Annotated in this window: 85 protein-coding genes, 1 tRNA gene, 3 pseudogenes and 1 riboswitch; of the genes and pseudogenes, 26 read left to right on the top strand and 63 right to left on the bottom strand. The window is 71.9% G+C overall.

Features of this window, described 5'->3' with window-relative positions; all coding sequences use genetic code 11:
- Nucleotides 1-241: hypothetical protein (locus C5507_RS11255; protein WP_158657577.1), on the bottom strand; the 241-nt coding region annotated here is incomplete at its 3' end.
- Between the two features lie 1,411 nt (nt 242-1,652).
- Here C5507_RS11255 and C5507_RS11250 point away from each other — a divergent pair.
- Nucleotides 1,653-2,444, top strand: coding sequence for a DUF1932 domain-containing protein (locus C5507_RS11250; protein ID WP_242610950.1), 792 nt, complete (start codon nt 1,653-1,655; stop codon nt 2,442-2,444).
- 191 nt (nt 2,445-2,635) lie between these two features.
- Nucleotides 2,636-2,798 (top strand): annotated as a pseudogene (locus tag C5507_RS23140) (transposase); the annotation flags it as partial.
- Between the two features lie 37 nt (nt 2,799-2,835).
- Here C5507_RS23140 and C5507_RS23135 read toward each other — a convergent pair.
- The 4 genes and pseudogenes from C5507_RS23135 to C5507_RS11225 form a co-directional block, all read right to left on the bottom strand.
- A pseudogene (locus tag C5507_RS23135) lies at nt 2,836-3,298 on the bottom strand (transposase); the annotation flags it as partial.
- A gap of 2 nt (nt 3,299-3,300) precedes the next feature.
- The gene (locus C5507_RS11235) at nt 3,301-3,987 is read right to left on the bottom strand and encodes an RraA family protein (RefSeq protein WP_207225658.1); all 687 of its coding nucleotides are present in this window, start codon (nt 3,985-3,987) and stop codon (nt 3,301-3,303) included.
- Entirely contained in the window at nt 3,980-4,765 is a 786-nt protein-coding gene (locus C5507_RS11230) for an SDR family oxidoreductase (RefSeq protein WP_104528609.1), read from the bottom strand. Before C5507_RS11230 ends, C5507_RS11235 begins: the two co-directional genes overlap by 8 nt.
- 21 nt (nt 4,766-4,786) lie before the next feature.
- Complete coding sequence (locus C5507_RS11225; protein WP_104528608.1) at nt 4,787-5,617, bottom strand: aspartate dehydrogenase; 831 nt, start codon at nt 5,615-5,617, stop codon at nt 4,787-4,789.
- A 266-nt stretch (nt 5,618-5,883) separates the two neighbouring features.
- Here C5507_RS11225 and C5507_RS11220 point away from each other — a divergent pair, with 266 nt between their 5' ends.
- The 8 genes from C5507_RS11220 (at nt 5,884) to C5507_RS11190 (ending at nt 14,159) form a co-directional block, all read left to right on the top strand.
- Complete coding sequence (locus tag C5507_RS11220; protein ID WP_104528607.1) at nt 5,884-6,975, top strand: tripartite tricarboxylate transporter substrate-binding protein; 1,092 nt, start codon at nt 5,884-5,886, stop codon at nt 6,973-6,975.
- Between the two features lie 113 nt (nt 6,976-7,088).
- Complete coding sequence (locus tag C5507_RS11215) at nt 7,089-7,976, top strand: alpha/beta fold hydrolase (protein WP_104528606.1); 888 nt, start codon at nt 7,089-7,091, stop codon at nt 7,974-7,976.
- Nucleotides 7,973-9,574 carry a tripartite tricarboxylate transporter permease gene (locus C5507_RS11210; RefSeq protein WP_104528605.1) on the top strand — a complete coding sequence of 534 codons (1,602 nt, stop codon included), beginning with the start codon at nt 7,973-7,975 and terminating at the stop codon, nt 9,572-9,574. Before C5507_RS11215 ends, C5507_RS11210 begins: the two co-directional genes overlap by 4 nt.
- A gap of 68 nt (nt 9,575-9,642) precedes the next feature.
- Nucleotides 9,643-10,143, top strand: a complete 501-nt coding sequence (locus tag C5507_RS11205) for a tripartite tricarboxylate transporter TctB family protein (protein WP_104528604.1) — start codon at nt 9,643-9,645, stop codon at nt 10,141-10,143.
- A gap of 112 nt (nt 10,144-10,255) precedes the next feature.
- Nucleotides 10,256-11,221, top strand: a complete 966-nt coding sequence (locus C5507_RS22280) for a 4,5-dihydroxyphthalate decarboxylase (protein WP_158657576.1) — start codon at nt 10,256-10,258, stop codon at nt 11,219-11,221.
- The gene (locus C5507_RS11200) at nt 11,218-12,438 is read left to right on the top strand and encodes an MFS transporter (RefSeq protein WP_158657575.1); all 1,221 of its coding nucleotides are present in this window, start codon (nt 11,218-11,220) and stop codon (nt 12,436-12,438) included. Before C5507_RS22280 ends, C5507_RS11200 begins: the two co-directional genes overlap by 4 nt.
- Nucleotides 12,439-12,485: 47 nt before the next feature.
- A complete protein-coding gene (locus tag C5507_RS11195) occupies nt 12,486-13,781 on the top strand; it encodes a M20/M25/M40 family metallo-hydrolase (RefSeq protein ID WP_104528602.1) in 1,296 nt (431 codons plus the stop codon).
- Between the two features lie 168 nt (nt 13,782-13,949).
- Entirely contained in the window at nt 13,950-14,159 is a 210-nt protein-coding gene (locus C5507_RS11190) for a hypothetical protein (RefSeq protein ID WP_104528601.1), read from the top strand.
- An 83-nt stretch (nt 14,160-14,242) separates the two neighbouring features.
- Here the strand turns inward: C5507_RS11190 and C5507_RS22275 are convergent, their stop codons facing one another.
- The 23 genes from C5507_RS22275 to C5507_RS11075 all read right to left on the bottom strand — a co-directional run bounded on the left by C5507_RS22275 (nt 14,243) and on the right by C5507_RS11075 (nt 39,631).
- The gene (locus tag C5507_RS22275; RefSeq protein ID WP_207225657.1) at nt 14,243-15,250 is read right to left on the bottom strand and encodes a cupin domain-containing protein; all 1,008 of its coding nucleotides are present in this window, start codon (nt 15,248-15,250) and stop codon (nt 14,243-14,245) included.
- 91 nt (nt 15,251-15,341) lie between these two features.
- On the bottom strand, nt 15,342-16,010 hold the full coding sequence (gene npdG / locus C5507_RS11180; RefSeq protein WP_104528600.1) for an NADPH-dependent F420 reductase: 669 nt from the start codon (nt 16,008-16,010) through the stop codon (nt 15,342-15,344).
- Nucleotides 16,007-16,684, bottom strand: a complete 678-nt coding sequence (locus C5507_RS11175; RefSeq protein ID WP_242611354.1) for a GntR family transcriptional regulator — start codon at nt 16,682-16,684, stop codon at nt 16,007-16,009. Before C5507_RS11175 ends, npdG begins: the two co-directional genes overlap by 4 nt.
- 47 nt (nt 16,685-16,731) lie before the next feature.
- The gene (locus tag C5507_RS11170; protein WP_104528598.1) at nt 16,732-17,712 is read right to left on the bottom strand and encodes an LLM class flavin-dependent oxidoreductase; all 981 of its coding nucleotides are present in this window, start codon (nt 17,710-17,712) and stop codon (nt 16,732-16,734) included.
- Nucleotides 17,713-17,736: 24 nt separating this feature from the next.
- A complete protein-coding gene (locus C5507_RS11165) occupies nt 17,737-18,657 on the bottom strand; it encodes an alpha/beta hydrolase (RefSeq protein WP_104528597.1) in 921 nt (306 codons plus the stop codon).
- A 26-nt stretch (nt 18,658-18,683) separates the two neighbouring features.
- Complete coding sequence (locus C5507_RS11160; protein ID WP_207225656.1) at nt 18,684-20,111, bottom strand: aldehyde dehydrogenase family protein; 1,428 nt, start codon at nt 20,109-20,111, stop codon at nt 18,684-18,686.
- 111 nt (nt 20,112-20,222) lie between these two features.
- On the bottom strand, nt 20,223-21,572 hold the full coding sequence (locus C5507_RS11155; protein ID WP_104528596.1) for an MmgE/PrpD family protein: 1,350 nt from the start codon (nt 21,570-21,572) through the stop codon (nt 20,223-20,225).
- An 11-nt stretch (nt 21,573-21,583) separates the two neighbouring features.
- The gene (locus C5507_RS11150) at nt 21,584-23,200 is read right to left on the bottom strand and encodes a thiamine pyrophosphate-binding protein (protein WP_104528595.1); all 1,617 of its coding nucleotides are present in this window, start codon (nt 23,198-23,200) and stop codon (nt 21,584-21,586) included.
- Nucleotides 23,201-23,302: 102 nt separating this feature from the next.
- A complete protein-coding gene (locus C5507_RS11145; RefSeq protein WP_104528594.1) occupies nt 23,303-25,648 on the bottom strand; it encodes a xanthine dehydrogenase family protein molybdopterin-binding subunit in 2,346 nt (781 codons plus the stop codon).
- Nucleotides 25,641-26,138, bottom strand: coding sequence for a (2Fe-2S)-binding protein (locus tag C5507_RS11140; protein WP_104528593.1), 498 nt, complete (start codon nt 26,136-26,138; stop codon nt 25,641-25,643). Before C5507_RS11140 ends, C5507_RS11145 begins: the two co-directional genes overlap by 8 nt.
- Nucleotides 26,135-26,926 (bottom strand): FAD binding domain-containing protein, encoded by a 792-nt coding sequence (locus C5507_RS11135; RefSeq protein ID WP_130504149.1) that lies wholly within the window; start codon nt 26,924-26,926, stop codon nt 26,135-26,137. The genes C5507_RS11140 and C5507_RS11135 overlap by 4 nt, the downstream gene beginning before the upstream one ends.
- Nucleotides 26,927-27,052: 126 nt before the next feature.
- Complete coding sequence (tcuA, locus tag C5507_RS11130; RefSeq protein ID WP_104528591.1) at nt 27,053-28,543, bottom strand: FAD-dependent tricarballylate dehydrogenase TcuA; 1,491 nt, start codon at nt 28,541-28,543, stop codon at nt 27,053-27,055.
- Between the two features lie 129 nt (nt 28,544-28,672).
- The gene (locus tag C5507_RS11125; protein WP_104528590.1) at nt 28,673-29,140 is read right to left on the bottom strand and encodes an SRPBCC family protein; all 468 of its coding nucleotides are present in this window, start codon (nt 29,138-29,140) and stop codon (nt 28,673-28,675) included.
- A gap of 10 nt (nt 29,141-29,150) precedes the next feature.
- Complete coding sequence (locus C5507_RS11120) at nt 29,151-30,248, bottom strand: NAD-dependent epimerase/dehydratase family protein (protein ID WP_104528589.1); 1,098 nt, start codon at nt 30,246-30,248, stop codon at nt 29,151-29,153.
- Nucleotides 30,249-30,310: 62 nt separating this feature from the next.
- Nucleotides 30,311-31,927: an AMP-binding protein gene (locus C5507_RS11115; RefSeq protein WP_104528588.1), complete on the bottom strand. Its 1,617-nt coding sequence runs from the start codon at nt 31,925-31,927 to the stop codon at nt 30,311-30,313.
- 1 nt (nt 31,928) lies between these two features.
- On the bottom strand, nt 31,929-32,417 hold the full coding sequence (locus tag C5507_RS11110) for a PaaI family thioesterase (protein WP_158657573.1): 489 nt from the start codon (nt 32,415-32,417) through the stop codon (nt 31,929-31,931).
- On the bottom strand, nt 32,410-32,898 hold the full coding sequence (locus C5507_RS11105; protein ID WP_104528619.1) for a (2Fe-2S)-binding protein: 489 nt from the start codon (nt 32,896-32,898) through the stop codon (nt 32,410-32,412). The genes C5507_RS11110 and C5507_RS11105 overlap by 8 nt, the downstream gene beginning before the upstream one ends.
- On the bottom strand, nt 32,895-35,171 hold the full coding sequence (locus C5507_RS11100; protein ID WP_104528586.1) for a xanthine dehydrogenase family protein molybdopterin-binding subunit: 2,277 nt from the start codon (nt 35,169-35,171) through the stop codon (nt 32,895-32,897). Before C5507_RS11100 ends, C5507_RS11105 begins: the two co-directional genes overlap by 4 nt.
- Nucleotides 35,168-36,049 carry an FAD binding domain-containing protein gene (locus C5507_RS11095; RefSeq protein ID WP_104528585.1) on the bottom strand — a complete coding sequence of 294 codons (882 nt, stop codon included), beginning with the start codon at nt 36,047-36,049 and terminating at the stop codon, nt 35,168-35,170. Before C5507_RS11095 ends, C5507_RS11100 begins: the two co-directional genes overlap by 4 nt.
- 13 nt (nt 36,050-36,062) lie before the next feature.
- On the bottom strand, nt 36,063-36,908 hold the full coding sequence (locus tag C5507_RS11090) for an ABC transporter permease (RefSeq protein ID WP_104528584.1): 846 nt from the start codon (nt 36,906-36,908) through the stop codon (nt 36,063-36,065).
- A gap of 5 nt (nt 36,909-36,913) precedes the next feature.
- Nucleotides 36,914-37,714 (bottom strand): ABC transporter ATP-binding protein, encoded by an 801-nt coding sequence (locus C5507_RS11085; RefSeq protein ID WP_104528583.1) that lies wholly within the window; start codon nt 37,712-37,714, stop codon nt 36,914-36,916.
- Nucleotides 37,715-37,790: 76 nt separating this feature from the next.
- Complete coding sequence (locus tag C5507_RS11080) at nt 37,791-38,615, bottom strand: ABC transporter permease (protein WP_104528582.1); 825 nt, start codon at nt 38,613-38,615, stop codon at nt 37,791-37,793.
- Nucleotides 38,616-38,659: 44 nt separating this feature from the next.
- Nucleotides 38,660-39,631 carry an ABC transporter substrate-binding protein gene (locus C5507_RS11075; protein WP_158657572.1) on the bottom strand — a complete coding sequence of 324 codons (972 nt, stop codon included), beginning with the start codon at nt 39,629-39,631 and terminating at the stop codon, nt 38,660-38,662.
- A 304-nt stretch (nt 39,632-39,935) separates the two neighbouring features.
- Between C5507_RS11075 and C5507_RS22270 the strand changes: the two genes are divergently transcribed.
- The 3 genes from C5507_RS22270 (at nt 39,936) to C5507_RS11060 (ending at nt 42,048) form a co-directional block, all read left to right on the top strand.
- Entirely contained in the window at nt 39,936-40,574 is a 639-nt protein-coding gene (locus C5507_RS22270) for a DUF1989 domain-containing protein (protein ID WP_158657571.1), read from the top strand.
- Nucleotides 40,575-40,642: 68 nt separating this feature from the next.
- Nucleotides 40,643-41,875 (top strand): MFS transporter, encoded by a 1,233-nt coding sequence (locus tag C5507_RS11065; protein WP_104528580.1) that lies wholly within the window; start codon nt 40,643-40,645, stop codon nt 41,873-41,875.
- Nucleotides 41,860-42,048 (top strand): hypothetical protein, encoded by a 189-nt coding sequence (locus tag C5507_RS11060; protein ID WP_104528579.1) that lies wholly within the window; start codon nt 41,860-41,862, stop codon nt 42,046-42,048. Before C5507_RS11065 ends, C5507_RS11060 begins: the two co-directional genes overlap by 16 nt.
- A 133-nt stretch (nt 42,049-42,181) precedes the next feature.
- Here C5507_RS11060 and C5507_RS11055 read toward each other — a convergent pair whose 3' ends face one another.
- Both C5507_RS11055 and C5507_RS11050 read right to left on the bottom strand, forming a co-directional pair.
- Nucleotides 42,182-43,570 (bottom strand): dihydroorotase, encoded by a 1,389-nt coding sequence (locus C5507_RS11055; protein WP_104528578.1) that lies wholly within the window; start codon nt 43,568-43,570, stop codon nt 42,182-42,184.
- 135 nt (nt 43,571-43,705) lie between these two features.
- Nucleotides 43,706-44,809, bottom strand: a complete 1,104-nt coding sequence (locus tag C5507_RS11050; RefSeq protein WP_158657570.1) for an MFS transporter — start codon at nt 44,807-44,809, stop codon at nt 43,706-43,708.
- Between the two features lie 256 nt (nt 44,810-45,065).
- Between C5507_RS11050 and C5507_RS11045 the strand changes: the two genes are divergently transcribed.
- A complete protein-coding gene (locus tag C5507_RS11045; RefSeq protein WP_104528576.1) occupies nt 45,066-46,418 on the top strand; it encodes an MFS transporter in 1,353 nt (450 codons plus the stop codon).
- On the opposite strand, the gene C5507_RS11040 is transcribed toward C5507_RS11045, so the two are convergent.
- From C5507_RS11040 to C5507_RS10965, 16 genes are all read right to left on the bottom strand, one after another.
- A complete protein-coding gene (locus C5507_RS11040; RefSeq protein ID WP_249027822.1) occupies nt 46,403-47,548 on the bottom strand; it encodes an MFS transporter in 1,146 nt (381 codons plus the stop codon). The two genes, C5507_RS11045 and C5507_RS11040, sit on opposite strands and share 16 nt — an antisense overlap.
- 92 nt (nt 47,549-47,640) lie before the next feature.
- Nucleotides 47,641-48,372 (bottom strand): class I SAM-dependent methyltransferase, encoded by a 732-nt coding sequence (locus C5507_RS11035; protein ID WP_104528574.1) that lies wholly within the window; start codon nt 48,370-48,372, stop codon nt 47,641-47,643.
- 45 nt (nt 48,373-48,417) lie between these two features.
- Nucleotides 48,418-49,182, bottom strand: coding sequence for an isoprenyl transferase (locus C5507_RS11030; protein ID WP_104528573.1), 765 nt, complete (start codon nt 49,180-49,182; stop codon nt 48,418-48,420).
- Entirely contained in the window at nt 49,172-49,963 is a 792-nt protein-coding gene (recO, locus tag C5507_RS11025) for a DNA repair protein RecO (RefSeq protein ID WP_104528572.1), read from the bottom strand. The genes C5507_RS11030 and recO overlap by 11 nt, the downstream gene beginning before the upstream one ends.
- Entirely contained in the window at nt 49,963-50,880 is a 918-nt protein-coding gene (gene era, locus C5507_RS11020) for a GTPase Era (protein ID WP_104528571.1), read from the bottom strand. Before era ends, recO begins: the two co-directional genes overlap by 1 nt.
- 213 nt (nt 50,881-51,093) lie before the next feature.
- Nucleotides 51,094-53,037 (bottom strand): AAA family ATPase, encoded by a 1,944-nt coding sequence (locus C5507_RS22265; protein ID WP_242610949.1) that lies wholly within the window; start codon nt 53,035-53,037, stop codon nt 51,094-51,096.
- A gap of 160 nt (nt 53,038-53,197) precedes the next feature.
- Nucleotides 53,198-53,530 (bottom strand): cytidine deaminase, encoded by a 333-nt coding sequence (locus C5507_RS11010; protein WP_104528570.1) that lies wholly within the window; start codon nt 53,528-53,530, stop codon nt 53,198-53,200.
- A 6-nt stretch (nt 53,531-53,536) separates the two neighbouring features.
- Entirely contained in the window at nt 53,537-54,892 is a 1,356-nt protein-coding gene (locus tag C5507_RS11005) for a hemolysin family protein (protein WP_104528569.1), read from the bottom strand.
- A gap of 79 nt (nt 54,893-54,971) precedes the next feature.
- Entirely contained in the window at nt 54,972-55,475 is a 504-nt protein-coding gene (ybeY, locus tag C5507_RS11000; protein ID WP_104528617.1) for an rRNA maturation RNase YbeY, read from the bottom strand.
- A 5-nt stretch (nt 55,476-55,480) separates the two neighbouring features.
- Nucleotides 55,481-56,605: a PhoH family protein gene (locus C5507_RS10995; RefSeq protein WP_242610948.1), complete on the bottom strand. Its 1,125-nt coding sequence runs from the start codon at nt 56,603-56,605 to the stop codon at nt 55,481-55,483.
- 104 nt (nt 56,606-56,709) lie between these two features.
- Nucleotides 56,710-57,522 (bottom strand): enoyl-CoA hydratase/isomerase family protein, encoded by an 813-nt coding sequence (locus tag C5507_RS10990; protein ID WP_104528568.1) that lies wholly within the window; start codon nt 57,520-57,522, stop codon nt 56,710-56,712.
- A 32-nt stretch (nt 57,523-57,554) separates the two neighbouring features.
- Nucleotides 57,555-57,914 carry a histidine triad nucleotide-binding protein gene (locus C5507_RS10985; RefSeq protein ID WP_211295514.1) on the bottom strand — a complete coding sequence of 120 codons (360 nt, stop codon included), beginning with the start codon at nt 57,912-57,914 and terminating at the stop codon, nt 57,555-57,557.
- A 96-nt stretch (nt 57,915-58,010) separates the two neighbouring features.
- On the bottom strand, nt 58,011-58,733 hold the full coding sequence (locus C5507_RS10980) for an ABC transporter ATP-binding protein (protein WP_104528567.1): 723 nt from the start codon (nt 58,731-58,733) through the stop codon (nt 58,011-58,013).
- Nucleotides 58,730-60,562 carry a branched-chain amino acid ABC transporter ATP-binding protein/permease gene (locus C5507_RS10975; protein WP_104528566.1) on the bottom strand — a complete coding sequence of 611 codons (1,833 nt, stop codon included), beginning with the start codon at nt 60,560-60,562 and terminating at the stop codon, nt 58,730-58,732. Before C5507_RS10975 ends, C5507_RS10980 begins: the two co-directional genes overlap by 4 nt.
- The gene (locus tag C5507_RS10970) at nt 60,562-61,437 is read right to left on the bottom strand and encodes a branched-chain amino acid ABC transporter permease (RefSeq protein ID WP_104528565.1); all 876 of its coding nucleotides are present in this window, start codon (nt 61,435-61,437) and stop codon (nt 60,562-60,564) included. The genes C5507_RS10975 and C5507_RS10970 overlap by 1 nt, the downstream gene beginning before the upstream one ends.
- A 130-nt stretch (nt 61,438-61,567) precedes the next feature.
- The gene (locus C5507_RS10965; RefSeq protein WP_104528564.1) at nt 61,568-62,749 is read right to left on the bottom strand and encodes an ABC transporter substrate-binding protein; all 1,182 of its coding nucleotides are present in this window, start codon (nt 62,747-62,749) and stop codon (nt 61,568-61,570) included.
- Nucleotides 62,750-63,067: 318 nt separating this feature from the next.
- Here C5507_RS10965 and C5507_RS10960 point away from each other — a divergent pair, with 318 nt between their 5' ends.
- The 3 genes from C5507_RS10960 to C5507_RS10950 are packed head-to-tail and all read left to right on the top strand — an operon-like array spanning nt 63,068 to nt 66,374.
- Entirely contained in the window at nt 63,068-64,024 is a 957-nt protein-coding gene (locus C5507_RS10960) for a putative selenate ABC transporter substrate-binding protein (protein WP_242610947.1), read from the top strand.
- Nucleotides 64,025-64,053: 29 nt separating this feature from the next.
- The gene (locus C5507_RS10955) at nt 64,054-64,767 is read left to right on the top strand and encodes a phosphonate ABC transporter ATP-binding protein (protein WP_104528562.1); all 714 of its coding nucleotides are present in this window, start codon (nt 64,054-64,056) and stop codon (nt 64,765-64,767) included.
- Nucleotides 64,764-66,374, top strand: coding sequence for a PhnE/PtxC family ABC transporter permease (locus C5507_RS10950; protein ID WP_104528561.1), 1,611 nt, complete (start codon nt 64,764-64,766; stop codon nt 66,372-66,374). The genes C5507_RS10955 and C5507_RS10950 overlap by 4 nt, the downstream gene beginning before the upstream one ends.
- 132 nt (nt 66,375-66,506) lie before the next feature.
- Here the strand turns inward: C5507_RS10950 and C5507_RS10945 are convergent, their stop codons facing one another.
- The 3 genes from C5507_RS10945 to hrcA are packed head-to-tail and all read right to left on the bottom strand — an operon-like array spanning nt 66,507 to nt 69,432.
- Nucleotides 66,507-67,259: a 16S rRNA (uracil(1498)-N(3))-methyltransferase gene (locus tag C5507_RS10945; RefSeq protein ID WP_104528560.1), complete on the bottom strand. Its 753-nt coding sequence runs from the start codon at nt 67,257-67,259 to the stop codon at nt 66,507-66,509.
- A 4-nt stretch (nt 67,260-67,263) separates the two neighbouring features.
- Entirely contained in the window at nt 67,264-68,394 is a 1,131-nt protein-coding gene (dnaJ, locus tag C5507_RS10940) for a molecular chaperone DnaJ (protein ID WP_104528559.1), read from the bottom strand.
- A 15-nt stretch (nt 68,395-68,409) separates the two neighbouring features.
- On the bottom strand, nt 68,410-69,432 hold the full coding sequence (hrcA, locus tag C5507_RS10935) for a heat-inducible transcriptional repressor HrcA (protein WP_104528558.1): 1,023 nt from the start codon (nt 69,430-69,432) through the stop codon (nt 68,410-68,412).
- Between hrcA and C5507_RS23490 the strand changes: the two genes are divergently transcribed.
- On the top strand, nt 69,392-70,078 hold the full coding sequence (locus C5507_RS23490; RefSeq protein WP_428839419.1) for a type II toxin-antitoxin system VapB family antitoxin: 687 nt from the start codon (nt 69,392-69,394) through the stop codon (nt 70,076-70,078). The genes hrcA and C5507_RS23490 overlap by 41 nt on opposite strands.
- Nucleotide 70,079: 1 nt before the next feature.
- Here C5507_RS23490 and C5507_RS10925 read toward each other — a convergent pair whose 3' ends face one another.
- The 4 genes from C5507_RS10925 to hemW form a co-directional block, all read right to left on the bottom strand.
- The gene (locus C5507_RS10925; protein ID WP_104528556.1) at nt 70,080-70,685 is read right to left on the bottom strand and encodes a response regulator transcription factor; all 606 of its coding nucleotides are present in this window, start codon (nt 70,683-70,685) and stop codon (nt 70,080-70,082) included.
- On the bottom strand, nt 70,682-71,794 hold the full coding sequence (locus tag C5507_RS10920; RefSeq protein WP_104528555.1) for a sensor histidine kinase: 1,113 nt from the start codon (nt 71,792-71,794) through the stop codon (nt 70,682-70,684). The genes C5507_RS10925 and C5507_RS10920 overlap by 4 nt, the downstream gene beginning before the upstream one ends.
- Nucleotides 71,795-71,952: 158 nt before the next feature.
- A complete protein-coding gene (locus C5507_RS10915) occupies nt 71,953-72,267 on the bottom strand; it encodes a TraR/DksA family transcriptional regulator (RefSeq protein ID WP_104528554.1) in 315 nt (104 codons plus the stop codon).
- Between the two features lie 433 nt (nt 72,268-72,700).
- On the bottom strand, nt 72,701-73,939 hold the full coding sequence (hemW, locus tag C5507_RS10910) for a radical SAM family heme chaperone HemW (RefSeq protein ID WP_207225655.1): 1,239 nt from the start codon (nt 73,937-73,939) through the stop codon (nt 72,701-72,703).
- 81 nt (nt 73,940-74,020) lie between these two features.
- On the opposite strand from hemW, the gene C5507_RS10905 reads away from it, so the two are divergent.
- On the top strand, nt 74,021-74,557 hold the full coding sequence (locus C5507_RS10905) for a hypothetical protein (RefSeq protein WP_104528553.1): 537 nt from the start codon (nt 74,021-74,023) through the stop codon (nt 74,555-74,557).
- Between the two features lie 44 nt (nt 74,558-74,601).
- On the top strand, nt 74,602-75,372 hold the full coding sequence (locus tag C5507_RS10900; protein ID WP_104528552.1) for an enoyl-CoA hydratase-related protein: 771 nt from the start codon (nt 74,602-74,604) through the stop codon (nt 75,370-75,372).
- A gap of 39 nt (nt 75,373-75,411) precedes the next feature.
- Here C5507_RS10900 and selB read toward each other — a convergent pair whose 3' ends face one another.
- From selB to C5507_RS22260, 3 genes are all read right to left on the bottom strand, one after another.
- A complete protein-coding gene (selB, locus tag C5507_RS10895) occupies nt 75,412-77,178 on the bottom strand; it encodes a selenocysteine-specific translation elongation factor (protein ID WP_242610946.1) in 1,767 nt (588 codons plus the stop codon).
- Nucleotides 77,169-78,485 (bottom strand): L-seryl-tRNA(Sec) selenium transferase, encoded by a 1,317-nt coding sequence (selA, locus tag C5507_RS10890; RefSeq protein ID WP_104528551.1) that lies wholly within the window; start codon nt 78,483-78,485, stop codon nt 77,169-77,171. Before selA ends, selB begins: the two co-directional genes overlap by 10 nt.
- A gap of 31 nt (nt 78,486-78,516) precedes the next feature.
- Nucleotides 78,517-78,612, bottom strand: a tRNA-OTHER gene (locus tag C5507_RS22260).
- Nucleotides 78,613-78,665: 53 nt separating this feature from the next.
- Between C5507_RS22260 and C5507_RS10885 the strand changes: the two genes are divergently transcribed.
- From C5507_RS10885 to C5507_RS10870, 4 genes are all read left to right on the top strand, one after another.
- Nucleotides 78,666-79,250, top strand: coding sequence for a helix-turn-helix transcriptional regulator (locus C5507_RS10885; protein ID WP_207225654.1), 585 nt, complete (start codon nt 78,666-78,668; stop codon nt 79,248-79,250).
- A gap of 23 nt (nt 79,251-79,273) precedes the next feature.
- Nucleotides 79,274-80,281: a selenide, water dikinase SelD gene (gene selD, locus C5507_RS10880; protein ID WP_104528550.1), complete on the top strand. Its 1,008-nt coding sequence runs from the start codon at nt 79,274-79,276 to the stop codon at nt 80,279-80,281.
- A 133-nt stretch (nt 80,282-80,414) separates the two neighbouring features.
- Nucleotides 80,415-81,023, top strand: a complete 609-nt coding sequence (locus C5507_RS10875) for a hypothetical protein (protein WP_130504148.1) — start codon at nt 80,415-80,417, stop codon at nt 81,021-81,023.
- Nucleotides 81,024-81,073: 50 nt separating this feature from the next.
- Complete coding sequence (locus C5507_RS10870) at nt 81,074-82,039, top strand: zinc-binding dehydrogenase (protein ID WP_104528548.1); 966 nt, start codon at nt 81,074-81,076, stop codon at nt 82,037-82,039.
- Between the two features lie 16 nt (nt 82,040-82,055).
- Here the strand turns inward: C5507_RS10870 and C5507_RS10865 are convergent, their stop codons facing one another.
- The 5 genes from C5507_RS10865 to lepA all read right to left on the bottom strand — a co-directional run bounded on the left by C5507_RS10865 (nt 82,056) and on the right by lepA (nt 87,687).
- Entirely contained in the window at nt 82,056-82,370 is a 315-nt protein-coding gene (locus C5507_RS10865) for a DMT family transporter (RefSeq protein WP_104528547.1), read from the bottom strand.
- A gap of 11 nt (nt 82,371-82,381) precedes the next feature.
- A riboswitch (guanidine-III (ykkC-III) riboswitch) is annotated at nt 82,382-82,447 on the bottom strand.
- Nucleotides 82,448-82,534: 87 nt separating this feature from the next.
- Nucleotides 82,535-84,289 (bottom strand): MFS transporter, encoded by a 1,755-nt coding sequence (locus C5507_RS10860; RefSeq protein ID WP_104528546.1) that lies wholly within the window; start codon nt 84,287-84,289, stop codon nt 82,535-82,537.
- Complete coding sequence (locus C5507_RS10855; RefSeq protein ID WP_104528545.1) at nt 84,258-84,962, bottom strand: LppX_LprAFG lipoprotein; 705 nt, start codon at nt 84,960-84,962, stop codon at nt 84,258-84,260. Before C5507_RS10855 ends, C5507_RS10860 begins: the two co-directional genes overlap by 32 nt.
- 61 nt (nt 84,963-85,023) lie before the next feature.
- Nucleotides 85,024-85,695 (bottom strand): MOSC domain-containing protein, encoded by a 672-nt coding sequence (locus tag C5507_RS10850; protein WP_104528544.1) that lies wholly within the window; start codon nt 85,693-85,695, stop codon nt 85,024-85,026.
- Nucleotides 85,696-85,839: 144 nt separating this feature from the next.
- Complete coding sequence (gene lepA / locus C5507_RS10845) at nt 85,840-87,687, bottom strand: translation elongation factor 4 (protein WP_104528543.1); 1,848 nt, start codon at nt 87,685-87,687, stop codon at nt 85,840-85,842.
- A 198-nt stretch (nt 87,688-87,885) separates the two neighbouring features.
- On the opposite strand from lepA, the gene C5507_RS10840 reads away from it, so the two are divergent.
- Complete coding sequence (locus C5507_RS10840) at nt 87,886-89,430, top strand: hypothetical protein (RefSeq protein ID WP_104528542.1); 1,545 nt, start codon at nt 87,886-87,888, stop codon at nt 89,428-89,430.
- A 138-nt stretch (nt 89,431-89,568) separates the two neighbouring features.
- Nucleotides 89,569-89,829, top strand: coding sequence for a 30S ribosomal protein S20 (gene rpsT / locus C5507_RS10835; protein ID WP_104528541.1), 261 nt, complete (start codon nt 89,569-89,571; stop codon nt 89,827-89,829).
- Between the two features lie 153 nt (nt 89,830-89,982).
- Here the strand turns inward: rpsT and holA are convergent, their stop codons facing one another.
- Nucleotides 89,983-90,987 carry a DNA polymerase III subunit delta gene (gene holA / locus C5507_RS22255; protein ID WP_242610945.1) on the bottom strand — a complete coding sequence of 335 codons (1,005 nt, stop codon included), beginning with the start codon at nt 90,985-90,987 and terminating at the stop codon, nt 89,983-89,985.
- A gap of 388 nt (nt 90,988-91,375) precedes the next feature.
- Nucleotides 91,376-91,774, bottom strand: a pseudogene (locus C5507_RS23130) (ComEC/Rec2 family competence protein); the annotation flags it as partial.
- Nucleotides 91,775-92,055: the final 281 nt, after the last annotated feature.

Below are 92,055 nucleotides of genomic sequence, written 5' to 3'. Positions count from 1 at the left end.
GGGTGAGCGGGATGAACACCTTGCGGCTGTAGGTCACCACACCCGGCCGGCCGGCCGAGGCGAGGCCCGCGTCGCGCACCCGGCCGGCAGCGGTGAGCAGCCGGTCCAAGGGCTCGCCCTCGCCCAGTCCGCGGGCGTGCAGCAGGGTCTCGGCCTCGACCGCGTCGAGGCTCACCCCCCGCTCGGCGCGCACCAGCGCACGGCGGACGGCGGACTCGGACGGGGCGACAAGGGGACTCATGGAATCCGAATCACTAGAGGCGACTCAGGACGTACGCAGGCGACTGCGAGGACGCCCACGTGCATGCACACCGGAGATGAGCACACATGCCGGTGTACAAGCGGATGCCGTTGTATCCTATGGGCGGCATCATGGCGCGTCAAAGACCGCGCCCGCAAGACCGAGATCAAGCCTGCCACTGCACTGACGGCACCGGCTGAAGGGGGTGGCCAGCAATCATCCTCATCAACGGGCTTGCTTCCCCTACGCACCTTGCTGCCTACGACGCGCCATGCCATCGGGCCGCCGATCCCCACCGCACCGGCCTCCGCGAAGAAAGCGCCGTCCAGCAGGCTGTTCACAGCCTGGCCTCCAGGGCTGAGGCAGCCTTCTCGGAAGCCCTGCTACCGGTGAAGCATCAGGTGCGTTCGAGGGCGCTCCGCCAATCTCCACAGGGATGGGAAAGCTGTCCCGCACCACCGGCGGCACACCAACTAGGCCGGGTCGTCGACTTCCGACTCGCCGACTCCGCGCGAGCCACGCCCACTTCGCGCCCCAGGCTCGACCGGCAACTCATCCGGGCCCGTCGGTCTGGCTGCGACAGCACCCGAGGTTGCGTCGAAGGGATCTGCCGTGGCCACGAAGGTGACGCCGCCGCGGTCTCGCGAAGGGCTGCGACCCGAACGGGGCCCACTGGAACTCACCGTCGACGGTTCGGTGCACCATGCTGGAAGCTGGACTGACAGATGTACACCGCGATCCTCTGTTGCGGAACCGCCCTCAGCTACGAGACGCGGAATCTGGTGCCGCGCCAGGGCGATGTCGTCCCGTGTCGTCGACACGGGTTCTGCCCTGTGGATCACGCCCATGGAAACGACGGCACAACGTCGCGCACTTCATTCGTCCAGCGCTCCCGACCGCGATCCCAGCAGGAGCTCGTCGACTTCCTCCAACGCCGCCCCGTCACGACAGTGCATGTCTTACGCGGACAGCGATTCACGCTGCGATTGATCGCGAACGCGGAGAAACGCGGAATTCTCGACGTCGATTTGTGCACCGGACGCGTCGCACTCCGTGCGACTGCACGCTAGACCGAGACCCCGCCGGCCTGGCAACGCCCCGGCGAGTGTCCGGCCTCGGGCTGAGAAGCCGTGGCGCTCGATGCTGACGATGGGATGGATGAAGGTCAACAGCACAAGCCCACGAGCGAGCCAGACGGTACGACGATCCTGCGGTCCCCTGCTCGGTCTGCCCGCCGTTCAGGGCGGAATCACCGGGCCCACCCCTCGCCCCCAGCAGACATCCCCCGATCAGCCGCACCCGATCAACGACCTTCTGAGGCACTGCAGCTAGCCTGGGACGCACGGCAAACCAGAGCTGTGTCGCTCATCATGACGCCGGTATACCGCTGATCCAAGGGAGTGGGTTGAGCATGCGCATCGCGGTCCTAGGACTCGGCGAGGCCGGGTCGGAGATTGCGTACGACTTGGCGACGGCGGGTGCCGACGTATGTGGCTACGACCCGAAGGGGATCCAGGTCGAAGGAGTGGGTCCCCGTAGCAGCGAGGCAGAGGCTGTGATTGATGCCGGCCTCGTGCTCAGCCTCAACAGTTCACACGATGCGATGACGGCGCTGGAGAACGCGACGGCCGCCTTGCGCCCGGGCACGCTCTGGGCTGACCTCAACACCGCCAGTCCCGGCATGAAGGTCGCTCTGGCTGAGCGCACCGAGAAACTCGGCGTCTTGGTCGTCGACGTGGCACTGATGGCGACAGTGCCGGGCAAGGGCCTCCGTACGCCGATGCTCGTGTCCGGCGAGGCGGCCGCCCGGTACGCGGACCTCATGTCCGGCTACGGCGCCCACGTCGAGATTCAGGCAGGTCCCGTAGGCAGCGCCATCTCGCGCAAGCTGCTCCGGAGCGTCTTCTACAAGGGGCTGGCCGCCGCTGTCGTCGAAGCACTCAGGGGTGCTGAAGCGGCAGGCTGTGCCGAGTGGCTTCACGAGAACATCTCCGCGGAATTGGCTGGCTTCGACACGCACACGATCGACCGGCTGGTCGAGGGCACGCGGACCCACGCTCGGCGACGGGCCGACGAGATGGCGGCTGCCACCGAGCAGCTCCAGGAACTTGGCGTCCCGGCCCGAGTCGCTCCGGCCGCCCGCGACCTCCTGGTCGAGCTGCGTGACGCGACGGCAGTCGGCTCCGAAATCCTTGCTGGCTGACCTCAGGCCGTACGTAGGACATCTCCTGATGATCGATCTCGACGGCCTTCCGCGCCGGTCGGAACGGGAATCCTGGTCGGCCGGCCACTCGGCCGCCGAGAGGGCCTGGAGCGGTTAGCCACCTGCAAACGTCCCGAAGGACTCGGGTGCGACCGAGATCGGATCAGTCCGCCGCTCCTCCGTCGGCCGACGCGGAGACCGTGGTGCTGGTGATGGAGAACCTCAACACCCACACCATCGGCTCCCTCTACCAGGCGTTCGCCCCCCGCGAAGGCCTTAGCCCTGGCGCAGCGCCTGGAGATCCACGACACCCCCAAGCACAGCTCCTGGCTCACCGTCGCCGAGATCGACCTGGGGCCTTGACCCTTGATCTTGGACACGCGTGGGGTGCCTACGCCGCGCTCGGCAGCGTAGCCGGAGCTCTCCGGGCCTCGTAGTCGTTCGGGCTGGCCTGGCCGCAGGCGGAGTGTCGGCGGCGGGTGTTGTAGCGGGTCGCCCAGGCGAACACCGCCCGGCGGGCCTCGGCCGGCGTGTTCCAGCCAGTGGCGCCGGCCAGCGTCTCGCGCTTGAGCGTGGCGTTGAACGACTCCGCCAGCGCGTTGTCCGCACTCGAGCCGACCGCGCCCATCTACTGGATCACCCCCAGCCGCTCGCAGAGGGCGGCGCAGGCCCGAGAGGTGTGCTGTGCGCCGTGGTCGCCGTGGAAGACCGCCCCGGCCAGACTGCCGCGGGGTCGCGGCCGCGGCAAGCAGCGCGTCGGCGACGAGCTCGGTGCGCATGTGGTCGGCGATCGACCAGCTCACCAGCCGGCGGGAGAAGCAGTCGATTACCGTCGCCAGGTACAGGGTGCTGCCGCTCAGACATGACCGAATCGCTGCAGACACTCCTCGAGCGAGACCCCCTCGGCGAGGGCGGTCCGCACCTGCGCCTCGATCCCGGTGAGTCTCTCGGCCTCCGCCAGGACTTCGACCACGTGTTCGGCGGGGACGACGATGCAGCCGTCGTGGTCACCGAGGACGAAGTCACCGGGCCGGACTGCGACCCGGCGCGACGTCGCCCCAGCGACGTACACCGGCTCCTGCCAGCCCGTCACCCGCCACCGGCCGATCGACTGCACGGGGGTGCGATAGCGGGCGAACACCGGGAAGCCGTGCTCCGCCAGCCAGCGGGTGTCACGCACGCCACCGTCCACGAGCGCGCCCACGCAGCCGCGCTCCATCATCCCGAGCGCGATGAGCTCGCCGAAGTAGCAGACGCCGTCGCCGTCGCCGCTCCACACGGTGAGCTCGTCGAGGCCCACGCCCGCGCAGGCCCGCATCTTCTCCGGGTCGCCGGTGCCCTCGTAGGGGGTCATCTGCCCCCGGATGGTGTAGGCCCAGCCTGCGATCCTGTCTCCCGACTCGGGCCGGAAGTCCGCTGCGAGGCCTTGGTCGGGCAGCCCGCGGGCGTCGAGCACGTCGGCGACGTTGGACGCGTCGACGGCGAGGAAGCGACGGCGCACGGAGGCGCGGTCGTCGCCGCCGGGGACTGGTCGGTCAGACACTGGGGATCATTCCTCCGTCGACCCGGATCACCGAGCCAGTGATGTAGGACGCGCGCTCGCTGGCGAGGAACGCGACGGCGTCGCCGTACTCCTCCGGCGAGCCGTAACGGCCGATCGGGATGGTGGCGATGCTCTGGGCCGTCACGTCCTCGACCGGCCGCCCCTCGCGCTCGCTGCGCGCGTGGTCGAGGGCGACTACCCGGCTGGTGGCGATCCGGCCAGGCAGGACGATGTTGCTCGTGACGCCGTCACGACCCACCTCCCCCGCGAGCGTCTTGGACCACGCGACGAGCGCCGAGCGCAGGGTGTTCGAGATCCCGAGATTCGGGATGGGTGCCACCACGCCCGATGACGTGCTGGTGATGACGCGCCCCCAGCCCCGGCGGCGCATCCCCGGCAGCACGGCATCGGTGAGATGGAAGACCGACGCGACCATGGCGTCGAAGTGCCGGCGCCACTGCTCTGCCGCCACCCCCACCACCGGGCCGGGCGGCGGCCCACCGGTGTTGTTGATCAGGATCTCGACGGGGCCGAGTGCGCTCTCCACCGTGGCGAGGGCGGCATCGAGCGTGGCCGGTTGCGCCAGGTCGGCGGAGACGGCCAGGAAGCCGGCGCCCTGCGACCGGATCGCCGCCCCCGTCCGCTCGAGGGCTTCCTGGTCGCGGCCGCCACCCGCGACCCGGGCCCCCTCCCGGGCCAGGGACGCGCTGATCGCTGCACCCAGCCCGCCTCCGGCGCCCATGACCAGTGCCACGCGCCCGTCGATGCCTAGATACATGCCGATCCTCTTTTCGTGCCCTCAGGTGCCGATCTGCAGTGCGCTCGTCCGCTTGCGCAGCAACACCACGACACTCAGCGCGGTGATCAGGCCCGTCTTCACGTTCTCCGACGGAACGTTGGCGATGGACATGGAGAACGAGGCCGAGTCGGCTTCCACGGTGATCTGATGGGTGTTGCGATCGAGGTCCGGATCAGCCCAAATCTCCAGCTCCGTGCGATCGGGACCGACACCCGCCAGCGCGAGGGCCACCGCGACGTTCAGGTTCGCCGGGAAGCCGGAAGCCGCCTCGCGCGCGGTCCCGCTGAACACCCGGACCGGCTCGGTGGCCCCGCCGAGGAGGTGCCGCCGATCCTGGAGGTACGGCGCGTCCAGTAGGCCACGCAGTGGTTTACGGGTGGTCATCCGGACGCTGTGGACAACCCCTTCCGCGGCGGCCTGCACGGCATCCAGCCCGAGCAGTGCCCCGGTGGGCACCAGGATCGTCGCGCCCGTCGTGCGCGCCGTGTCCACGAGATGCCAGGAGTTCAACAGCGCCCCGGCGCTGAGTACCACCAGCGTCTTGCCCTGCTCCACGACCGGCTGCGCGATCTGGTCGAAGATCGCCGCCGGCGCGCACTCGATGACGAGGTCGCACGCGTCGGCGACCTCCTGCGCCCGGAGGACGGCGGGTCTGGACGGCAGGGAGTCCGCGAACTCCTGCGCCGGCGCCGGGCGGCGCGCAGACAGCGCCGTGAGGAGATAGCCGTCCAGCGACCCGTCCACGGCGCGGGCGACGGCCCGCCCCACGGGTCCGAGGCCCACGATCCCGACACGCGTCCGGCCCGCGGCAGTCGTCCAGCTGGGAGTCACTGCGCCCTCTCCTCGGCCCCGACGTCGTCCGGCCAGTTCGTCGATTCGAGGCCTGCCGTCGGGGCGAACGACGAACCCGCTGGACGCCGAGAGTTGCAGACATGTGTGTCCAGGGCCACTTCCGGCTCCGTTCGGTCCCTCCGAGCGACAAATGTTGCTGCTTAGTCACGGCGCTCCATACGGCTTGACCACATGTGATCGAGCTCATATGGTCCGCCGGTATCCATCTGTACACCGCGTTCAGCGGCCAGAGTCTCGGAGGCTTCATGCCGAAGCAAACGCTCGATCGCGCCAAAGCCATCACGGCCACTGCGGCGCTGTCCCTCCTGCTCGCCGCCTGTGGTGGCGACGACGCAGGGTCCGACAACCAATCCTCCGGCGGAGGTAACGGCGGCGGAAGTGCCGCAGACTTCGAGTGCGGCAGCGGCGAGAGCGTCCTGAGCGGCGAGACCGTCCGCCTCGTTGTCGGCACCGACCCCGGGGGCGGCTACGACGCCTACGCCCGCATGATCGGGCCCTTCCTCGCCGACGAGCTGGGTGCCGAGGTCGTCGTGGAGAACCAGCCCGGCGCCGGCGGCCTCAGCGCCGTCAACAGCATGATCGCGGGTGAGAAGGACGGCACCCATGTCATGATCATGAACGCGACCGGGAACATCAGTTCCGTCCTCGCCGGGGTGCAGGGCGCCAGCTTCCCGGTGGGTGATCTCACCTACATCGGCCGGGTGGCCCGGGAGCCCTACATCGTCACGGGCGCAGCCGACGGTCCGTACGAGAACTGGGACGACGTCATCGCTGCGGATGACTCCCCGAAGATCGGGTCCACGGGTCTCGGATCGGAGGCCTACATCAACGGGGCCCTCGTCAACGAGCTGTTCGACCTCGGCGGCGAGGTCATCGCCGGCTACGACTCGGCCAGCGAGGCCGAACTCGGCCTGCTGGCCGGCGACATCCAGCTGTTCCCGGGCAACATCGACAGCCGGCTCAAGCAGATCGAGTCCGGTGACGCCATCGGCCTGCTAGCGGTCGAGCCGGAGCCCGTCGAGGCGCTGCCCGACATGGCGGCGGTCGGTGACTACGAACTCAGCGACGAGAAGCAGGAGCTGTTCGAGGCGCACCTGGCACTGTCGGAGATCGGCCGCCCGCTCATCGGTCCGCCCGGAATGGACGAGGAGGCCACCGCCGACCTGCGCGGTGCCATGAAGTGCGTCTTCGAGGGCGAGGAGCTGCAGGCAGCCGCCGAGGAGCAGGAGCGTCCGATCAGCTACATGACCGGAGAGGAGACCGCGGAGCTGGCTGAGCAGTCCGCCTCGCCGCCGGACATCTATATCGAGTTCCTCAAGGATGCCTACGGCCTCTAACGGCGAACCCGGGCGGCTGTGCCTGCAGCCCTCTGCAGGCACAGCCGCCCTCGCCGCTGCACGGCCGGTCCGGCCCATCCGCTCCGCCTACTCCCAGAAAAGATTCACTCCGCATGAATTCCAGCGTCACCGGCAGTTCCGAGCTGACCTACTCGCTCCGGGGAGAGGGTTCCCCGCTGTTATTGGTGGCCGGAACCGGCTACCCCGGGTCTACCTGGCACCTACCGGACTTCATCGACGAACTCGCCGGGCACCACACGGTGATCACGTTCGACCATCGCGGTACCGGCGGCACCCCGGGCGGTGACGAGCCGTTCACGACGCGGTCGTTCGCGGCGGACGCCTGCGCGCTGCTCAGGACCCTCGACCTGGGGCCGGCACACGTCGTCGGGCACTCGATGGGTGGTCGGGTGGGCCAGTGGATGGCCCTCGACGCGCCGGAACTCGTCCGGTCCCTCGTGCTCGCTGCCTCCGGCTCGGGCGGCAGCGGCAACCCGGACCAGCCCGCGGGGCTCCCGATCGGGGCGATGACCGCCATGATCGAGCGGGGCTACCGCGGCTACATGGAGACGCACATCGAGGCCACGTTCTTCACCCCCGAGTACGCCGCAGAACATCCCGACCGCGTCCGCTGGCTCGTCGACGCCTTCTGGGAGCACCGACCGACCGTGGAGAGCTATCTCCGCCACGTCTCGGCGCGCCAGAACCACGACACCAGCGGCCTCCTGGGCGACATCGGCGTGCCCAGCCTGGTGCTGATCGGCGACAAGGACCTGCGCCGGGGCCCGACCGGGTCCCACGTCGACCAGTCCAGGTTCCTGCACGCCCACATCCCCGGCGCGACCCTGAACTTGCTGCCGGGGCTCTCGCACGGCATGTTCTGGCAGGCTCCCGAGGTGGTGGTCGACGCACTGGTGTCCTGGACCCGCCAGCTCGAGGGTTCCGGCCCCTTCCGTTCGACTTCGCCGACGACGGGCCGTGCAGGAGGAATCGAGCAGTGATCGACGCCCTGTGGTCGGGCCTGGAACTGCTCCTTGAGCCTGCGACGTTCGCCCTCATGCTGCTCGGCGTGGCCATCGGCTTCGCCGTCGGTGTGCTTCCCGGGCTCGGTGGCGCGGTCACCCTCGCTCTGATGATCCCGTTCACGTTCGACATGGAACCGGCCCAGGTCTTCGCGTTCCTCCTGGGCATGTGGGTGGTCACGTCGACGACGGGTGACATCACCTCCGTGCTCTTCGGCATTCCCGGGGAGTCGACATCCGCCGCGGCGATGCTCGACGGCTACCCCATGAGTCGCAAGGGACAGGCGGGGCGTGCGCTCGGCGCGGTGCTGAGCAGCTCCTTCTTCGGCGCGGTCTTCGGGGCGATCGTGCTCGCGGCATCGATCCCGATCATCCGGCCGATCATCCTGTCGCTCGGCCCACCCTCGTTCTTCGCGCTGACCCTGGTCGGCCTGACCTTCATCATCGCGCTGGCCGGCAAGAACCTCCTGCGTGGCTTCCTGATGGCGGCCCTCGGCTTCGTGGTCGGCATGATCGGCATCGACTCCGCGACCGGCATTCCCCGGTACACGTTCGGTCAACTGGACCTCTGGGACGGCATCGGCCTGGTGCCCCTCGTCGTGGGGCTCTTCGGCGGCGCCGAGGTCCTCCAGCTCATGCTCAGCAAGAAGAGCGTGGCGCAGGTGCCGACCAGCGGCGACACCCAGGTGACCGGCGTGCTCGACGGCGTGAAGGACACCCTCCGTCATTCGTGGGTCTGGGTCCGGTCCAGCGCGATCGGCGTGGGCCTCGGTGTCGTCCCCGGCATGGGCGGTTCGGTCTCCCAATTCATCGCCTACGGGCAGGCCCAGAGCGCGTCGAAGTCCCCGGAGACCTTCGGCAAGGGCAACGTCGAGGGCGTCATCGCAGCCGGCGCCAACAACAACGCGAAGGACAGCGGGTCCCTCATCCCGACGATCGCCTTCGGCATCCCGGGCAGCGTCGGCACGGCCGTCCTGCTGGGCGCGTTCCTCGTCGCCGGCCTCACCCCCGGACCGGAGATGCTCACCACCCAGCTCCCGGTGACCATGTCGATGGTCTGGGTGATGGTCATCGCCAACGCGATCGCCGTCGGCGTCGCCTTCCTGGTGCTCAAGCCGCTCGCGAAGCTCACGTACATCCGCGGCACACTGCTGGTGCCGTTCCTCCTCGTGCTGCTCGCGATCGGCGCCTACACATCGAGCAACTCCTACTTCGACGTGTTCGTGATGCTCGCCGCGTCCGCGGTCGGGGTGCTCGCCATCCGGTTCGACTGGCCACGGGTGCCCTTCCTGTTGGCCGTGATCCTGGGCGCGATCGCCGAGCGGTACCTGTTCCTCTCCTATTCCCTGACCGGCTGGGACTGGCTGGCGGACCCGATCGTGATCGTGCTGTTCCTCATCAGCGCCGCCGCCATCGTCCGCCCGTTCATCAAGAACGCACGCGCGCGCCGGCGGGCACGGGCCGCGGGGCCCGACTCCCCCACCGCGGGGCCCGACTCCCCCGGGGCGTCCACCGTTAACCCGTCTTCCCCCGCAGAGACCCCGACGACGACGTCAGAGAAGAGCGGCAAGCGATGACCGTTCATCAGCAGCCATCGCCCACCGACGGCGGAACGGCCGCACGCGGACATGGACTGCTCAGCCGGATGGTCAGTGCGGACTTCCTCATGGCCGGTGTGCTGCTGGTCATCTTCGCGGCCGCCTTCATCGGCGCTCAGCAGTGGCCTTTTGACGCGAAGATCTTCCCGATGATCGTCTCGGGGGTCGGGATGACCCTTGCCCTGGTCAAGATGGTCCTGGCGCTCCGGCCGCCGCGGGCCCCGGCTGCGACCACCGGCCACGCGCTGGCCGGCGTCGAACTCACCGACGAGGACGACGAGGCCGACGAAGCCCTCGAGTACGTCTTCGAGACCGCGTCGCGAGTCGACTGGTTGCGCGTGCTGGCGTGGGCCGGCGGATTCTTCGTTGCGTTCTTCCTGGTCGGCGCAATCCCCTCGGTCCTGGCCTTTACGGTGCTCTACCTGCTGTTCGAGGCCCGCACCAGCTGGATCGTCGCGGTGGGCTACGCGCTGGTGCTCGGTGGGACGCTCTTCGCCGCCCAGGAACTGCTGGACATCCTCCTCCCCGGCGGCGTCCTGCTCAGCTGATCCTTCCGCGGCAGACCTGGCGCTGGCCCACCCTGCTCCAGCTCGCCTCGGCCCCTGCGACCCCTGAGACGAAGGGCACCACCGTGCACCGGCCTGAAGTCAGCGACCCGACGTGAATGATCTCGATCTGACGCTCGCCGTCGGCCGCTACGCGATCACGGAGGGGCTGCTGAACGGCACCGTCGCGCCGCGTGGCGTACGCCTGCGCCCTTTCGCCATGCCTTCCCCCGAGCGCCACTGGCGGATGCTGAGACACCAGGAGTTCGACGTCTGCGAGCTCTCCCTCGCCGGCTACTCGAAGGTGTTCGCGCGCGAGCCCGACAAGTGGGCGGCCATCCCGGTGTTTCCGCACCGCCGCTTCCGGCACGGCTACGTGTTCATCTCTGCACGGTCGGCGGTCCACTCCCCCGAGGAACTCACAGGAGCGGCCATCGGGTTGCGCACCTGGGGGACGACCGCCGGTCTCTGGATGCGAGGCATCCTCCAGGACGAGCACGGCGTGGACCTCCGGGGCGTTCGCTGGGTGACCGAGCACCTGGAGAGCGCGGGAGCTCCCCCGTCCGGCTACTCCATCGAACGGATGCCCGACGGTGGGAACCTGCGGACGATGCTGCTCGACGGTGAACTGCAGGCGGTCATCTATCCCGAGCGCATCCACGGAGCCGACATCCAGCCGATCTTCCCCGATGCGGCCGCGGCGGAACGGGCTTACGCCCGGCGCACCGGGCTCTTCCCGATCATGCACCTCGTCGCCGTCCGCAGGGAGCTCGTCGCGCAGCACCCATGGCTCGCCAACGAACTCGTCACGGCCTTCGAGGAGGCGAAACGCGCGGCGTTGCGGCTCACCGCCAACCCGCGGTGGTTGCCGCTGGCCTGGGGTGAGCAGGCGCTGGACGAGCAGGGCGGGATCATCGGTGCCGACCCGTGGCGCTACGGGCTCGAGGAGAACCTCCCCGAGTTGCGGACGGCGATGCGCTACAGCTACGAACAGGGACTGGTCGACCGGGCCATCGAGCCGGCCGACCTCTTCTGGCCGTCGACCCGGGACCGTCCACCGACGTATGCCGCTGCGCGGTGACGGGCGGTCCTCCTCCTCCCCCGGAGGACAGCCGTTTCCCCGCCTGGCATGCTCTCAGCTCCCGCTGGGCGTTCCTCTCCCTGGTCACCCTGCTGTACTGGGTCACCAGCCAGGGAATCCGCCCCTTCCTGCCCATCCGGCTCGAAAGGCTCGGCGCCTCCGACTTCGTCATCGGCCTGGCCGTCGCCGCCTACGCGGTCGTCGGGCTCCTGCTCGCCATTCCCAGCGGCCGGCTGCTCGACCGGTTGTCCCAGCGGGGGCTCCTGGTCGGCGCGATGCTCGGCCTCGCCGTGACGACGGCGGCGCTCCCCCTGTTCCGATCGGTGCTGCTGCTGTCGCTCGGGATGATCGTCAACGGACTCTTCGCCATGTGGGTGTGGCTGGTGCTCCAGTCCATGATCAGCAGCACCGGTGAGGGTCGGGTGCGGCGTAACCAGATGGCCCTGTTCTCGCTCACGTGGGGCATCGGCCTGGCGGCCGGCCCCTCGGTGGGCGCAGTCCTCTACGACCGGCTCGACTTCACCGGCCTGTGCCTGATCATGGGCGTCGTCACGCTCGTGGGCGGGCTGGCCGCCGCCGCGGCCCCCTCGGTCAGGCCCCCTGGAGCCACGGACGGTGACGCCGCTCCAGAGGATGCCGGCATCCGCGCCGCGCTGGCGCGAGCGTTCGAGAATCCGATTCTCGTCAGCGTCCTCATCTCCAGCTTCATCAACCTGTTCGTGCTCTCGATGCGGATCTCGTTCTATCCGGTCTACCTGGAGCGGGCCGGCGTGACGATCACCCAGATCGGCCTGCTGCTGTCCGTCATCGGCATCTCCTCGCTGGCGGTCCGGACCATCCTGCCGCTGGTCGAGCGCCGGTTCGGCACGCTGCGCGTGCTCATCTACAGCACCTGGCTGGCGATCATCGGCGCCGCCAGCATTCCACTGACCACGAACGTCGTCGTCCTCACCGCCGGCGCGGCGCTCATCGGAGTCGGCCTGGGGGCTAACCCGCCGATCACCGTCAGCCTGCTGGCGGAGCACTCCGACGCCCGCGACCGCGGCCTCGCCGTCGGTCTCCGGATGGTGGCCAACCGCTCCGGCCAGGTGGCGCAACCGCTCGTCTTCGGCGGCCTCGCGGCGGCGTTCGGGCTGGGACTCGCATTCCCCGTCTCGGGGGTCCTGCTGGCCGGCATGACCCTCTGGATGTCGCTCCGGCTCCGCCCCTACCGCTGATCCGTCCCCCAGCCATTGCAAAGCAGCACCGAAGAAGGAGAGCAGCCATGAACGAGGTAGTCACCGACGTGCTCCGGCGGGTCGAGTCGCTGCGGGAGGAGCTCAGTGCCCTCACGCTGCGCCTGGGCAACACCTTCGGGCCCTTCGGGTACGAAGCAGCGACCGCACAGCAGGTGCACGACTGGTTCGCCGAGCGGCGCATGCCGGCACGCTTGGTGCCGCTCACCGAGGACCGCGCCAGCTGCGTAGCGCGCCTGCCCGGCGACGGCACCGGGCCGTCCCTGGTCTTCAACGCGCACCTTGACACGGAGGCCTCCGGTCCCGAGTACGACCGGCTGATGGCGATCCCCGACCCGAACAAGGTGGGCGCCCGCATCGAGGACGGCGTCGTCTACGGGCACGTGGCGCAGAACGACCGGGCATGCATGGCTGCACAGATGATCGCCGCTGCCGCAATTCACGACTCCGGCGTGACGCTACGTGGCGACGTGGTCGTCAAAGCCGTACTCGGTGAGACCGGAGCCGCGCCGGTCGACGAGTACGAAGGGCTCTCCTACGTCGGCAAGGGCACGGGCACGGAGCACCTGATCCAGCACGGCTACCGGCCCGACTACGCGATCATCTCCGAGACGACCGACTTCGCCCCCTGCTGGGTACAGACGGGAGCCATCTACGCCAAAGTCACCGTCCGTGGTCGGAACATGTACACGCCCCGGCTCGTCCGCGGGGATTCGCTGCCGGAGCACCCGAACGCCATCGTGAAGCTGGCCGTCGTCATCGACGCCATCGAGGAGTGGGGCATCCGGGTGCAGAAGGAGCGGACGCACGAGACCGCCTGCGGCACCATGGAACCCAAGGCTCAGGTCGGCGCGGTCAGAGGCGGCCTCCCGTGGCGGCCCAACCGTTCCGCACCGTACGCGGCGGTCTACGTCGACATCCGCACCGTTCCCGGCGAGGACACCGAGGCACTCGTCGATTCCCTTCGCGGCGCCATCGCCGAGACCGGGATCGCGGCCGACGTGGAGGTGTTCATGGAGAAGAGCGGACACACCGCCGATGCCGGCGCACTGACGCCCGTCCTCGACGCCCTCGACGCGGCGCACCGCGTCGTCCGCGGAGAGCCGATGCCGACGACGGCCGAGACCGCCGTCGTGTCGATGTGGCGGGACACCAACGTCTACAACCGGATGGGCGTCCCGGCCCTCACCTTCGGCCCCGGACGCGGAAAAGCGTCGGTGCAGGGCACCGGTGGGCTGGCCATGTCCGAACTTCTCGACGCCGCCAAGATCTACGCTCTCACGATGCTCCAGGTCTGCGCCGGTGCCGCCCTGGACGACGCGTGACCTGACGGGCGTGACCTGACGGGCGTTGCACCGCCGCAACTTTCGCGGCTGGGGCAACGCCCGCATGCCCATGGTCACACTCAAGGTCGAAAGAGAGTGTGCCGTTTCGGAACTGTCTAGCACGAGCGCAAGACACGCTCGACCTGCCAGCGCAAGGAGTTGCCCCGCATGACCGCGCTCAGCCTGGAACGCCTTCTGCCGACTTCGCCCAGGGGCAGCCGCGCCTCATCCGCCGGCGACCGCCTGGCTCGGTACATGACCCAGCAGTCCGACGCCGCGCGCTCGGCGTTCGATGCCGCGACCGCCTACGAGCAGGCGCACACCCGCGCAGCGCGACGCGCTGTTCTCAACCGCTTGTCGGCGCGGATGGGCAGGTGAGAACGCTCCCTCGCCCGCTTTCGGAGCGGCCACGATGCGCGACGGCCCCTGTCCTCCGGACAGGGGCCGTCGCGCGTTCCGACTCAGTCGCCCTGGTACTCCGGAGCGGCCTCGAGCACCACGGTCTTGTCGTAACCCATGTGCTTGAAGAGGCGGTTCTGCGCCGAGATGAGGACGACGTCCTCGTCACCGGTGTTCTCGAAGACGTGCTGCGTGTTCGGCGGCACGTAGATGTGGTTGTCGGTGGTGAAGTCTGCGACGACAGGCTCCTCCGCGACGTGGGCGTAGTACTTGTCGTCGAGCTCCATCGCGACGTCCCACTGACGGGAGCGGCCGGTGCCTTGCAGCACGTACAGGTACTCGTCGGCCATGTGCCAGTGCAGCGCGGTCTTGCTGCCCGGCGGGATGCGGAGCATGTCGAGGTCCAGCCCCCAGCTACGGACATCGGGAGTACGCGGGGAGCAGATCGTCTTGACGAAGCCGTCGGCGGTCAGCTGGTATTCCAGCTCGGGCGAGCGGACGACCTTGCTCATCTCGTTCGATCCCGGTGTCCACAGCTGGCTCCAGTCCTCGCGCGGCCCGTAGCCCTCCACCTTGGAGGTCCACGGCTCGATGCCGCCCTGCTGGTAGAGCCCCATGGCCATCCACGTGCTCTTCGCCTTCATGACCAGCGCGACAGCCGGCTCATCGGGGTCTGCGTTGAAATGCCGGTGCACCGAGTCGGAGTGCACGAAGCAGAAGTCGCCGGCCTGCCAGTCGTAACGCTTGCCGTCATGGATCTCGTAGCCGTTGCCGGAGATGATGTAGAAGGCCGCCTCGTTCTGGTGACCGTGGCCGGTGTTCGATCCACCCGGCGACAGGCGCTTGTAGTGCACCTGCAGGCTTTGCGTCCGGAGCGGCTCCTCCTCGGGGCTGATCACCCACTCGGTAAAGGACTCCTTCGACGGATCGGACGCGTAATAGCCCTCGCTGAAGTCGTCGTAGTCAGTGTGCCCGCTCCACGTGCGGGGCAGGGTGCGGCGCTGGTCGAGCAGAGCCGTGAGCTTGTACTTCGTGCTTCCGACCTCTTGCAGGTAGAGACGCTGGGCCACCGTCAACCTCTTCTCGCGGCGATAACGAGACCGCCGGTTCATATCGTGGGAGAAAGACTGTATGCAACGGTACGCGGAGGGATGCAGCGGGTCAATGCCGCTCGCGCTCCAGCCCGGTGACCGCCAGACCGGACCGGATCTTGTACCGCTTGTTGATGTTGATCAGCACAGCGGTCAGCGGTTCGAGCTGACGCGCCATGCGCAGCGGGCCGGCATCTACACCGGCATGACCAGTCAGGGCAGCGGCCAGCTGGAGCACCTGCGCCTTGGCATCGGCGTCGTCGCCGCAGACGAGGACGTCCTCGTGCTCCAGTCCGTCGTCCTTCCACAAGCTCGTGGCCGAGACGTGGTGGAACGCACCCACGACGCGGGCGTCGGGGACGATGCGAGCGGCCTCCTCTGCCGCGCTGCCGTCGGGCACCGCGAGACCGAAGGGCCCATTGCCATCGAAGCCGAGCGGGTTCACCGGGCTGACCACGACCTTGCCCGCCAGTTCGGACCGGAGACCGTCGACGAGTTCGGCGTGCCCGTCGTAGGGGACGGCGAGGACGACGACCTCCGCACCGCGGCACGCATCGGCGTTGGCCTGCCCGGTGACCTCCGGAGCTGCGTCGACCCGCTCGTTGATCGCCTGTGCCACCTCGGCCGCACGCTCGGCCGAGCGCGAGCCGAGGACGACCTCGTGGCCTGCCTTGGCGAACTGCAACGCGAGCCCCTTGCCCTGCGCTCCGGTGCCTCCCAGTACTGCGATGATGCTCATTCCTGCCCCTTCGCCCACAGTGCCAGCCGCAGCTCCCGAGCCTTCGCGAAGTGCGCTGCCGTCAGGTCGTGCGCCCGGTCGGCGTCCTGCGCCTCGATGGCGGTGATGATCTCCTGGTGCTCGCCGTTCGCCTCGGCCCACCGCCCCGGCTGCGACAGCGTGGTGGACGGGTAGCGAGCCAGGTGCATGTCCAGTCGCTGGAGAAGGTCGCTCAACGAGTCGTTGTGGCTGGCTCGCCAGATCGCCTGGTGGAACTCGCGATTGCCGGCCGCCATGGCGTGCTCGTCGCTGACGTCCATCGTTTCCAGTCGCTGGGCGATGCGGCGCAACGTGATGAGGTCCATGTACGACCTGCGCACGGCCGCGACACGCGAGGCCATCGCCTCCAGGACGATGCGGGTCTCGTACAGATCGAGGATCTCCTCCGGACTCCGTTCCCGGACCATCAGGCCCCGATCGCCTCGGACGACGAGTCCATCCTGCTCCAGGCGGGTCAGCGCCTCGCGGATCGGCGTCCGGCTGACCTCGCACCATTCCGCCAGCGCCGTCTCGATGAGGGGCTGACCGGGCGCGAGCTCACCGGTCATGATCGCTTGATACACCTTCTCGTAGGGCGCCGCCTTCCGCCCCGCGACCCGGTACGCCTTGCCGTCTGACAATGCCGGTCCCGACATCGTTATCACCGATTCTCTCCGGCGCGGGCGCGCCACGGCCTATGCCCTCAGTCTGCGCGCAGAGCAGGAAGAACTTCCTCCCCGATCCGGCGGATCTGATCTTCCCAGATCGGGAAGTTCAACCGGAAGTCGAAGACCAGGTGGTCCACGCCCACATCCTGGAGCGTGCGGCACTGCTCGATGACGTCCTTCGCCGTTCCGTGGATGAGCACGCCCTGCAGATCTTCCACGGTCTGGAAGCTTCCCGACTCCGGCTTGACCCAGAAGCGTGAGTTGTTGGCCCACGTGAGCAGTCCCGGCACGTTGACCCGGGAGATGGCCTCCTCACGCGTGTCGGCGATCGACGTGGTCGGGATGATGCCCACCGTCGGCCGCGACCGGCCGTTTTCAGTGGACGTGTCCGTCAGCGTCTGCACGCGCGCCTTGAGGGTCTCGAGCGCGATCCGGCCCGGCAGCCAGCCGTCGGCCGACGTCGCGGCGATGCGCGCCGACTTCGGGGTGGCACCGCAGTACCAGAGGGGCGGCGGCCCTCCGACGGGCTTCGGCTCGATCGTCGCGTCCTCGAAGTCGAATGGCGAATCGTTCCATGACACACCATTCTCGGTCCAGATCCGCCGCATGATCTCCATGTTGGTCTGCACCAGCTCGGGCCGCGGAATTCCGGACAGTCCGATTGCGTCGAACTCGTGGTCGAAGTTTCCGGCGCCCATTCCGAGAATGACGCGGGGACCGAAGAACTGGGTCATCGTCGTGGTGATCAGGGCCGTGTGCAGCGGGTGCCGGAACGGGATGAGTGCACCGGTGCCCAGCTGCAGGCGCTCGGTCGCTGCCCCGACCGCCGTGAGCACGGTCAAGGCGTCGTAGAAGGTCGCATTCGGGCTCTCGAACTCGCCGTGCGGCTCGAAGAGCAGATGGTCGCGCACCCAGACCGAATCGAAGCCGAGCGACTCCGCCAACTGGGACCCGCGGATGATCTTGGCGGCATCTGCGTGCTCCCCGAAGTGGGGCAGCAACAATCCGAAACGCACAGGGTTCTCCTTCGACTGTTCGGTTTACGACCGAGACGGCTTGTCCGACCGGACCACGACGTCGCCCGGGGCGTGCAGGTGTTCACGGAACCACGCAACCATCTGCGGGATGACCACGTCGGCGTACTTGGCGTAGGCGGCGTAGTGGCTGGTGTTGCGCTGGAGGACCAGCGACTTCGGTCCGGCCGCCGCCTCGTAGATGGCGACGGCATGGTCCGTGGGAGTGGTGGCGTCGTTCTCGACGGCGACCACCATGAGCGGCGTGATCAACCCGATCGCCGCCTGTCCCGGGCGGTAGTGCAGCAGCGGGTCGACCATCGACAGCGGCACTTCCATGCGGATCTTGACATCGACGTCCTTCTTGAAGTTCGACTGCTTGCGCTCGAGCGTCTCGACCATCACCTCGTTGCGCGGGTGCACGAGGCGGCTCTTGCCGGTCAGCACGCGTTCGCGCCGGTCCTGCTCCAGCAGGGCCTGGTACTCCACCCACTCGAACTCGGTGCGCATCCGGTGCAGCCAGTCGCGCCCGTCGGCCACCGGCATCTGGCTGATCACAGCCCGCACCCGCGGGTCGGTGGCAGCCAGCAGGACGACGTTCCCGCCACCGGTCCCGCCGGTCGCGTACGCACCGATCGCCCCCACGTCGTCCCGGGTCGTCAGGTAGGTGACCCCGTTGACGAGGTCCTCGAGCTGGTGCGTCGGGTTGACGATGCCGCGGTCGCTGCCCTCCGACTCACCGAAACCCCGGTAGTCGATCGAGAGGACGGCGAAGCCGGCGTCGGTGAAGCCCTGGTGGTACCGGTCGTAGGCCTGGGCGTCCTTGAGCCCCAGCCAGCCGGGACCCTGGATGATCGCCGGCGTCGGGCCGTCGACCACGTCGGGCGTCCGCCACAGCGCGCGGACCCTGTCGGGACCGCTGAAGTACTCGACCTTCTCGGTGCGCATTCCTCAGCCCTTCGTCTGCCGGGGGCTCACGGCCGCGCCAGCGTGATGAGTCGGTGTTCGGTCATCTCCTCGATGGCGTACTTGGGGCCCTCGATCCCCATCCCGCTGCGCTTGACTCCCCCGTAGGGCATCAGGTCGACGCGGTTGCTCGACGTCTCGTTCACGTGGACCGAGCCCATGCGCAGCTTCTCCGTCGCAGACAGCGCCCGCCCGATGTCGGCGGTGAAGATACCGGCCGACAGACCGTACGGCGTGTCGTTGATCTCGGTGATCGCCTCGTCGAGGTCGCTGAACGGCCGGATGGAGAGCACCGGCCCGAAGATCTCCTTGCACAGGACGTCCATGTCCAGCGTGACGTCGCTGAGCACCGTGGGTTCGATGACCTGCTGCTGCCGCTTCCCACCGGCGAGCACCGATGCACCGCTGTCGACGGCCCGGGTGATCCAGGACTCGATCCGGTCGGCGTCCTTCTCGCTGATCACGGGGCCGACGAGCGTCTTCTCGTCACGGGGGTCGCCGGCCGTCTGCGTGGCGAGCACGTCCTGCAGGGCCTGCACGAACTCGGGCAGCACCCCCGTCTGGACGTAGAGCCGCTGCACGGAGGTGCAGACCTGGCCGGCCTTCCGGAACCCGGCATAGACGCTGAGCCGGGCCGCCTTCGCGATGTCGGCGTCGTCGCACACCAGGGTGCTCGAGAGGCTGCCCATCTCGAGCTGGGTCTTGCGCAGGCCCACCGTCCGCTGGATGTGCTCGCCGACCTCGGTGCTGCCGGTGAAGGCGTAGAACGCCGGCACGGGGCTCTCGAGCAAGGCCTGACCCACCGTCCCGCCGCCACCGGTGACGACGGCGACGAGGTCCTCCGGCAGACCGGCCTCCAGCAGAGCCTCCACCAGCAGCCCGGCGCTGAGCGGGGTGTAGGTCGCCGGCTTGACGATGACGCTGTTTCCGGCGGCCAGCGCCGGGGCGACCTTGTGCACCAGGGTGTTCAGCGGAGAGTTGAACGGCGTGATCGCGCAGACGACGCCCAGCGGGCGGCGCACGGTGAACGCGTAACGATCCTGGGAGGCGCCGGGGGCGGCGCCCCACGGCACGACCTCGCCGTGGATCCGCTTGGCCTCCTCGCCCGAGATCACCAGCGTCTGCACGGCGCGGTCCGCCTCGCGCCGCGCGTCGGCGAGGGTGAAGCCGGCGTCGAGGATGACGGTCTCGACGAACTCGTCGTACCTGCTCTGCAGGATCCCGGCGGTCCGGTACAGCACCTCGTACCGCTCGTACGGCGTCAGCAGGTGCCTCTCCTGGCCGCGGGCGACGCCCTCGAGCGCCTCGGTGACCTGCGCCGTGCTCGCCTGGTGCACCTCGGCGACCGGCTGCCCCGAGTACTTGTCCCGCATCTCGGTGGTCGATTCGCCGTCGGCCCAGGTGCCGCCGTAGAATAGTCGCGCCTTCTTCACCACGTCAGCTCCTCGCCTTCGCCACGGCGTGCAGTACGCCGTCGTCGTCCATGTCCGCCGCGACGCCGAGGTCGCCGGACCTCTGCAGGGCGCCGACCAGGCCGATTCGTGCGGTCATCGCCGGCCCAGTCCGGCGAGGTCGCGTACGTCGCCCAGCTCCGGCAGCCCCCACAACGCCTCGCCGAGTTCCGCCGATCCCGTCTCCCCGAGGACCGGCACGGTCAGGTCGTCGAACTTCTCGCGCAGCTCGGCATCGGTCAGCGGGTCGTCCGGGTCGCCCTTGCGCGTGTCGCGCTCGTACTCGTGCTCCACCCCGCTGCGGTCCACCACGGTGACGCGCGCAGCTCGTTTGCCTGGGAAGGCGGCGTCGTACTCAGGATCTGCCACCACGGTGGTGCGCTCGACCAGGTTCCGCAGGCGGGGGTCGGACAGCCGATCGTCCTCGAAGGCGCGCAGCCGCACCGAGCCCAGCTCCAGCGCGGCCGCGACGCAGTACGCCGTGCTGAACTTCGCCTCGAACGCCGTCTTCGGGTCCGGGTTGCCCGCGACCTTGGTCGCCATCGTGTAGGTCGCGACCCGGATCTCCTGGACGTCGTCGGTGGCGACCCCCTGGTTGCGCAGCTCCAGGGCGGCGTCGACAGCGGCGAAGGTGTGCCCGCAGCACGAGTGGTTCTTCACCGTGGGTTGCGTGATCCCCCACGGGGACCCCAGGTCGGCGATAGCGGCGTTCCAGTCCGGGCTCTTCCCCATCGCTGCACCGAAGCCGGCCTCGCCGTCGAGGACGTCGAGCGCGCCGGTGAAGCCCCTCGCCGCGAGCAGCGCCGCGAGCACGCCCTGCTCCGCGGCGTGCCCGGCGTGCAACGGCTTGCTCATCGCGTCGGAGCGGAATGCCTGCTGCAGACCGGCCGCCATGGTGGTGGCGGTGGCCAGGGCGTGCGCGAACTGCTCGGTGTCCAGCCGCAGAAGCTCGGCTACGCCCGCAGCCGCCCCGATCGTGCCGACCGTGCCGGTGGTGTGCCAGAACGAGTAGTGCGCCGGCTGCATCGCCGCAGCGATCCGGTCCCCGATCTCGTACCCGACGGCCACCGCGCGGAGCAGGTCCGCACCGCTTGCCCCGGTCAGCTCGGCGGCTGCCAGGACGGCGCCCACGGTGGGCGAGCCGGGGTGGTAGATGCCCTCGCGGAAGATGTCGTCCATCTCCGCGATGTGCGACGCCGTGGCGTTGATCAGGGCCGCCGTCCGGGCGCTCGTCCGCTCCCCGCCCGGAACGAGTCGGGCGGGTCCCTCGGCACCGTCGCCCTCCAGCAGCGTCCCGCGCATGATGCGGGCGGCATCCATCACCGATCCGGCCACGGTGGCCGCGAACCAGTCCACGACCGCCCGGTTGGCCGCCTGCTGCACCTCAGGACCGAGCCCGCGATCGCGCTCAGCGACCGCGAACTCGGCGAAACGTCGTAGCACCATGTCCGCTCCGATCAGAACTGGGACTCGTACTGGGACGGGCTGATCCGGGCCTCGACGACCAGCGGCCGGGTGAGGTTCCCGATGCCGTTCAGTGCCTTGTCGAGCTCGGCCCGCGAGTCGGCCCGGACGCCGTCGCAGTCCATCGCCTCGGCGACGGCGACCAGGTCCATGTCCTCGATGCGGGTGGCCGTGCTCTCGTAGCCCTGGACCATCTGCTTGAGCTCGATCCGGTTCAGGCTGCCGTCGACGAAGACGACGAAGGCGACCGGCAGCCCCATGGCCGCGGCGAGGCGCACCTCGGTGGCGGTCATCGCGAAGCCGCCGTCGCCGATCATGGCCACGACGGGACGGGACGGGTCGGCGATCTTCGCCGCGATCGCCGCCGGCACGCCGAAACCCATCGAGGACAGGCCGTTGGTCATCAGCATCGATCGCGGCTCGTAGGTCTGCCATCCCTGGCCGACCAGCAGCTTGTGCGAGCCGACGTCGCAGGTCGCCAGCGTGTTGCGCGGGGCGGCCTCGCGGACGGCGTCGACGACGTCGGTCGGGTTCATCACGCCGTCGACCCGGCCCTCGTAGTAGGCCGCGCGCAGCGCCTCACGGTGCTTCCGGACGTCGCCCTCGTCCCAGCGCGGCTCACCCGACCAGTCATCGGTCAGCCAGTCCAGGATCCCGGAGATGTCGCCGATGCACTCGCACTGGCTGGCGTAGATCTGGTCGGTGTTCGGCGTCATGTCGATGTGCAGGACCGCGGCCTTCGCCGTCCACGGCTTGATGAGCTCGACGGCGTCGAAGCCGACCGTGACGATCAGGTCGGCCGCGCCGAGGAAGTCCCAGAGGACCTGGTTGCAGGCCATGTCCAGCACGCCGGCGAAGAGCGGGTGGTCCTCGGGGAAGACGCCCTTGGCCATGGGGGCGACGACGACCGGGACCGACGTGGACTCCGCGAACCGGACCAGCGCCTCGGTCGACTGGTTGCGCACAGCGCCGATGCCGGCCAGCACGACCGGGCGGCGCGCGCCCTTGAGCAGCGCCATCGGGTCCTGGCCGCCCTCGGCACGGTGCACCCGCACCGCACTCACCGACGACGACGTCGGCGGCATGACGAAGTTGGCGTCCGTGGCCGGCAGCTTGCTGGTGTCGCCGCCGATGGTGAGGTGCACCGGCCCTGGCCGCTCGGCCGTCGCGAGGCTGATCGCCTTGCGCATCGTCGTCGCGACCGCGGAGGCCTCGATCTTGCCCGCCCACTTGGTGACGGGGCTGTAGAGCAGCTTGTGGTCGATGACCTGGTGGGTGAAGAACTGCTCCCGAGCGGACTCGATCTGACCGGAGATGGCCAGCATGGGAACCCGGTCCAGGTACGCCGCGGCGACGCCGTTCAGCATCGCGGTGGAGCCTGGACCGAGAGTCGACAGGCAGACCCCTAGCCCGCCCGTGGCCATCGCATACCCCTCGGCCATGAAGGCAGCGGTGCCCTCTCGACGGGCCAGGACGACGTCGATGCCCCGAGCCCGCGACTTCTCCATGAACTCGATGATCGGGTCGCCCGGGTACGCGAAGATGCTGCTCACGCCCGCCGCCACCAGCGACTCGGCCATCACCTCGGCGGTGTTCTGTGCCTCACTCATGTGTCCTCCTTGTGGCGGATTGCGCTGATGCGCTCGGCAGGGCGAGCTACGACGCCGGCCCGGAGGCCCGGGCGCTCGGGTTCGTGCGACCGCGTCTCGCGGTCATTGCGGCCCGCTGTCGGAGCCGTGGGATCCGGGAGAGGCGGTGCCGGTCGACTTGGCTCGCTGGATGAGCCGCCAGACGCGCTCGGGATTGAGCGGCAGGGTGTCCGGCCACACGCCGACGGCACGGGCGACCGCGGCGGCGACCGCGCCTGGAACCGGGTTGCGCGCCCCCTCCCCCACCCCCTTCGCGCCGTAGGGCCCGGGGCCGTCGGCGCGCTCCACGATCAGGGACCGGAACCGCCGCGGCCGGTCGGTGATCCGCGGGACGCGGTACTCGACCATGTTCGCGTTGGCGATCTGGATGCCGTCGTAGACCAGGTGCTCGGTGATGGTGCCGCCGAGCCCCTGGGTCGCCGCACCGAGGTCCTGGCCCTCGACCAGGGTGGGATTGATGGCGCAGCCCACGTCCGCGACGGTGACCAGCTGGTCGACCTCGATCACGCCGGTGTCCGGGTCGATCTCGAGGCTGACGCCGACCATGCCGATCTCCCAGAACGGGGGCAGCTCCGCGAGCTCGCCGGTGCGGCGCACGACACCCTGTCCCAGGATCTCGCCGCCACCGGGCCCGAACCAGCCCTGCACAGCTTCGGCGAGGCTCATCGACCGACCACCCGGGCCGTGCACCGTACCGTCGCGCACCTCGATCGGTCCGGCGGCGTCGGTCCATACGTCTCGGGCGGCGAGGCACACGCGCTCGATGACGTCGCGGCAGGCCCGCTGCACAGCGAGGCCGCTCAGCGTAGTGGTCCGGCTGGCGCCCGTGGTCCGCTCGAACACCGTGGTCGCGGTGTCCGACTGCAGCACCCGGACCCGCTCCATGCCGACCCCGAGCTCCTCGGCGGCGATCTGCGCGAGCACGGTGCGACTGCCCTGGCCGAGCTCCGAGGACCCGGTGAGCACCAGTACCGAACCGTCGCTGAGCAGCTTCACCAGAGCGGTGGAGCTGGGCACGGCGCCGGCGTCGGTGGCTGCGCAACCGAAGCCCGTCCCGCGCAGCCGGCCCTCGCCGGACGACCCGGCGTCCAGTTCCGCCACCAGCAGATCGAGGTCGTCGACGAGGTCGGCGTCCATGGCCCGGTTGCCGGGGATCAGTCGCTCGCCGCGGTGCACGAGGTTGCGGCGCCGGATCTCGGCGGGGTCGATGCCCAGCTGCTCGGCGGCCTGGTCGATGTTCGTCTCGCCGGCGAGGTTCCCCTGGAAGGCGCCGAAACCCCGGTAGGAGGACGCCGGCGACGTCGAGGTGTACACCGCCTTGCCCCGTACCCGGAGGTTCGGGATGCGGTACGGGCCGAAGCAGCGGTTGACGGCCTTGTCGAGCACGAGAGGGCTGTTGTCCGCGTATGCGCCGGTGTCCAGCGTGATCTCGAAGTCGCGCGCGAGGATGCTGCCGTCGGCCGCGAAGGCGCTGCGGACCACGATGTCGGCGCTGTCGGCCCGCGTGGTGTAGATGGCCTCCTCCACGTCGAGGACCAGTTTGACCGGCCGGCCGCCCACCGCCCAGGAGCCGACGGCGGTCAGCGGCTCGACCTTCGTGTAGGACTTCGAGCCGTAGCCACCCCCCACGTAGGGAACGCTGACGCGCACGTGGCTCAGCGGCAACGAGAAGACGCGGGCCAGGTCGCTGGCCACCATGAACGGGTGCTGGGCGGTCGAGACGACCTCGAGGGTGCCCTCGACGAAGCGGGCGACGGCGTTGTAGGGCTCCATCGCGTACGCGTAGAGCATCGGGTGGTGCACGGTCGTCTCGACGATCCGGTGCGCGTCGGTGAACGCGACGTCCACGTCGCCCCAGCCCTTCTGGGACTCGTGGGCGACGTTCGGGTGCGAGGACGTGACCTTGACCGGGGTGCGGCTCATGTTCCCGCCGGGCGGGGTGTCGGCGTCCGGGACGTCGGAGTAGTCGTCCTCGTGCAGTACGGGCGCGTCGGCCGCCAGCGCGGCCGAGACGTCCATCACGGCCGGCAGCTCCTCGTAGTCGACCTCGACCAGCGGCACGGCGTCGCGGGCGATCAGCGGGTCGGTGGCGATGACGAGGGCCACGGGCTCGCCGTAGTACCGCACCTTGTCGATCGCCAGGATCGCGTGGTCGGCGACGATGTGGCCGAACCGGGGGAAGAGACCCGTGAGGTCGCCGCCGGTCACCACCGCGAGGACGCCGGGGACGGCGAGCGCCGCGTCCTTGGCCACGCCGCGGATCCGCGCGTGGGCCCGGTCGGACCGCACCACCTTCGCGTGCAGCATGTCCGGCATCACGACGTCGACCGCGTACACCGCTGCTCCGGTGACCTTGGCGACCGCGTCGGTGCGCGGCACGGACCTGCCGACGATCCGCCGCTCAGTCATGGCGGGTGCCCGACTCTGCGGAGGACATGCTCTCGGCGGCGTGCATCACGGCCTCGACGATCGGCTCGTAGCCCGTGCACCGGCACAGGTTGCCCTCGAGGTGGTGGGCCACCTGCTCCTCGGTGGGGTTCGGGGTCTTCCGCAGCAACGCGGTGCACATCATCACGAACCCGGGTGTGCAGAAACCGCACTGCAGGGCGGAACAGTCGACGAAGGCCTGCTGCACCGGCGTGAGTCCGTCGTCGGTGGCGAGCCCCTCGACCGTCACGACGTCGGCACCATCGATGTCGCAGGCGAGGACGCCGCAGGAGCTGACCGGCCGCTCGTCGACGAACACCGTGCAGGCGCCACAGACCTGCATGCCGCAGCTGACCTTGGTGCCGGTGAGCCCCAGCCGGTCACGCAGGAACTCGACCAGCAGCATCCGGTTGGGGATGCGGGCCTCGACCGGCCGCCCGTTGACCGTCGTCCGGACCAGTGTCTCGCTCACGCGGCGCTCCCCTCTGCCAGCTGGGCCATCGCCCGGCGGACGAACACTTCGGTCACGTGGCGCTTGTAGTCCTCGCGGCCCCCCAGGTCCTCGGTCACGTCGACCTGCGCGGCGATCTCCGCGGCGTCCACGTCCTCGGCGCTCGGGAACGTGAAGACACCGGGGATCTCCCCGACTGCGCCGACGACGACCCGGCACCCGCCATCGCCCTGCACCGCCGCGACCGTGACCGTCGGGTACTCCCCCGGTTGGAAGCGGATATAGGAGCTGCGGGAGGCGCGCACCGGGATGCGGATCGCCTCCAACAGCTCTTCCTCCTGGCGGACGGTCGCGAACGGCCCCTCGACGAAGTCCGCCACATCGACCGTGCGGCTGTCCGTCGCCGACCGGAGGTCCACCCGCGCCTCGAGCGCGAGGAGAGCGGTCAGCACGTCTGAGCGCGGCTCCGCGAAGCAGATGTTGCCCGCCAAGGTGCCGGTGGCCCGGACCCTGGCGTTGCCGAGGCGGGACGTCGCCTCCGCCAGGACCCGCGCATGCCGGCGGACGAGAGGAGACGCCGCGGTCTCGTCGTGGGTGACCCGGGCCCCGAGCACGATCTCGGCCGCGTCCTCACGGATCCCGCCGAGCGGCTCGATCCGCTTGAGGTCGACGAGGATGTCGGGAGCCATCAGACCCAGCTGCATGACCGGGATCAGCTCGGTACCGCCGCAGTAGGGCAGACCCCCCTCGGCGAGGTGCTCCACGGCCTCCGCCACGGATGTGGGGCGGCGGAGCTCGAAGTCGGCCATCACCGCAGGAACCACTCCGCCAGCCGGTCGTCGGGCATTCGGTTGCCGTCCGCCGCCACGTCACTCTCCTTCGGTCATGGACTGTCGAGATCTGCCGGCGTGACGCACCACGCCCGTCCGGACGATTCAGGCGGACGTCTGGGCCGCTGCGCCGGCACTCGTGCCGGCGATGCGGCCGAACACGGAACCGTTCGTCAAGCCGGAACCACCGGGATAGTTGTGGTAGAAGATCCCACCGACGAGCTCACCACATGCGTAGAGCCCGGGGATGACCTCCTGATCGGCGTTGACCACCTGGGCCTCCTCGGTGATGCGGAGGCCGCCGAAGGTGAACGTGATCCCACAGGTGATGGCATAGGCCTCGAACGGGCCCTCGTCGATCGTGTTGGCCCAGTTGGACTTGGGCAACGCCAGACCCGTGGTCCCCCGGCCGTCCTTGACGTTCGGGTTGAACGGGACGTCCTTCTGGACCGCCGCGTTGTACTCCGCAACCGTGCGCAGGAAGGCCTCTGCGTCGACGCCGTCGAGCTTGCCGGCGAGCTCCTCCAGCGTCTTCCCCGTCACCTTGGTGACCTCGCGGATGCGGTACTCGTCGCGCTGCAGATGGGTGGTCTTCTGGTCGAAGATCTGCCAGGCGAAGTGCCCGGGCTGGGCCAGGATCTCCCGCCCGTACTTCGCGTAGGTGTAGTTGCGGAAGTCAGCCCCCTCGTCGACGAACCGCTCACCCTTGGCGTTGACCATGATGCTGAACGGGTAGCTGTGCTTCTGGAACCCGTCGCCCACCGCCAGATCCCCGAAGGTCGGGGCGTTCAGCTCCCACCCGACGGCGTGCGCCCCGGACCAGTGGCCCCACGGCATCGCGCCGATCTCCAGGGCCATCTTGATGCCGTCACCCATGTTGAAGCGGGACCCACGGACCTTGGCCAGGTCCCAGCCGGGACCCAGGTACCGCGTGCGCCATTCAGAGTTGGCCTGGAACCCCCCGCACGCCAGAACCACCGCGCCGGCCGAGATCTCCTCGGTGACTCCGTGACGCTTGACGCGTACCCCGGAGACACGAGCGTCGTCCGTCAGGAGCGCGGTCGCCGCGGTCTCGTAGCGGATCTCGATCCCGGCGTCGAGCGCCGCCTTGGTCAGCGCATCCACCAGGCCGGGGCCGCCGCCCCAGGTCTCGAGGGTGAGCCCACCCCAGAACTTGAACTTCCCCTCGACCTTGAACGCCTGGCGCCCGTAGATCGGCAGGAACTTGACGCCCTTGGTGCGCATCCAGCGCAGTGTCTCGAAGCTGCGCTTCACGATGATGTCGGTCAGGTCCGGGTCGGTGCGGTTCTCGGTGACCCGAGCCATGTCATCGAAGAACTGCTCCTCGGTGTAGGTGCCGAAGTCTGTGCTCGCCAGTTCTTCGTCCGTGAGGTCGGGCGAGAGCTCCTTGATGTCGTCCACGCCACGGTAGGCGACCCGCATCGCCCCGGCGGTGTAGGTGCTGTTCCCACCGCGCTCCTCGTACGGGGCCCGCTCGAGGACCAGTACGGAGCTGCCCGTCTCGCGGGCCGCGAGGGCAGCGCAGAGGGCGGCATTGCCAGCACCGACGACGATCACGTCGTACGACGGACTCATGGGTTCTTCTCCTGACGACGTGCCTGGTGTCCGGTCCTGTATACCAACGTACACGGCAGTGGACAAGGCTTGCTGGAGCCTTCTCGTCGCCGCGCCGCTGAACGGGTGCAACCGCGAGTTCCAGCGCCGCTAGACGGGTGCAGCCGCGAGTTCCCGCGCCGCATTCGCGAAGAACTCCTCGAGGATCTTGTCCGCCTTCTTCCGGATGACACCGGCGCCCATCGTCGCGACGCGGCCGACCACCTGATAGGTGCCCTCGGTCGCCACCACGGTGCCGCCGTCGTCGGTCGGGAGCAGCGAGAGCGTGGCGTCCACGGTGATCTGCGAGTTGATCTGCACGTCCTTGCCCGACGCGCGCATGCGGACACGACGGCCTTCGTCGACGACGTCCACGCGGATGTCCAGCAGCGCTCGCAACTTGAACGGACCGAGCTTGTCCTGCAGGACCGCGGTGTAGGCGGCCAGCCTCTCGATCTCCTTGACGTCGTAGGCGATGGTCACCCACGAGGCAACCTGCGCGACGTCGGTGAGCACCGCCCAGCACCGTTCGGGGTCAGAGGTAACGACGAGCTCACGCGAGAATTGTTCGGATGCCATGGTCGTCTCCTCAGTTGTTCGCTGCGCCGCTGGCCGGCGCCTTCGGGTGCTCGTAGGAGTGCTGGAACACCACGCCCTTCAGCGGGAGCGAGGCGGTCTTCCCGAGGAAACCGCCGAGGGCCTCGCGGAAGGCGTCCTCACCCTCGTAGTCGAACGGGTCGCCGATCTTCTCCTCCTCCGACCCGCCTCGCTCGAGCGGGTTCTCGAGGTACCAGTCGACCGTCCGCCGCACCGCTTCCTCGAAGGGGACCACGTCCCGGTAGCCGAGCTCGGTCTTCATCTTCGAGATGTCGAGCAGCTTGTGGTGCGTCGGCGGCGGACCCTCCTGGCCCATGTACTCGAGATTGCGGCCGACCCCCCAGAAATACGCGGGAGCCGCCGCCTCCCGCGGGTAGTTCACCAACCGGACGTCGAGCTCCATCGCCGCGGCGATCGCCTCCGCCCGCTGCGCGTCCGTGGGCGTCAGTTCGTCGGCCACGTTGTAGAACGCGCCCGCTGACGACTCGGCGTCGTCGACGCCGAGGAGCACCGCATGGGCGGCGTTCTCCACGTACGCCCGGCTCTCCAGGGTCAGGCCGCCGTCCATGACCGGGATCTCGCGGCGTCCGTCCAGCAGCCGCCGGATGATGCTCCACTCACGCGGCGCCAGCTGCCGCGGTCCGTAGAGGTTGGGGTAGCGGAAGTGCGTCAGGTTGAACTTCTCCGCGGCGTGGCTCTCGCGCAGGAACTCTTCGGTCTCCTGGACCCGCTGGACGATCTTGTGCGTCAACGCCCGGGCCGCTGACTCGTCCGCCGGCTTGGACCACTCCGTCTTGCCGTAGACGGTTCCGCCGATGGTGATCAGCCGGTCGGTCGTCGTGGCGAGCGTGTCCACGAGCAGGCGCAGGCGACCGTAGGAGGCGATGACGAGGTCGAACGTGCGGCCCTGGAGCGCCTCGGCCACCGGCTCGCCGAAGTGCGGGTCGGCATGGATGTGCTCGAAGGGCTCGACGAAGGGCACCTCGTGGGTTCCCCGGTGCAGGATCACGGGCTCGTAACCGCGCTGGACGAGTCCTTCCACTACGAACGGGCCAGTCGGACCGGTGCCGCCGATGATCAGTGCTTTCACGAGTTGCTTCTCCTCTATCAATTGTCGGCCCCGTGGGCCGCGGACGACGAACGTGCGAGCGGTCAGGACGAGCCTGGTGCCGGTTTGAGCTCTCTGACGCCGTCTCTGGTCACGGCCAGGCCGGCGGCCTGGCGGTCCCAGGCCGAGCTCCATCCGCGGGCGACGAGCTCCGCCTTGGTGACGCGCTGGGTGGACGGCGTTCGCGGCAGTTCCGCGAGGAACTCCAGGAAGCGTGGAACCGCGTAGTGCGGGATCCGCTCGGCCATCCAGATCGTCAGGTCCACGGGGTCGAGCTCCTTTCCGGGGGCGGGCACGACGACGGCCTTGACCTCCGGTTCCGCGCCCTCCTCCCGGACGGCGACGACGGCGCACTCGGCGATGTCGGGGTGCAGCGAGATCTGGTGCTCGACCTCGAACGTGGAGATGTTCTCGCCGCCGCGCCGGATGGTGTCGACGCGCCGGTCCACGAAGACCAGCTGACCGTCCGGGCGCTCCCGCATGACGTCGCCGGTGTGCAGCCACAGGTTGCGCCACTTCTCCACCGTGGCGTCCGGCCGGTTGTGGTAGCCGGCCATGAACGTCCACGGCTCGGTCGGCCGCAGGACGAGTTCCCCGGGCTCACCGGGCGCCACGTCACGGTCGAACTCGTCGACGAGCCGCGCCTCGACGTCGGGTCGTATCCAGCCGATCCCGGTGGGCTCGGCCCGTCCCCGGATCATCCCGCCGGCCTCGGTGAGGCCGTACGTCGAGTACACCTCCACACCGAAGCGCTCCCGGAACTCCTCTACCTCCGCGAAGGTCGTGCCGACCGCGATCCGCTGGAGGGAGTGGTCGCGGTCACGCGGGGAGCGTGGCTGGCGCATGAGGTAGGTGCCCATGACGCCGACCAGCGGTGCGCAGGTGATCCCGTACTTCCGGCAGGTGTCCCAGAACGTGGATGCGCTGAACCGCGGCAGGATCACCGCCGTGGCGAGTGCGATCATGCTGTTGTAGAGACCGCCGCACTGGCCGATGACGTGGAAGATCGGCAGGACCACGAGGGTGACGTCACCGGGCTCCGGTGAGCCGGGCCCGGTCGGCCACTGGCGGCCGTAGGTCTGGGCCTCGTGCACCAGCACCCCCTTCGCCCGCCCCGTGGTGCCCGAGGTGTAGAGCACGCCCGAGATGTCCCACGGGTTGGACTCCGCCGGCTCCGACGGCTCCGACGCCGCCAGCTCGTCGAGCCCCAGGACCTGCGGCGGAAACTGCCGGTCCGGAAGGGCGCCGCGGACGACGAGGTGGGTCAGCCCGGCCACCGCGTCCTCTAGCCCGTCGAGCCGGTCGAGGTAGTGGTCCTCCATCACCAGCACCTTGGCCCCGGAGTCGCGGATCACGTGCGCGAGCTGCTCGGCACGCAGCGCGACGTTCACGGGCACCTCGATGGCCGCCACTGCACCGAGCCCGAACCAGCACATCGCGTGATCGACGTGGTTGTCGAGCATCAGCAGGACCGGCTCCTGCCGGCCGACCCCGAGCCACCGGAACCCCCCACCGAGGCGCAACGCCTCGTCGTATACCTCGCGGTAGGTGAGGCTGCGCGTCTCGTCCAGGACGGCCACCCGGTCGGGCGCCTCGCGCGCCCCGCGTTGCAGGACGCGGAGCACCGTGCGCTCCTCGAGTGGCGGCAGGATGGCGGCCATCTCAGGCCCCCGCCGGCGGCAGGATCATCTGGGTGCAGGTGAACATCGCGGTCAGCCTCCGGTCCGTGGGCGGGCGGTCCCCCTGTGCCTCCTGCATGACCTCGACGGCCAGGACCGCCGTCCGCCGGCCGGCGTGCACCGTCCGAGCGATTGCGACCAGCGGGTCGCCGAGCCTGGCACCGCCCAGCAGGTTCGTGTGCATCTCGAGCGTCGTGAATGCGTGCCCGTCGGGCACGAGGCAGTAGCTCGCCCAACCGGCGGTCGCATCGGCGAGGGTCACGAGCACCCCACCCTGCAGCAGTCCCCGCTGGTTGAGGTGCTGCGGGGCGATCACCATCTCCGCGCGCGCGGTTCCGCGGCCGAGGTGCGTGGGACGGATGCCGAGGACGTCGAAGATCGCGCCCTCCGGAAGAGTTGGGGCTTCCGTCGGCCACGGCACCAGCTCGCCGGCCGGTACCTCGTCGCGGATGCGACCGAACACGTCACTCACCGGTGCCGTCCCTTCCATCGCCGGCGACCTTGCCCACGGCGGCCATGATCTGCCGGTAGCTGCCGCATCGGCAGAGGTGCCCGGTCAGGGCGGACTCCACGTCGGCGGGGCCGTCCTCCTCGAGCATCGCCACCGTGCTCATGAGGAATCCGGGCGTGCAGAACGAGCACTGGAACGCCTGTTCGTCGACGAATGCCTGCTGTACCGGATGCAGATCGTCCGTGTCCTCCAGCCCTTCGGCGGTGCGCACCTCGCAGCCGTCCTGGGTGAAGGCCGGCGCGAGGCAGGCGCTGACCGCCCGACCATCTACCACGACGGTGCAGCTGCCGCACAGGCCCAGACCGCAGGTCTCCCGGCAGCTGAAGAACCGCAGGTCGCGGCGAAGGACGTCGAGCAGCGTGTCATCGGCTGACACCGGAACCCGATGGGCCCTGCCGTTGACCCGCAGGTTCAGCAGGAAGATCTCCGAGCCGTCGCTCATCGCTGCTCCTCCAGTGCGTCGAGGACGCGTTCGGCTGTGAGCGGGAGGTGGCGGATGCGCACACCGACCGCATCCGCGACGGCGTTGGCGATCGCCGGCATCACCGGGGGCAGGCACGTCTCTCCCAGCCCGTGCATCTCGTCGTTGTCCGGGTCCTCGATCAGCGAGACCTCGAAGACCTCCGGCAGGTCGGCCAGCCCGGCGAGCGCGTACTCGGACAGCGACGAGTTGGCCGGATGCCCCTCGTCGTGGATGAGCTGCTCGAAGAGCGCCTGGCTGATACCGAACGACACGCTGCCGTCGATCTGCATCCGGGCGTTGATCGGGTTGACGACCGTCCCGGCGTACACGGAGGCGCGCAGCCCGCGCACGGTGACCTTGCCGGTCGCCACGTCGACGTCGACCTCCGCGGCCACCGCCCCCTGGTGCCAGTGCTCGGAAGCGATTCCCTGGCCGGTCTCCGGGTGCAGGCCGCCCTCGGTGACGAAGCTGCCGTTCCCGGCCAGCGTCCCGCGACGCGAGGCGGTCACGACCTCGGCGATGGAACGCCCCGACGCCGGGTCGCCCACGACCGAGATCCGGCCGTCGGCGAGCTCCAGGTCGGTGACGTCGACCTCCATCTGCTGAGCGGCCAGGTCCAGCAGCTGCCGGCGGACGTCGAAGACGGCCTCGCGGACCGCCGCGCCCATCGCTGCGGTCGACCGGCTCGAGCTGGTGGTCAGGTCGAACGGCGTCACGTCGGTGTCCGGCCCCACCACCCCGATACTGCCGACGCCGACACCGAGGGCGGACGCGGCGATCTGGCTGAGTGCCGTGTGCGCCCCCTGCCCCATGTCGACGGTGGAGGTGAGCACCTGGAGGCTGCCGTCGCTGTTGAGCTTGACCGAGGCCGCAGACGTCGATGGAGTGATCGTGGACTTGATGATCACCGCGCACCCGCGGCCGCGCTTCACCGAGCCGTCGTCCTCCGCGGGCGGCGGCACCCGCCCGGCCTCGAACAGGGTGGTCGCGTCGCGGAGTACCTCCGGGAACCGGATGCCGTGCAGGGTCTCTCCGGTCGCGAAGGTGTCACCCTCGAGGAGCAGGTTCCGCATGCGGAGCTCGATCGGGTCGAACCCCATGGCCTCGGCGATCATGTCCATCTGCGACTCGTAGGCCCATGAGCCCTGGGAGACGCCGTAACCCCGGAACGCGCCGGCGGACGGCAGGTTCGTGAAGACGGCGTAGGAGTCGATGTGCACGTGCGAGATCCGGTACGGGCCCACGGCACCGTACCCGCCGTTCTTGATCAGCCGCGGGCTGATGTCGGTGTAGGCACCGGCGTTGAACAGCGCCTGGACCTCCCGCGCCACGATCGTCCCGTCGCGGCGCATCCCGGTACGGAGCTTGATGAACGCCTGGTGCTTGCGGTTGGTGACGAACTCTTCCTCGCGGGTGAGGTGCACCTTCACCGGGCGGTGCGTCATCTTGGACAGCACCGCGGCCAGCGGTTCCACCTTGGCGTAGGTCTTGCCGCCGAACCCGCCGCCGACGGGGGGCACGACGACGCGGACGTGCGACGCGGGCAACCGGAACATGTAGGCCAGCGCGTCGCGGACCGCGTACGGGGTCTGGGTGCAGGTGTGCACCGTGAGGTAGTCACCCTCGAAGGAGGCGACCGCGGCGTGCGGCTCCATCGACACGTGCTGGACCGGCGGAGAGCTGAACTCGTGTTCGAAGATCTCGTCCGCGAGCTCGAACCCGGCCAGCCCATCGCCCTTCCGCAGCTGGAACTTGTTGCAGACGTTCCCGCCCTGACCCTGGAGGACGATGTCGGCGTAGCCGGGCGCCCGGTCGTCGAAGCTCTCGTGCAACAGCGGCGCACCGGCGGCCAGGGCATCCTGCGGCGTGAACACCGCCGGCAGTTCCTCGTACTCCACCTCGATGGACTCCAGCGCGGCCTCGGCCGCACGCAGGTCGGTCGCGGCCACGGCCGCCACCGGCTCGCCGACGTAGCGCACGCGGTCCATGGCGACGATCGGCTGGTCACGGAACACCGGTCCGAAGAGCGGACGGATGGAGGATCCGGCGAAGTCGTCCCGGGTGAGCACCGCGGCGACGCCGGGCAGCTGGGACGCCGCGGAGGCGTCCACCCGGACGAGGCGGGCGTGCGGCACGGTGCTCCGGAGGATCGCCACGTGCAGGGTGCCGGGCGGCTCCAAGTTGATCGTGTACGGGATGCGCCCGGTGACCCGGTCCCTCGCGTCCAGGAGGGTCTGCCGCTGCCCGATCATGCGAACACCGCGTCGTTCGTCCCGCGCGCGGCCCGCCGCAGCGCCCGCACGATGAGCGGAGCCATGACCCGGCGCCGGTAGGACGCCGTGCCGCGGTTGTCCGCCACGGGATCGGCGGCTGCCGCGTACTCCGCGGCGAGTGCCGCGAAGGCCTCCATGCTCGGTTCCTGGCCCACGAACTGCCTCTCCACCTCGGGAAGTCGAAGGGGCACCGGATTCCCTCCGACGACGGCGACGCGGACACCGGCGCAGGTGCCGTCCGTCGCATGCTGGAGGAACGCGGCCACGCCGATGCAGGTACGGTCCTCGGCCGAGCGCGACAGCAGCTTCAGGTAGGTACCGCCCCAGTCCGCAGCGAGGATCGGGATCCGGACGCCGGTCACGAACTCGTCGGGCCGGAGGGCCGTCTCGAAGTAGTCCACGAGGAACTCGCGCAGCGGAAGGTCGCGCCCGCCGTCCTTGTCGCGGATGGTGACCACCGCGTCCAGTGCGCTGAGGACCGCCGGCGGATCGGACGTGTAGTCGGCCTCGGCGACGTTCCCGCCCATGGTGGCCACATTGCGCACGCGCACGTTCGCCACCAGCCGCAGCGCCGATGCGAGCACGGGAGAATTCCTCCGGGTGGCCTCGGCGCGCTCCACGTCCCGGACCCGCGCCAGCGCGCCGACGGTCAGCGCCTCGTCGTCCGCCCGCACATCGGTCAGGCCGTGCAGGCCGGTGGCGCTGACGATGTGCTCGGCCTGCAGGAGCCCGGCCTTCCAGAGGATGGTGAACGCCGTCCCACCGGCGACGATCTTGGCTGAGTCGCCGTGCTCGCGAAGTATCGCGAGCAGCTCCTCAAGGGTCTCCGGACGGTGCATCGCCGCTGGGGCTCTCATCCCTCTCCTGTCGTCATTCGTCGAGCTGGGCAGCCGGCTCGGTCGCGCGCGATGGCGCCTTCTGTCCCGGCCGCCGCGGCCGCAGCGCCAGCTCCAGCACCCGCTGCAGCGTCACCGCGACGACCAGCAGGAGTAGCGCGATGCCGTACTCGTCGGGCAGCCGCAAGGTGCTGGCCGCCCGCTGGAGCTCGTAGCCGAGCCCCGCGTTCGAGCCGAGCAACTCGGCCAGCACCACGGAGATCATCACGACCGAGACGCCGATGCGGAGACCGGACAGGATCATCGGGCGGGCGGCGCCCGCCTTGATGTGGCGGTCCGTGGCGAGTCGCGAGGCACCGAACGCTACACCCACCTTGAGGTACTTCTCGTCGACGGACCGCAGCCCGCGCAGGGTGTTGTATGCGATAGGGAAGAAGGCCGCCGTCGCCGCGTAGGCGATCTTGGAGCCGATCCCGACGCCCACCCAGAGCAGGAACAAGGGATAGAGCAGCACGACCGGGAACATGTAGCCCCAGGACAGCAGCGGCTCCGATGCCTGCGCTCGCAATGGCGTCCGGCTGAGGAAGAAGCCGAGGCTCACGCCGACCACCGCGGCGAGAAGAAACGCGACGAGCATCTCGAAGACCGTCACGCCCAGCGCCGTCCAGAAGACCTGGGTGGTCACCAGGCCGCCGATCGCGCTGAACACCTCACCGAGGGGGGGCAGGATCAGGAAGGAGATCTCCCCCGGTCCGGTGCCGTACAGCCACGCGCCCACGACGATCAGCAGGAGCAGGAGGCGCAGGGCCCACACGGTGCTCGAGTGCTTCGCCCGTGCCCGGAACGCCCTGGCCCTGAAGGCGGACTCCGTCGTCGCCACGTCGCCTACCGCCCGCCGGCCAGGGGCTGCGGAGCCTTCTTGGCCTGTTGGAGCTGGATGAGGTCGAAGAGCCGGACGCGGATCGCCTGGAACTCCGGTTCGGTCATCATCGACAAGTCACGCGGCCGCGGCGCTTTGACCTCGATCTCCTCGATGATGGTCCCGGGCCGTGCCGACATCACGATGATCCGGTCGGCCCAGAAGATGGCCTCGTCCAGGCTGTGCGTGATGAGTACGACGCTGCGCTGGGTCTGCTCCAGGATGCGGGCCATGTCCGAGCCAAGGGTGCGCCGGGACTGCTCGTCGAGAGCACCGAACGGCTCGTCCATGAGCAGGACGCGCGGTTCCATCGCCAGCGCACGCGCCACGGCCACCCGCTGCTGCATGCCGCCGGACAGCTCCCGCGGCAGCGCGTGGGCGAACTCGCCCAGGCCGACGAAGTCGAGCTTCTCGGCTGCCTTGCCGGCGATCTCGGTCTTGCCCGCTCCCGCAAAGGTCAGACCCATACCGACGTTCTCCAGGATGTTCTTCCACGGGAAGAGGCTGTAGTCCTGGAAGACGAAGGCCGCGTTGTGCGGATTGGGCTGGACGACCTCGTCCCCGCCGAAGAGGACGCGGCCCTGGGTCGGCGGGAGCAGACCTCCCATGCAGTGCAGCACCGTGGACTTGCCGCACCCACTGGGGCCGATGATCGTCACGAACTCGCCCGACGCGACGGTCAGACTGATGTCCTGGCAGGCGACGAGACGCTCGCCCGGCCGGGTCTCGTAGGCGACCTGCAGGCCCTCGACACGCAAGTCGGTCATGACGTCCGCCTTCCTGTGATTCTCTCGTGGCCGCGGGGACCAACCCGGGTGCGGAACTCGTGCCGGGCGACGACGGTCACTGCGTCGCGTCCGGGCGCCAGCTGGTCAGCCGCTTCTCGACGTGGTTCCAGCCCGTGCCGACGAGGATCAGCACGAGCGACACCATGAGGATGAGCGTGAGTGCTCGGTCGGTCTGGAAGTTGTTGCTGTACACGCGGACCAGATAGCCGATGCCCGCCGTGGCCGTGAACAGCTGCGCGATGACCACACCGGTGAAGCCGTTGCGCAATCCGTGCCAGATGGCGGTGAACAGCCCCGGGGAGGCGCCGGGGAGGATCACGTGTCTGAACCGCTTCCACCGGCTGGCCCGGTATGCCTTCGCCACCATCAGGTGCTTCGGCTCGACCAGGTCGACGCCGGCGACGACGTTCACGGTCACGTGGACGAAGGTGAGGATCGATCCGAAGACGATCGCCGACTCCACGCCCAGCCCGAAGAACAGCATGATCACGGGGAGGAACAGCGACTTCGGCGTGCCCAGCAGCATCATGACGATCGGGAAGTACGCAGTGCGCAGCATCGGTTGCAGCCCCAAGATGACGCCGACCAGCATGCCGCCCGCCGTGCCGATGGCGAAGCTGGCACCAACCGCGTAGAGCGTCATGCCCAACGCCTCCAGGACCTGCGGGTCCGAGAGCAGAGGCGGGACTGCCATCACGATCGACGAGGGCTTCGAGGCGAAGCGCTCGTCGATCACGCCCGTCCTGGCGAGCAGCTCCCACAGGACCACCACGCCGACGATGAAGGCGGTGCGCCAGACTCTGGCCTCCGCGCGCGACGTCCCCCGGCGGGTCCGGGTGGAGGCCCCGAGCCGGCCGGCGTACACGGAGGGAACTGCCATCTGTCGCACCGCCTCGTCGTCGTGGTGGGTCGTGGGAGGTGGGATCAGCCCTCGAGGACGTCCTGCCAGTACTCGTAGAACTCACTCGGGTCGGGAGCCTCGGCGCCGGTGGCGAAGGTGACCGCCTCGGCGACTCCTTGGAGTTCCTCCTCGGAGACCTCGCCCGTCGTGGAGAGGAGCGGGACGTCAGCCTCGACGGCCCGTTCTGCCGCCTGCGGGTCCACGTCCCACTCGTTGACGAGCACGTCGATGGCCAGCTGCGGGTCCTCCTGGATCCGCTCGATGGCGTCGTAGTAGCCCTCGAAGAAGACACGCAAGGCCTCGGGGCGCTCCTCGGCCACGTCGTTCATGACGGCGAACGACTCGAAGAGGTTCGGGCCGACGTAGTCGACGGCTGACTCCAGCACGACGCCCTCGCCCCGCTCTTCGAGGCTGAAGGCCGTGGTGCTGCTCCAGGCGAACGCGTCGATGGAGCCCGACGCCAGGGCGGCGCGCAGTGACTCGAGGTTCCCGAGCGGGGTTGCCGTCCACTCGTCCTCGGACCAGCCGAGATCCTCGGCCACCTTGTACGTCGCGTAGTGGCCGCCAGAGCCCTCACCCGAGGTGCCGAACGTACCGCCCTTGAGGTCCTCGAGTTCCGTGGCGCCTGACTCGCTGCTAGCGATGATGTACTGCACCCAGGGGGAGATGGCCGAGCCCATGATCGTGGCGTCGAGGCCCTGCGTGATGTTGGCGGCAGCCCGGTTCCCGTCCATCAGCCCGATGTCGGCTTCACCTGAGGCCATGATCTGGCCGGCCGTCGGTGAGGTGCCGTTGATGACCTCGACCTCGAGGCCGGTGCCCTCCCAGGTGCCGAGCTGCTCGGCGGCCTGGACGCCGATGAACAGCAGCGAGTTGGGCACGACGGTGACGACCTTCAGCGTGCCGAGGTCGCCGCCGTCGGCGCTGTCGGCGCCCCCTCCCCCTCCCCCTCCGCCGCCGCCGTCGTCCGACGAACCGCCACACGCGGTCGCCACCAGGGCGACGAGCGTGAGCGTCGCGACGAGGGCGCCTCGGCCCCCTCGCCGCTGGTTCCGTGCGGGTCCAACGTGCACTCGGATCACTTCCTTCATCGAGGATGTCCTGGGGCCGACGCCCGCGCCGGCAGGTGTGCGTGAGATGGACATCACTATGTATACAACTGGACGCAAGGTCAATAGCCTGGCCCGCACGCAACGGACGAGTCGGGTCGAACAGGCATGGCCTCGGTGCCTGCGGCGGTCCCGTCAGGGTCTGCCGGGACCGCCCGGCGGTGCCGCCCGGATACCGGAGGAGTGCCCCATGAGCAGCGCCACGGAGAACCACCGGGAGATCGTGGTCCCCCGGAACACCGGGTGGTCGACCAGTGTCCCTGCGGGTCGGAGCATCCGGGTGCGCGGCTGGACCATCGTCGACTTCGTCGTCTTCGACGCACACGACCTGCGCCACCGCTTCGACCAGGCGCGCACGAAGACCAACCAGAACACGCTGTTCGTGACGGCGGGCCACGTCCTCTACTCGAAGTCGAACCAGGTGATGATGACGATCACCGAGGACACCTTCGAGGGCACCCACGACATGCAGAAGGGCATGTGCAGCCGGCAGGTGCACGAGCTGGCCTTCCGCAAGGGTCTGATGAAGGAGTCGTTCCTGCGGGACATCTCGTGGGAGGAACTGCCCGACCACGGCTGCTGGGAGAACCTGAGCCGGACGCTCCAGCCGCACGGGATCGCCCCCGAGGACATCCCGAGCCCGCTCAACATCTTCCAGCACATGTCCATCGACGCCGTGTCGGGCCACATGACGAACAGCCGGCTCCGCCCGCCGGACGGCGACGGGGCCTATGTCACCTTCCGCGCCGAGATGGACTGCCTCGTCGCCCTGAGCGCCTGCCCCGACCTCTCGATCGGAGGCCGTGACGTCATGGTGTCGGTGTTCTGACCGGCACCTCCCCGGAGCGGCCGGCCGCCCCGTTCTCCGGGCGCCATACCGCGAGAGCGGAGGGACGCATGCGAGAACCGGTCCGCAGCCGTGCCCTCGTGCCGCCCCTGGTGTTCGTGGTGACGGTGGCCGCCCTCGTCGCCAGTCTCGGCGTCCCCCTGATCCCCACCATCGCCCACGAGTACGGGGTCTCCCCCACGGCTGCACAGTGGGCGCTCACCGTCACGCTGCTCGTGGCCGCGGTGACCACGCCGGGCCTGGGACGGCTGGGAGACGGACCCTGGCGGAAGAAGGCCGTCGTCGGCGTCCTGCTCGTGGTGCTGGCCGGCTGTGTCCTGGCGGCCCTGCCGCTCGGCTTTCCCACACTGCTGGCCGGGCGGGCCCTCCAGGGCCTCGCCATGGGACTGTCCGCCCTCGCGGTGGTGACCGCCCTGGACCACGTGCCGGTGCACCGGGCTCGGTCGGCCGTCGCGATGCTGTCGATCACGACGACGGCCGGAGTCGGGTTCGGTTTTCCGGTGACGGGGCTGCTGACGGACCTCTTCGGGCTGTCTGCGGGTTTCTGGCTGGGGGCGGCGCTGTGCGCCGTCGCGGCGCTCCTGACGATCTGGATCCTGCCTGCGCCGCCCGAAGGACCCGCGCAGCGCTTCGATGTGCTCGGGGCGCTGCTGCTGGGGGCCGGACTGGCCGGCGTCCTCGTCCTGCTCAGCCAGGGGCCGCAGTGGGGGGTGGCCTCCTGGCAGCTGCCGGCGCTGGCGGCCGGCTCCCTGATCGCGCTGGTCGTCTGGGTTCGCCAGGAGCTGCGCACCGCCGTCCCACTGGTCGACGTCCGGCTCCTGCGTCACCGTCCGGTACTCACCGCGGCCGTCACCGGGATCCTGACCGGTATCGGCATGTATCTGCTGTTCTCGATCGTCATCCGGCTGGTGCAGACACCGACCGCAGCGGGATACGGGTTCGGCGCCTCGGTGGTCGTAGCCGGCCTGACCCTGCTGCCGTTCTCCCTGGCCAGCGTCGGTGGCAGCCGATGCGCCGCACTGATCGGCCGCCGGATCGGCCCGCGGGCCGTGCTACCCCTGGGGGCCGTGACGGCCCTTGCCGGCGCGTCCCTGTTCACCGTCGCGCACGACTCTCTCTGGCCGGTGTTCGCGGCGATGGGGCTCACGGGACTCGGGGTCGGCTGCACCTTCGCCGCCCTGCCCGGACTCATCCTGGCCGCGGTACCCCCTCGGAGAGCGGAAGCGCCATGGGGTTCAACCAGGTTCTGCGGATGGCGGGGTTCTCGATGGGAAGCGTACTGAGCGCCGCGGTCCTGCAGCTGTACACACCGTCCGGCGATGCGCTGCCGACCGGACAGGGGTTCGTCGTCGCCGGCGCGACCGGCGCCGCGGTCTGGGTCGCGACCGCCCTGCTCAGCCTCGTGCTGCCGGGCCGACGGGGACGCGGGGCCTCCGTGCGAACCGGACCCGCCTGACTCGGCAGCCCCCATGGCACGTCGAACCCGATCGCGGCGGCTTCCGCGCGCGCCGGACGAGGTGGGCCGACACGACGAGCGGGCGGTCGCAACCCCGTGCCAGGGGTGCGACCGCCCGCCGTGGGCGTTGGGCTCAGCGCTGCGGGCGCAGCAGCTGACCGGAGCCCTTCTCGGCGGTGACGTTGCCGTCCTCCATGATCACGCGACCGCGCAGGATGGTCTTGACCGGACGGCCCTTGGTCTCGAAGTCCTCGCTCGGCATCCAGCCGCACCGGTAGTGGCTGTGCTCGGCCCGGAGCGTCTCTTCGTGGTCCATGTCGAGGACGACCAGGTCGGCGTCGGCACCGACCTGGATGGCGCCCTTCTTGCCGTAGAAGCCGGTCAGCTTGGCAGGGTTCGAGGACGTCATCTCGACGATCCGCTCCATGGTGAGGCGGCCCTTGTTCACCTCGGTCAGCATGAGGCGGAGGTACTGCTCGATCATCGGGCTGCCACCGGGGGCGGTGTACATGTCCGTCCAACCGACCTCCTTCTCCTCCTTGGTGTGTGGGCCATGGTCGCTGCCGATGACGTCGATGGTCCCGTCGACGACCGCACCCCACATCGCGGGGTTGTCCTCCTCGGGCACCCAGAAGCCGAGGGCGTACGGGCCCTTCTTCTCGATGTTGGCCCAGTCGTTGGTCACGAACATCGCGAAGGGGTTGGCCTCGGCCGTGATCGGCCGGCCCTGCGCCTTGGCCTCGCGGACCATTCGAACGCCCTCGCGGGTGGACAGGTGCAGCACGTGCAGCTTGGTGCCCACCGACCGCTGGAACTCGAGGATGGTCGAGATGGCGGTGTTGAGGACGACGCCGTCGCCACCGCGCAGCGCCCGCGCGTAGGAGCGGAAGTCCATGCCCCACTGCTTCTGCGCCCGCTCGACGAACAGCTCGTAGAGGTTGTGGTCGTGCGGATGGATGTAGAGCGGCAGGCCGGTCTCGGCGACCTCCTCGAACACCCGGTAGAGGATCGCGTGGTTGGTCAGCGAGGTGCCGGGCGGGTGCGGGTAGTCGCGGCCGATGTCCTGCATCATCCAGACCTTGAACGCGGTCGCGCCTGCCTCGGCCAGGCCCTTGATGTTCTCCGGGACGACGCCCGAGGCGTTGTGCCCGAAGTCCACGACTGCCTTGGACTGGGCGTTCTCGAGGTGGGCCTTCAGCCGGTCGACGGTGGTCGTCGGCGGGTCGACGTTGGGCATGTCGAAGACCGTGGTCACGCCGCCGGCGGCCGCGGCGATCGTGCCGTTGTAGTAGTCCTCCTTGTGCGTGTAGCCCGGGTCGCGGAAGTGGCAGTGCGTGTCGATCAGGCCGGGGATGACCGGGTTCGTGCCTGCATCGATCGTCTTGCGTGCCGCGGCCGGCTCCTCCGGGCCGAGGATGCCGACGATCTTCTCGCCACGAACCGCGATCTGGCCGTTCACGCGGCCGGCCGGTGTGTAGATCTCGGTGGAGCGGACGACGAGGTCGTACTGGTTGTCTGTCACGGTTTCTCCCTAGGCGCGTACGAAGGGACGCCAGCCGGCGTCCACCAGTTCACGAATGCCGGCGCGGCCTTGACTGCGGTCGCCGGCGACCGATCCATCCTGGTCTGTATACGCTTGCATACCCCCCGCGGAGCGTCAAGAAGCTGTTGGGGCCGGAGCCGGCACCCGCTTCAGCGAGCCTACGGCGAAGGACGGCAACGCCAGGCCGGCGCCCACGATCAGCAGCGCGAGTGGGATCGGCACGACGACGATCCCGCCCGCTACGGCCAGCGGCGCGAGGAACATCGCTGACGTGCGCACGGTGCCGTAGGCCGCCATGACTTCCCCCTTCTCCTGTTCCCCCACGGACGTCGCCGCCAGCGCCGGCCCGAGAGTCTGGATGACCCCCGCACCCAGTCCCGACAGGCCGAGCGCAAGGGCGGCGACGGGGACCGAACCGGAGACGTAACCGAGCACCGCGAGGCCGAGGCCCGCGGCGAGCGTCGACAGCACGAACGTGGGAGCGGTCCAGCTCGCCCGCAGCTTGCCGATGACGACCGTGCCGACGACGGACGTCGCATTGGCCACCGACACCAGGGCCCCGATCGTGGTCGACGAGTGGCGAGCCGCCTCCAGGACGACCGGGACGTAGCCGTCCATCAGTCCACGCCACGCGCCCGCGGTGGCGCCGGAGTAACAGGCCGCGTCGACGCCCGGACGGCGCCAGATGGCCCCCTTGGCCTTCGCCTGCCGCTTCGCGAAAGGCGGGTACCGCTCGAGCGCCAGGGAGGGTGCGATCCCCAACCCCGCCAGCGCGATGCCGGTGACGAGCGCAGTCTCGATCCCGGACTCGGCGAGCACGCCGGCGAGGACCGGACCGACCAGTGCGCCGAGGCTGCCCCAGAAGTTGAGCCTCGCCATGCCGCGCAACGAGCTGCTCCGCCCCCGGACCGCATGAGTCTGCCCCGCCGTCCAGAAGCAGGCCCGAGCGAGGGCGAGCAGGACCCAGCCCACCGCCAGCGAAGCCACGGACGGTGATGCCAGCACAACCGCGAAGCAGAGGGCCAGTGCGACCGGCGCGAACGCCAGGAGCACGCTGTCCGGAACGCGGCGCATCACCGCGCCCAACCGCGACCGGGTGACGATCTGGACGAAGGCGGACAGCGCCACGAGGAGTCCGATGATCCCCGCGCCGTGTCCGGCGTCGAGAGCGCGCAACGGAAGGGCGACACTCGACAGGCCGAGCGCCGAGGCGAACAACACGGCCAGGGTCGAGAGCGCCAGCGTGTCACGGTCAGCACGGCGGGCGCGGTGCTCGCCACGCTCGTCGCCTTCCGGCCTCCCCGCCGGCGTCCTGCCGCGCCGGAGCCTCACGGCCGGGCCTCGCTCGCCGGTACCGCGCAGCAGGGCGCAGCCCGGAGACCATCAGGACCGGTGGACGTCGGGCAGGGCACCGGCACTCCTTCGTCGGGCGACACCTGACTGTATACATAGGCGTACATAGGTGACCAGCCCCATGGCCGCACCAGCGTGTTGTGCCCAGGGGCGTGCGTACCGCTCCCGACAAGGCGTCAGCGCCGTGCTGGGTAGGTTCACCCTGCGAGACACCGACGACCATCCCGTCCGGAAGGCGGCGCGGCTTGGCCTGCACACGATGACGGACGAGCCGGGACCACCCCGGGGGGCACTGGCGCTCCTGCGAGATCCGATGTTCGGGGGTTTCCTCGGCGGCAAGGTGGTCTCCACCTGCGGCATGTGGGTGCAGAACATCGCCGCTGCCGTGCTGATGTACGACCTCACCGGATCGAACCTCATGGTCGGTGCCGTCAGCACCGCGCAGTTCGTGCCCATGCTGCTGTTCTCCCTCTGGGCCGGTGCGCTGACCGACCGGATCGACCGCCGTCGGCTCCTCATCGCCGGGCGGGTGATGTCCGGTGTCACGGTGGTGATGCTGGCGACGTTGCTGCTCGTCCGTGGGACGAAGGGCTTCGGCGGCGAGGCCGTGCTCCTGGTGGCGGTCTTCCTCGCCGGTACGGGATGGGCGTTGAGCATGCCGCCGATGCAGGCCATGGTGCCTGCGCTGGTGCCGGCTCGTGATCTCGAGCAGGCGCTCGCGCTCAACGCCGTGGCACCCAGCCTGGGCCGAACGATCGGTCCGGCCCTCGGCGCCGGCCTGCTAGTGCTGGGGGGACCCGCGCTGGCGTTCGCGGTCGCAGGACCGGCGCACCTGGCATTCGCCGTCATCCTGTTGGCCATCAAGCCACGGGCGGCGGCCAGACCCAGCGCCCGGGTCCGCATCCTCGGTGGGTTCAGGTACCTGAGGGCCGACCGCAAGGCGGCCATGCTCATGCTCGGCGGAGCCGCGGTGTCCTTCGGCGCCGACCCGGTGCTGACGCTGACTCCGGCGCTCGCAGCCGGGTTGGGGGGCGGCGACGAGACGGTGGGACTGTTCGCCACCGCCTTCGGTGTCGGCGCCGTGATCGCCGTCGTCGCCCTGCGACCGCTCCGGAAGGTGGTGACGCTCCGACCGCTGGGCGTCTACGGCTTCTGGGTTCTGGCCGCGGGCCTGGTCGTGGTCGCCCTGAGTCCTGCGGTCGGCTCGGCCACTGCAGGTTTCGTGGTGGCCGGCACGGGCTTCATCCTGGCCACCGTCGTCCTGACCACGCGCATCCAGCGCCGGGTGCCCGACGAATTGCGCGGCCGGGTGATGGCCCTGTGGGGGCTGGCCTTCCTGGGCACCCGGCCGGCCGCCGCTCTGCTCGACGGGCTGATCGCGGATGCCGTGAACGTGCAAGCCGCCGTCCTCACCGCGGCGGTGATCACGCTGATCTCCTCGTTGCTGGCCCGGGTCAGCTACGTGGAGCGCTGATCGGACGCGCGCCGCTGCCGCTGCGCGGCCACGAGGGCGGGCCGCTCCCGCAGCATCATCCGGCGGGCGATGACGCAGATCACCGCGGCGACCAGCGACAGCGCAGCCAGGGCGGACCAGGCGACCGTGTAGGACGTCGCGGCGACCGTGGCGCCGAAGGACAGCGGTCCGAGAGCGGCGCCCAGTCCCATTCCGCCCTGGGTGATCGACGTGGCTCGAGCGGCCATGCCGGGATGCATCCGGGCGACCGCATAGGTCGCCAGGCCGGCCCATGCCCACCCGGAGCAGTAGGCGACGAGCACCGCGACGCCGATGAGGGCTCCGCTGTCGGTGGCCAGCAGGGCGTACGCGGCGCTGCCCACCGCCAGCTGAACCGCCACCACCAGCAGCCACCGGGCACGGACACGGTCGGCGAGCCAGCCGACCAGCACGCGCACCAGGATCCCCGCGCCGCTCGCACCCGCGATGAGCAGACCGGCCGCACCAGGAGCGATCCCGGCGGCGACAGCGGTGGGGACGAAGAACGCGCCCAGGGAGTTTCCCCCCGCTGCGCCCAGCATCAGTGCGAACGAGAGGACCACGAGTGGCGCGCGCCGGAACGGTCCGGCGGCCTCCGAGTGCATGGCCGCCGGGTCGGCCCGGGCGAGACTGCCCCGGGGCACGGTTGCCGCCACCGTCAACCCGAGCAGCGCAGCGAACCCGAACGCCCACCGCCACCCGAGCGGGATCGCGATGAGCGGGATGCCCACCCCGGCCAGGAGCGTCGCCATCGGGATCGCCGCCTGCTTCACGCCGTAGGCAAGGCCCTGGCGGTCCGCCGGCACGGCGTTCGCGATCAGGTCGTTGCTCGCCGGCTGGCCGACACCGTTGGCCCAGCCGGCGGCGAGCAGTGCGGCGATCAGCGCCACGGCACCGTCCGCGGCGACGGCGACGATCCCCATCACGGCGGCGGAGACCAGCGCGGACAGCCGCACGACCAGCACGCTGCCCCACCGTCGCACCATCGCCCCCGCACTCAGGGCGCTCACGGCGGAGGCGGCGAAGAACGACGCGGCGAGGGCACCCAGAACCGCCGGACCGAAGCCCAGATCCGCCTGGATCTGGACGGAGAGCACACCGACCAGGAACACCGGCAGGATGCCGACGGTGGTGACCGTGATCGCTGCTGCTCCGGCAGCACGAGGGCCGGGTGGACGTCGAGCCGGAGCAGCTCCGGAGGATGTCATCCCGCTCTCGTCGGGCGGCGGCCGCCGTAGATGACCTCGTCCAGCTGCTTCCAGTAGACGTCGATCGCCTCGAAGCCGGCCCGCCGCAGTGCGTCGAGCTGGCGCGGGAGCGGACTCATGTGGCGGACGTGGTTCTCGTGACGCCGCTGTTCCTCGGGGCTGCGGTGCGCTGGCTCGACCGCCGTTGCTGGATCGAGCCGGTGGCCGGCTCGCTGCCACGCCGTGCGCACCCCGGGATCATCGGATGTCACCGGATCGAAGTTCAGGAACCAGCCCCCGGGAGTCAGGCGAGCCAGGATCTCCGCGAACAGCGATTCCCTGCGTTCGTCGGGCAGGTGGTGGAGGCACATGGAGCTGATGACGGCGTCCAGCTCGCCGGAGATGTCGGCCGGCCACCGATCGCCGTTCAGATCGAACTCCACGTAGGTGTAGCGGCCGCGGTACGCGCCGAGCGCACGCTCTCCCTCGGCGATCATCTGCGGCGAGTACTCCGCCAGGATCGCCGTCGCTCCGGGGTAGCGGTCCAGCACCGCACGGGCCGCGGCTCCGGTTCCGGCGCCCAGGTCGACGAACGTGAACGTCTCGTCCTCGCCGAACGGCAGCAACTCGGCGACGAGGCGGCGCTGCTGGTCACGACGCCGTTCACGTTCCTCGGCCGTGGACACCCACTGGGACACGGCGCGGTCGGACTTCCAGATCGCCTCGTTCGAATCGACGTCCTCGGGCACGTGTGCACGCTACCGGCGGATGCCTCCACGCCTGCGGGGCGCTGGTCAGGCGCTGCCGAACCGTCGTTGCCGGGCCGCGTACTCCTCGCAGGCCGCCCACAGGTGCCGTCGGTCGAAGTCGGGCCAGAGAGTGTCGAGGAAGACGAACTCGGCGTAAGCGGACTGCCACAGCAGGAAGTTGCTGGTCCGGTTCTCCCCGGAGCTGCGCACGAAGAGGTCGACGTCCTCCATGTCCGGCTCGTCGAGGAAGCGCGCGACGGTGGACTCGTCGACCTTGTCCGGGTTCAGCCGGCCGGCCGCCACCTCACGAGCGATGGCCGCCGCGGCGTCGGCGATCTCGGCCCGGCCGCCGTAGTTCACGCACATGGTCAGCGTGAGCACGTCGTTGTCGCGCGTGAGCTCCTCGGCCACCTCGAGCTCCTTGATCACCGAACGCCACAGCCGCGGACGACGACCGGCCCAGCGCACCCGCACGCCGAGCTCGTGCATCTCGTCGCGCCGCCGGCGGATGACGTCCCGGTTGAAGCCCATGAGGAAGCGCACCTCCTCGGGGCTGCGCCGCCAGTTCTCGGTGGAGAAGGCGTAGGCACTGATCGCGGTGATGCCCAGCTCGATGGCGCCCTCGACGCAGTCGAACAGCGAGGACTCCCCCGCCTCGTGCCCCGCCGTCCTCGGCAGGCCGCGCTGCTTGGCCCACCGGCCGTTGCCGTCCATGACGATCGCGACGTGCCCGGGCACCTTGTCCTTGGGCAGCTGCGGCGGGCGGGCGCCGGACGGGTGCGGGTTGGGCGCCTTGACCTCACGCCTCATGCAGCAGGCTCATCTCCCGGCGGGGTGCCGATTCGGTTCGGTCGACCAGCGGCAGGGAGCGCAGCCCGCGCTCCAGGTGCCACTGCAGCAGTGCGGCGACCAGGCCGCTGCCCTCCCGCCGGTTGATGCCCTGGCTGGCCTCGGCGCGCGCCCAGTCGCCGGTGAGCAGCGCGTCGAGCAGCTCGATGGTGACGGGGCTGGGCATCGCGGAGCCGGTCGGCCGGCAGGCCGGGCAGACGGTGCCGCCGGCGGGCACGGAGAAGTGCCGGTGCGGGCCCGCCTCACCGCAGCGGGCGCACTCCGACAGCGCCGGCTCCCACCCGGCCACGGACATGGCCCGGAGGAGGAACGCGTCGAGGACCAGGCTCGCGGGGTGCGTCTGCTCCCCCAGCGCCCGCAGAGCACCGACGACGAGGAGGAACAGCCGCAGCGACGGCTCCTTCTCCTCCGCGGTCAGGCGGTCGGCGGTCTCCAGCACGGCGGTGCCGGCGGTGTAGGCGGGGTAGTCGGAGACGATCTCCTGCCCGTAGGACCGGATCGACTCCGCCTGGCTGACGATGTCGAGGTTGCGGCCGGTGTAGAGCTGCAGGTCGACGTGGGTGAACGGCTCCAGCCGGGCGCCGAACTTGCTCTTGGTGCGGCGCACGCCCTTCGCGACCGCCCGCACCTTGCCCGTCCGCCGGGTCAGCACGGTGACGATGCGGTCGGCCTCACCCAACTTCTGGGTGCGCAGCACGATGCCCTCGTCCCGGTAGAGGGCCTTCGGGGTGTGCGCGCTCATCAGTAGCCGAGCCGGTTGAGCTTCTTCGGGTCGTCCTGCCACTCCCCCAGCACCGTGACGTGCAGCTCCAGGTGCACCCGGGCGTCGAGCAGCGTCTCCATGCCCGTGCGCGCCTCGCTGCCGATGGCCTTGATGATCGAGCCGCCCTTGCCCAGCAGCATCGGCTTCTGGCTCTGCCGCTCGCAGTGCAGCAGCGCGTGCACCTCGACCAGCTCGCGGCCGGCCCGCTTCGGGTCGGGGCGGCGGTTCATCTCCTCGATGGTCACCGCCAGGGAGTGCGGCACCTCCTGGCGCACCTTCTCCAGCGCGGCCTCGCGGACGAGCTCGGCGAGCTGCCGCTCGACGTCCTCGTCGGTGGTCTGCTCGTGCGGGTACAGCGGCGGCCCCTCGGGCAGCAGCTTGATCAGCAGGTCCTCGAGCAGCTCGACCTGGTCACCGCCCACGGCGCTCACCGGCACCACCTCGGCGGCCTGCACCAATTGGCTGGCCGCGATGAGCTGCTCGGTGATCTGCTTCTTCGAGGCGGCGTCGGTCTTGGTCACGACGACCACGATCGGCGCCTTGACCTCGGCGAGCTGGCGGGCGATGAACTTGTCGCCGGTGCCCACGGGCTGGTCGGCCGGGATGCAGAACACGATGACGTCGACATCGGTGAGCGTGTCGCGAACGATGTCGTTGAGCCGCTTGCCCAGCAGGCTCTTCGGCTTGTGCAGCCCGGGTGTGTCGACGAGGACGATCTGGCCGGCCGGCCGGTGCACCACGCCGCGAATCGCGTGCCGCGTCGTCTGCGGGCGATTGCTGACGATGCCGACCTTCTCGCCGACGAGCGCGTTGGTCAACGTGGTCTTGCCGGCGTTGGGACGGCCCAGAAGGGCTGCGAAGCCGCTGCGGTGCGGCGGCTGGTGCGGGGAGCTCACGAAGTCAGTCTCCCACCGGCTGCCGACGCGGCCGGCAGGATCCTGCGGCGCTGTCGTTCACGCGCCTGCAGCTCTGCACCGGCCCCCGTTTCCTCATCGCCCCGGATCGCCTCGGGGGTCGGCGCCGAATTGCAGGGGCGCGCCCGAACTGCCCTCGCAGCTCGGCGCGCCGGCGACCCCGCAACGCATCAGCCCGGCGGACGCCCGGCGGTCTCATCCCAGCACTCGGGTCAGGGCCGGACCGACGTCCCTGATGGAACGCAAGGGCCGAGCCGTCCCCCCTCCGCGCGCCGCGAGCGCACGCGCGGCGACCTCCGCCTCCTTGCTGGGCACGGGATACAGGACGTGGAGCTGGTCGATCCCTTGGAGAACGGACTCGGGAGGTTCTCCCACCGTCTGCAGACAGTCCGACAGCAGCACGACGATCCGCTGGTCGGCGGACACGGGAAGCAGCTCCTGGCGCGCGGCGTGCAGGCCGGCAGCCAGATCGGTCATCCCGTGCCCCCGCAGGGAGATGAGCTCGAGCACGAGGTCCTCTGCCGCCCGCCGCTGCCCTTGGTGCTGGAGCACCTCCGCCTCGCGGGCGAACGTGAGCACACTCGTGTGCAGGCGCTCGTCCGCCGCCAGCACGACCCCTGCCGCGGCGACGCCTGCGATGGCGAGAGCGAGGCCGCTCATCGAGCCGGACCGGTCGATGGCGAGGCAGACGGCACGACGGTGACCGGACCACGTCCGGGTGACGAGGTCCTCGGCAGTCGGCGGCCAAGCCGCTGACAACCGGTCCAGGGTCCGCTCCAGGTCCAGATCGCCCTCGGCCCCCCGCCTCGGCGTCAACCGGCGGGTTCCGCGGCTCGGCGTCCTGCCGACCCTGGCCATCCGGACGAGGATGCGCGCCGCCAGACGCCGGGCGGCGACGCGCAGTTCGCGGTCGGTGGCCACCGCGAGATCCGCCAGCAGCGCCGCGGCCTCGTCGGCGTCGGCGCTCATCAGACGTGCGAGGGCCGTCTCGTCGAGTTCCCCTACTCCAGGGCTGATCTCCGTGAAGGACGGGTGCGCGGACTCCATCTCCCGCCGGCCCGTCCGCCGGGACGCAGGTCCGGACTCCCCTCCTGCGAAGGCCGGGGAGGAGTCGGCCAGGAAGGGGTCAGGGCCTGCCGGACGGGGCGGCAGGCCCACCACTTTTCCCCGACCGCTCCTCCGCTGTCCGTCATCGAGTTCGACGCTCGAGTGGTCCTCGACTCCTGGATCGGGCGGCGGCCGCCCGCCTGCGATCGTGAGCGCACGGTCCTCGGAGGGCGGCGGCTCCCGGCGCGGCCACTCGGCCTCGAGGATGTCGTCGAGGATGGACTCGGGTGTTCGCTCGAGTCCGTCCATGACGCGGATCCGCCCGGAGAGCGCCGTATGCATGGCATCGCGTGCGGTCTCCCGGGCGTCCGCAGCCGAAAGGCCCTGGCCGCGATCGGCCAGCAGTCCGTCGAGCAGCAGCACGAGGTCGATCGCGCCACGCACCGATGAACCCATTGCCAGGTCCCGGTGGTGCCGCGTGGCGCGGCTCAGCTGGACCGCGAGCGCGACCAACGACGGCTGCTTCCCGGTCACCGCGGTCACGATCGCCCGTTCGGCTGCGGCGTCCTGGTAGCCGAGCACGATGCGACACATCCGATCGGCGATCGCCTGGCTCACCCGGGCGGTGCCGATGGCATCGAACGGGTTCATGGCAGCGATCAGCCGGAACCCGGCCGCGGCTCGCACCGTGCCCAGACGCGGAACCGTGATCGAACCTTCGGTGAGCACGGTGATCAGGACGTTCAGCGTCTCTTCGGGGATCCGGTTGAACTCTTCGAGGTAGAGCAGCCCGGAGCCGCGCATCGCTGTCAGCAGAGGTCCGTCCGAGAAGTTGGACGGAACGTAGCCTTCGGCCAGGACCCCGGCCGGGTCGTACTGACCGATCAGCCGCGCAGGCGTCAGTTCGGCGTTGCCTTCGACGAACACCAGATCCTGGCCCATGTCGGCGGCGATGGAACGCAGCAACGTCGACTTGCCGGTGCCCGGGGGGCCTTCCAGGACGACGTGACGATATGTGCGCAGCGCGACCGCGAGAATCTCCCGTTCACGGCGTAGTCCAACCACGGCGGCCAGTGGCGTTCCCAGGGTCACAGCAAGCCCTCCTGTGTGCCGATTCAGGTTGATTCTGCACGGCGCATGCACCGCCCCGTCACCACGACGCCCTGCACGTACGTCGCGGCGCCGCCGGGGTGGCTGCGATACGAGCCGGGGGTGCGATCCCGGTGGCCTGGGCCGGCTGCTGCCTGCCGCTTCACACGGTGGCTCGCAGGCTTCCGTCCGGGCCCGCGAGGTGCACGGGCGCGGCGGCGGTGAGGTCGCGGACGGCGGCCAGCCCCTCCTGCTCCACCGCATCGGCCGCCGACACGACGACGGCGGCCTCCAGCCCCTCGACCCCGCTGGAGACCGCGGCGGCGACCGCGGCCTGCAGCGCCGACAGCTTCAGCGACAGCAGCGACACACTCGCCGCGACGTAGGTCCGGCCGTCGGTGTCGCGGACCGCCGCGCCCTCGGCGGCGCCGGTGCGGCCGCGCGCCGAGCGGGCCAGGGTGACGAGCTTCGCGTCCTCGGGGTGCAGTTCAGCCACGAGGCGTCAGCCTTCCACGCCGGCCGGGAGCTCGGCGCGGGTGGCCCCGGACGCCTCCTCCTGACCGGGCTCCTCGCCGTCCTCGGACGGCTCGGGCACCCGGCAGACCAGCATCGTGTCGATCCGGTTGCGCCGCCCACCCGTGCTCTCGGCGACCAGCCGCAGACCGCCGACCTCCGCGGCCGCGCCCTCGATCGGCACCCGGCCGAGCTCGCGGGCGAGCAGCCCGCCCACGGTCTCGACGTCGTCGTCCTCGGTGAGCTCCACACCCGGGAACAGCTCCGCCAGGTCCTGCACGGGCAGCCGGGCGATGACCCGCACCGAGCCGTCCGCCAGCTGCTCGATCTCCGGGCGCTGGAATCTGTCGTGCTCGTCGGCTATTTCACCGACGATCTCCTCGAGGATGTCCTCGATGGTCACCAGGCCGGCGAACCCGCCGTACTCGTCGACGACGATCGCGATGTGGATGCGCTGGGCCTGCATGTCCCGCAGCAGCTCGTCGACCGGCTTGGACTCCGGCACGAAGGTCGGCGTCCGCATCAGCTCCTCGACCTTGGGGCCGCGCTGATCACCGGCGTTCTGCGACCGCCGCACGAGGTCCTTGAGGTAGACCACCCCGACGACGTCGTCGACGTTCTCCCCGATCACCGGGATGCGGCTGAACCCGCTGCGCAGCGCCAGGGCCAGCGCCTGCCGCACGGTCTTGTGCCGCTCGATGTAGACGACGTCGGTGCGCGGGACCATGACCTCGCGGGCGATCGTGTCGCCCAGCTCGAACACCGAGTGGATCATGTTCCGCTCGCCGGACTCGACGACGCCGCGCTCCTCGGCCAGGTCGACCAGCTCGCGCAGCTCCACCTCGGAGGAGAACGGGCCGTCGCGGAAGCCCCGACCCGGGGTGATCGCGTTGCCGACGAGGATCAGCAGGGTGGCGACCGGCCCGAGCACCCGGCCCAGCAGCTTGACGACCCCCGCCGTCGCCAGCGCCGTGCCGTAGGCGTGCTGACGGCCCAGCGTGCGCGGGCCGACCCCGACCAGCACGTAGCTGACGACGGTCATGACGCCGGCCGCGGTGAGGAAGGTGCGCCAGCCACCTCCCCACAGGTCGTAGAGCAGGACGGTGAGCAGGACGGCGGCCACCATCTCGCAGGCGATGCGCAGCAGCAGGAGCAGCGAGACGTGCCGGGCGCGCTCGGCGACCACCTCCTCGAGGGCTGCGGCGCGCTTGACCCCCTCGCGGCGCATCTCCTCGACGCGGGCCTTCGAGACGCGCTGGAGAGCGGCGTCCATCGCGCCGAAGACGCCCGCGAGCGGGACCAGGCAGCCGGCGACCACGAGCATGGTGATCGCAGCGGTGCTCATTGCTCGGCTCCGGACTCGTTCCGCTCCTCGCTCGCTGGCACTCGCTGCGATGCTCGCTCGCCCGTCGCGCTCGCGGTGCTCATCGGGAACCGCTCTCCTGACCCGTCGCCGCGCCGGTCACCGGCTCGCGGGGAGCGGCGCGCCAGGCGTCGATGAGCTTCGACTGGAGCGCGAACATCTCCTTCTCCTCGTCGGGCTCCATGTGGTCGTACCCGAGCAGGTGCAGCACCCCGTGAGTGGCCAGCAGGACCAGCTCGTCATCCATGGAGTGACCGGCGGCCCGGGCCTGCCGGACGGCGACCGACGGGCACAGCACGATGTCGCCGAGCAGGGCCGGGCCGGGCTCGGGGTCGTCCGGCCGCCCGGAGTCGAACTCGTCCATGGGGAAGGCCAGCACGTCGGTGGGGCCCTTCTCGCCCATCCACCGCTCGTGCAGGCTGCTCATGTACTCGGTGTCGACGCAGAGCACCGACAGCTCGGCCATCGGGTTGATCTCCATCTCGCCGAGCACGAACCGGCAGACGCCGGCCAGTTCGGCCTCGTCCACGGCGATCTCGGACTCGTTGGACACCTCGACGGGCACGGCGGTCAGCTCCCCTGCCGGCGCGGTCGGGAGGTCCGGACCGGCGCGCCAGCAGCCGATCGGGTCGTGGGGGCCTGCCTGGTGGCGTCCCACCGGTCGTAGGCGTCGACGATCTCGCCGACGAGCCGGTGCCGGACGACGTCGGTGCTGGTCAGGTTGGCGAAGTGCACGTCGTCGATGCCGTCGAGGATCTCGCGGACGATCTTCAGCCCGCTCTGCGCGCCACCGGGCAGGTCGACCTGCGTCACGTCACCGGTGACGACGATCTTCGACCCGAACCCCAGCCGGGTGAGGAACATCTTCATCTGTTCCGCAGTGGTGTTCTGCGCCTCGTCGAGGATGACGAAGGAATCGTTCAGGCTGCGGCCCCGCATGAAGGCCAGGGGGGCCACCTCGATCGTGCCGGACTGCATCAGCCGCGGGATCGACTCGGGGTCGACCATGTCGTGCAGCGCGTCGTACAGCGGCCGCAGGTACGGGTCGATCTTCTCGCTCAGCGTGCCGGGCAGGTAGCCCAGCCGCTCCCCGGCCTCGACGGCCGGCCGGGTCAGGATGATCCGGTTGACCTGCTTGGTGGTGAGCGCCTGCACCGCCTTGGCCATGGCCAGGTAGGTCTTGCCGGTGCCGGCGGGGCCGATGCCGAAGACGACGGTGTGCGCGTCGATGGCGTCGACGTACCGCTTCTGGTTCAGCGTCTTGGGCCGGATGGTGCGGCCCCGGCGGCTGATGATGTCCAGGCTCAGCACGTCGGCCGGCCGCTCGGACCCACCGGCGCGCAGCATCGCGACGACGCGGCGCACCGAGTCCGGCCGCAGCTGCTGGCCGGTCCGGATGAGGGCGATCAGCTCGTCGAAGACGCGGACGGCGAAGGCGTTGTCCGCCGGCTGGCCGGTGACGGCGACCTCGTTGCCGCGCACGTGCACGTCGGCCTCGAGCTCGGTCTCGAGCAGGCGGAGCAGCTCGTCGCCGGAGCCCAGCAGGGCGACCATGGAGATGGACTCGGGAACGGTGATCGTGGCCCGGACGGCCGCCGCGCTCTCGGGGGCGCTGTCCGCAGCGGCGGCCTGCGCCGAGGCCTCACGGGACGTGGGTGCACCCGGCACGGGGACGTTCGGGGAGGTGTCGGGCAAGAACCCTCGACCCTGCCTTCCTGCTACGGCGATGTGCTGTTGCGGCACTGGACGGTCGACTCTACCCGCGCGAGCGCCCCTCAAGCGCCGGTCGCTCGATGGGGTCACCGACCGCGGTAGCTCGCCTTGCCGGGGCCGTCGGACAGGAACGACGCGACGGCGCCGCGCAGGTCCTCGGTGGCGAACAGCGGGCCGGAGACGGCGGGCACCAGCGCGTCGGCCGCCCGGGCTCCCTCGCGGACGGCGACCGACGCCAGCCGCTTGGTCGCCGCGTGCGCCACCGTGGGGCCGGCCGCCACCCGGTGGGCGTAGGCGCGAGCGGCCTCGGCGAAGCCCTCGTCGGGCAGCACGCGGTTGACCACGTTCCATCGCTCCAGCACCGCGGCCGGGTAGCGCTCGCCGGTGTAGACGAGCTCCTTGGCCCGGGCCGGGCCGGCGCGCTCGGCCAGCCGCTGCGGCCCGCCCATCGACGGGGTCAGACCCACGACGATCTCCACCAGGCCGAACGAAGCCTTCTCCGCGGCCAGCAGGATGTCGCAGGACAGCGCCAGCTCGAACGCTGCGGTCAGCGTCAGCCCGTGGGCGGCGAACACGGTGGGCACCGGCAGGTCCTCGAAGGTGTTGGCCACCTCCAGCAGGCGGGCCCACAGCTCGCCGCCGCGCTCGGCCGGGTCGGGCCCCTCGGCGATGTCCCGGAAGTAGGTGACGTCGACGCCGCCGGAGACCACCTTGCCGCGCGCCTCGACCAGCACCGCGCGGGCCCGGTCGGGGTCGGCCGGGTCGGTCATCGCCACGAGCTCCCGCGCCACCCGCTCCATCGCGTCGAACGTCGCCGCGTCGAAGAGGTTCAGCGGCGGGTTGTCCAGGACGACGACGGCGACGTCGCCGTCGCGCTCGATGCGCAGGGGCTCGCTCATGCCCCCACCTTCTCAGGCAGCTCCGGGCGGGGTCACCCCGGCGGCCACCCGAGGCCCCGGCCGCCCAGCACGTGCAGGTGCACGTGGTGCACGGTCTGGCCCGCGTCAGGACCGGTGTTGGCCACCAGGCGGTAGCCCGGCTCGGCGCCGTCCGCGCCCACCAGGCCCTCCTGGCGCGCCACCGCGTGCGCCGCCGAGACGACGTCGCCGAGCAGCGCCGGGTCGGCCTCGGCGAGCGCGCCGACGGTGGCGTGGTGGTCCTGCGGGACCACCAGCACGTGCGTCGGCGCCTGCGGGTTGATGTCGCGGAAGGCGAGCACGCGGTCGGTGCGGTGGACGACGTCGGCGGGGATCTCACCGGCGACCATGCGGCAGAACAGGCAGTCGGTCACGACAGGACCCTAGAAGGACCCCGCGCCCCCCACCACTCGCTGCGCTCGCGGCGGGACCCTGCACGGGGCCGTTCCAGCACCTCACCGGCCGGCCGGTCAGGTCCCGCTCTCGACCCCCAGGTAGGCCTGCACGATGCGCTCGTCGGCGAGCAGGTCGGCAGCCGGGCCCGAGTGCACGACCTCCCCGCTCTGCATGACGTAGCCGTGGTCGGCCGCGCGCAGCGCCCGGCGGGCGTTCTGCTCGACCAGCACGACCGTGGTGCCCGACGCCCGGATCTCCTCGATGACGCGGAACACCTCGTCGACGATCTTGGGGGCCAGCCCCATCGACGGCTCGTCCATGAGCATCACCTTCGGCCCGGCCACCAGGGCCCGTGCGATGGCCAGCATCTGCTGCTCGCCGCCGGACAGCGCTCCGGCCGGCAGCGCGCGCCGCTCGGCGAGCACCGGGAACCTGTCGTACATGGCGTCGATGGCGCCCGAGCCCCCGCCACCGGTGTGCCACCCACCCATCTGGAGGTTCTCCTCGATGGTCAGCGTGGCCAGGATCTGCCGCCCCTCGGGCACCTGGACCAGCCCCCGGCGCACCAGCTTGTGCGCCGGCGTCCGGGTGATCTCCTGCCCCTCGAACGTGATCCGCCCACCGGCCGGCCGGAGCAGCCCGGCGACGGCGTTGATGACCGAGGACTTGCCCGCCCCGTTGGCGCCGACCAGCGTCACCAGCGCCCCCGGCTCGGCGCGGAAGCTGACGTCCCGGACCGCCTCGACCCGGCCGTAGCTCACCCGCAGGCCGTCCACGGTGAGGATGGGGTCGCTCATGTCGCATCCCTCGGGGTCGAGTCCGGTGGTGCCAGGTCGCCGGCCGCACCGGGCCGCACGTCGACGACCGGGTCCGGCGGTGCGTCCGGCGTTGCGTCCGCCCGCTCCGCCGACGTCGGGTCGTCCAGCGTGCCCTCGGCGATGGAACCGCCGGCCGGGTCCTCGTCGGCCGAGCCCAGGTAGGCCTCGACGACGGCCGGATCGGACGCGATCTCGGCCGGGGCGCCACTGGCGATCACCTCGCCGAAGTTCAGCACGACCACCCGCGTGCAGGTCCGCAGCACCATGCCCACGTTGTGCTCGATGAACAGGATGGTCAGCCCGTCCTGCGCCAACGACGTGATCAGCTCCGAGAGCCGCCGCGCCTCCACGTGGTTCATGCCGGCGGCCGGCTCGTCCAGGATCAGCAGGGACGGGTCCGAGGCCAGGGCACGGGCGATCTCCAGTCGGCGCTGGTCGCCGTAGGAGAGCGCCTCGGCCCGGCTGGCGGCCAGCTCGGCGAGACCCACGCGCTCCAGGCAGCGTGCCGCCTGGCGCAGTGCGGCCGATTCGTCGCGGCGGGCCGAGGGCAGCCACAGCAGCCGCCGCAGGAAGGTCGGACGGCTCACCAGGTGAGCTCCCACGAGCACGTTCTCCAGTGCCGAGAGCCGGTTGAACAACTTCGAGTGCTGGAACGTGCGGCTGACCCCCGCTGCGGCGATCCGGTGCACCGGCGTGCGGCCGATCTCCGCACCGAGCACCGTCGCGCTGCCGGAACTGGGAGGGACCAGCCCGCTGATCATGTTGACCAGGGTGGTCTTCCCGGCGCCGTTCGGGCCGATCAGCCCGACGACCTCACCGGCCCGGATCTCCAGGTCGACGCCGCGCACGGCGTGCACCCCGCCGTACTCCTTGCCGAGGCCGGCCAGCGCGACCACCGTGTCGCCGGCGGGCGGGTGGCTGCGGCCGGCGCGCTCACCGGCGGCCTCGGCTGCGGCGTCGGCGGGCATGCGGGTGCGGCGCCGGATCAGGCTGGCCAGCCCGCCGGGCAGGAAGAGGATGACCACCAGCAGCAGCAGGCCGGCGAGGAACGGCCGGATCCAGCCAGCCTCCACCCCGACCGCCCGCTGGATCTCCGGGACGGCGGTCAGGAAACCGCTGCCCAGGACCGGGCCGAGGAACATCGTGGAGCCACCGACGACGGCGGTGACCAGCCCCTCGACGGCCGCGGTGAAGTCGAAGTCGTCCGGTGCGATGAGTCGGACGTAGTAGGCGTAGAGCACCCCGTACAGGCCGGCGACGGCGCCCGCGGTGACGAAGGCGGCGAGCCGGTGCCGGCCGACGTCGATGCCCATGGCGCGGGCGGCCAGCTCGTCCTCGCGGATGGCCTCCAGGGCCCGGCCGTAGCGGGACCGGCCCATGCGCCAGAACCAGTAGGCCACCAGGCCCAGGGCGAGCCACGCCATGCCGACGGTCAGGACGCGCGGCACCCCGAGCCCCTGCGCACCCCCGGTCCACTCCTGGTTGAGCAGGACCACGCGCACCGCCTCGGCGAACCCGAGGGTGGCGATGGCGAGGAAGACCCCGCGCAGGTGCATCGTCGGCAGGCCGAGGACGACGGCAGCGAGCGCGCCCACCGACATGCCGATCGCCACGGCGATCAGCAGCGCGGGGACGTCGCCGACGTCCGCTCCGCTGGGGGCCAGGTAGGCCCCGGAGAAGGCGGCGAGCGAGGCGAAGCCGGCCTGCCCGAGGCTCAGCTGCCCGGCGATCAGGACCGCGTAGAAGGAGTAGGCGAAGATCGCCCCGAGGGCGATGAAGGTCAGCGTGGTGGCGTACTGGCCCAGCATCAGACCTCCCGGACCTTCCGGGCGCCGAGCAGCCCCTGGGGGCGCAGCAGGAGGATGACGAACAGCAGCCCGAAGGCGATGACGTCGATCCACGACGAGCCGATGTACTGGACGGCGAACACCTCGGCCAGGCCCAGGAGCAGACCACCGATGAGCGCGCCCGGCAGCGAGCCCATGCCGCCGACGATGATGACGGCCAGGCCCTTGAGCTCGATGGCGGCGCCCATGCCCAGCTGGGCGGTGTTCACGTTGATGGCGAAGAGCACGCCGGCGACCGCGCCGAGCGACGAGGAGATCGCGAAGGTCACCGCGGTCACCCGGTCGACGTTCACGCCCAGGACCCGCGCCGCCGTCGGGTTCTCCGCGACCGCGCGCATGCCCCGGCCCAGCCGGGTCCGGGTGACCATGTAGGTCAGCGCGACCATGAGGGCGAGGGAGACCGCGAGGATCACGACCTGCACGAGGGTGACCTGGGCGCCGAAGACCTCGAACCGGGTGTCGGGGAACGAGCCGGGAGGGAAGCGGCGGGTGTCGGGGCCGTACCGCCACTGGAGCAGGGCGATCAGCATGCCGGCCAGTGCGATGGAGGAGATCAGGCCGGCGAAGTGCGCGTCGGCCCGGCCCTTGAGCGGCCGGAACGCCAGCCGCTCGATCAGCAGGCCGAGGACGGCGCCGACGACGAACACCAGCGGCAGCGCCGCCCACAGGGAGAGTCCGCCGCGCTCCACCAGCTCGATGCCCACGAAGGCCGAGGCGGCGAAGACCGCGGGGTGCGCCAGGTTCAGCCGGTCGAGGATGCCGAAGACCAGCGTGAAGCCGATGGCGAACAACGCGTAGATGGAGCCGATGAAGATGCCGTTGAGGAGCTGCTGCACAGCCGTCCCTGTCTCGAAGTGGGTGCAGGCACGGTAGTCGACGACCTGTCGGGGGCCCGGTCCGTGGACCGGGCCCCCGGCAGGGCCGCAGGACGGCTCGGCCGTCAGCCGACCGGAGCCGTGCGCCGGATCACTCGAGGACGGTGAAGGTGCCGTTCTCGACCACCTGCACGACGGCGGGGTGGTCGGCGTCGCGGTTCTCGTCGATGGAGAACTCCCCCAGGACCGTCGGCACGTCCTCGATCTCGCCGAGGGCCTGCTGGATGCTGTCGCGCTCGGCGGAGCAGTTGGCCCGCACGGCCTGGTCAACCAGCTTCAGGCCGGTGTAGGCCTGCGCGGCGAACTGGTCGGGACGGGCGTCGTACTCGGCCTCGTAGGCCTCCAGGAACGCCTGGTTCTCCGGGTTGTCGGAGGTGGAGTTCCACGCGGCACCGACGACGACGCCCTCGGCCGCCTCACCGGCGTCAGCCATGAGCCGCGGGTTGTTGAACCCGTTGCCACCGATGATCGGCACGTCGATGCCCAGCTCGCGGGCCTGGGTGACCAGCGGGACGGCGGCCTCGATCAGGGCGGAGACGACGATCGCGTCGGGGTCGCTCTCCTGCGCCTGGGTGAGCAGGGCCCGGAAGTCGGTGTCGGACTTGGAGAAGGTGATCGTCTCGCTGATCTCCACGCCCTCGTCCTCCAGCGCGGCGGCGAACGCCTCGTAGCCGGATTCGGTGAACGCGTCGTCGTTGCTGTACATCACGACGACGTCCTGGAGGCCGAACTCCTCGGTGGCCGCGGCGATCGTCTGCGGGATGACCGCCTGCTCCGTCAGCGAGTCGCGGAAGATGTAGTCCCCGATCTCGGTGACGCCCGCCGCGGTGTTGGAGATGCCGAGCACCGGGACGCCGGCCTCCTGGGCGATCGGGTCGGCCTGGACGGCGGCGTTGGACAGCGTGGGCCCGATGATCAGGCTCGCGCCGTCGTTGACGAACTCGTCGAACAGCGTGATGGCCTGGCGGGGGTCGGTCTGGTCGTCCTCGATCGTCAGGTCGTAGGTGACGCCATCGTTCCCGGCCAGCTCCGCGGCCGCCAGCTCCAGGCCGCGCTGCTGGGACTCGCCGTAGCTGGCCGCCGCACCGGTGAGGCTGAGCACCGCGCCGATGGGCACCTCGCCCTCGATGGTGCACGACTCGCCGCTGCCCTCGCCGGTCAGGCCGCCGCCCGAGGCGCTGGTGTCCCCGCCACCGGAGTCCCCGGAGCCGCAGGAGGCGAGGAGGAGGGCGGCGGCGCTCGCAGCCGCCACGGTGCAGAGCTTGGTGCGCATGTCTCTCCCTTGTCGAACCCGCCGTCCGCGCGGCGGGTTCGCACGTCTCCAGGGCGGACGGGGGCCTGCCCTCGCCGCCCGGGGCCTGGGGCCGGCCGATGCCGGCCGGCCGGTTACGCCGTCACAGTAGGCAGCCTCTGCGGACGTCCGGGCCGGGTGCGCCGAAGCGTGCCCAGAACGTGACCGAAGGGGGCACCGCAGGGGTGCGCCGGCGGCGCGCCGTGCCGCCGCGACCGTCCCCGGTAGAGGATGGGGCGCCCGCCCCCGATCGCCCAGGAGATCCGCCGTGCCCGTTCCCCTTCCCCCCGCGAGGACGTAGTGAGCACCGCTCCCGCTGCCCGGTCGGGTGGCCCCGGAAACGAGTTGGTCCCGCTCCTCCCCCGCATCTCCCGCCGCACCCTGCTCGCCGGCACGGGCGCCGCCGTCGTCGCCGCGCTCGCCGGCTGCGGCGGCAGCTCCTCCGCCGGGCCCGATCCGGCCCGACAGCTGCGCATCGGCGCCATCCCCGACCAGGACCCCGAGGTCCTGCAGCGGCTGCACGCCACCGTCGCCGACTCCCTGGCCGACGCGCTCGGCATCCCGGTGGAGTACCGGCCGGTCACCGACTACGCCGCCGCTGTCTCCCTGTTCCGCACCGGCGACCTCGACCTCGTGTGGTTCGGCGGCCTCACCGGCGTCCAGGCCCGGCTGCAGACCCCGGGCGCCGTCCCGGTGGCCCAGCGCGACATCGACGCCGACTTCCACTCCGTGTTCGTCGTCAACTCCTCCACGGGGGTGACGCCGGCCGACGACCTGCGCCCGCTGGCCGACCTGCGCTTCACCTACGGCAGCCAGACCTCGACGTCGGGCCGGCTCATGCCCGCGTACTTCCTGCGCGAGGCCGGCGTCGACCCGGAGGGCTTCCCCGGCGGCCCCGGGTTCTCCGGTTCGCACGACTCCACCCTCGCGCTCGTCGCCTCGGGCACCTACCAGGCCGGGGCGGTCAACGAGCAGGTGTGGCTGGCGCGCAGCGCGGCCGGCGAGGTGGACCCGGCGGTGGTCGCCTACGCCCGCACCCCGGGCTACCACGACTACCACTGGCTGCTCGGCCCGCGGGCCGCCGAGCGGCTCGGCGGGCCCGACCGGCTGACCGCGCACTTCACCGGCCTCTCCCCCGACCGGCCGGCCGACGCGATCGTGCTGGACCTCTTCGGTGCCGGGGCCTTCATCCCGACCGAGGCGGCGAACTACCGGCGGATCGAGGAGATCGGCCGCGACCTCGGGCTGGTCAGCTGACCGGCATCGCCCGGCTCCGCGGTATCGAGGTGCGCTTCGGCGGCACGACGGCGCTGGCCGGGGTGGACCTCACCGTCGCCCGGGGCGAGCGGGTCGCCGTCGTGGGCGCGTCCGGTGCCGGCAAGTCGACGCTGCTCGGGGTGCTCGACGGCACCGTGACGCCGTCGGCCGGGAAGGTGCTGGTGCACGGCACCGACCCGGGATCGGTGCGGGGACGGGAGCTGCGCCGGCTGCGGGGACGCACCGGCACCGTGCGCCAGCACCTGGAGCTGCCCGGGCAGCTGCGCGTCGTGCACAACGTCAACGCCGGCCGGCTGGGCTCCTGGTCGGTCTCCCGCGCCGCCTGGTCGCTGCTGCGCCCCCAGGGGACGGCGGAGGTCGCCGCCGCCCTGCACCGGCTGGGTCTGGCCGACCGGATGTACGAGCGCACCGACCGGCTCTCGGGTGGGCAGCGCCAGCGGGTCGCCGTCGCCCGGCTGCTGGTGCAGCGGCCGGAGCTGGTGCTGGCCGACGAGCCCGCCTCGGCGCTGGACCCGGCGCTGGCCGACACCGTCCTCGCCGTGCTCGGCGAGCTGGCCGCCGAGCGCGGCGGCGCGCTGGTCGCATGCCTGCACGACCCGGCGCTGGCCCTGCGGCACAGCGACCGGGTCGTCGGCCTCGACTCCGGCCGGGTCGTCCTGGACGCCGCCGCCGGCTCGCTGACGGTCGCGGAACTCGAGCGGTTCTACGGCGTCGCGCGGTGACCACCGTCCTGGACCGGGCCGTCCCGCCGGCTGCCCGGCTGGCGCGCGACCGGCGCCGGTGGGCGTGGGGGCTGACCGCCGTCGTGCTGACCGCCGCCGCGCTCGCCGGCGCCGGCCTGTTCTCCGGGTCGGTGCTGAACCCGGGTGGGTCCGCCCAGTTCGGCCGCTTCGCCACCGCGGCCCTGCGGCCCGAGCTGGACCCAGGGTTCCTCTCCGTCGTGGCCGGGTCGGCCCTGGTCACCGTCGCCTACGCCGTGCTCGGCGGCGGCCTGGCGCTGGTGCTCGGTGCGGTCGGTGCGGCGCTCGTCTCCCGGCGGACCTGGGGACGACGCCGCTCGGGCTGGCTGGCCGCCCGCGGGCTGCTGGCCGTCCCGCGCGGGCTGCACGAGGCGGTGTGGGGGCTGCTGCTCGTCAACGTCCTCGGCCTGGACCCCTGGGTCGGCGTGCTCGCCATCGCCGTCCCGTACGGCGCCGTCACCGCGACGGTCTTCGCCGACCTCCTCGACGAGGTGCCCGGCGGGGGCTACGAGGCGCTCCGGGCGGCCGGCGCCGGCCGGGGCACCGCCGCCCTGTACGGGCTGCTGCCCTCGGCGGCCGGCGGCCTGCTGTCCTACTCCTTCTACCGGCTGGAGTGCGCCGTCCGCTCCGCGGTGGTGCTGGGCCTCATCGGCGCCGGCGGCCTGGGCTACCAGTTGGCGCTGTCGTTCACCTCCCTGCGCTGGGAGCAGGTCTGGACGACGGTCTACGCCCTCGGCCTCCTGTGCCTGCTGGCCGACGTCGGCGGCCGCGCCGTCCGCCGCCGGGTGGCCGCTCCCCCGTCCCCCGGCCCCGGGCGGGACCCGGTGCTCACCACCGCGGTCGGGATCGTCGTGGCGCTGGTCGCCTGGTCGCTGTGGTTCCTCGCCCTCTCCCCCGCCGCGCTGGTCTCCGCGCGCGCCCGGGAGCAGCTGTCCTACGTCGCCTCCGCCGCGTGGCCGCCGTCGACCCAGCGGTCGCTGCTCGCCGACGTGGCCGCCACGGCCGTCGACACCCTCGCCATGTCGGTGGTCGCGGTCGTCGTCGCCACCGCCGGGGCGCTCCTCCTGGCCGGCCTCGCGGCACGCTCACCGGGGGCCGGTCCTGTGCGCCGGGCCGGTGGCGCGCTGGTGCGCCTCGTGCTGCTGCTGCTGCGTGCGGTGCCCCCGCCGGTGTGGGCCCTGGTCCTGCTCTTCGTGCTGCTCCCCGGTGTCCTCCCCGGGGCGCTCGCGCTCGGCGTCTACACGCTCGGCGTGCTGGGGCGGCTCGTCGGGGAGGCGGTGGAGGAGGCCGACCGCCGTCCCCGCGAGGCGCTCCGCGCGGCCGGCGCCTCGGCTGCCGGTGCCTGGCTGTACGGCGCCGTCCCCGCGCTGACCGGGCCCGTGCTCGCCCTCGCCCTCCACCGCTGGGAGGTGGCGATCCGCGACACCGTGCTGGTCGGGCTGCTCGGCGCCGGGGGCATCGGCGTGCTGCTGTCGGCCCGGATCTCGGCCTTCGACTGGCCCGCGGTAGCCACCGTGCTCGGCGCGATCGTGGTGCTCAGCTTCGCCGTCGACGTGGTGGCCGAGCGGGCGCGCGCCGCCCTGCGCTGAGCGTCCGACGAGGGCTTCCCGCCGGGTGGTGCCGAGCGCTGTCCTGGCTCAGCGTCGCGGGTCCTGGCTCAGCACCGACGGTGAGCCAGGACCCCTGACGGATCAGCAGACCTGATCATCAGTGAGTCCGGCTCAGTGCCAGCGGGTGCGGGTGGAGAGCGCGGCGATCGCGGCCGCGCCCGCGGTGGAGGTGCGCAGCACCTCGGGGCCAAGCCGCACCGGCTCGGCGCCGGCGGCCCGGAAGGCCACGACCTCGCCGTCGGTGAGGCCGCCCTCGGGGCCGACGACGATCACCACCGTGCCCTCCGTGGGCACGGTGAGGCCGGCGAGCGGACGACGGGCCTGCTCGTGCAGCACCACGGCGAGGTCGGCGTCGGCGAGCAGCCCGGCCACCTCCCGGGTGGTCATCGGCTCGGTCACCTCGGGCAGCCGCGGCCGGCGGGACTGCTTGCTCGCCGCGCGGGCCGCCGCGCGCCACTTGGCCACGCCCTTGCCCACCCGGTCGTCCCGCCAGCGGGTCACGCAGCGGGCCGCCTGCCAGGGCACGATCCGGTCGACGCCGAGCTCGGTGGCGAGGTCGACGGCCAGCGGTCCGCGGTCGCCCTTGGGCAGTGCCTGGACGAGCACGAACTCCGGGTCGGGCGCGGGCACCTCGAACCGGGCCCGGACCGCCACGCGCAGCCCCTCGGGCCCCGCGGCCACGACGTCGCCCTCGGCGAGCGTGCCGTCGCCGTTCCCGACGTGCACCCGCTCACCGGGCTGCAGGCGCAGCACGTCGACCGCGTGCCGCCCCTCCTGGCCGTCGACCAGCAGCTCCGGGACGTCCGGCACCTCGTCCACGAGGAAGAGCGGCGCGCCGTCGAGCTCGGGGACCTCGGTGCTCACCGGCTCAGCGCCCGTTGAACGCGTCGCGGACCCGGGAGAACAGGCCGCCCTGCGCCTCGCGGTTGGACTCGGGCTGGTCCTCGCCGCGCAGTGCGGCGAGCTCGCGCAGCAGCTTCTCCTGCTCGGCGTCCAGCTTGGTGGGCGTCTGCACCTCGACGTGCACCAGGAGGTTGCCCCGGCCGGTCGCCCGCAGCCGCGGGGCACCGTGGGCGCGCAGCGTGAGCACGCTGCCGGACTGGGTGCCCGGACGGATGTCGAGGTCCTCCTCGCCGTCCAGCGTCTTGAGGTTGAGCGTGGTACCCAGCGCGGCGGAGGTCATGGGCAGGGTGACCCGGCAGTGCAGGTCCTCGCCCTCGCGCGTGAACACCGGGTGCGGGCGCTCGTGCACCTCGACGTAGAGGTCCCCGGCGGGGCCACCGCCGGGACCGACCTCGCCGTGGCCGGTCAGCCGGATCCGCATGCCGTCCTCGACGCCGGCCGGGACCTTGACCGAGATGGTGCGCCGAGACCGCACCCGGCCGTCACCCGCGCACTTGGGGCACGGCTCGGGGATCACCTGGCCGGTGCCCGAGCAGGTCGGGCAGATCCGGCTGGAGACGACCTGGCCGAGGAAACCGCGCTGCACGCTCTGCACCTCGCCGCGGCCCGAGCACGTGGCGCAGGTGGTGGCGTGGGTGCCGGGTGCGGTGCCCGCACCGGTGCAGGTGTCGCAGAGGACGGCGGTGTCGACGGTGATGTCCTTCTGGGTGCCGAACACCGTCTCGTCGAGCTCCAGCTCGACCGGGATCAGCGCGTCGCGGCCGGCGCGGGTACGGCTGCGCGGTCCGCGGGCCGCCGCGCCCCCGAAGAAGGCGTCCATGATGTCGCCCAGGCCGCCGAACCCGGCGCCACCGAAGCCACCGGCGCCGCCCGGCCCGGAGTCGAACGGGTCACCGCCCAGGTCGACGATCCGGCGCTTCTCCGGGTCGGTCAGCGCCTCGTAGGCCCGGGTGACCTCCTGGAAGCGCTCCTTGGCCTCCGGGTCGGGGTTGACGTCGGGGTGCAGGTCGCGGGCCAGCCGCCGGTAGGAGCGCTTGATGTCGGTGTCGCTCGCCCCCTGGGCAAGGCCCAGCACGCCGTAGTAGTCGGTTGCCATCGGTGAGTCTCGTCCTCAGCTCTCGGCCAGCAGGTGGCCGACGTAGCGGGCCACGGCACGTACCGCGGCCATGTTCCCTGGGTAGTCCATCCGGGTCGGCCCCACGACGCCGAGACCGCCGAGCGGTCGTTCGGCGGAGCCGTACCCCACGGTGACCAGCGAGGCGCCGGTGAGCGCCTCGTGGGCGTTCTCCTCGCCGATCCGCACCAGCACGGTGCTCGGGTCGACCTCGCCCATGAGGCGCAGGACGACGACCTGCTCCTCCAGCGCCTCCAGCAGCGGTCGCATGGTGCCGGAGAAGTCCATGGCGTTGCCGCGCGCGAGGTTCGCCGTCCCACCGATCACCAGCCGGTCGTCGCTGGGCTCCACCAGCGTCTCGACCAGCGTGGTGCTCACCGTCGTCACGAGCCCGCGCAGGTGCGAGGGGGCGGTCTCCAGCAGGTCGGGGATCTTGTCGCCGGCGTCGGCGAGCTTCACCCCGGCGAACGCGGAGTTCAGCAGGGCCCGCAGCTCCGGGACGGCCTGGGCGTCCACCTCGACCGGGGAGTCGACGACCCGCTGCTCGACCCGCCCGGTGTCGGTGATGAGCACCAGCAGCAGCCGGCCGGCGGCGACCTGCACCACCTCGAGGTGGCGGACCGTGCTGCGCGACAGCGTCGGGTACTGGACGACGGCGACCTGGCGGGTCAGCTGCGCCAGCAGGCGGACGGTGCGGCCGAGGACGTCGTGCAGGTCGACGGCGCCGTCGAGGAACCGCTCGATCGCCCGCCGCTCGGCGGCCGAGAGCGGCTTGACCGCCGACAGCCGGTCCACGAAGAGCCGGTATCCCTTGTCGGTGGGCACGCGGCCGGCGCTGGTGTGCGGCTGGGTGATGTAGCCCTGCTCCTCCAGCACCGCCATGTCGTTGCGGATGGTCGCCGGCGAGACACCGAGGTCGTGCCGTTCGGCCAGGGCCTTGCTGCCGACCGGGTCGTTGGTCGACACGAAGTCCTGGACGATGGCCCGGAGCACCTCCAGGCGGCGTTCGTCGTGCGCCACGGTGACACCTCCCCGTACCGGTCGACGCGCCGTGCGCACCCTCGGGAAGCAGGTCCCGAGGCGGGCCGGCCCGAGCGGCTGCGGGCTGGCACTCGCACGGACAGAGTGCCAGCCCAGCATACGCGAAGGACGCCGTCCTCCTCAGCGCTCGCCCGCTCGCGCCGGGCCTCCGCACGGGGCCGTCGAGGGCCGCGACGGCCGCGGCCGACGACGACTAGGGTGGGGCCGTCGGCGCCCCGGGGCGGGGCTGAGAGGCGGAGGTCCTCCCCTGATCTTCAAAGGCGTGCACGACGGTCGCCCGTATCCCGACCACGGGCTGTCCACCCGCGACTGGGCGATGATCCCGCCCCGTCAGGTCCGCCTGGACACGCTGACGACGACGAAGCGGGAGCTGGCGCTCGACGCCCTGCTGGCCGACGACTCGACCTTCTACGGCGACCTGTTCCCGCACGCCGTGCAGTGGCACGGCGAGCTCTACCTGGAGGACGGGTTGCACCGGGCTCTGCGGGCCGCGCTGCAGCAGCGCAACGTGATCCACGTGCGGGTGCTCGACCTGGATGCGCTCACGCCGGTGCAGGCACCGGCCGGCCCGAGCACCGCGGCGATCCCCGCCCAGCCGCCGGTGCCGGGCCCCCGCACGAGCTGAGCTACAGCCAGCCCTTGTCCTCGGCGACGCGCGCGGCCTCCACCCGGGTGCGGGCGCCGGTCTTGCCGATGGCCGACGACAGGTAGTTGCGCACCGTCCCCTCGGACAGGAACAGCCGTCCGGCGATGTCGGCGACGGTGGCCCCGTCGGCGGCGGCACGCAGCACGTCGGCCTCCCGTGCCGACAGCGGTGTCGCCCCGATGGCCAGGGCCGCGGCGGCGAGGTCCCGGTCGATGACCCGTTCGCCGGCCATCACCGCCCTGATGCCCTGGGCGAGCTCGGCGACCGGCGCGTCCTTGACCAGGAAACCGGCCGCGCCCACCTCCATGGCCCGCCGCAGGAAGCCCGGCCGACCGAAGGTCGTGAGGATCACCGCCCGGCAGCCCGGCAGGGCCGTCGCCAGCTCCCGGGCGGCGGTCAGCCCGTCGGCGCCGGGCATCTCGATGTCGAGCAGGGCGACGTCGGGCCGGTGCTCGACCGCGGCCGCCACGACCTCGTCGCCGCGGCCCACCTCGGCCACCACCTCGATGTCGTCCTCGAGCTCGAGCAGCGCGCGCAGGGCGCCGCGCACCATCGACTGGTCCTCGGCCAGCAGCACCCGGATCACCGGGCGGCCACCTGTCCGGTCGGGACCGGGCTGTCCAGCGGCACAGCGGCGGTCAGCCGGAAGCCACGTCCCTCGGCCGGCCCGTGCTCGAGCCGCCCGCCGAGCGCGGCCACCCGCTCGGCCAGCCCGCTGAGCCCCGCCCCGGCGGGGGCGTCGCTCCCGCGCCCGTCGTCGGAGACGCTCAGCTCGACGCCGTCCGCAACCGTCCGGAAGGCCACCGCGACCGACCGGGCGTCGCTGTGCCGGAGCACGTTGGTGATCGCCTCGCGGACGACCCAGCCGAGCACCGCGTCCACCGCGCCGGGCAGCGGCTGACCGGGCGGCGGAACCGTGAGCGAGATGCCCGCGGCCGACAGCGCCGACCGCGCCTCGGCCAGCGACTGGCCCAGGCTGACCTGGCGGTAGCCGCTGACGGCGTCGCGCACCTCGGCCAGCGCCCGGCGGGCGGCGGCCTCGACGTCGGCCATCTCCTGCCGGGCGCGGACCGGGTCGCGGTCGGCGAGCCGGCCGGCCAGCTCGCTCTTGAGCGCGATGAGCGACAGGCTGTGCCCGAGCAGGTCGTGCAGGTCGCGGGCGAACCGCATCCGCTCCTCGGCGACGGCGTTGCGGGCCAGCTCGTCCCGGGCCGCGGTCAGCTCGGAGTTGACCCCGATCAGGTAGCGCATGCCGCGCAGCGCGAAGGCGGTCAGCAGGCACAGCAGCGGCAGGACGAACACGTCCCCGAACTTCTCGTCGGCGAGGACCACCCCGGCGCAGACGGCGGTCGCACCCACGACCGCCGGCCACACCCAGCGTTCGGGCAGGGTGACCGCGACCGCGGCGGACAGGTAGATCATCAGCCCGGCGAACGGCGTCCCCAGCCAGACGGCCAGCCCGACGCCCAGCACGGCCACGACCGCCAGCTGGCGGTAGGCCGGCGAGCAGCCCCGCCCGAACGCCCGGGCGAACACCGTCAGGTAGGCGGCGGTGAAGGCCACCAGGGCGACGGCCGCTCCGGCCCGCACCCAGTCCGGCCGCGGCGTCGTCACCAGGTCGAGGACGGGGAAGACCTGGAACAGCAGCCACGGCAGCGCCCACCCAAGCTGCTGGAGCCGGCCGTTCACGTCCATGGCTCGACCGTAGCCACCGGGTCAGCCCCGCGACCGCGTGCAGCGGCCGGGTGCGGGAGGCATGGCCTCAGCCTGCCGGGGCCGCGGCACCGGCCAGTAGTGCCGGACGTCGCCGGCCGCTCCTGACATCCGTCAGAGGCGACCGGCGACCCCTGGGATCAGGCGGCGCTGGTGCAGGTGACGCAGCGGCTGGCGAACGGGCGCAGCTCGAGCCGCTCCTCCGGGATGGAGGCGCCGCAGCCGGTGCAGCGCCCGTAGGTGCCGGCCTCGATGCGGGCGAGCGCCCGGTCGATCTCCTCGATCGTGAGCTGGAGGTCGGCGCTGCGGCGCTGGGCGACCGGGTCGGGGACCGACGTGGCGCACTCGGCGAGGGCCTCCTCGCGCTGCCGCACGACGTCGGTGCGCTGGACCTCCAGCATGGTGCGGAAACGGTCCGCCGAGGGGGCGGTCATGGCGTCGAGGCTGGCGGACATGCGGATCTCCTTCTGGGAACGCGGAAGAACGCGGTCACCGGTCGGTGGCGCGTCAGGACGGGCGGTCGCGACTCCCGGACGGGAGTCAGGCCGTGCGCGGCGGGGCCCGGTCCTGGCTGCGACGGAGTACGTCGAGGCCGCGGAGGCCGCGGGCCCGGCGATTCATCGCCAGTGCGAGCAACATCCCGCCCGAGAGGGCGGGGACCCGAACGGCTGCGCGGGCACCGGGCAGGGATCGCGCATGCCGGAACGCGAATGCGTCCACGCCGATCACCCCCGAGGTCTGCCCGGCCCCGTTGCCGGAACGGGGACCATAGCCCACGACTGCGACCTGAATCTCGCTCTTTCGGATGAACTGGGCAACGGGGCCCCTCGGCCCCCTGCAGGGTCCCGACCCGAGCGCAGCGAGGATCGGGGGGCAGGGGGTCCTTTTTCAGTCGGTAAGGTCGCGGACCACCGCGTCGGCCAGGAGCCGGCCACGGTCGGTCAGGACGGCGCGACCCGCTGCGTGCGCCGCGGCGTCCAGGAGCCCGTCGGCGACGGCGCCCGCGGCCCGGGACCTGCCGGTGTCGGTGAGCGCGGTCAGCGGCAGCCCGTCGCGCAGCCGCAGGCCGAGCATCACGGCCTCCAGGGCGCGGTCGATCTCATCGAGCAGCTCGGCGTCCTGGGCGGGGCTCTGCCCGAGAGCGAGCCGGTCGGCGTAGGCGGCCGGGTGCTTGACGTTCCACCAGCGCAGCCCGCCGACGTGGCTGTGCGCACCGGGTCCCACGCCCCACCAGTTGGCGTTGGCCCAGTACAGCTCGTTGTGCCGGCAGCGCGCGGCGTCCGAGGTCGCCCAGTTGGACACCTCGTACCACTCGAAGCCCGCCGTCCGCAGGGTCGCGTCGGCCTGCTCGTAGCGGTCGGCCAGCACGTCGTCGTCCGGCATGGGCAGCTCGCCGCGCCGGACGCGGCGGGCCAGCCTGGTGCCCTCCTCGACGATCAGCGCGTAGGCGCTCACGTGGTCGACCGGGGAGGCCAGGACGGCGTCGAGGGAGGCGGCCCAGTCGGCGTCGCTCTCCCCCGGCGTGCCGTAGATCAGGTCCAGGTTCACGTGCTCGAAGCCGGCGGCGCGGGCCTCGTGCGCCGCCTCCACCGCGCGGCCGGGCGTGTGCCGGCGGTCGAGGGCGGCCAGCACGTGCGGCGCCGCCGACTGCATGCCCAGGCTCACCCGGGTGAAGCCGCCCTCCCGGAGCCGGGACAGCGACGCGGGCGAGACGGTCTCCGGGTTGGCCTCGGTGGTCACCTCGACGCCGGGGGCCACCGGGAACAGCTCGCGCACTCCCGCCAGGACGGCGACGAGGTCGTCGGCCGGCAGCAGCGTGGGGGTGCCGCCGCCGACGAAGACGGTCGAGACGGTCGGCAGGTCCGGTCCGAGGGTGCGGGCGGCCAGCTCCAGCTCGGCGATCGCGGTGCCGGCGTACTCGCTGCGGTTGGCGCCGGGGCCCAGCTCGTCGGAGGTGTAGGTGTTGAAGTCGCAGTAGCCGCACCGGGTCGCGCAGAACGGGACGTGCACGTAGAGCCCGAACGGCGTGGTGGCCAGGCCCTCCCGGGCACTGTCGGGAAGCCGGTCGGGACCGGGCGAGCCGGGCGGCAGGCCCGTGTCGTTCAGCAGTGGCAGGACGGTGTTCATCTGCTCCCAGTGTGCCGCCTGACCGTCCCCGCCAGTCGCGAAGGCCTTGTCAGGCGCGCCACTACGGCGATTCGATGGCACATGGACTCCACGGTCGTGGCCGCGACGGTCGGTGCGCTGATCGGCGCGGCGCTACCGGTGCTCCTCGGCCTCTGGAAGACCCGCGACGACGCCCGGGTCCAGCGCAACGAGGAGCTGCGCCGGCGGCGCACGGAGGTCTACATGGCCTTCTGCGGGGCCGCGCTGGACTACCGCCGGGCAGCGCTGAACCAGTGGGACGTACGCGCCCGGCTGGGCGGCAAGGAGGCGGCCGCCCGGACGGAGCCGGCCGTCGGTGAGGACGTGCGCGCCACGAGAGCGACCGCGTGGAGCCGCTACTACGAGGTTTTCATGCTGAGCAGCGACGGCCTCGCGGCCGCGGCGCACGCCTGCCTGCAGGGCGCGGCCGACATCAGCGGGGCCACCACGAAGCAGGGACGCGAAGCCCTCGGTACCGAGATCCACGACCGGATCCGGTCCTTCGCGGAGATGGCGGCGCGCTACGTCGGCACGCCGAGGCAGGAGCTGCCGGAGCGGTCGCCCGACGCCTCGTCGCGGCAGGCCGGCTCGGCGGCGTGACGCCGGAGCGACGCGTACCGACGCCGGACGGCAGGATGCCGGGCGTGACCTCCGACCGAGTGCTCCAGGTGGCGGTGTCGCGCGGCGTCGCGACCCTCACCCTCGACTCCCCCGCCAACCGGAACGCCCTCTCGCGGGCGATGCGCGGGCAGCTGCGGGCAGCCCTGGAGGAGGCACTGGCCGACGACGCCGTGCGGGTGGTCGTGCTGGACCACACCGGCCGGGTGTTCTGCTCCGGGATGGACCTCTCCGAGGCGGCCGGCGGGTCGTCGCAGGACCAGGGGGTGCGCGAGTTCCCCGAGCTGCTCCAGCTCCTGTGGTCCTCGCCCAAGCCGGTCGTGGCCGCCGTCCGGGGCCCGGCCCGCGCCGGCGGCGTCGGGCTGCTCGCGGCCTGCGACGCCGTGGTCGCGGCCGACTCGGCGACGTTCGCCTTCTCCGAGGTGCGGCTCGGCCTGGTCCCGGCGGTCATCTCCGCTGTCGTGCTGCCGCGGATGGTGCCGCACGTGGCGCACCGGCTGATGCTCACCGGGCAGGTCTTCGACGCGGCGGTCGCCTCGGCCGGTGGGCTCGTCGACGTCGTCGTCCCGGATGCCGACGTCGACGGCGAGGTGCGCGCCCAGCTGGTGCACCTCACCGCGGGCGCCCCGGCGGCGCTGGCCGAGACCAAGCGGCTGCTGCGAGCGCGGCAGGGTGCGCTGGCCTTCGACGAGCTGCTCGACCTCTCCGCGCGGTTCTTCGCCGGCGAGGAGGGCCAGGAGGGCATCGCCGCGTTCCGCGAGAAGCGCCCCGCCCGGTGGGTGCCCGCGGCGGACTGACCCGCCTCCCTACTCCCTCTCACCGCGAGAGGGGCGGTGCTACCGGAGGGTGCGGGTGTTGTCCGGCAGCCGCTCGGTGACACCGCGGGCATCGAGCCACTCCATGAGCGGGACGGCCACGCGGCGGCTCGTCCCCCATGCCTGCCGGGCCTGGCTGAGGGTGAACGGCTGCGGGATCGCCGCCAGCCGGGTCCGGGCGACCCCGTCGATCCCCGGCGCCAGGTAGACGCCCTCCCCCACGCGCACGAGCTGCCCGCTGCGGACGGCGGCGGCCAGCTCCCGCACGCCCAGCCCCGCGTCGGCCAGGTCCGGCGCCTCCGGGGCGGCGAACGGATCGGTGGCCAGCCGGGCACGGATCTCGTCCACGGCCCGCTGCACCGCGGGCGGCAGGTCGGCGGCGCCGTCGACGACCCGGCCCTCGCGCAGCACCAGCGGCTCGCGCACGAGCGCGGCCACGAGGTCGGCGTCGGGCAGGTCGAGGGCCCGGCGCACGACCTCCGCCGGGGGTCCCGGCTCCAGCGGCCGCAGCCGCCGGAAACGGGTGACGACGTCGGGCACCCGGGCGGCGAGCTCGTCGGCCAGCCCGGGCGCCAGCAACCACGGCCCCTGCTCGGTGGCGCCGGCCGGCACCGGCCAGCCCATCGCGGCGAAGTCCGCCGCGCGCACGATCCGCCGGCGGGCGAGGTCGGCCGCGGCCCCGGCGTCCCCCTCCGGCTGGGCGGCCAGTTCCGCACCGCGCTGCCGGGCGGCCCCGCGACGGCAGAGCTCGGGCGGGTCGACGTCGCGGACGTCGGCGCCGAGCACCCTGCGGGCGCCGGGATCGCGCAGCAGCAACCGGTCCCCGACCCGCAGCGGCAGCGGGGAGGCCAGCCGCAGCCGCACGGCCGTGCCGTCCAGCGGGCGCAGCCGGGCACCGACGGTGGCCGAGCCGACGTGCACGACGGGCTCGGCGGGCAGCCGCTCGTCGGGCTCGGCGGCGAGCGTCACGTCGACGACGTCGGTGAGCCGGAACGCGCCCGGCGTGAGCAGCGCGTCGCCACGGGAGAGGTCCTCGACCGCGACCCCGCGCAGGTTCAGCGCGACCCGGGCGGTGGCCCGCGCGCGCTCCACCGCGGCGCCGAGGGACTGCACGCCCCGCACGGTGACCTCGCGGCCGCCCAGCAGCAGCCGGTCCTCGGGGGCCACGGTGCCGGCGGCGAGAGTCCCGGTGACGACCGTGCCGGCGCCCCTGATGGTGAAGGCCCGGTCGATCCAGAGCCGCACCGGCGCCGTGGCGTCGGGGGCGGGCAGCCGGGCGAGGAGGGACTCCATGGCCGTCGTGAGCTCCGGGAGCCCCTGCCCGGTCACCGAGCTGACGGGCACCGCGGGCACGTCCCCCATCGAGGTGGCGGCCAGCCGCTCGCGCACGTCGGCGACCACCGGCGCGGGATCGGCCAGGTCGGACTTCGTGACGGCGAGCAGCGCCGGCCGCACCCCGAGGGCGTCGAGGACGGCGACGTGCTCGGCGGTCTGGGCCGACCAGCCGTCGTCGGCGGCGACCACCACGAGCGCGGCGGGCACGGATCCGACCCCGGCCAGCATGTTGCCGACGAACCGCTCGTGGCCCGGCACGTCGACGACCGCCAGCCTCCGGCCCGAGGGCAGCGTCGTCCAGGCGAAGCCGAGGTCGATGGTGAGGCCGCGGCGGCGCTCCTCGGCCCAGCGGTCGGGCTCCATGCCGGTGAGCGCCCGCACCAGCGCCGACTTGCCGTGGTCGACGTGCCCCGCGGTCGCGATGACGTCCATGCCGGGAGCGGTCACGTCCACGCAGCCGCCACCGCGAGCACGGCGTCGGCGAGGTCGTCGTCGGCCGAGGGCGGGACGCTGCGCAGGTTCAGCAGCGTGCGGTCGTCCTCGAGGTAGCCCACGACCGGCCTGACCCCGACCCGCAGCGGCTCGGCGAACCCCGGCGGCAGCGAGACGGCGGCACCGGGCAGCGGGTGCTCGGGTGCCCCTCCCCCGCCGACCCGCGACCCGGCGTCCACGGCGAAGGCGTCGATCCCGGCGTCGACGAGCCGGGCGACCACCGCCCGGGCGCGCGCCCGCAACCCGTCGACGTCGGCAGCCAGCATCTCCGGCACCGGCGGCCGCGGGCCGCGCAGCGTCGCCTCCAGCGCGGCGAGCGTCGTCTTGTCCACCCGCAGCGCCCGGTAGAGCGGGTGCCGGCGCAGCCGCTGCACCAGATCGGCGCGGCCCAGCACGAGGCCGGCCTGCGGGCCACCGAGCAGCTTGTCCCCGCTGGCCAGCACGAGGTCCGCGCCGTCGGCCAGCGTGGTCTGCAGGTCCGGCTCGTCGGACAGCACCGGGTGCGGGCGCAGCAGCCCCGACCCGACGTCGGCCACGAGCGGGACGCCGGTGCCCGCCAGCGCCTCCGAGAGCTCGGCCACGGGCACGGCCCGGGTGAACCCGCGGACGACGAAGTTCGACGGGTGCACCTTGAGCACCGCGCCGGTGTCCGGCCCCAGCGCGTCGCGGTAGTCGGCGAGGGCGACCCGGTTCGTGGTGCCCACCTCGCGCAGCCGGGCGCCGGTGCTCTGCAGCAGCTCGGGGATGCGGAAGCCGTCGCCGATCTCGACCAGCTCGCCCCGCGCGAGCACCAGCTCACGGCCCTGCCCGAGCGCGGTGGCCACCAGGGCCAGCGCCGCGGCGCAGTTGTTCACCACGATCGCCGCCTCGGCGGCGGGCACGGCCTCGAGCAGGGCGGCGATGGCCGCCTCGCCGCGAGGTCCCCGGCGCCCGGTGCCGAGGTCCAGCTCGACGTCGGTGGTTCCGGCGGCGGCGGTGATCGCCTCCACCGCGGCCCCCGACAGCGGGGCCCGGCCGAGGTTGGTGTGCACGATGACGCCGGTCGCGTTCAGCACCGGGCGGAGGCTGGACGCCGTCGGGGGCAGGTCGGCCAGCACCGCCTCGACGGCGGCGTCGGGCGCGACCTCACCACCCCGCACCCGCTGCTGCACGCGCTGGACGGCGTCCTTGACCAGCGCGCGTCCCAGCCGCTCGCCGGCGCCGGCGAGCCGGGGGTCGGCGAGCAGCGTGTCGGTGCGCGGCACGTGCCGCCGCGGGTCGTCGCTCATCGCTTCCGGAGAGTAGGCGGGCGGGAGGAGGTGGCGGAGGCGGACGGGAATCGAACCCGCCTGGCCGAGATGCTCGACCACGTCGGCTTTAGAGGCCGCGGGGGCCACCAGACACCCTGACGCCTCCGCCCGGCAGCCTACGTGCCGGAAGTGTCAGAGGGTGCTGCCAGCCTCTCCGACGTGACCAGCACCGAGCACCGCACCCCCGCGCCGCTGCCCCCGGTCGACCTCACCCCGGAGGAGGCGGCCGCGATCGTCGCCGCCCTGTCGGGCCGGTCCGAGGGGCCGTTCGCCGATGCCGGGCAGACGGCGATGGAGAAGGTCCTCACCGCGCTGGAGCCCGATGCGAGCCGCCGGGCCCGCATGCTGGCCAGCCACCGGTGGCTGGCGGCCCAGGCCGCCCGCGAGGCAGACCTGCGGCGCCGGGTCGAGGGCGGGCTGGCCGAGCGGCGGGTGCTGGTCATCGACTACTGCGACCGCCAGCAGCGCTGCTCGGAGCGCACGGTGGAGCCGCAGCTGCTCGCCCGGCAGGGGGCGCACTGGTTCCTGGTCGCCTGGTGCCGGGAGCGCCAGGAGCTGCGCTGGTTCCGGGAGGACCGGATCAGCGATGTCCAGGTGACCGACGAGGTCGCCCAGCGGCGCGAGCTACCGGGCATCGGCACCCCGCCGGCCACGAACCATCCCGCCGGCCGGAAGCTCCCCCGCGGCCCGGTCGCACAGCCGGAGGCGCCCCGGCTCCGGCTGCTCCCCGGCGGCCTCGCCTGACGGTCCGGCCTAGATTCGGTGCCGTGACCACCGCACCCGCCCGAGTCCGGCTCACCCAGTTCGCGCACGGCGGCGGGTGCGCCTGCAAGATCCCGCCCGGTGAGCTGGAGGCGGTGGTCGCCGGTCTGTCCGCCCAGGGCCCGGTGAACCCGGCCGCCGAGCTGATCGTCGGCCTCGACGACGGCGACGACGCCGCCGTGGTGCGCATCGCCGGCGGGCAGGGCCTGGTGCTCACCACCGATTTCTTCACCCCGGTCGTCGACGACGCGTACACCTTCGGCCGGATCGCCGCGGCCAACGCGCTCTCCGACGTCTACGCCATGGGCGGCACACCGGTCGTGGCCGTCAACCTGCTCGGCTGGCCCCGCGACCTGCTGCCCGCCGAGCTGGCCGCGGAGGTGCTGCGGGGCGGCCTGGAGGTCGCCCAGGAGGCCGGCTGCCACGTCGGCGGTGGGCACTCGATCGACGACCCGGAGCCCAAGTACGGGATGGCGGTGACCGGCGTCGTCGACATCGACCAGCTCATCACCAACTCCGGCGCGGTGGCCGGCACCCCGCTCAGCCTCACCAAGCCGCTGGGCGTCGGCGTGCTCAACAGCCGCATGAAGGCCACCGGCGAGGTCTCGGAGGAGGCGGTCGCGTCGATGACCGCACTGAACCGCGACGCCGGCCGGGCCGCGGTCGCCGCCGGGATCCGGGCCGGTACCGACGTCACCGGGTTCGGCCTGCTCGGCCACCTGTACAAGATGGCGCGGGCCAGCGGCGTGACCGCCGTCGTCGACGCCGCCGCCGTCCCGTACCTGACCGGCGCCCGGGCGGCGCTGGCCGACGGGTTCGTGTCCGGCGGGACACGGCGCAACCTCGACTGGGTGCGGCCGCACACCGACCTGTCGGCCGTGCCCGAGGACGAGGCCCTGCTGCTGGCCGACGCGCAGACCTCCGGCGGCCTGCTGCTGGGCGGCGAGGTCCCCGGCGCCCCGGTGATCGGCGAGTTCGTGCCCCGCGGGGAGTTCGTCGTCGTCATCCGCTGACGGGCGCGCCCTCGGGTTCCCGAGTCCGGGCACCAATTCGTTTCCGCGGTGCGGGCGACAGTGCCATCCTGCGACCGCGCGTACGACCACAGCGGTCGGGCGGGGGACGCACGACGGCTCGAGGAGGAGCCCGATGAGGTCGACGGACAGGCGGATCGTGGCGGCCGGCGCAGTGGTGACCGGCCTGCTGTGGGTGGGGACGGGGACGGCCGCCGCCGGCCCGCCCGCCGACCGGGGGAACCTCTTCCCCACCGTGGGTGCGGCCTACGCCTCGCTCCCGGCGCCCGATGGCGACTTCTACGTGCACCTTTCGGTCTTCGACGGGCGGGGCGGGGAGGCGACCGCCGGTGTCGAGGTGTTCGGCACGTACGGCCCCGGGGAGGGCGAGTACTTCGAGTGCTTCGACGGACCCCTCATCGGCGCAACCCTCGACGGCCTGGACGGCGCCACTGCGGAGGGCAGCACCACCCTCGTCTGCGGCGGACCGGCCCTGCCCGGTGACGGCGCCGCCCACGTGACCGTCGACGTGGAGTGGGAGGCGTACGGCCCGGTCGACCGGTCGGCCGTCGTGATCCCGGGGCTGCCGTGCGTCTCGCTCAACAAGCAGCGCGCGGCCGAGGTGACGGGGCTGGTCACGATCACGGTCGCGCTGCCCGAGCGCGAGCCGATCACGGCCACGATCGAGGACGGGTTCGGCGACGTGCGGACGTTGACGGACATCTGCCCGAGGGGTCGCGGCTGACCAGCGGCACCGGCGTCGCCGACGGCGGGCGGCTCGGTTAGCGTCCGGGCATGCTCGCCGTCTTCGTCGCCACGCCCGCCCCGAAGGACCCGCTCTCCGTGCTGGAGGTCGGCGACCGGCCCGAGCCGGTGGCACCCGACGGCTGGACGACGATCCAGGTGAAGGCCGTCTCGCTCAACCACCACGACCTGTTCAGCCTCCAGGGCATCGGGCTGCCCGCCGAGCGGATGCCGATGATCCTCGGCACCGACGCGTCCGGCATCGACGAGGACGGCAACGAGGTCGTCGTCCACGGCGTCATCTCCACCCCGGACTGGATGGGCGACGAGACCCTCGACCCGAAGCGCTCGCTGCTGTCGGAGGTGCACCAGGGCTCGATGGCGGAGAAGGTCGCCGTGCCGAAGCGCAACCTGCTGCCCAAGCCGGCCGAGCTGTCCTTCGCCGAGGCGGCCTGCCTGCCCACCGCGTGGCTGACCGCCTACCGGATGCTGTTCGTGAAGTCCGGGCTGCGCCCGGGCCAGACGGTGCTCGTGCAGGGGGCCAGCGGCGGCGTCGCGACGGCGCTGATCGTGCTGGGCCGCGCGGCGGGCTACCGGATCTGGGTCACCGGTCGCAGCGAGGAGAAGCGCGCCGCGGCCCTGGCGCTGGGCGCCGAGCAGGCGTTCGAGTCCGGCGCGCGGCTGCCCGAGCGGGTCGACGGCGTCATGGAGACCGTCGGCGAGGCGACCTGGAGCCACAGCATCAAGTCGCTCAAGCCCGGCGGGGTGCTGGTGACCTCGGGGGCGACCACCGGCTTCAACCCCGGCGCCGAGCTCAACCGGGTTTTCTTCACCCAGCTGTCGGTCGTCGGCTCGACGATGGGCACCAAGGCGGAGCTGGAGGCGCTCATCCAGATGTGCGCGGTGACCGGCATCCGCCCGCAGATCGACGTCGAGCTGCCGCTGGCGCAGGCCCGCGATGGGTTCGAGCGGATGCTCGAGGGCCGCACCAACGGCAAGATCGCCTTCACGCTCTGAGAGTCCTCGCCCGCCGTCAGCTGACGAGCTTCAGGCCGATCACGCAGCCGACGATCCCGCCCAGCAGCAGCAGTTTGACCAGGGACACCGTCTCGATACCGGTGATCATCGCGTAGGCCACCGTCAGCACCGCGCCGATGCCCACCCACACTGCGTACGCCGTCCCCACCGGCAGCTCGCGCATCGCGAAGGCCAGCCCGGCCATGCTGGCCACCATCGCCACCAGGAACACCATCGACGGCGCCAGCCGGGTGAAGCCCTCCGAGCGGTCGAGCGCGGCCGCCCAGACCGCCTCCAGCATTCCCGACAGCACCAGCACCAACCACGCCATCACGGGCTCCTCTGGCGCCGTCTTGTCGCACACCGGGTACGGCACCGCTCGTCCGGGAGCCGTGGTCGCGGCTCGCCGTGGAGCTTAAGCCGACCCTGGGCGAAGGTGCTCGAGCCGTCGCTGCACGAAGGAGTCGCGGAGCATCGAGGGCCTGCGCACCGACCTCAGGTTCGCGCTGAACCCCTGAGCGGCGCACTGCGGAGCAGGACGAGCGCCGCGAGGGCGGCCAGGCCCGCGGCGATGGCGGCCCCGGCGAAGACCGTGTGCAGCTGCGTGAGGAGCGCGGCCTCGGTGGCGGCGTCGTAGGCGGCGCAGTCGGCGGGAGTGCCCGGGCAGAGCTCCATCGGCGTCCCGATCGCCGCGACCTCGGCGGTGAACCGGCGCAGCGCGACGGCGGTGAGCAGCGACAGCCCGGCCAGCATCCCCACGGTCCGGGCGACGACGGCGAGCGCGCCGGCGCTGCCGTGCACCTCCGCCCGGGTGACGGCGAGCAGCACGGCGTTCACCGGGGCGATGGCCAGACCGAACCCGAGCCCGGCGGCAAGCAGGACGACGGTCGACGGCCAGCCGTCCAGCGCCCGCTCGTCCCAGGTGGTCATCGCGACGAAGGCGACGGCAGCCAGCGCCATCCCGGCCGCCGCCACGACGCGCGGGGCGACCACCCGGCACAGCCAGCCCCCGGCGACCGCCCCGACCGGGACGGCGATCAGCAGCCGCAGCAGCACCAGCGCCGCGCCCAGCTGGTCACCCGGCGTCGTGGTGGCCCGGGCGTAGAGCGGGATGTCGACCAGTGCTGCCACCAGCGCGACGCCCACCAGCAGGTTCACCAGCATCGCGCCCCAGGCGCCGACCGGGCGCAGCGCGTCCAGCGGCAGCACGGGGTTGGCTGCCCGCCGCTCGTGCAGCACGAACAGCAGCGCCGCGACGGCGGCCAGCGGCAGGAGCAGCCAGCCGTGCGCCACCACCTGGCGCGCGGGGTCGGCGGCGGCGAAGGCCCACACCAGCGACCCCAGGGCCACGACGGCCAGCGCCGAGCCCAGGACGTCGACCTCGCGGGTGAGCGCGCCGAGCCCGCGCAGGGGCAGCACCGCACCGGCCGGGTGGGCGAGGCTGCGCGCGACGAGCCCGGCGGTCGCGAGCAGCGCCACCAGCATCAGCGGGGACGTCCACGGCCATGCCTCGACCAGCGGCACGTAGAGCAGCCCGAGCGTGACGTCCTCTGCCAGCGCGGCCGGCTCGGCCAGGTGCAGCCCCAGTGCGAGGGTCGCCAGCGCGGCCAGGACCAGCCCGACGGCGTCCGGACGCCGCGCCCGCGCGGCTGCGGCCACGCCGGCGGCCAGTCCGACCCCGAGCAGCAGGTTCAGCCAGAAGATCGCCCGCCAGTCCGCCACCGCGAGCACCGCCGCGCCGGCCAGCGGGCCGAGCACCGCCCCGGCCTCCTGCACCGCACCGACGACCCCGAGCGGCACCGACCGCCGCTCCGGCGGCCACCGGTCGGCCACGAGCGCGAGGGTCGCGGGCACCAGTCCCCCCGCGCCGATGCCCTGCAGCCCGCGTCCGGCGACGGCGAGGCCGAGCGAGTCCGCCGAGGCGGTGAGCAGCGAGCCCAGCGCGAACAGCAGGAGGCAGCCGACGAGGACCGGCGTCCGGCCGCGCAGATCGGCCAGCCGGCCCAGCAGCGGCAGCGTGGCCGTGTAGCCCAGCAGGAAGCCTCCGACGATCGGCGTCGCCCGCTGCAGGTCGTCCAGCCCGACCCCGACCCCGGTGAGGATGTCGGGCAGCGCGAGGACGACGACGTAGGTGTCGGCGGCCGTGACCAGCACGGCCAGCGTGGCGAGGGCGACCGCCGCCGTCCCGGGGACGGGGGTGCGGCCGGTGACCGCCGGGTCAGCCGGTGGGCGGTGCGGTGATGTCGACATCGGCCCCGAAGTCGCTGAGCTCGAGGGTGTAGGTCGCGTTCTCACCGGCGGCGAAGAACGGCCCGGTCAGCTCCGCCCGGCGCAGCTCACCGCTCTCGGTGGCGACGGAGAAGCGGGCGCGCACGGCCTGGGACGGGTCCTTGCTGGTGAGGATCTGCTCGACGAGGTCGCCGGGGAGTTCGGCGGTCACCTCGCGGACCACCTCGCCGTCCACCCGGCGCTCCTCCCCCAGCTCCGCGGACTGCGCCTCGGCCAGGAGCTGCGAGATGCCCGTCTCCGGGTCGAGCAGCGCCCCGGGGTCACCGATGCCGAACTGCGCCGGCTCGATCACGCTGAACCCGTCGGCGAACGGCAGCTCGGCGTAGACGGTGCCGTCGACGGAGACGACCTGGAGGTCGACTTTCGAGCCGAGGGCCACGACCTGGAGCGTCCCCTCGAAGGACGCCGGACGGGCGATGTCACCCTCGCCGCCCACGAGGGCGGTGCCCGACGACGGAGCGCCCTCGCTGTCCAGCACGAAGTGGGCGCTCGACGTCTCGTCCAGGTGCTCCTTGGCGCGACCCAGCAGGTCCGCCGCCGACTCCTCCGGCTCCTCGCTGCCGCAGCCGACCAGTGCCGGACCGGCGAGCAGGGCGAGGGAGATCAGCGCGATCCCCGACCGGCGCAGAGACATGGCCACCTCCCTCGGGACCGGTCGACCCGGCCGTCGCGGCGGACACTAGCGCGCCGGCCCCCTACAGGACGGGAGCGATCCGCCTGGCGATCTTCGCGACCACCTTCGCGCGGTCCTTCTCGGGCAGGTACGGCAGCGCGGGATCGAGCTCGGGGATCCGGTACTTCTGCGTCGTGAAGGCCCGGAAGACCAGCCCGATCGTCACGTCGTGCCCGGGCCGCTCGACGACCTCCACGGCGTCACCCGCGCCGAGCTCACCGGTCTCGAGCACCCGCAGGTAGGCCCCGCTGGCACCGCGCGCGGTGAACCGCTTGACCAGCTGCGGCACGTCCCAGAAGCGGGCGAAGTTCGCGCACGGGATGCGCGGAGCGCTCACCTCGAGCAGCGCGGTCCCGATGCGCCAGCGCTCGCCCAGCACCGCCTCGGTCAGGTCCAGCCCCGTCGTCCGCAGGTTCTCCCCGAACCGGCCCGGCGGCAGCTCGCGGCCGAGCTCGGCCACCCACCAGTCGGCGTCCTCCTGCGCGTAGGCGTAGACCTGCTGCCCGTCCCCGCCGTGGTACTTCCGGTTGACCTGGACGTCGCCGTCCAGGCCGAGCTCCCCGACGGCGACCCGGCCGGCGACCGGCCTCTTGTCGATGCCGCTGCGGTCGGGACGGCGCCCCGGCAGCGCCAGCAGGTCAGCACCCGAGACGCAGACGGCCTCGACCCGCGCGTCGCCGAGCGGCCCGCTCACTGCCCCGGCTCGCTGGCGCTCGCCGCGCGTTCGCGACGCTGCTCTGCCATCGGTGAGCTCGCGAGCTCGCTCACTGCGCCGGCTCGCTGGCGCTCGCCGCGCGTTCGCGACGCTGCTCTGCCATCGGTGAGCTCGCGAGCTCGCTCACTTGGGCTTGGACGCGGTCGACTCGTTCGTGGAGAGCGCGGCGACGAACGCCTCCTGGGGGACCTCGACGCGGCCGACCATCTTCATCCGCTTCTTGCCCTCCTTCTGCTTCTCCAGCAGCTTGCGCTTGCGGGTGATGTCACCGCCGTAGCACTTGGCGAGGACGTCCTTGCGGATCGCGCGCACCGTCTCGCGGGCGATGACCCGGGAACCGACGGCGGCCTGGATGGGCACCTCGAACTGCTGCCGCGGGATGAGCTCGCGCAGCTTGCCGGCCATCATCACGCCGTAGCTGTAGGCCTTGTCCTTGTGCACGATCGCGCTGAACGCGTCGACCGCCTCGCCCTGCAGCAGGATGTCCACCTTGACCAGCGCGGACTCCTGCTCGCCGGCCTCCTGGTAGTCCAGGGAGGCGTAGCCGCGGGTGCGCGACTTCAGGGCGTCGAAGAAGTCGAAGATGATCTCGCCCAGGGGCAGCGTGTAGCGCAGCTCCACGCGGGACTCGCTGAGGTAGTCCATCCCGCCCAGCTGGCCGCGCCGGCTCTGGCAGAGCTCCATGATCGCGCCGGTGTAGTCGCTCGGGGCGATGATCGTCGCGTTGACGATCGGCTCGAAGACCTTGTCGATCTTGCCCTCGGGCCAGTCGCTCGGGTTGGTCACCGTGATCTCCGAGCCGTCCTCCATGACCACGCGGTAGACGACGTTGGGCGCGGTGGAGATGAGGCTGATGCCGGCCTCGCGCTCCAGCCGCTCCCGGACGATCTCCAGGTGCAGCAGGCCGAGGAAGCCGACGCGGAAGCCGAAGCCCAGCGCGGCCGACGTCTCAGGCTCGTAGACCAGGGCGGCGTCGTTGAGCAGCAGCTTGTCCAGCGCCTCGCGCAGCAGCGGGTACTCGCTGCCGTCGATCGGGTAGAGGCCGGAGTAGACCATCGGCTTGGGGTCGCGATAGCCGCCGATGGACTCGCTGGCCGGCTTGTGCTGCAGCGTCACCGTGTCACCGACGCGGGACTGGCGGACGTCCTTCACCCCGGTGATGAAGTAGCCGACCTCGCCGACGCCCAGGGACGCCACGGGCTTGGGCTCGGGCGAGATGACGCCGATCTCCAGCAGCTCGTGCGTGGCGCCGGTGGACATCATCTTGATCCGCTCGCGGGCGGAGATCCGGCCGTCGACCACCCGGACGTAGGTGATGACACCGCGGTAGATGTCGTAGACCGAGTCGAAGATCATCGCCCGGGCCGGGCCCTCGGCGACGCCGGTCGGGGCCGGGATGTCGGTGACGATGCGGTCGAGCAGCTCGGGGACGCCGACGCCGGTCTTGCCGCTGACGCGCAGGACGTCGTCGGGGTCGCAGCCGATGATGTGCGCGATCTCCGCGGCGTACTTCTCCGGCTGGGCGGCGGGCAGGTCGATCTTGTTCAGCACCGGGATGATCGTGAGGTCGTTCTCCAGCGCCAGGTACAGGTTGGCCAGCGTCTGGGCCTCGATCCCCTGCGCGGCGTCGACCAGCAGCACCGCGCCCTCGCAGGCGGCCAGCGACCGGGACACCTCGTAGGTGAAGTCGACGTGGCCAGGGGTGTCGATCATGTCCAGCACGAACTCGGTGCTGGTGTCGGCGCCGCTGCGCGGGGTCCAGGGCAGCCGGACGTTCTGCGCCTTGATGGTGATGCCGCGTTCGCGCTCGATGTCCATGCGGTCGAGGTACTGGGCACGCATGTTGCGGCCCTCGACGATTCCGGTCACTTCCAGCATCCGGTCGGCCAGCGTCGACTTGCCGTGGTCGATGTGGGCGATGATGCAGAAGTTCCGGATGCGGGCCGGATCGGTGGCAGCGGGAGTCGTCACAGTGCCGCCATCGTCCCACGTCCCCGGCGGCGTGACGGCGCGACCCGGCGCGCAGGACCGACGCGGGCGCGGAGTTCCGGAGGCGCCGGTCCGGGGCAGGAGGGGCGCGTGCTGCTGACAGCCTCGCCACAGTCCGGGAGACCGGCTCCCTCGACGACGCCCGCGCGGCGGACCGCGGGACGCCTCCTCGCCCGGCCCGTGGCGGTCACCGGGGTGTGCGCGCTGGTGCTGGCCCTGCTCGTCGAGGCGGCCCCGGTCGTCGGTGGTGACCTCGTCGCGCAGGAGTGGTGGGCGTCGTGGGCGTCGTCCAACCGGGCGCCGGTCGACCTCGGCTGGTACGGCGGGGTGACGGTCGCCTCCTACAGTCTGCTCAGCCCGTGGGCCGGGGCGCTGCTGGGCCTGCCGCTGGTCGGGGTCCTGGGCACGGTCCTCGGCGCCACCTCGACCGCCGCCCTGCTCGGCCGGCTCCGGCCTCCCCCGGCGCGGTGGACCGCCGCGGGCGTCGTCGGCGCGGGCATGTGGGCGGCGAACGAGTGGAGCGGCCGGACCACCTTCGGTCTGGGCGCCGCACTGGGGTGCCTCGCGCTCGTGGTGGTGACCGGGCGCGGTCGTGCCGGCCGGCTCACCGGCGGGGTGCTGGCGGCGCTGGCCGGGGCTACGAGCCCGGTGGCGGCCGCGTTCCTGGTCCTGGCGGCGGCCGCCTGGTGGCTCGGGGCGCAGCGGGGGACGCGGTGGTCCGCGGTGCGCCTCCGCCCGGTCGAGCCGTGGGTGATCGCCGTCGGGGCGCTGCTCTCCGTGGCGGCCGCCAAGCTCCTCGGCGCGGTGAGCGGCCCGCAGCCGACCAGCGCCCACCAGATGCTGGCGGCGGTGGCGGCAGCCGCGCTCACCGCGGCGCTGGTGCCCGTCGCGCACCGCGCGCTGCGCACCGGCGCGCTGCTCACCGCCCTGTTGCTGCTGGCGACCTGGCTGATCAGCAGCCCGGTCGGCTCGACCTCCACCCGCCTCGTCCTGCTCTTCGCCGCCCCGGTGGTGGTGGCCGTGGGGCGCACCCGGCCGGCGGGGACCTTCCTCGCCGCGGTGGCCGTCGTCTGGCTGCTGCCGCCCGTCGTGGTGCGGGACCTCATGCCGCGCGACGCGGCGCCGCCGGCACCGCAGGCGGAGACGCTGCTGGCCGAGCTCCGGGCCCGCGGACCGGTGGGGCGCATCGAGGTGGTGCCGCTGAACAGCCACGAGGAGAGCATGTCGGTGGCGCAGGGGGTCCCTCTGGCGCGTGGCTGGCTGCGCCAGCTGGACACGGTGCACGCCGGGCTGTTCTACGACGGCACCCTGGACGCCGGCACGTACCTGGCCTGGCTCCGGAACGCCGGGGTCTCCTACGTGGTGCTGCCCAGCGGGCCGCTGGACTGGCCGACGGGCGGCGAGGCGCGGCTGCTGCGCGAGGGCGTGCCCGGGCTGCGGGAGGTGTGGTCGGACCGGTCGTGGCGGCTGTTCGAGGTGTCCGGTGGAGGCATGGTCCGGGGTGGGGCCACGCTGGTGTCCAGCGACCGGTCCCGGCTGGTCGTGGACGTGCCGGCCGCCGGGCAGGTGGAGGTCGCGCTGCGGTGGTCGCAGTGGTCGACGGTCGAGGGCCCCGACGGCTGCGTGTCCCCGGGCGACCGGGACGGCTGGACGATGCTGACGGCCGACCGTCCGGGCCGCTACGTCCTCAGCAGCGCGTGGCTGCCCACCGGGCAGTGCGACTGACACGGTGCGGACCGGCCGGGTTGGGGCACGGCCCGATGCGCTGGTATCTTGGCAGACCGGTCCTGGCGCGCGGTCGTGCACTGCGCCCGGACGCACTGTCAGAAGTACTCCCTCCTGCGAGACACCCGAGGCTCACGCGTGGCGAACATCAAGTCCCAGCTCAAGCGGATCAAGACGAACGAGAAGGCGCGTCAGCGCAACGTCGCCGTCAAGTCCGCCCTGAAGACCGCCGTCCGGCGCGTCCGCACTGCTGCCGAGTCCGGGGACGCCGCTGCCGCGAGCGCTGCCTTCCAGGTCGCCGCCAAGCAGCTGGACAAGGCCGCCAGCAAGGGCGTCATCCACAAGAACCAGGCGGCCAACCGCAAGTCGGGTCTGGCCAAGCAGGTCGCCGGCCTCTGAGCCGGAGCGCCGCGCCTCGCGCGGAGCCGAACGAGCCCCTGTCCCTCGCGGGACGGGGGCTCGTCGCATTCGGCGGGTGCGACGTGCGGGCCCGTCCTCGCACCGGCCCGCTGACCCGGTGACCCTCGCCGGGCCGCTGACCGATCGGGTGGGTCAGCGACCGGTACGGGCCGGCCGGCCCCTGCCGGTCTCGGCGCGGATGGTGACGATCCGCCGGATCGCCCGCTCCAGGGCGTAGTCGGCGCTGGCCGCTGCGCCCTTCACGTCGGCGTTGAGGTCGGCGGCCACGCCCAGGGCCAGCTGCAGCCCCTCGATGCTCCAGCCGCGCGCCTGCGCCTGCGCCTTCTTGACCTTCCAGGGCGGCATCTTCAGCGTGCGGGCGAGCTCGCCCGGGTTGGTGGAGCTCAGCGAGGCGACCCGCGCCGCGGTACGGACGCCGTCGGCGATCGCATCGGCGATGAGCACGTGGGCCACGCCCCGCTCCAGCGCCCACCGGAGCATCTCGATGGACCCGGCGCGGTCGCCGGTCAGGACCCGCTCGGCGACGGTGAAGCCGGTGACCTCGGCCTGCCCCCGGTGGAACCGGGCGACGTCGTCGGCGTCGATGGTGCCGCCGAAGTCCGACAGCAGCTGGCTCACCGCCGCCGACAGGGAGCGCAGGTCCGCCCCGATGGCGTCGACGAGCGCGGTGACCGCATCGGGGGTGATGCGCCCGCCGAAGGTGCGCACCTCGTTGCGCACGAAGGCGATCCGGTCGCCCACCGAGCTGACCTTCGGGCACTCGTCGACCGCCGCGCCGGCCGACGTGAAGGTCTTGACCAGCGCCTCGTTGCGCTTGCCGCCGTTGTGCACGAGGACGAGCGTCAGCTCGGGATCGGGATCCTTGGCGTAGCTGGTCAGGGAGGCGGCCAGCGCGCTCGCCGCCTCCTGGACGCCGGTGACGACGACCAGGCGGTGCCCGCCGAAGAGGGAGGGCGCCAGCACGTCGGCCAGCTGACCGACCGGCAGGCCCATCGCGGCCAGCTCGTGCACCTCCACGTCGGGGTGGCGGGCGAGGACGGCGGTGCGGACGGCGCCGACGGCCCGCGAGCGCAGCAGCTCCTCCTCGCCCATCACCACGCGCAGCCGGGAGGTGGGCTCGACGGCTGACGCTGGCACGCCTGCATGGTGCCACGGGACGCCGACGTCCCCGGCCGCCCGGGAGGACCCCGCCCCGCGTCGCGGCGTCCACCGGCCCGGGCGTCTCCCCCACCTCTGCCGACGCGGTGCCGCCCAGACCCCGGCCGCGCTCGACGACCCCCCAGTCGCCGGCCCGGCCCACCACCGCGAGGTCCCCGCCGAGGTCGGTGCGGTGCACGCGCATCCCCGCGTCGGCGAGCCAGCCGAGCAGCCGGGGCGCCGGATGGCCGTAGGTGTTGTCGGCGCCCAGCGAGATGAGCGCGACCGCGGCGCCGGTCGCCGCCAGGAAGTCCGGGTCGGCGTCGCCGCTGCCGTGGTGCGGCACCTTGAGGACGTCGGCCCGCAGGTCGGTGCCGTCGCGCACCAGCCGCGCCTCCGCCTCCGCGCCGAGGTCACCGGTCAGCAGCAGGCGCAGGCCCCGGACCGTCACGCGGACCACCAGGGACAGGTCGTTGGCCGCCGACTCCCCGGCAGCCGCGGCCCGGCGGGGGTCGGGCGCGAGGACCTCGAGCAGCGCTCCCCCGGTCTCGCGCCTGTCCCCGGGCAGCAGCACGGCGCGCGTCGCCTCGGAGCGGTGCACGAGCGCGTCCAGGGCTCCTGCCCGCTCGTCGGCCGGGGAGAGCGCGCCGGTGGCCACGACGCCGACGGTGCGCCCCGCCAGCGCGCCGGGGAGGCCGCCGACGTGGTCGGCGTCGAGGTGGGTCAGGAGCACCAGCGGCAGCCGGTCGATGCCGAGCCGTTCCAGGCAGCGGTCGACCGGCCCCACCTCCGGGCCTGCGTCGACGAGCACGCCGGCGCCGTCGCCCAGCGGGAGGACCAGGCCGTCGCCCTGCCCGACGTCGCAGGCCACCAGCGCCACCCCCGTCGGCGGCCAGCCGACCAGCGGCTGGCGCAGCGGCCAGCCGACCACGACGAGCGCCACCAGGGCGGCCAGCGCAGGCGGGCGCAGCCGGGGGAACCGCCACAGCGCCCAACCGGCGGCGCCGAGCAGGGCGCCGAGCACCAGCGCGCCGACCGCCCCGGCCGGCCAGCCGGTGACGGCGTCGG

This window comes from Blastococcus saxobsidens (assembly GCF_002938435.1).
GTDB classification, from domain to species: domain Bacteria; phylum Actinomycetota; class Actinomycetes; order Mycobacteriales; family Geodermatophilaceae; genus Blastococcus; species Blastococcus saxobsidens.
The sequence above is the reverse complement of the archived record's forward strand: the minus strand, read 5'-3'. Positions and strand labels throughout refer to the sequence as shown.

Coding starts and splice junctions, on each gene's coding strand:
- C5507_RS11250 (WP_242610950.1), top strand. CDS start 1,653: ATGCGCATCGCGGTCCTAGGACTCGGCGAGGCCGGGTCGGAGATTGCG.
- C5507_RS11230 (WP_104528609.1), bottom strand. CDS start 4,765: ATGTATCTAGGCATCGACGGGCGCGTGGCACTGGTCATGGGCGCCGGA.
- C5507_RS11220 (WP_104528607.1), top strand. CDS start 5,884: ATGCCGAAGCAAACGCTCGATCGCGCCAAAGCCATCACGGCCACTGCG.
- C5507_RS11215 (WP_104528606.1), top strand. CDS start 7,089: ATGAATTCCAGCGTCACCGGCAGTTCCGAGCTGACCTACTCGCTCCGG.
- C5507_RS11205 (WP_104528604.1), top strand. CDS start 9,643: ATGGTCAGTGCGGACTTCCTCATGGCCGGTGTGCTGCTGGTCATCTTC.
- C5507_RS11195 (WP_104528602.1), top strand. CDS start 12,486: ATGAACGAGGTAGTCACCGACGTGCTCCGGCGGGTCGAGTCGCTGCGG.
- C5507_RS11190 (WP_104528601.1), top strand. CDS start 13,950: ATGACCGCGCTCAGCCTGGAACGCCTTCTGCCGACTTCGCCCAGGGGC.
- npdG (WP_104528600.1), bottom strand. CDS start 16,010: ATGAGCATCATCGCAGTACTGGGAGGCACCGGAGCGCAGGGCAAGGGG.
- C5507_RS11175 (WP_242611354.1), bottom strand. CDS start 16,684: ATGTCGGGACCGGCATTGTCAGACGGCAAGGCGTACCGGGTCGCGGGG.
- C5507_RS11165 (WP_104528597.1), bottom strand. CDS start 18,657: ATGCGCACCGAGAAGGTCGAGTACTTCAGCGGTCCCGACAGGGTCCGC.
- C5507_RS11155 (WP_104528596.1), bottom strand. CDS start 21,572: ATGGTGCTACGACGTTTCGCCGAGTTCGCGGTCGCTGAGCGCGATCGC.
- C5507_RS11150 (WP_104528595.1), bottom strand. CDS start 23,200: ATGAGTGAGGCACAGAACACCGCCGAGGTGATGGCCGAGTCGCTGGTG.
- C5507_RS11145 (WP_104528594.1), bottom strand. CDS start 25,648: ATGACTGAGCGGCGGATCGTCGGCAGGTCCGTGCCGCGCACCGACGCG.
- C5507_RS11135 (WP_130504149.1), bottom strand. CDS start 26,926: ATGGCCGACTTCGAGCTCCGCCGCCCCACATCCGTGGCGGAGGCCGTG.
- tcuA (WP_104528591.1), bottom strand. CDS start 28,543: ATGAGTCCGTCGTACGACGTGATCGTCGTCGGTGCTGGCAATGCCGCC.
- C5507_RS11125 (WP_104528590.1), bottom strand. CDS start 29,140: ATGGCATCCGAACAATTCTCGCGTGAGCTCGTCGTTACCTCTGACCCC.
- C5507_RS11115 (WP_104528588.1), bottom strand. CDS start 31,927: ATGGCCGCCATCCTGCCGCCACTCGAGGAGCGCACGGTGCTCCGCGTC.
- C5507_RS11105 (WP_104528619.1), bottom strand. CDS start 32,898: ATGAGCGACGGCTCGGAGATCTTCCTGCTGAACCTGCGGGTCAACGGC.
- C5507_RS11100 (WP_104528586.1), bottom strand. CDS start 35,171: ATGATCGGGCAGCGGCAGACCCTCCTGGACGCGAGGGACCGGGTCACC.
- C5507_RS11095 (WP_104528585.1), bottom strand. CDS start 36,049: ATGAGAGCCCCAGCGGCGATGCACCGTCCGGAGACCCTTGAGGAGCTG.
- C5507_RS11085 (WP_104528583.1), bottom strand. CDS start 37,714: ATGACCGACTTGCGTGTCGAGGGCCTGCAGGTCGCCTACGAGACCCGG.
- C5507_RS11080 (WP_104528582.1), bottom strand. CDS start 38,615: ATGGCAGTTCCCTCCGTGTACGCCGGCCGGCTCGGGGCCTCCACCCGG.
- C5507_RS22270 (WP_158657571.1), top strand. CDS start 39,936: ATGAGCAGCGCCACGGAGAACCACCGGGAGATCGTGGTCCCCCGGAAC.
- C5507_RS11065 (WP_104528580.1), top strand. CDS start 40,643: ATGCGAGAACCGGTCCGCAGCCGTGCCCTCGTGCCGCCCCTGGTGTTC.
- C5507_RS11060 (WP_104528579.1), top strand. CDS start 41,860: ATGGGAAGCGTACTGAGCGCCGCGGTCCTGCAGCTGTACACACCGTCC.
- C5507_RS11045 (WP_104528576.1), top strand. CDS start 45,066: ATGGCCGCACCAGCGTGTTGTGCCCAGGGGCGTGCGTACCGCTCCCGA.
- C5507_RS11030 (WP_104528573.1), bottom strand. CDS start 49,182: ATGAGGCGTGAGGTCAAGGCGCCCAACCCGCACCCGTCCGGCGCCCGC.
- recO (WP_104528572.1), bottom strand. CDS start 49,963: ATGAGCGCGCACACCCCGAAGGCCCTCTACCGGGACGAGGGCATCGTG.
- C5507_RS11005 (WP_104528569.1), bottom strand. CDS start 54,892: ATGAGCACCGCTGCGATCACCATGCTCGTGGTCGCCGGCTGCCTGGTC.
- C5507_RS10990 (WP_104528568.1), bottom strand. CDS start 57,522: ATGAGCGAGCCCCTGCGCATCGAGCGCGACGGCGACGTCGCCGTCGTC.
- C5507_RS10980 (WP_104528567.1), bottom strand. CDS start 58,733: ATGAGCGACCCCATCCTCACCGTGGACGGCCTGCGGGTGAGCTACGGC.
- C5507_RS10975 (WP_104528566.1), bottom strand. CDS start 60,562: ATGCTGGGCCAGTACGCCACCACGCTGACCTTCATCGCCCTCGGGGCG.
- C5507_RS10965 (WP_104528564.1), bottom strand. CDS start 62,749: ATGCGCACCAAGCTCTGCACCGTGGCGGCTGCGAGCGCCGCCGCCCTC.
- dnaJ (WP_104528559.1), bottom strand. CDS start 68,394: ATGGCAACCGACTACTACGGCGTGCTGGGCCTTGCCCAGGGGGCGAGC.
- C5507_RS23490 (WP_428839419.1), top strand. CDS start 69,392: ATGGCCCGGAGCACCTCCAGGCGGCGTTCGTCGTGCGCCACGGTGACA.
- C5507_RS10920 (WP_104528555.1), bottom strand. CDS start 71,794: ATGGACGTGAACGGCCGGCTCCAGCAGCTTGGGTGGGCGCTGCCGTGG.
- C5507_RS10915 (WP_104528554.1), bottom strand. CDS start 72,267: ATGTCCGCCAGCCTCGACGCCATGACCGCCCCCTCGGCGGACCGTTTC.
- hemW (WP_207225655.1), bottom strand. CDS start 73,939: ATGAACACCGTCCTGCCACTGCTGAACGACACGGGCCTGCCGCCCGGC.
- C5507_RS10905 (WP_104528553.1), top strand. CDS start 74,021: ATGGACTCCACGGTCGTGGCCGCGACGGTCGGTGCGCTGATCGGCGCG.
- selA (WP_104528551.1), bottom strand. CDS start 78,485: ATGAGCGACGACCCGCGGCGGCACGTGCCGCGCACCGACACGCTGCTC.
- C5507_RS10875 (WP_130504148.1), top strand. CDS start 80,415: ATGAGGTCGACGGACAGGCGGATCGTGGCGGCCGGCGCAGTGGTGACC.
- C5507_RS10870 (WP_104528548.1), top strand. CDS start 81,074: ATGCTCGCCGTCTTCGTCGCCACGCCCGCCCCGAAGGACCCGCTCTCC.
- C5507_RS10865 (WP_104528547.1), bottom strand. CDS start 82,370: ATGGCGTGGTTGGTGCTGGTGCTGTCGGGAATGCTGGAGGCGGTCTGG.
- C5507_RS10860 (WP_104528546.1), bottom strand. CDS start 84,289: ATGTCGACATCACCGCACCGCCCACCGGCTGACCCGGCGGTCACCGGC.
- C5507_RS10855 (WP_104528545.1), bottom strand. CDS start 84,962: ATGTCTCTGCGCCGGTCGGGGATCGCGCTGATCTCCCTCGCCCTGCTC.